We start from the raw sequence: 112306 nt of genomic DNA on the forward strand, positions 1-112306 counted from the left end.
GCCTCGGTCAGGTAGCGGTCCGACAGGTAGAACCCGAACAGGGCGACGCCCATCAGGGACGGGACCACGAACAGGGCCACGAACAGCACCGGCGTGAGGATGTCCCGGCGCCGGAGCGCGCGCGCCTCGCGCAGCTGCTGGCGCGGGTCGTTGTAGCGCGACACGCGCGCCATCTGGCGCAGGGATTCCGAGATCAGGCGCGAGCGCTCCGCCGGGTTCAGCGGCTGGCCTGTCGGGTTGCGGGCGTCGACCGTCATGCGGGGGTGATTCCGTTCATGCTCGAAGCGCGGGGCGGCGGGGCCGGCCTACTGGTTCAAGCGCTGGTAGACCTCGATGGCGTCGTTGATGTCCGAATAGATCACCGCCCGCCCGTTCGCCAGCACGATCCCTTCGCTGCTGTACTGGCGCAGCACGTCCATGTTGTGCGAGCACATGATGATGTCGGCATTCGCCCGGCGCTTGCTCCACACTTCCTCGCAGCGCGCCTGGAAGCGCGCATCGCCCACCGAGGTGATCTCGTCGATGAGGTAGGTGTCGAACGGTATCGCCATGCTCATGCCGAAGTTGAAGCGGGACGACATGCCGGACGAATACGTGCGGATCGGCACGTTGATGTAGTCGCCGATCTCCGCGAAGTCGGTGACGAAGTCGAGCACCTTGCGCGGATCCTCGCCGTAGACGCGGGCCACGAAGATCGCGTTCTCCTTGCCGGTCATCATCGGGTGGAAGCCGCCCGCGAAGCCGAGCGGCCAGGACACCCGCGAGGTGCGGATGATCCGGCCCTTGGTCAGGCCCTCGGCGCCGGCCATCATCCGGATCATCGTGGACTTGCCGGCGCCGTTGATGCCGAGGATGCCGTAGCTGACGCCCGAGCGCATGGTGAAGGACGCCCGGTCGAGGACGGTGCGGCGGTGGCCGCTCGTCTTGTAGACCTTGGTGACGTTCTCGAAGCGGATCATGGTTCGACGGTCGGTGAATCCGGGCGGCAGGGAAGCGCCGCCGGCCGGCGGCATGCACCCACGCTTCCGCCTAGGGGGGGAAAGCGGCGAATCTGAGAAGCACGCCGGCCTTCGTCCTTCGCAGGCCCGGCATAGTTTCGACTTGTTATAAAGAAGGTTCGCTTCGAAATGCCGGCTTCTCGAAGGCCGGTCGATGGATTAAGAGCGCGCACCTGTCGTAACACCGTACGGGTTTCCGATCGTGCTCATCGCTTTCCTGATCATGCTGCGCGAGGGGATCGAGGCGGCGCTGATCGTCGGCATCATCGCCGGATACCTCGCTCAGACCGGCCGGCGCGCGTGGATGCCGGCCGTCTGGGCCGGCGTCGGGCTCGCGGCCGTCCTGTGCCTCGGCCTCGGTCTCGCCCTCGACGCGATCGGCGCGGAATTCCCCCAGAAGCAGCAGGAGCTCGTCGAGGGGACGATCGCGCTCCTCGCCGCCGGCATGCTGACCGGGATGGTGTTCTGGATGCGCAAGGCCGCCCGCTCCGTGAAGGCGGACCTGCATGGCGCCGTCGACGCGGCCCTGAACCGGGGCGGCTTCGGGCTCGCCGTCATGGCCTTCCTGGCGGTCGGGCGCGAGGGGCTCGAATCGGTGTTCTTCCTCCTCGCCACGGTCCAGCAGGACGTGGGCTGGGGCGTGCCGGCGGGCGCCGCGCTCGGCATCGCCGCCTCGGTGCTGGTGGGGTGGGGCATCGCCCGCGGGGCGGTGCGCCTCGACCTGCGGCGCTTCTTCCGCTGGACCGGGGTGTTCATCCTGTTCGTGGCGGCGGGCCTCCTCGCGAGCGCGCTGCGCGCCTTCCACGAGGCCGGGCTCTGGAACCACCTCCAGGCGACGGCCTTCGATCTCAGCGGCGTCATCCCGGCCGACACGCTCCTCGGCACGCTCCTCACCGGCATCTTCGGCTACCAGGAGGCCCCGGCCTGGGGCGAGGTGCTGCTCTACCTCGCCTTCCTGATCCCCGGCCTCTGGCTCTTCCTCGGCGCGGCGCGCGCGCCCGTCGCCGCGCCCCGGCCCGAATCCCTTCACGCCTGACCTGCGATGGACCTCGCCTCCATGACGCCCCGCCTCGCGCCTCTCGCCGCGCTCCTAGCCCTGACCGGGAGCGCCCTCGCGGCCTCCGATCCCGTCGCCGTGACGGTGACGGACAAGGGCTGCGAGCCGGCGAGCCTGACCGTCCCGGCGGGCAGATCGGTCTTCCGCATCCGCAACCAGAGCCGGCGGGTGCTGGAATGGGAGATCCTGCAGGGCACGATGATCGTGGAGGAGCGGGAGAACATCATCCCGGGCTTCGTGCAGTCGCTCACCGCGACGCTGCAGCCGGGCGCCTATGAGATGACCTGCGGCCTCCTCAGCAACCCGAAGGGCACGCTCACCGTGCTCGCCGCCGCCGGGCCCGCCGCGGCCGGCGGGCCCCCGGACCCGATGGCCCTCGTCGGGCCGCTCGCCGCCTACAAGCACTACGTCTCGGGCCAGGTCGACCTCTTCGTGGAGCGCACGCGCGCCTTCACGGCGGCGGTGAAGGCCGGCCAGATCGCCGAGGCGAAGGCCCTCTTCGCCGCCGCCCGCCAGCCCTACGAGCGGATCGAGCCCGTCGCCTCGCTGTTCAACGACCTCGACAAGAGCATGGACGTGCGGGCGGACGATTTCGAGCTGAAGGAGGCCGATCCGGGCTTCATCGGCTTCCACCGCATCGAGAAGGGGCTGTGGGCCGACGCCAGCACGGAGGGCCTCGGCCCCCATGCCGACAAGCTCATGGCCGATGCCGAGGAGCTGAAGCGCCGCATCGCCGAACTCACCATCCCGCCCTCCAAGATGGTGGGCGGGGCCGCCGCCCTGATCGAGGAGGTCGCCGCCACCAAGATCTCCGGCGAGGAGGACCGCTACAGCCGCACCGACCTCTCGGATTTCCACGCCAACGTCGAGGGGTCGCGCAAGATCTTCGACCTGCTGCGGCCCCTGGTCGAGAAGCAGGATCCCGAGTTCATCGCCCGCACCGACAAGAACTTCGCCCGGGTCGATGCCCTGCTGATGAAGTATCGGGCCGAGGACGGCAGCTTCGCGCCCTACGACAAGCTCAGCGACCGCGACCGGCAGGCCCTCAAGGGGCCGATCACGGTGCTGGCCGAGGATCTCTCGACCCTGCGCGGCAAGCTCGGTCTCGATTGAGGGCAGTGCCATGACGCTCGGCTCCCCCTCCCGCCGCACCCTGCTGCGCGGGCTCGCCGCCGGCGGCGGTGCCGCCGCGCTCGCGCCCGCGCCCGGCCGCGCGGCCTCCCTCGAGGAGGCGGACGGCACCAACGACCGCCAGCCCTTCCACGGTCTCCATCAGGCCGGCATCGTCACGCCGCAGCCCGCCTCGGCCCTGTTCGTCGCCTTCGACGTGCTGGCGGAGGATCGCGGCGAACTCGCCCGCCTGTTCCGCATCCTCACCGACCGCTTCGCCTATCTGACGGTGGGCGGCCGGGTGCCGGATCTCGACCCGCGCCTGCCGCCGGCCGATTCCGGGATCCTCGGTCCCGAGGTCCGGCCCGACAACCTGACGGCGACGCTCGCGGTCGGCGCGAGCCTGTTCGACGAGCGCTACGGGCTCGCCGCGCGCAAACCGCGCCGGCTGCGGCCGATGGACCGGTTCCCGAACGATTCCCTCGACGCCAAGCTCTGCCACGGCGACCTGCTGCTGCAGCTCTGCGCCAACACCGCCGACACCGCCATCCACGCCCTGCGGGACGTCATCCGCACCACGCCGGGCCTGCTCGCCCTGCGCTGGAAGCACGAGGGCTTCCTGCCGCCGCACGTGGTCAAGCGCGCGGGGCAGGACACCGTGCGCAACATGCTGGGCTTCAAGGACGGCACTGCCAATCTCGACACCCGGGACGCCGAGCTGATGCGCGCCCAGGTCTGGGTGGGGCCGGAGGACGGCGAGCCGGCCTGGGCGACGAACGGCTCCTATCAGGTGCTCCGCCTCGTGCGGAACCTCGTCGAGCGCTGGGACCGCACGCCGCTGCGCGAGCAGGAGCAGATCATGGGCCGCCACAAGGAGACGGGCGCCCCCCTCGGCGAGACGCGCGAGCACGCGATTCCCGACTACGCCTCGGACCCGAAGGGCGAGCGCACGCCCCTCGACGCGCATATCCGGCTCGCCAACCCGCGCACGGCCGAGACGGCGCGCAACCGGATCCTGCGCCGCGGCTACAACTACTCCGCCGGGATCTCGGCCTCCGGCCAGCTCGACATGGGCCTGATCTTCGTGTCGTTCCAGCGCGACCTCGACGCGGGCTTCGTGGCGGTGCAGAAGCGCCTCGATGGCGAGCCGCTGGAGGAATACATCAAGCCGGTCGGCGGCGGCTATTTCTTCGCCCTGCCGGGCGTCTCCGCACCGGACGGGTTCCTCGGTCAGAGCCTCCTGGTCGACGCGTAGGGCCGAGCGGCTCGGCGCGGGATCGCTCATCCCGCGCCCTGTCTCGGGGCGTCCGCGCAGCATCTCCCCGCGCGGCGTCCGCTCAGCCGAGATTGAGCCGGTCCACCTGCGCCCCCGGACCGCGCAGGGTCTCCGGAAGCGACGCGTAATCCGCGTAGCCCGCCTCGCGCGCCATGGCGTCGAGGGCCTGCTGCTCGTTCTCCGCCCCACCGGTCCACAGCACGGCGCCGGTGGCCGTGTGCCTGATCTGGAAGATGGTCATCCGCGTTTCCTCGAAGGGTCGATATTTCTGACACCACAACGCCGCGCCCGAGCGTGGGTTGCCCGGCGGATCTTGCGGGACGCGCGCGTCCGGAGTAGAGAATGAACGTTCATTCTCATCCCCGTCGCCGGAACGCCGTGTCGGTCCATCCCGCCCTTGACCGATCCGATCCCGCCGAGGAGCGGCGGAGCCGCATCCTCGACGCCGCCGAGCGCTGCTTCGTGCGCACGGGATTCCACCGCACGACCATGCAGGACGTGGCGGCGGAGGCCGGCATGAGCCCCGGCAACCTCTACCGCTACTTCCCGTCGAAGGACGCGATCGTCGCCGGCCTCGCCGAGCGCGACCGGGGTACGGTGTCGGTGGATTTCGCGGCCCTGCCGACGGGGGCCGACCTGATCGGCGCCTTCTTCGGGCTGGCGCGGCGCCACCTCGTGGACGAGCCCGCCGCCAAGGCGATCCTCTGCATCGAGATGTGGTCGGAGGCGACCCGCAACCCCGCCCTGGCGGCGATCTGCCGGGATTTCGAGCGGGAGATGCGCGGGATGATCGCCGGCATCTTCCGCGAGGCCGGCGGCCCGGGCCTCGATGCCGAGGCGCTGACGCAGGTCGTGATGGTGATGGCGGACGGCATCATCGTGCGCCGGGCGCTCGTCCCCGATTTCGACCCCGGCCCCATTCTCGACGCCATGTCGCGGCTGATTGAAGCCGCGCTGGCGGGGCGATTCGATCCGACCCGGGCGCTCGCGCCCGCGACTGCCAATCAGGATACCCCGTGATGTCCCGCCTCCGCCTCCTCGCCGGGTCGCTCGCCGCGCTGCTCCTGCTGCCGCCGGCGGCCGGGGCGACCCAGACCGACGTGCCGGTGCCCGCCGTCACGGTGGTGGTCGCGGCCGAGCGCGAGATCGTGGAGCGCGCCGTCGTCACCGGCACCCTGGTGCCGCGCGACGAGATCATGGTCTCCCCCGAGATCGAGGGCTGCCGCATCATCGAGCTCCTGGTGGAGGAGGGCGACCGGGTGGCGCGGGGCGCGGTGCTCGCCCGCCTCTCCCGCGAGCTGCTCGACACCCAGCTCGCCCAGAACGCCGCCGCCATCGCCCGGGCGGAGGCGGCGATCGAGCAGGCGCGCAGCACCATCGTGCAGGCGGAGGCCGCGCAGGTGGAGGCCACCCTCGCCCTCGACCGCACCCGCACCCTGATGAAGACCGGCAACGCCACCGAGGTGCTGATGGAGCAGCGCACCTCCGCGGCGCGCTCGGCGGACGGCCGGCTCGCGGCGGCCCGCAACGGCCTGTCCATCGCCGAGGCGGAGCTGCTGCAGGCCAAGGCCCAGCGCAAGGAGCTCGACCTGAAGCTCGCCCGCACCGAGATCCGCGCCCCCGAGGGCGGCATCGTCAGCCGCCGCACCGCCCGCGTGGGCGCGACGGCGAGCGCCACGGCCGAGCCGCTCTTCCGCCTGATCGCCCGCGGGGAGATCGAGCTGGAGGGCGAGGTGACCGAGACCGGCATGCCGCGTCTGAGGACGGACGCGCCCGCGCAGCTCGACCTCGACACCCCGGAGGGACCGGTGGTGGTGCCGGGGCGCGTGCGCGCGGTCTATCCGGAGATCGACAAGGCGACGCGGCTCGGCAAGGTCCGCATCCGTCTCCAGCCCGATCCGCGCCTGCGCATCGGCGCCTTCGCCCGCGGCAGCGTCGAGGTGGCGCGCCGCACCGGCGTCGCCGTGCCGGTGGCCTCGGTGGTCTACGGCAATGGCGGCGCCACCGTGCTGGTGGTGGCCGACGACCGCGTCGAGGCACGCGCCGTCCGCACCGGCCTCTCGGCGGCGGGCCAGATCGAGATCCGCGACGGGGTGAAGGCGGGCGAAGCCGTCGTCGCCCGGGCCGGCAGCTTCCTGCGCGATGGAGACCGGGTTCGCCCCGTCTTTCCCGCGCAGGCCGCGACCGCCGATGCCCTCCCGCGCCCCTGATCCCCGCGCCTCCGATTCCCTCGTGCCGGCGCCCTGAGCGCCGAGGATCCGAACGATGCGCCTCAACGTCTCCGCCTGGGCGATCCGCAAGCCGATCCCCTCGGTCGTGCTGTTCCTGGTGCTCGGGCTCCTCGGGCTCGTGAGCTTCCGCAGCCTGCCGGTCACCCGCTTCCCCAACATCGACCTGCCGATCGTCTCGGTGTCGATCAACCAGCCGGGCGCGGCGCCCTCCGAACTCCAGACCCAGGTGACCAAGTGGGTCGAGGACGCGGTGGCGGGCGTGAAGGGCGTCAAGCACATCACCTCGGCGATCACCGAGGGCAATTCGGCGACGACGGTGGAATTCCGCCTGGAGGTCAACACCGACCGGGCCGTGAACGACGTCAAGGACGCGATCGCCAAGATCCGCATGAACCTGCCGCGGACGATCGAGGAGCCGATCATCAACCGCGTCGAGATCGCGGGCCTGCCGATCATGGTCTACGGCGCCACGGCGCCCGCCATGACGCCCGAGGACCTGTCGTGGTTCGTGGACGACGTGGTGGCGCGCCAGATCCAGGGCCTGCGCGGGGTCGGCGGCGTGGAGCGGCTCGGCGGCGTCGCCCGCGAGGTGCGCGTCACCCTCAAGCCCGACCGGCTGCTCTCGCTCGGCATCACCGCCGCCGACGTGAACCGCCAGCTGCGCCTTACCAGCGCCGACATGGCAGGCGGACGGGCCGAACTCGGCGGCCAGGAGCAGTCGATCCGCACGCTCGCCGCCTCGGCGAATCTCGACACGCTCGCCGCGACCTCGATCGTGCTGCCGGGCGGGCGCAAGGTGCGCCTCGACGACCTCGCGACCCTGAGCGACGGGGCCGAGGAGCCGCGCACCTTCGCGCGGCTGAACGGCGAGCCGGTGGTCGCCTTCGCGATCTCCCGCGCCAGCGGCGCCAGCGACGCCTCGGTGGCGGAGGTGGTGGCCAGGAAGATCGACGAGCTGCGCACAGCCTATCCGAACGTGCGCTTCGACCTCATCGACACCTCGGTCACCAACACGATCGGCAACTACGAATCGGCCATGCACGGCCTGATGGAGGGTGCCGCCCTCGCGGTGCTGGTGGTGTTCCTGTTCCTGCGCGACTGGCGCGCGACGCTCATCGCCGCGGTGGCCCTGCCGCTCTCGGTGCTGCCGACCTTCTGGGCGATGAGCGCCATGGGCTTCTCGCTCAACGCCGTGAGCCTGCTCGCCATTACCCTCGTCACCGGCATCCTGGTGGACGACGCGATCGTGGAGATCGAGAACATCGTCCGCCACATCCGGCTCGGCAAGTCGCCCTACCGGGCGGCGATCGAGGGCGCCGACGAGATCGGCCTCGCGGTGATCGCCATCACCGCGACCCTGGTGGCGATCTTCGCGCCGGTCTCGTTCATGGGCGGCATCGCCGGCCAGTACTTCAAGCAGTTCGGCCTCACCATCGCGGCGGCGGTGTTCATGTCGCTGCTGGTGGCGCGCCTGATCACGCCGATGATGGCGGCCTACTTCATGCGCGACCACGGCCACGCGGAGGAGACGCCCGGCCCGGTGCTGCGCACCTATACCCGCGTGGTGGCGTGGTCGGTGCGGCACAAGTACATCACGCTGGTGGTGGGCCTCGCCCTCTTCGCCGGCTCCCTGATGTCGACCCGCCTCCTGCCGGCCGGCTTCCTGCCCAAGGAGGACGCGGCCCGCACGCTCGTGGTGCTGGAACTGCCGCCCGGGGCCAAGCTCGACGACACCATCGCGGTCTCGGACCGCGTCGCGGACAAGATCCGCTCCCTGCCCGAGGTGCGCTCGGTCTTCGTCGATGGCGGGCGCCAGCTGCCGGGCAAGAAGGAGATCCGGCTCGCCACGCTCACCGTCAATCTCACCCCCAAGAACGCCCGCGCGCGCAAGCAGGCGGATGTCGAGGCGGCGATCATGGCGCTGCTGCGCGAGGAGCCCGACATCCGCTACTGGTCCCTGCGCGACGGCGGCCAGCGCGACTTCGCCCTCATCGTCGCCGGCCCCGACATCGCGGTGGTGAAGGACGTGGCCGAGCGAATGCAGCGCGAGGTCGCCCAGGTCCCCAACCTCGTCAACGTGATGTCGACGGCGCCCCTCGACCGCACCGAGGTGCGCATCCGCCCGAAACCCGCGGTCGCCGCCGATCTCGGCGTCTCGACCGACACCATCGCCGAGACGGTGCGGGTCGGCACGATCGGCGACATCGGCGCCAACCTCGCCAAGTTCAACGCCGTCGACCGGCAGATCCCGATCCGGGTCCAGCTCCCGGTCGAGACCCGCGGCGACCTGGAGACGCTGGAGACCCTCAAGGTGCCGACGAAGAGCGGCGCCGCGGTGCCGCTGACGGCGGTGGCCGATATCAGCCTCGGCCGCGGCCCCACCGCCATCGACCGCTACGACCGGGCGGTGCGCGTGGCGCTGGAGGCCAATCTCCAGGGCTCGGACGCGCTGGCGGAGGCGATCAAGGCGGCGCTCGCGACGCCCGCCGCCCGGAACCTGCCGCCCGGGGTGGAGCTGCGCCAGACCGGCGACGCCGAGGTGATGGGCGAGGTCTTCGAGGGCTTCGCCATGGCGATGGGCGCCGGCCTGATGATGGTGCTCGGCGTGCTGATCCTGCTGTTCGGCTCCTTCCTGCAGCCGCTCACCATCCTGTTCTCGCTGCCGCTCTCCATCGGCGGGGCGATCCTCGGCCTCCTGATCTTCAACCGGCCGATCTCGATGCCGGTGGTGATCGGCATCCTGATGCTGCTCGGCGTGGTGACGAAGAACGCCATCATGCTGGTGGATTTCGCGGTCGAGGAGATGGCCCGCGGGGTCGACCGGGCCACCGCGATCATCGATGCGGGCCGCAAGCGCGCCCGGCCGATCGTGATGACGACGATCGCCATGGCGGCCGGCATGGTGCCCTCCGCGATGGCGCTCGGCATCGGCGGCGAGTTCCGCTCGCCGATGGCGATCGCGGTGATCTCGGGCCTGATCGTCTCGACGCTGCTCTCGCTGCTCTTCGTGCCGGCGATCTTCGTGCTGATGGACGACCTCTCGCGGCTGTTCGGCCGCCTGTTCGGGCGCTTCATCGGCCCCGTCGACGAGCCGGAGCCGCAGGCGCCGCCCGCCGCCTACCCGGCCCCGCCGCGGATCGCCGCGGAATAGGCAGGAAACTCAGGGCAGGAGCCTTGCCGCCGCGGCCTCGGCCACGAGGCCGATCGCGACGCCCGCCACCACGTCCGCGGGGTAATGCGCGCCCCGCGGCAGCTGCGCGAGGGCCACCGCGGCCGCGGCGAGGTCGGCGGCCGGCCGCAGGCCCGGGCGGGTCCGGCCGAGGGAGCGGGCCACCGCCACGCTGACCGCGGCGTGGCCGGAGGGAAAGGATTGCAGCGGGCCGTGGCGGATGCCGCCCGGCGCGAAGACGTAATCGCCCGTATCCATGAATTCGTTCGGCCGCGTGCGCCGGACGAGGCGCTTGATCCCGGTCTTGATCCCGCTCGCCACCCCGTGAGCGACGAGCGCGTGGAGCCCGGCGCGACGGGCCCTCGGATCGCCCGTGGCGAGGCCGTAGGCCAGGATCCCGCCGCAGAGGGCGAGGAGCGCCTGCTGGCTGCCCGCCTCGCTCAGGGCGGCGATCCCCCGCACGGCCGGATGGTCCTTGGCGGCGGCGAGCCGCAGGGCGAGCGCGACGTCGGCGGCTTCGACGCGGGCGAGAGGATCGGCGCGGCGGAGGCGGCCGGGCGAAAGGTGGCGGTTCGGCATCCCCGACAACGCAGCGCCCGGCCAAGCGTCGCAAGCGATGGCCGGGAAATCCGCGCTGGAGCGGTGGAGGCTCCGCCGCCGGAACCGTTCCGCCACCCTCGCCGTTCTCAAATCCTCGAATCCACCGACGATCGGAGGAGATCATGGACAAGGATCGGATCGAAGGCGCCGCCACCAACACGGGCGGGAAGATCAAGGAAGGCCTCGGAAACCTGACCGGCGACGAGAAGCTGCGCAGCGAAGGGCTGGCCGACCAGATCAAGGGCAAGATCCAGAACACCGTCGGCGCGGTCAAGGACGCCTTCAAGGGCCGCTGAGGCACCGATACCCCATGGCGGGCCGGTTTTCGGCCGGCCCGCTCAGGTGCTCGGGGTCGGCGCGATCAGCGTCTCGGTCGCGCCGGCGGGATCCATGCCGACGCGGCCCCAGCCCGGGAGCTTCAGGGCCGGGCGGCGCAGGTCGAGGCCGGCCACGGCACCGAGCAGGTTGATCTCGATCCCCTCGACGAGCCCGACGCTCAGCCCGGCATAGCCCCGCAGCGAGAGCTGGATGCCGGTGCGGCTCGGCGTCGGCGCGAGGATCCGCTCGGAGAAATCCTTCCCCAGGGCCGTGGGCGGCAGCGCCGCCTGCACCGCCGGCACGGCCCGCAGGAGATGGGCCACGAAGGTGTTCGAGTTCGGCCCCGGCCACGCGCTGTAGGTGCCCGCCGCCCGGTAGGGGTAGGTCGCGACGGCCGCCCGGATCTTCGGCACCGCGCGGGCCGCCTCCTCGCCGTCAAGGGCGAGCACCACCTGGGGCGGGTTGCCGAACCAGCGCCCGTCCGCCGGATAGGCATCCTGGCGCACCGGCAGGCCCCAGCCGACCACGTCGAAGCGCGTGTAGCGCGGGGCACCCGCCTCCTTGATCACGACCCAGGTGTGATGGGCGAAGATGCCCCGCCAGCGCCCGACCCGGGCCGCGTAGATGCGCACCACCGCCCCGGGCGCCGCGGCGGCGGGCGGGAGCAGGCGCGCGCTCGACCAATCCGCCGTCGCCCAGTCGGGCGCCTTGTCGTCGCGCGACCACCACCAGAGGGCATGGGCGGCGAGGGGGACGAGGAACAGCAGGAGGAGGGCGAGGATGGCGGAGAGGACGAGGCGCAGGCACGCCAGCAGGACCAGCATGCCCGGAAGATGGTTGAAGCTGCGGTGCAGTGCAACATGAGGCGGCATCAGGCCGCGATCGAACTGGACGGGCGCCTTCGCCGTTGTGGCGGCGACGATGCTGCGAAGGAGGCCCGCATGGCCGATACGAGACAACTGGTCGATGCCCTGGTGCGGTCCCGCCGGAGCGGGCCGGGCGGGCTGGTGGCGAGCGTGGCCCTCGGCGGCCTCGCCCTCATCGCCGGCCTCGGCTATCGTGCGCTGAACCGCCAGGAGGCGGAGGCTCCGCCGGCCGAGGCGGCCCGGCAGCCCTTCGAGGCGGGCGAGGTCAGCGATGACGAAGCGTCCCTGTTCCTGCGCGCGATGGTGGCGGCGACCCTGGCGGATGGCATGATCGACGCGCAGGAGCGGGCCCGGCTCGACGCCGCCCTCGCCGAGGCCGGCCTCGACGAGACGGGCCGGCGCGGGTTCGAGGACCTGCTGCGCGATCCCCCCGACATCGACGAGATCGCCGACCGGGTCTCGGACCCCGAGACGGCGGCCCGGGTCTACGCGGCGGCGCGCCTCGCCATCGATCCCGATACGGTTCAGGAGCGGGACTTCCTCAACCGCCTCGCCGCGGCGCTCGACGTCGAACCCGACGCGATCGCCCGGGTCGAGGCGGAGGTGGGAGCCTGACAGCCACCCATGCGTGAGCGCCGCCCACCCCTCCTCGAGATCCTGGCCCGGGCCGGCTACGGCGCCCGCGGCCTGACCTACTGCCTCGTCGGCGGCCTCGCTCTGCTCGCCGCCCTGGGCGGGGGCGGGCGGACCGGCGGCAGCCGCAGCGCCCTGATGGTGCTCCTCGACAAGCCCTTCGGCCGCCTGATGCTCGGCGTGGTGGCGGCCGGGCTCGCGGGCTTCGCCCTTTGGCGCTGGATCGAGGCGGCGACCGATGCCGACCGGCACGGACGTTCGGCGAAGGGCCTCGCGGTGCGGGCCGGGCACGGGATCAGCGGGTTCCTCTACGGCTCGCTCGCCCTCTCGGTGGCCCGCGCGGCCCTCGGGCAGGGCGGCGGCGGTCCGGAGGACGCGACCGCCCGGGACTGGACCGCGTGGCTCCTGCGGGAGCCCTTCGGGGCCGTGGCGGTGGGGCTCGCGGGCGCGGCGGTGATCGGGGCCGGCTGCGCCTTCCTGCTCAAGGGCTGGCGTGGGGATGTCACGCGCTCCCTCGCCCTGCCGGTGGATGCGCGCCACTGGGCGACGCTGGCGGGCCGGTTCGGCTACGCCGCGCGCGGGGTCGTGTTCTGGCTGATCGGCGGCTTCCTGGTCGTCGCGGCGGTGGAGAGCCGGTCGAGCGCCGTGACCGGCCTCGGCGGCGCCCTTCGCACGCTGCGAGACCAGCCCTACGGCCCGGTGCTCCTCGGCCTCACGGCGGCGGGGCTCGCCGCCTTCGGCGCCTTCGGCCTCGTCCAGGCCCGCTACCGCCGCATCGACCCGCCCGATCTCGAGGATCTCGCGCCCAAGCGCCGCCCCTGAGCGCGGGGCCCGCGGCTCAGCGCGGGTTCCGGGCCAGGAACTCGCCCATCCGCTCCAGTGCCCGCAGGATGTTCTCGGCGGAATTGGCGTAGGAGAGGCGCAGGTAGCCCTCGCCGTGGACCCCGAAATCCGGCCCGCCGATGGTGGCGACTCCCGCCTCCTCCAAGAGGGCGGAGGCCAGGGCCTTGGCCTTCCAGCCGGTCCGCGCGATGTTCGGGAAGGCGTAGAAGGCGCCCTTCGGCGTGATGCAAGAGACCCCCGGTAGCCGGTTCAGGCCCTCCACCACGAGGAGCCGGCGGCGGTCGAACTCCGCCATCATGGCGGTGACCGCATCCTGCGGGCCGTCGAGGGCGGCGATGCCCGCCCATTGCGTCGCCGCGTTGACGCAGGAGAAGGAGTTCACCGCGAGCTTGCGGGCCGCCTCGTAGAACGGCACCGGCCAGACCGACCAGCCGAGCCGCCAGCCGGTCATCGCGTAGGTCTTCGAGGCGCCGTCGAGGTAGATCAGCCGGTCGCGGATCTCCGGATAGGCGAGCAGCGTGTGGTGGCGCTCGCCGTCATAGGTCATGGTGCCGTAGATCTCGTCCGAGAGCACGGCGACGTCGGGATGCGCGCTCAGGCCGGCGACGAGCCGGTCGATCTCGGCCTTCGGGGTCACGCCGCCAGTGGGGTTGGCGGGCGAGTTGAGGATCACGAGCCGGGTGCGGGGCGTGATCAGCGCCAGGGTCTCCTCGGCCGAGAAGGCGAAGCCGTTCTCCTCCCGGATCGGGATCGGCACCGGGGTCGCGCCCGTGAACTCGATCATCGAGCGGTAGATCGGGAAGCCCGGATCCGGATAGAGGATCTCCGCCCCCGGCTCGCCGAACATCAGGATGGCGGCGAACATCGTGACCTTGCCGCCCGGCATGATCATGACGCTCTCGGGCGAGACCTCCACCGCGAGACGGCGGTGGAGGTCGCGAGCCACCGCCTCGCGCAGGGGCAGGATGCCGGTGGCGGGCGTGTAGCCGTGATGCCCGTCGCGCAGGGCCTGGACCGCCGCCTCCACCACGTGGGGCGGGGTCGGCATGTCGGGCTGGCCGATGCCGAGATTGATCACGTCCCGCCCGGCCTGCGCGAGCGCCGTGGCGCGCGCCAGGACCGCGAAGGCGTTCTCTTCGCCGATGCGCCCGAAGGCGGGGACGGGTTTCGGCATCGCCACGCGACCTCGACTAACCGTTCTCAACGGGAGCATTTTCCGACGAAGTGGATCCCGGTTCGTCGCGGAAAATGCGGCAAGATCAAAGACCGAGAGCGGCGTCCGCTGGCAACGTGATCGGGCGCTGCTCTGGCCGTTCCCAACTAGCCGTTCCCAACTAGCCGTTCTTGGCCGCGAGCCGGCTCACGCCGAAGGACAGGGCGCCGCCGATCACGATGAGCAGGATCCCGATCTTGACCGCGGCCCACAGCAGCGAGCGCTCGATGCCCTCGTCGGTCAGCATCAGCACGAGGCAGGCGAGCACGGGCAGCGACACCACGATGCCGATCGGCAGGAGGGGGTTGGTGGTCTTCTCGCTCATGAAATCCGGCCTCGACGGTGACAATGCGCCGGCGTCATAGCACCCCCTCGCGCGCGAGGGGACACCCCATGGGGCGAAATTCGTGCTCCTGCGACGACGCGCACGCGAGGCAGTCTGGAACCGCTCGTGTCTGTTGCCTTCCCGCATCGGGCGGGTCCAATGTCCGGCCGTCGCATAAGGAGGAACGCCGCATGGCCCCGACGCCCCGCCCCCGCATCGACCCGAGCCGTCTGCGGTCGCGGCTCTGGTTCGACAACCCCGACAATCCCGGCATGACCGCGCTCTACCTGGAGCGCTACCTGAACTACGGCCTCACCCTGACCGAACTGCAGGCGGGCAAGCCGCTGATCGGCATCGCGCAGACCGGCTCGGACCTGTCGCCCTGCAACCGTCACCACATGGACCTCGCCAAGCGGGTGCGCGACGGCATCACGGCGGCGGGCGGCGTCGCCTTCGAGTTCCCCTGCCACCCGATCCAGGAGACCGGCAAGCGCCCGACCGCGGCGCTCGACCGCAACCTCGCCTATCTGTCGCTGGTGGAGGTGCTCTACGGCTATCCCCTCGACGGCGTGGTGCTGCTGACCGGCTGCGACAAGACCATGCCGGCCTGCCTGATGGCGGCCGCCACCGTGAACATCCCGGCGATCTCGCTCAATGTCGGGCCGATGCTGAACGGCTGGAGCCGCGGCGAGCGCACCGGCTCGGGCACCATCGTCTGGAAGGCGCGCGAGCGCCACGCGGCGGGCGACATCGACTACCAGCAGTTCCTCGACATCGTGGCCTCCTCGGCCCCCTCGACGGGGCACTGCAACACGATGGGCACCGCCTCGACCATGAACGCCCTCGCCGAGGCCCTCGGCATGGCGCTGCCCGGCTCGGCGGCGATCCCCGCGCCCTACCGCGAGCGGGGGCAGGCCGCCTACGCCACCGGCCAGCGCATCGTCGACATGGTGTGGGAGGATCTGAAGCCCTCCGACATCCTCACCCGCGAGGCCTTCGAGAACGCCATCGTGGCCAACACCGCCATCGGCGGCTCGACCAACGCGCCGATCCACATCAACGCCATCGCCAAGCACATCGGCGTGCCGCTGACCTGCGACGACTGGGAGCGCGTCGGCTACGACATCCCGCTCCTGGTCAACATGCAGCCGGCCGGCGCCTATCTGGGCGAGGAATATTATCGCGCCGGCGGCCTGCCGGCGGTGCTCGCGGAGCTGATCGAGGCCGGCAAGATCCACGCGGACGCACTCACCTGCAACGGCCGCACCATCGGCGAGAACTGCCGCGAGGCGAAGACCTGGGACCGCGAGGTCATCAAGACCTACGCCGAACCCCTGCGCGAGCGGGCGGGCTTCCTCAACCTCAAGGGGACGCTGTTCGACTCGGCGATCATGAAGACGAGCGTGATCAGCCGCGAGTTCTACGACCGCTACCTGTCGAACCCGGACGACCCCTACGCCTTCGAGGGCCGGGTCGTGGTGTTCGACGGGCCGGAGGATTACCACCACCGGATCGACGATGCCTCCCTGGACATCGACGAGAACACCGTCCTGATCATGCGCGGGGCCGGGCCGATCGGCTATCCGGGCGCGGCCGAGGTGGTGAACATGCAGCCGCCGGGCGCGCTGATCCGCCGGGGCGTGCTCTCGCTGCCCTGCATCGGCGACGGGCGGCAATCGGGCACCTCGGGCACGCCCTCGATCCTCAACGCCTCGCCGGAGGCGGCGGCGGGCGGCGGCCTCGCGCTGCTGCAGAACGGCGACCGCATCCGCATCGACCTCAACAAGCGCCGGGCGGACATCCTGCTCTCGGAGGAGGAGCTGGCGCGGCGGCGCGAGGATCTGGCGGCCCGGGGCGGCTACCCGTTCCCGGCGAGCCAGACGCCCTGGCAGGCGATCCAGCGGGCGATGGTGGAGCAGCTCGCCGACGGCATGATCCTGCGGGGCGCCGACGCCTTCCAGAAGGTCGCCCAGACCATGGGCCCGCCGCGCGACAACCACTGAGGGCCGTAGCAAACAAGAAGCCCCCTCTCCCGTGCGGGAAAGGGGGCTTTTCTCGGTCGATCGGCCGTTCGGGGTGCCGAGACGCGTCAGGCCGCCCGGGCGAGGCTCTCGAACAGGCCGCGCCCGTCCGTCCCGCCGACCAGATCCTCGACGAAGTTCTCCGGGTGCGGCATCAGGCCGAGCACGTTGCGGGTCTCGGAATAGATGCCGGCGATGGAGTTCAGCGAGCCGTTGCGGTTCGCCTCGACGGTGAGGTTGCCGGCCGCGTCGCAGTAGCGGAAGGCGACCCGGCCCTCGCCCTCGATGCGGGCGATGGTCTCGGGATCGGCGTAGTAGTTGCCCTCGCCATGCGCCACGCAGACGTCGATGACCTGCTTCTCGGCATAGGCGCGGGTGAAGGCGGTGTCCGTGCGCTCCACCCGCAGCGTCTGCCGGTGGCAGATGAAGCGGCGGTTCACGTTGCGCATCAGCACGCCCGGCAGCAGCCCCGACTCGCACAGGATCTGGAAACCGTTGCAGATGCCGAGCACGAGACCGCCCCGGGCCGCATGGGCCCGCACCGCGTCCATGGCGTTGGCGCGGCCCGCGATGGCGCCGCAGCGCAGGTAGTCGCCGTAGGAGAAGCCGCCCGGCAGCACCGCGAGGTCGGTGCCCGCGGGCAGCGCGGTGTCGGCGTGCCAGACCTTCGTCACCTCGGCGCCGGCGAGCCGCAGGGCCCGCATGACGTCCGCCTCGCGGTTCGAGCCCGGGAAGACGACGATCGCGGCCTTCATCGGGCGATCTCGACCCGGTAGTTCTCCACCACCGTGTTGGCAAGGAGCTTGTCGCAGGCGGCCTTCACCGCCGCCTCGGCGGCGGCGGGATCGCTGCCCTCCACCTCGACCTCGAAGAACTTGCCCTGGCGCACGCTCGCGATGCCGGCGATGCCGAGCGAGCGCAGCGCCCCCTCGATGGCCTTGCCCTGCGGGTCGAGGACGCCGGTCTTCAGGGTGACGGTGACGCGCGCTTTCATCGGCAGACCTTCGGCTGCGGGGCTCCAAGGCCCTCCGATAGTGCGGATCCGCCAGGGAGGCAACGGCCGGGCTGCCGGGGCTTGCCCTCGGGACCGGGCGAACCAAGTCGCCCGGGACCGCGGCCGGACGGAGGAGACGGGATGACGCGCACCGAGAAGCAGAAGATGCTGGCCGGCGACCTCTACTGCGCCGACGACCCGGAGCTGGCGGCCGATCTCGCCCGCACGGCCGAGTGGCTCGCCCGCTACAACAGGCCCGCCGCCCTGGCGCCCTCGGAGCGGCTCGCGATGCTGCGCGAGCATGTCGGCGCGGTGGCGGACGGGGTGGTGATCCGCCCGCCCTTCTTCTGCGACTACGGCTTCAACATCCGGCTCGGCCGCAACGTCTTCCTCAACTTCAACTGCGTCATCCTCGACGTGGTGGCGGTGGAGATCGGCGACCTGACGCAGATCGGGCCCGGGGTGCAGATCCTGGCGGCCGATCACCCGCGCGATCCGGAGCAGCGCCGCGCGCTGCTCGAGAACGGCCGGCCCGTGCGGATCGGCCGCAACTGCTGGATCGGCGCGGGAGCGCTGATCCTGCCGGGCGTCACGGTCGGGGACGATGCGATCATCGGCGCGGGCAGCGTCGTCACGCGGGACGTTCCGGCGGGCGCGACCGTGGTGGGCAATCCGGCCCGGCCGGTACGCGGTTCCGCCTGAGCGGCCGACGGAACGAGGCTCAGGGGCGTCTCATACGGTTTCCGGATGATCGCTTCGCGATGCGGAAACCGGCTTCGCTCAGGCGCCGCGCCACCAGATCACGCCCATGATCACCACGATGGCGATGAATTGCAGCAGCACGCGCAGGCGCATCAGGCGCTGCGAGAGGTTGGCGCTGCCGCCCCGCAGCATGTTGACGAGGCCGAAGAGCAGCACGACCGCGACGGCGAGACAGGCGATGAGGACGAGGGTGTCGGCAGACATGGGGGCGGCGATCCGGGAGAAAGGGCGCCTCTTCTAGATGGGAATCGGGAGCCCGGCGAGCGACCGGGCGGACCCGGTCAATTCCGCCGCAGCAGCCGCTCGAAGTAATCCAGCTCCTCGCGGGCGCGGTTGGGGTCGCCGAGCTTGCGGCGCAGTTCCTCCAGGATGCGCCGCGCGCGCTCGACGCCGGATTCCTCGGCGGTCGGCACCCGCACGCGCCCGTCCGAGTAATCGCGGCTGCGGGTGGGCCGGCCGAGGGGGTCGTTGTCGCGGGCGCCCTGGCGGCCCTGCTGGCCGGGCTGGCCGTTGCTCTGCTGGCCCTCGCCGGGCTGCTCGGCCTGGCCGTCCTGGCCCATCTGCTGCATCTGCTGGGCCATGCCCTGGGTGCCGCGCTGGAGCCCCTCCAGGGCGCGACCCTGCGCGTCGACCGCGCTGCCGTCCTGACCCTGGCCGATCGCCTGCTCGGCCTCGCGCATCGCCTGCTCGGCATCGGCGAGGCCCTGCTCGCCCTGCATCCCGAGATCCTTCATCCGGCGCTGCAGCTCCTCCAGGCGCTCCCGCAGGGCCTGCTGGCGCTCGCCGAGGCCCTGCTGGCCCTGGCCCTGCTGCCCCTTCTGGCCTTGCTGGCCCTGCTCGCCTTCGCCGGGCTGCTGGCCGGGCTGGCGCTGGCCCTGACGGTTCCGCTGGCCCTGCTGCGCGCGCGGCTCGCCCTGCTGCCCGGGCTGCGATGGCTGGCCGTTGCGGCCGAAGCGCCGCTCCTGGCCCTGCCGGAAGGTCTCGTCGCGCAGGCCCTGCTGCTCGCGGGCCATGTTCTCCAGCTCCTGCATCGAGCGGTTCATCTCGCGCGTGGCCGGGTCGGACATCCGCGAGCCGGGCTGGGCCATCTGCAGGTTCTCCAGGATGCCCCGGAGCTGGTCGAGCAGGCGCTGGGCCTCCGCCACGTCGCCGCGCTTCATCGCCTCCTGCATCTGCTGGAGCATGCGGTCGAGGTCGTCGGGCGTCACGGTCCGGTCGGCCTGCTGCTGGCGCGGCTCGCCGGATTGCGGGTTCTGCTGCTGGCGCTGGGCGAATTCCTTCAGGAACCGGTCCATCGCCTGGCGCAGGTCCTCGGTGAGCTTCTTGATCTCCTCCTCGGAGGCGCCGCGGTCGAGGGCGTCCTTCAGGCGGTCCTGGGCGGCGCGCAGGGCCTTCTCGGCATCCGTGAGGTCGCCCTCCTCGATCTGGAGGGCCATGGCCCAGAGGAGATCCGCCACCGCGACGAGGTCCTCGTCGGTGCGGGCGGCGGCGAGGCGCCGGGAGGCCTCCCTCAGGCCGAGGAAGACGCCCCATTGCGGCGTGAAGCGCTCGGGCGCGATGAGGAGCGCGTCGAGGGAGGTCTGCACCCGGGCCCGCCCGCCATCGGGCTCGAGGACGAGGCGGCGGCGCTCCTCCGCCAGGGCCCGCGCCAGGGGCTGCGTGAACACCCGGCCCGGCAGCGTGACCGCCATCGGGGGGCTGCGGCCCTCCTGGCCGGCCTCGTCCCGGGCCACCAGGGTCATGCTCACCCGGGCGCCCGCCCAGGGATTGTCGGTGAGGTCGATGAGCGTGCGGGTGTCGCCGCCGCCCTGCGCCTCCGCCGGCAGACTGAGCGCGAGGCGCGGCGGCGACACCAGGGTGCGGCCGCGCGTCTGGGGCTCCACCTGCGCCTCCGCCGAGGCGATGCCGTAATCGTCCTTGGCCCGGTAGGCGATGGTGAAGGTGCCGCGCCCGTTCGCCTCGGGCGGTCCCGCGAAGGCGATCTCCGGCGGCTTGTCCGGAATGGTCTCGACGGTGAGGCGGTGGCCGCGGGAGAGCCCGGTCTGCACCGACAGGTCGGCCGGCCCGCCCGTGAGGGTGAAGCGCTCCTCGCGCAGCTGCTCCGGCCGGGGCGCGTTCGCCGGGGCGACGGGCTTGAGCCCGCTGCCGGGGGTCACCGTCGCCTCGGCGGCGCCCGCGATGCGGATCACCAGGGTGGAGTTCACCGGCGCGCGCAGGTGCTGGTCGGCCTCGCCGATGGCGACGATCAGCGGCGGCATGCGGGTGTAGAGCGGCGGGTCGATCCAGCCGTCGATCCGGAAGGCCGGACCCGGCAGCGGCGGCCCGCGCCAGTCGAAGGCGGCCCTGATGCGCTCGCCGGCCTCCGGCCCCGCCACGAAGGCCCCCGCCACCGCGGCGAGGAGGACGCCGGCCCGCAGGGCATAGGGGTCGCGCCGGACCATGCCGGGCTTCGGCGCCGAGACCCTGAGGCGGCCGAGGGCCTGCGCGGCGCGGCGGCGGTGCAGCTCCCAGAGCGCCTGCGTCGCCGGATCCTGGGTGCCGATGGCGAGCGTGTCCTCGAGGGCGCGGGCCGGCCCGTGGCGCAGGCCCGCATCCCGGTCGATGCGCGCCAGCGCCTGCGGGCGGGTGAGAGGCCGCAGGCGCAGGAGCGGGAACAGGGCAGCGAGGAGGGCAACGGCGAACAGGGCGAGGCCGGCCATGCGCCAGGTCGGCGGCGCATCGAGCCAGAGGCCGAACCACGACGCGGCGAGGAAGACGAGGGCGACGGCGAGCCCGCGCCACAGGATCGGCCACGCCCGCTCCCAGGCGGTGACGCGCCCGGCCCGGACGACGAGCCGGTCGAGGCCCGCGCGCAGGTCGCGCGGATCGGTCGCGGTCCGCTCAGAGGGGCGTCCGGCGCGCTCCGGCTCGGGATCGGTCATCCGCTGCTCCCGCTCGCTCGCGCCGGGGCTCATCCGCCGGGCGAAGGCGGGAGGCTAGCAACGGAGGCTGCGGAGGGCCAGCGGGTCAAATCCGCTCAGGCGGCCGGGTCGGCTCGCGCGGGGGCGAGCCCTCCCGCAGGCTCTGCCGGACGGCCGCGAGGAGCGCCTGATGCTCCTCGGCGAGGCGGCGCGCCCGCGCGACGGCGGCCTCGGCGCGGGCGGTGAGGGGGCGGTGTTCGGACATGACGGGCCTCGTGAAGACCCGCGGAATATCGCCGCCCCCCGTGGCGGTCGCGTTTCGCGGATCCGTCGCATTTGAGCGACCGGATCGATTGCAGGGTGATGTCATACGGTGTCCGGCTGATCGCTCGGCGATGGCCGAGGCCATCGCCGAGCGATGCGGAAACCGGCTCCGCTCAGGCGGCGCGCAGGCTCATGATCCGATATCCGGACGCGATCGTCCGGAAACCGGATCAGGCGCGCAGCCAGTCGGGTACCCGGTCGAGACCAATCAGCTCCTCGTAGGTCTGGCGCGGGCGCACCACGGCCCGCTCGGATCCGCGCACCAGCACCTCCGGCACGAGGCGGCGGGTGTTGTAGGTGCCCGCCTGCACGGCGCCGTAGGCCCCCGCCGTCATCACCGCCAGCAGATCCCCGGGCGCGACCGCATTCATCTCGCGGCCGAGCGCGAGATAGTCCCCGCTCTCGCAGACCGGGCCGACCACGTCGGCGGTCAGGCGCGGCGCCTCCGGGTCCGGCTCGGCCACCGGGCGTATGGCGTGATAGGCCTCGTAGAGCGTCGGCCGGATCAGGTCGTTCATCGCCGCGTCGACGATCACGAAGATGCGGCCCTCGCCCTGCTTCACGTAGACGACGCGGGTGACGAGGATGCCCGCATTGCCCGCGATCATCCGGCCGATCTCGAAGACCGGCCGCAGGCCGAGCGGCTTGAAGTGGGGGCGCAGCACCGCGGCGAGAGCCGCGGGGTCCGGCGGGGGCGCGTTGTCGTCCCGGTAGGGAATGCCGAGACCGCCGCCGAAATCGATGTGGTGGAGCCGGTGCCCCGCCGCCATCAGGTCGCGGGCGAGTTCGGCGAGGAGCGCCGCCGCGTTGTCGAAGGGCGCCAGATCGGTGATCTGGCTGCCGATATGCATGTCGACCCCGGTCAGCGCGAGCCCCGGCAGGGCGGCGGCCCGGGCATAGACCTCCCGGGCGCGGGAGATCGGGATGCCGAACTTGTTCTCCGACTTGCCCGTGGAGATCTTCGCGTGGGTGCGCGCGTCGACGTCGGGGTTCACCCGGATCGAGACCGGCGCGGACAGGCCGAGCCCCTGCGCCACCTCCGAGAGGGCGACGAGCTCCGGCTCGCTCTCGACGTTGAAGCAGAGGATTCCGGCCTTGAGGGCGGCCGCCATCTCCTCCCGGGTCTTGGCGACGCCCGAGAACACGATGCGCTCGCCCGGCACGCCCGCGGCGAGCACCCGGCGCAGCTCGCCCTCCGACACGATGTCCATGCCCGCGCCGAGCGCGGCGAGCGTGGCGAGCACGGCCTGGTTCGCGTTCGCCTTCACGGCGTAGCAGACCAGGGCGTCGTCGCCCGCGAAGGCCTCGGCGAAGACCCGGTAATGCCGCTCCAGGGTGGCGGAGGCGTAGCAGTAGAACGGCGTGCCGATCTCCGCGGCGAGATCCGCGAGATCGACCTCCTCCGCGTGGAGCGTGCCGTTCCGGTAGGTGAAGTGATGCATCGTGGTCTCGACCGCTGTGGTTCCGCCGCCTCGGACGATCGCGGGATGAGCTTCCGGGAAATCGGATGGCGCGGGATCCCCTCTCCGGTGCGGGCCGCGGCCGTCACGGATCGCCGGAGGAGACGCCCCCACCGCGACGCGTGCATCCGAGAACCCGCACGGGGAGAGGGCTTCCCCGCGCCGGGATCGTCACGCGGCGAGCCCTTAGCACGAAAGGCGTCCTCTCCGCGCGCCCGGGCGAGGTTCACAGCAGCGGATCGAGGGGAAAGGGCCCCGGGGGCACGGTGTAGCGCTTGCGGACGCTGGCCGAGGATTGGGTGGAAGGCAGGGCGACCCCGGGCGTGTCCGGCGTTTCGGGAAGGGCCGGATCGTCGCCATCGGCGCTGGGCTCGGTCGCCCGCGCGACCGCCGCCGGCTGGCCGGTGCGCGGCGCGGTGGGAGCGGCGCCCGTGGGCGCTTCGAGCGGCCCACGCCGGCCGCAGGCTCCGCAGAGCGCGATCAGGCCGAGGACGAGGAGGAGGCGGAACAGGGGCATTCGGGATCCGAAGCGTGGCCGCGGCACCATAACGGCGGAGCGGCGGCGAGGCGAGCCCGGTTTCCTTGGCGGCGGGGCCGCGCGGATCGGTCCGTAAACGTCGCTCGCCATCGCGGGGCCGAACGGTTAAGCTTTGTGTCGTCCGCGGGGCGGCTCGCCGCCGCACTGAGAGGGAGACCCGTGAGCCTCTCGACGGTGCGCCTGCACCAACTCCTTGTCGCCGCTGCCTTCCTGGTTCCGTGCGTGGTTCTCGTCGGGGCCGCGTGGTGGAACCGGGCCGAGGTGTTGCGGGAGGCGGACGGGGCGATCCAGCGGACCGCCGCGGTGATGCACGAGCACGCCTCCAAGGTGTTCGACACCGCCGAACTCGCCATGGACCGGGTGGACGATTACGTCTTCGACCGCTCCTGGACGCAGATCGGCGCGCCCGCGACCAGCGCCTTCCTGTCGACCCTCAAGGCCCCGCTCGCCCAGGCGGTGGCGGTCTGGGTGGTGGATCCGCAGGGCGTGGTGCGGGCGAGCAGCCGCGAGGGCGATCTCGGCACCGGCGTGGCGCACCGCGACATCTTCGCCGTGCACCGGGCGCGCGACATCGGCATCTATGTCGGGCCCTCCGTGCGCGAGGGGGACCAGCAGACCTTCGCGGTGAGCCGGCGCCGCTCCACCGAGGACGGCCGCTTCGACGGCGTCATCGTGATCGCCCTCGGCACCAGCTATTTCGCCCGTTTCTACGCGGAGGTGGCGGCCCCCGTCGCCCACGAGGCGCTGCTGCTGCGCGCCGACGGGGTGGTGCTGGTGCGCGAGCCCGAGGGTCTCGGCGCCGAGCCCCGCCTGCCCGCCGCCGATCCGCTGATGCGCGCCATCCATGCGCGGCCGCAGGCGGGCTTCGCCACCGTCGCGGCGCCCGGCCTGCCCGAGGAGCGCACCGCCTGGCGCCGGGTCGGCGACTATCCCGTGCAGGTCGCCTACGCGCTCCAGACCCGGGTGGCCGAGGAGCGCTGGCACGAGAACCTGCAGCTCTATGGCGCGGTGGCCGCGGTGTCGGCGCTGACCCTGGTGCTGATGGCGTGGCTCGCCCTGCGCCGCGCCCGCGCGGAGGAGGAGGCGCTGGCGAGCCTCACCCGCGAGACCGCCCAGCGCGCCGCTGCCGAGGAGCAGCTGCGTCAGTCGCAGAAGATGGAGGCGGTGGGCCAGCTCACCGGCGGCATCGCCCATGATTTCAACAACCTGCTCGCGGTGATCACCGGATCGCTGGAGGTGCTCCAGCGGCGGATCGCCCGGGGCGACACGGACGTGACGCGCTTCATCGATGGGGCCCTGGACGGGGCCGACCGCGCCGCGAAGCTCACCCACCGGCTCCTCGCCTTCGCCCGCCAGCAGCCCCTGGAGCCGCGCCCCACCGATCCGAACGACCTGATCACCGGCATGGTCGACCTGCTGCGGCGCACCCTGGGCGAGACGGTCACGGTGGAGACGCGCCTCGCGGTCGCGGCCCCGCCGATCTTCGTGGACCGGAACCAGCTCGAGAACGCGATCCTCAACCTCGCGGTGAATGCCCGCGACGCGATGCCGGGCGGCGGGCGCCTGACGCTGGAGACCGCCCGCGAGACGGCGGAGGGCGGACGCCCGGTCATCGCCGTCACGGTGCGCGACACCGGCACCGGCATGCCGCCCGAGGTGGTGGCCCGGGCCTTCGAGCCGTTCTTCACGACGAAGCCGCAGGGCCGCGGCACCGGCCTCGGCCTCAGCCAGGTCTACGGCTTCGTGACGCAGTCCGGCGGGACGGTGCGGATCGACAGCAAGCCGGGGCTCGGCACCGCGATCGTGCTGGTGCTGCCGGTCTATGATGGCGACGCGCCGGTCGAGACGAGCGGGCGCGGCCGTTTCGGCGGGCCGGCCCCTGAGCGCCGCGCCCGCACCGTGCTGGTGGTCGAGGACGACGCGATGGTGCGCCGCGCCAGCGCCGAGACCATCGGCGAACTCGGCTACCGGACGCTGACGGCGCCGGACGGGCAGGCGGCGCTCGCCTGCCTGGACAGCAACCGGGACGTCAGCGTGCTGTTCACCGACGTGGTGATGCCCGGGCTCGACGGGCCGACGCTCGCGGCCGAGGCCCGGCGGCGGCGCCCCGGGCTGAAGGTGGTGTTCGCGACCGGCCACGGCCGGGACGAGGAGCGGGACGGGCCGCTCCCGGGCCCCGACGAGACCGTCCTGCGCAAGCCGTTCTCGATCGAGGATCTGGCGGCGGCGCTGCAGGCGGTGTCCCGCGAGGAGGCCTCCGCCTGATCCGGCGGGAGCCGCTTGCGCCGGATCATACGGCTTCCGATTGATCGCTCGGCGATCGCCGCGCCATCGCTTTCGCGATGCGCAAACCGGCTTCGCTCAGGCGTGCGCGGAGCCTTGCTCCGCGCCGCGCGGGCGTCCGATACGGTTTCAGGAAGTGATCGTCCCGACGCCGTATCAGTTCCGGCTGCTCCTGTGGCTCTTCTTCTGGTTCTGGCCCTCTTCGTAAGCGTCGATCGCCAGTTTGCAGTTGGTCGAGATCTTCGACATGTTCTTCTCGAAGCAGCGATCGACCTCGGGGCTCTCGGGCGGGAGATTGCCGCAATACGTCAGATAATCGCCCGTGCAGTACTTCTTGAGGGTCGGGTCGTCGCGCTGCGCCGCGGCCGGGCCGGCGATCAGCGAGGCGCCGGCGAGCAGAAGAGCGAACGACGTCAGCTTGACCGTCATGGCGTTGAGCCTCGCAGCTTGTGAGGGAATGGCGCCGAGATGACCCGAAACGGACCATCTGGCAAGGGCGGGGGCCGAGGCCGGGGGCCGCCGGGTGCGCCGCGGCACCTCTCGGACGGCGTCCGGATTCATCCGGCGGAGCGGGCGGCGGAGAGGGGCGTGGCCGGGGGCAGGCGCGGCTCCGGCCGGGGGCCGGCGGGGCGCGCCTGGGCCATGAGCGCGTCCGCCACCTCGGCGATCCGCCGCTCGAGGAGGGCGTTCTCGGCCAGCAGCCGCTCGTTCGAGGGCCCCCGTGTCTCGGCCTCGGCGAGCGCCTGCCGCGCGCCCGCAAGCCCCTCCAGCGCCGCCGCATGGGCGGGCCGCAGCTCGGCGAGTTCCTGCTCGACGGCGGCGTGACGGGCGGTGAGGTCCGCGAGGGCATCCTCGAGCGCCTGGACCTGGGCGCGGGCGCCCGCGGCGACGCTCTCGCCGATGGCGGCGAGCCCCTCGCGGGCCTCGCGCGCCTGCTCCTCGGCGAGGCCGCGGGCGGTCTCGGCCTCGGTGAGGGCGCGGCGCGCCTCCTCCAGCGCGGTGCGCGTCGCGTCGAGGTCGCCGAGCGCCTGCTGGTGCGGGCCTTCGAGGGCGCGCAAGGCCTCCTCGGCGGCCGCGCGGGCGAGGCGCAGCTCGTCGCGCTCGGTCTCGGCGGCGGCGAGGCGGGCCCGGGTCCCGGCGAGGTCCCGCTCCAGCACGGCGAGGCGGGCCTCGCGCTGCTCCAGCTCGGTGGCGAGCGTCCCGATCCGCACCGCCCGCCGGCCGAGTTCCTCCATCTCATCCCGCCGCTCGGCCCGCGCCTCCTCGACCTTGCGTTCGAGCTGGCGCTGGAGCACGGCGAATTCGGCGCGCAGATGATCCTTCTCGGCGGTCAGCTCGGCGATGGACAGCGGGAACTGGGTCTCGAGCCGGCGCCGCGCCAGCCGCTCGGCGCGGGCGTTGAGGGCCGGGAGGACGAGCAACGCGCAGAGGCCCGCGCTGAGCACGCCCAGCGCGAAGATCATCACGGATTCGATCACGCGGGCAATACTCTCATCGGGGCGCTCGGGACGGGACCAGGACCGACGGACCCTGCCACGGGACCGGGGCCGGGGCCAAGAGGCTGGTGTCCGGGGCTGGTGTCCGGGGACCCGGCGGCCGGGCCCTCAGGGAAGCGCCGAGGTCAGAACGGGTTCCAAGTCGGCTCGTTCGTGAACTTGAGGTAGCCGATATTGATCCCGAAGCGGGCGCCGACGCCGGTGCGGATCGGCACCACCACGATGTTGTCGGCCGTCGCGGCCGACATGCCGACGCCGCCGACCACGTAGGCCGAGCCGTCCATGCCGACGAAGCGGCGATAGAGCCCGCGCACCGAGGGCAGGTTGTAGATGAGCATCATGGTGCGGGCACCGTCGCCGCCCACGTCGAAGCCGAGGGACGGCCCCTGCCAGTAGACGCGGCGCTGCCCGGCATTGCGGGTGTAGAGCGTGCCCTCGCCGAACCGCACGCCGCCGATCACGGCGCCCGAGGCTTCCTGCCCGAGGATGTAGCCGTTCGGCTCGCCCCAGCGCCGCGCCGCCTCCTGGACGGCCAGGGCCAGCCCGCGCGAGGTGGCGCCGAAGAAGCGGTGGCCCGAATCGATGATCTCCCGGGAATCGAAGGTCTCGGGGTTCGGGTCCTGGGCTCGGGCCCGGCCCGCCACCGGGAGCGCCCCCGCGCAGAGGAGGGCGCCCGCACGGAGCAGCGCCCGGCGCGTCGGACGACGCTCGGGATCCCGTCCGGAAGAAGCGAAGATCATCTGTTAGCTCCCCGGCGCTAAGCATCGTTCGCGCGATCCGCGGATGCGGGCGATGCTGAACCAACGGCTCCGGCTCCGTCGCGGCAGGGCGCGGATCGGGCCGGGTGCAGGACAGGATGGGCGGGATATGGGCAACAACGCGTTAACGCGGCGCGGCCTGCTGTCGCTGGGCCTCGCGCTCCCCCTCGCCGCCTCCGGCGAGGAGGCCGGCTCGCGCGCATTCCAGCCACCCCTCTACGCGGTCGATCCCCTCTCGGGCTTGGCCTTGCACGGCTACGATGCCGTGTCCTACGCCCTGGGCGAGCGGCCGCTGCCGGGCCGGGCCGACCATGAAAGCGTCTGGGCCGGCCTGACCTGGCGCTTCGCGGGCCCAGCCAACCGGGTGGCCTTCACCCGCGACCCGGAGGCCTATGCCCCGCGCCTCGGGGGCTTCGACCCGCTGGGGATCGCCGAGGGCCGCCTCGTCGATGCCGATCCGCTCGTGGCCCTGCACCGGGACGGCCGCCTCTATCTGTTCCGGAGCGAGGCACGCCGCGCCGCGGCCGACGCACCGCTGATCGCCGCCGCGGAGGCGCGCTGGCCCGCCCTCCGGCGGCACCTCGGCGGCTGATGTGAGGCGTCAGGCCGCCGGCAGCACCACGCGGCCCGCATAGGCCGGGTCGCCCAGTGCCGCGAAGGGCCCGTTGCGGTAGTGCCGGGCCGCGCGCCCGTAGCGGAACGGCCGCCCCTCGGGATCGACGACGCAGCCGCCGGCCTGGGTCAGGATGTGGTCGCCCGCCGCCGTGTCCCACTCCATCGTGGGGCCGCTGCGCACGTAGAGATCGGCGTCGCCCGCCGCGATGAGGCCGAACTTGAGCGCCGAGGAGGCCGGCCGCCGATGGCCGACCGGCAGCCCGGCGAGGCAGGCCTCGTCCGCCGGGTTCCCGTGCAGGCGGCTCACCAGGGCGGTCATGCCGTCGCGGGGCGTCGGCCGGACCGCGATCGCCACCGCCGGGCCGGGCCGGCCATCCACGATCGGCGCTTGGAACGCCCGCGCCCCGGCGCTCCAGACGCGGCCGAGGGCCGGAGCGGCGAGGGCCGCCGCGACGGGGCGCCCGCCCGCGATCAGCGCCACGTTGACGCTGTACTCGCCGCTGCCCCGCAGGAATTCCCGGGTGCCGTCGAGGGGATCGACGAGGAAGAACAGGGGCGCGCCGCCGCAGCTCCCGGCACTCTCCTCGGCGACGACCGGGATGGCGGGCCAGCGCGCCCGCAAGGCCGCCACGATGCTGTCCTCGGCCGCGACGTCGGCATCCGTCGTCGGCGACCCGTCCTCCTTGACGCGGTGGGAGCAGGGGCCGGTCTCGTAGCGGCGCAGGATCACGCCGGCCGCGCAGGCGATCTCGGCGAGGGCGGCGGCGACCGCGTCGCGCTCGGCGGCGTCCGGAACGCGGTCCTGGGTCAGCATCACGGGAGTCGGCATCGCGGGCATGGCGAAGTCTTGCCCCGGACTTCCGGGTTTGTCGATGCGGCGGGCGGGGGCCTCTCCGGAAGAGCCCGCCCGCAAGGGCCCGCCTGCAAGGGCCCGCCTGCAAGGGGCCGCCTGCAAGGGGCCGGGAAGGCCCGCGCTTTCCAAACCGCCGCGGTGCCGCTATCGCTGCCGCTCCAGAGCCGGCGATTCGCGCGTCGGATGCCGCCCGGACCGGGCCCCGGAGTCCCTCATGATCACCGTCACCCTCGACGCCCTCGACCTCTCCGCGCTGCTCTGCTCCCGGGTCTGCCACGACGTGATCAGTCCGGTGGGCGCCATCGTGAACGGCCTGGAGGTGCTGGAGGACGAGGACGACGCGGGGATGCGCGACTTCGCCATCGACCTCATCCGCAAGAGCGCCAAGCAGGCCTCCGCGCGGCTGCAATTCGCCCGCATCGCCTTCGGGGCGGCGGGCTCGGCCGGGGCGACCATCGACCTCGCGGATGCGGAGGGCGTGGCGCGCGGCCTGTTCGGCGACGAGAAGACCAAGCTCACCTGGAGCGCGCCCCGCGCCCTGTTCCCGAAGAACAAGGTGAAGCTGCTCCTGAACCTCGTGGTCATCGCCGTGACCACCATTCCGCGGGGCGGCGTCATCGACGTCGACGTCACGGGCGAGGCCGAGGCGCCGGTCTTCATCCTCACCTGCAAGGGCAGCCACGCGCGCATCCCAGCCCATGTCGAGGCGCTGATCGCGGGTGCCCCGGAGAGCGGCACCGTCGATGCGCACGGCGTCCAGCCCTACTATGCCGGCCTCGTGGCGCGCGCCGCGGGGATGGGTGTGTCCTTCGCGATCGACGGCGACACCGTGACGATCCGCGCCGAGGCCGTGCCGGCCTGAGTACCGTCCCGGGCTTGCGGCCCGCGCTCCGGGCCGTGAGCCTCGCATGCGGGGCGGGGAGACACCCGCGCCTCCTCCGGCGACGTGGGGATGCCGTAGCCGCAGCGGAGAACGGAAACCCGCGTTCCCTCAGCAAAACGCTCGCGGCGGCCCCATGAATCCACCAGCCTCTGCCGCGACGAGGGGCTTTCCGGCACCGATCAGCACGGGCCGGCCCTCGATGCGGCGTGAACTCTTGCCGCTGAGGAACGAGGCGGGGCGGTCCTCCGATGCCCCAGGAGCATCAGTGCAGGTGCGGCTCCTCGGTGGAACGACCTAGTCCATAACGGCTCAGCGCCCGCAAAGGGCGGCGTGCGGCCGCTGAGCCGGCCTCTCGGCGGCCGCAGGACTTCGCGCCACTCGGCGAGATCGGCCGCGGTCGCGGGAGATGACCTGACTGTCCTGCGATTCCGCCGGATTCCGCGAGTGCCGCCATCCGCGGAAACGGATCATCAACGCCCCGGTGTCAGTCTCGGTCAGCGCAGAGGTCCTGCGACGATCGACGAGTAGCCGAAATGGACGATTTGCTGCGTGAATTCCTGACCGAGACCGGTGAACACCTGGATACGGTCGACCTGGAACTCGTCCGCTTCGAGCAGGATCCGAACAACCAGACGATCCTGCGCAACATCTTTCGCCTCGTCCACACCATCAAGGGGACCTGCGGATTCCTCGGCCTGCCGCGCCTGGAGGCGCTGGCGCATGCCGCCGAGACCCTGATGGGCAAGTTCCGTGACGGCATGACCGTCACCAGCGAGGCGGTGACGCTCATCCTGCAGACCCTCGATCGCATCAAGGAGATCGTGGCGGAGCTGGAGCGCACCGCCGCCGAGCCGACCGGCACGGACGAGGATCTGATCGGCGCCCTCGATCGCATGTCCGAGGGCGAGATCCCCGCGCCCGCCGCCCCACCGCCCGCTCCCGTGATGACGCTGGGCTCGCTGGTGCCTCAGACCCTGGAGCGCGCGCTGAAACCCGGCGAGGTGTCGCTGGACGATCTGGAGCGCGCCTTCCGCGAGACCGCCGCCGATCCGCAATCCGCCGCGCTGACGCTGGGCTCGCTGGTGCCCCAGACCCTGGAGCGCGCGCTGAAGCCCGGCGAGGTGTCGCTGGACGATCTGGAGCGCGCCTTCCGCGAGACCGCCGCCGATCCGCAGATCGAATCCGTGAAGGAAGCGCCCAAGGAAGTCGCGAAGGAGGCGCCCAAGGCTCCGGCTCCGAAGGCTCCGGCTCCGGAGGCGCCGAAGCCCGTCGCCGCGGCCCCGAAGGCCGAGGCGGCCCCGGCCGAGGGCGAGGGCAACGCCATCAACAAGGTGCAGACGATCCGCGTGAACGTCGACACCCTCGAGCACCTGATGACCATGGTCTCGGAGCTGGTGCTGACCCGCAACCAGCTCCTCGAGATCGCCCGCCACCACGAGGACAACAGCTACAAGGTGCCGCTGCAGCGGCTCTCCAACGTCACGGCCGAGCTGCAGGAGGGGGTCATGAAGACCCGCATGCAGCCGATCGGCTCGGCGTGGCAGAAGCTGCCGCGGGTGGTGCGCGACCTCTCGTCGGAACTCGGCAAGAAGATCGACCTCGTGATGCAGGGCGCCGAGACGGAACTCGACCGTCAGGTGCTGGAGGTGATCAAGGACCCGCTCACCCACATGGTGCGCAACTCCGCCGATCACGGCATCGAGTCGGCGGCCGAACGCAAGGCGGCGGGCAAGCCCGAGAAGGGCACGATCCGCCTCAACGCCTTCCACGAGGGCGGCACCATCACCATCGAGATCGCCGACGACGGCAAGGGTCTCGACCTCGGCACCATCCGCCGCAAGGCCGTGGAGCGCGGCATCGCCACCGAGGCGGAAGTCGAGCGGATGACCGACGCGCAGGTCGCGAAGTTCATCTTCCACGCCGGCTTCTCGACCGCCAAGGCCATCACCTCGGTCTCCGGCCGCGGCGTCGGCATGGACGTGGTGAAGACCAACATCGAGCTGATCGGCGGCACGGTCGACATCCGCACCCAGCTCGGCCAGGGCACCACCTTCACGATCAAGATCCCGCTGACGCTCGCCATCGTCGCGGCGCTGATCGTCTCGGCCCGCGACCACCGCTTCGCGATCCCGCAGGTCTCGGTGCTCGAACTGGTGCGTGTGCAGCCGGGCAGCGACCACACGGTGGAGCGCATCAACGGCTCGCCGGTGCTGCGCCTGCGCGACCGCCTGCTGCCGATCGTGCCGATCGCCGGCATGCTCGGCCTCGACAAGGATCCCTCCACCGCCTCCTCGGACGAGGGCTTCGTGGTGGTGAGCCAGGTCGGGCGCCAGCGCTTCGGCATCCTGGTCGACGGCGTCTTCCACACGGAAGAGATCGTCGTGAAGCCGATGTCGACGAAGCTGCGGCACATCCCGCTCTTCTCGGGCAACACCATCCTGGGCGACGGCGCGGTCGTCCTCATCATCGATCCCAACGGCGTCGCCCGCATGGTCGGCTCCGGCACCGGCACCGGCCAGCCCGGCGAGACGGATGCGGAGAGCGAGGAGGTGTCGGCCACCGATCAGGCGGTCACGCTGCTCGTCTTCAAGGGCGGCGGCGAGGCGCTCAAGGCGGTGCCGCTCTCGCTGGTGACGCGCCTGGAGGAGGTCGATGCCGCGAAGGTCGAGTGGGTGGGCGGGCGACCGCTGATCCAGTACCGCGGCCGGCTCATGCCCCTCGTCCCGGTCGATCCCGATCAGGTGCTGCGGCGCGAGGGCTCGCAGGCGCTGGTGGTGTTCTCGGACGGCGAGCGCTCGATGGGCCTCGCGGTGGACGAGATCGTCGACATCGTCGACGAGGTGCTCGACGTGGAACTCGCGGCGGACCGCTCCGACCTGATCGGCTCGGCGGTGGTGCGCGGGCGGGCGACGGAGATCGTCAACATCGCCCATTACCTGCCGCTCGCCCACGACGACTGGGCGCGGGCGCCGCGGCGCAAGGAGCCGGAGGTGCCGCGCCTCCTCCTCGTCGACGACTCGGACTTCTTCCGCGAGATGCTCACCCCGGTGCTGAAGGCCGCGGGCTACAAGGTGACCGCCGCGGCGAGCGCCGAGGAGGCCCTCGGCATCCTGCTGGGCGAGACCCGCGTCGACATCGTGGTGAGCGACCTCGACATGCCGGGCCGCTCCGGCTTCGACCTGATCGAGGCGATGCGCCGGTCCTCCCCGCGCCTCGCGGCACTCCCGGTGATCGCCCTGTCGGCGAGCGTGGCCCCCGAGATTCTCGAGCGCGCCCGCTCGCTCGGCGTCGCCGATTTCGTGGCGAAGTTCGACCGCAGCGGCCTCGTGGCCGCGCTGAACGAGGTCGCCGTCCCGACCCTCGAAGCGGCCTGACGGCCGTCCGTCCCGCTCTCGAAGCGGCCTGACGGCCGCCTGTCCCACCGCAGCCAAGCCACGGGGCGGCCTGAGAGCCGCCTCCCTCGCCGAACAAGGAGCCGCGCGACGCCCATGATGGCCGCCAACAGCAACGTCGCCCGCCCGGGCGAGACCGCCGCCCCGGTCGGGGAGACCATCGACTACGTCACCGTCACCCTCGGGGACGAGATGTTCGGTCTGCCCATCGACCGGGTGCACGACGTCTTCATCGCCACCAACCTCACCGACGTCCCGCTGGCGCCGCCGGAGATCAAGGGCCTCCTGAACCTGCGCGGCCGGGTCGTCACGGCGATCTGCCTGCGCCGCCGCCTCGGCCTGCCCGACCGCGACGCGGAGGGACGCAACATGGCGGTGGGACTCGAACTCGGCGGCGAGGCCTACGGCCTCCTGGTCGATCAGGTCGGCGAGGTCATGAAGCTCTCCGCCGACACCTACGGCCCCAACCCCGTGCACATGGATGCCCGCTGGCGCAGCGTGTCGCGCGGCGTGCACCGGCTCGACGGGCGCCTGCTGATCATCCTCGACGTCGATGCCGTGCTGGCCTTCGGCGACGAGCGGGCGGCGGCCTCGGCGGCCTGAGGGCGGGCGATGAGAACCTGCCTGGTGGTCGACGATTCCGCCGTCATCCGGAAGGTGGCCCGGCGGATCCTGGAGGGCATCGGGTTTCGCGTGGCCGAGGCCGAGGACGGCACCGACGCCCTGGACCTCTGCCGCGAGACGATGCCGGAGGCGATCCTGCTCGACTGGCGGATGCCCCAGATGGACGGCTACGAGTTCCTCCGCGAGCTGCGGCGCATGCCGGAGGGCGGGCGGCCGAAGGTGGTGTTCTGCACCACGGAGAACGACGTGGCCTCCATCGCCCGCGCCCTGCAGGCGGGGGCCGACGAATACATCATGAAGCCCTTCGACAAGGACATCATGACCGCCAAGCTGCAGGAGGTCGGGCTGGCCTGACCCCCGAGCAGGCTGGCGGAGAGAGGCTCCGGCCCTCGGCCGCCAACCGGCCGGCACCGCCCGGCCCCGATCCGCGTCCCCGGTGCGGGGGCGCCACGCTCACCCGAAGACACGTATCCCGAGACGCCCCGAGGTTCCGTTCGCCATGGTCGCTGCCGCCGCGCCGTCCCCCTCCTCGCCCGCCGCCCCCCGCATCAAGGTCCTGGTCGCGGACGATTCCGCGGTGGTGCGGGGCCTCGTGTCGCGCTGGCTGGAGGAGGCGGGATGCGAGGTGGTGGCGACGGCCTCGAACGGCCGCATCGCCGTCGAGACCCTCGACCGCGTGAGCCCGGACATCGTGCTCCTCGACATCGAGATGCCGGAACTCGACGGCACCCAGGCCCTGCCGCGGATGCTGGCCAAGCGGCCGGGCCTCCAGATCGTGATGATGTCGACGCTCACCCAGCGCAACGCGGAGATCTCGCTGCGCTGTCTCGCGCTCGGCGCCATCGACTACCTGCCGAAGCCCGAGGGCAACCGCGGCGTCACCACCACCGCGACGTTCCGCGAGGACCTGATCCAGAAGATCCGGATGCTCGGGGCGGCGCTGCGCTCCCGCACCGGCCCGCTGCGGCGCAGCCTGCCCGAGCGGATCGGCGCTCCCGAGCGCGCGAGCCCGGCCCCGGCGCCCGCCGCGCGCCCGGCCGCTCCGGTGACGCTGCGCCCCCGGCTCGGCCGCACGCCGCCGCGGGTGCTGCTCGTCGGCGCCTCCACGGGCGGGCCGCGGGCGGTGGGCGAGATGCTCGAAGGGATCGGGGCGGCGGCCCTGCGGCGCCTGCCGATCCTCATCGTCCAGCACATGCCCCCGGTCTTCACCGGGGTCTTCGCCGAGCATCTCGGCACCCGCACCGGCCTGCCGGCCGCGGAGGGCAAGCACGGGGAGGGCCTGCGCCCCGGCACCATCTACGTGGCCCCGGGCGGCCGCCACATGGGCCTGACGGGGCAGGGCTCCGACATCACGATCCGCCTCGACGACGGACCGCCGGTGAATTTCTGCCGGCCCGCGGTGGACGTGCTGTTCCGGGACGCCGCGGAGCTGTTCGGCGCCGCGACCCTCTCGGTGGTGCTCACCGGCATGGGCTCGGACGGAACCCACGGCGCCAAGGCGCTGGTGGATGCCGGCGGCACCATGCTGGTGCAGAACGAGGCCTCCTCGACGGTCTGGGGCATGCCCGGCAGCATCGCCAAGGCCGGCTACGCCCACGAGATCCTGCCCCTCGCGACGATCGGATCCGCGCTCCGGACCCAGATCGCCGGCGGACAGCCCTGATGCCCGACTTGCGTGGCGATGCCGGGAAGGGCGCGCAGCGATGACCGAGTCCGAGTTCGAGTTCCTGCGCGGCTATCTCAAGCAGCGCTCCGGCCTCGCCCTGACGCCCGAGAAGCGCTACCTGATCGAGAGCCGGCTGACGCCGGTCTGCCGGCGCTTCGGCATCGCCACGCTCACGGAACTCGTGGGAGCCCTGCGCCTCGCGCGCACGAGCACGATCGAGAAGGCGGTGGTCGAGGCGATGACCACCAACGAGACCTTCTTCTTCCGCGACCGGGTGCCGTTCGACCTGTTCCGCGACGTGCTGCTGCCGCAGGCGATCGCCGCCCGGACGGCGACGCGGCGGCTGCGGATCTGGTGCGCGGCGGCCTCCACGGGCCAGGAGCCGTATTCCCTGGCGATGCTCCTGAACGAGGCCGCGCCGCTCCTCGCGGGCTGGCGGGTCGAGCTGATCGGCACGGACCTCTCGACCGAGGTGCTGGAGAAGGCGCGGCTCGGCCTCTACAACCAGTTCGAGGTCCAGCGCGGCCTGCCCGTGCAGCTCATGCTCAAGTATTTCGAGCAGGTGGGCGAGCAGTGGCGGATCAGCGCGTCCCTGCGCCAGATGGTGGATTTCCGCCCGCTCAACCTGCTCGACCGGTTCGACCAGCTCGGCACCTTCGACATCGTGTATTGCCGCAACGTGCTGATCTACTTCGACGCGCCGACGAAGGCGGACGTGCTCGGACGCATCGCCGCCCAGCTCGCCCCCGACGGGGCGGTCCTGCTCGGCGCCGCCGAGACGGTGATCGGCATCACCGACGCGCTGAGCCCCGATCCGCGCCATCGCGGCCTCTACCGTCACGGCGCCGCCAAGGCCGCGGCACCGGCTGCCCCGGCGGCGGCGCCCGCGCCGCTCAGCCTGCCGCGCTTCGCCGTGCGCTGAGGCCGCACCGCCGCGTTTCGACGCAGCCGAGCGCGACCATTCCTGTTGCCCCGCGCCCGTGGTCTGCTACACGGGCCGTCCTGACCACCAGCGCGCCCGGAGGCTTCCGGAACCCGTCTGGGCTGCGCGGTGGAAGGGCCGGCGATGACGGGATGGGGCGGACCAGTTCTCTGCAACCCATTCCTGTGAGGCTCAGTGGGCCGAGTAGTCGCAGGAGCGTTACGGGTTCGGGGAACAGGAACCGCGACCCTGGCGCATGGCCCACCTCTCTTCCGCCCGTATGATACGCAATCCGCTTGATCGAAGCGGATTGCGTATCAGCAAGCCCGCGCGGCGCTTGAGCGAAGCCGATTTCCGCATTGCGAAGCAATCAACCGGAAATCGTATGATACGGTTTCCGGAAGATCACTTTCGGAAACCGTATCACGAGCCCGCGCGGCGCCTGAGCGAGGCCGGTTTCCGCATCGCGAAGCGATCATCCGGAAACCGTATGACACCCTTGTTAACGGGTGTGGCCTAGAATGGGCCGATCGACGAAACAGACGGGTCTCCGGCGATGTGGCGCCTCCTGATCGGTGGAATCAAGGCGATCCTGGCGATCGGAGCGCTCGCAGTGGTTGCCGACTGGGCTTCCCGCCCCGCGGCGATGAAGAACCCGGCCTTCGCCTCGACCTTGCGCGACCCGGCCACGACCGGGGCGATCGCGACGCGGCGCAAGCCCGCCGCCCTCAACCAACGCGGCCTGGACCAGCGCGGCCTGAACCGGCTGGTCACGGACAGCGCCGGGCGCGCGCAGCCCTGACGGGCCGCCGCTACAGCGACAGGACCAGCCGCCCCCGCGCCCGCGACACGCAGGGCGCGAGCCGCTCCCCGCGCTCGGAGGCCGGCACGACGGAATCCCGATGGATGACCGTCCCCCCGCGGTAGCCGCAGAGGCAGGAGCCGCACAGGCCGGTCTCGCAGGAGGAGGGGAGGGGGAAACCTTCCGCCCGCAGGGCGGCGAGCAGCGAGGTCTCGGCCGGCACCCGGATCACCTGCCCGGTGGAGGCGATCACCGCGTCGAACGGCTCCGGCACGAAGGTCTCGTCGGATTCGGGTGCGAAGCGCTCCAGGTGGCGTTGCGCGGGCGGCCAGCCCTTCGCCGCGGTGGCGGCCTCGACGGCCGCGATCAGGCCCGGCGGCCCGCAGACGTAGAGATGCGTCCCCGGTTCCGGCTCCGGGAGCCCGGCCGGATCGAACCGGCGCCCCTCGGCCGAGAGGTAGAGAAGCAGGCGCTCGCCGCAGGCCGCCCGCAGCGCCCCGAGCAGGGGGGCGGTATCGGCCGAGCGCGCGCAGAGATGCACCGCGAAATCCGCGCCCTCCGCGGCGAGCGTGCGGGTCATGGCGAGGATGGGGGTCGCACCGATGCCGCCGGCCACCAGGATGTGCCGCCGCGCGCCCGCCGCCAGCGGGAAGGCGTTGCGGGGCGCCGAGACATGCGCCAGCGCGCCCGGGCCGAGATGGCCGTGCGCCCAGAGCGAGCCGCCGCGCCCCGCCTCCTCGCGCTTGATCGCGATCTCGTAGCGGCTCCGGTCGGCGGGGTCGCCGCAGAGCGAGTATTGCCGCACCCGGCCGTCCGGCAGGCGCAGGTCGATATGCGCCCCGGCCTCCCAGGCCGGCAGCGCGGGCCGCTGCGGATGGACCAGGACGAGATGGAGCACCTCGGGGGTCGTCGGCTCCGCCGCCGCGACCTGCAGCTTCATGATGAGGCGGGGCGCCATCGCCTCACTCCAGCATCTCGATCGGATCGCCCGGCCGGATGATTCCGCCCTGCTCGATACCGCAATTCAGGCCCGAGCGGTTGTAGAGCGGCAGGTAGACCGGCAGGCCGAGAAGCTCCTCCAGGTACTTGCAGGGAAAGTTGAGCCGGCCGCCGCGCAGGATCACCGCACCGACGCGGAAGCGGCGGCCCACCAGATGGTTCAGCGGCACGCCGCGGACCGTGAGGTTGCGCCTGTGGTCGCCCGGCAGGAGCGTCAGCGGCCCCTGCTGCAGCGGCGGGTCGTTGCGGGCGAGGGCGTCGAGGGCTTCCTGCTCGATCAGCGTGACCTCGCGGACGTCGGGCTTGGCCGAGTAGCTGCCGGAGCCGGCGAAGTAGCGGTCGCCCTCGATGCCGCGGCCGGCGACACAGGTCGCCTCGGCCAGTTCCTCCATCTCGTAGCTCGCCGCGGGAGCGACGTGGATGTGCAGCAGCACGCCGCGCCATCCCGTGGCACCGCCCGGGGTCGCCGCCGCGGCGGCCCCGGCCGGATGCGAGAAGGCGGGGACCATCCGCGGTGCAGGCATGTCCGTCATGATGAGTGTCTCCGAGGGGGGATGGGAGCGCCTCAGTCGATGGGGCGGCGCGCGGTCTCCGGGGCGGCGAAGGTCGCGGCGAGCGTCACGCAGGCCAGGGCGATCAGGTAGACCGAGATCGGCCAGGTCGCGCCGCCGCCGGCGCCCAGGAGCGCGGCGCAGATCAGCGGGGTGAAGCCGCCGCTGAGGGCCGCGCCGGCCTGGAAGCCGAGGGAGGCGCCGCTGTAGCGCAAGCGCGCGTCGAAGAGTTCCGACATCCAAGCGGCCCCGGTGCCGAACATGATGCCCTGGCCGAAGCTCACCGCCACCGCGACGGTGAGCGTGATGATCAGCGGATCGCGCGTGCCGAGGAGCTGGAACAGCGGGAAGGCGAAGGCGATCGAGAACAGGCAGGCGGCGGTGAACAGGGTGCGCCGCCCGTACCGGTCCGACAGCCAGCCGAAGGCCGGGATGGTGAAGAGTTCGATGATCGCGGCGATCAGGATGCCGTTCAGGATCACGCTGCGGGGCAGGCCGAGATGCCCCGTGACGTAGGAGATGCCGAACACCGTGACGACGCTCACATAGGCGATCTCCGAGACCTTGAGCCCGACCGCGGTCAGGAAGGTGCGCGGATGCTCGGTGAGGATCTCCAGCACCGGCAGCCGGGCGACCGCCGCCTGCCGCTTGACGCGCTGGAAGGAAGGGGTCTCGTGCAGGCGCAGGCGGATGAACAGGCCGATGCCGATCAGCGGCGCGCTCGCCAGGAAGGGCAGCCGCCAGCCCCAGGACAGGAACTCCGGCTCGGGCAGGAGGCCGGCCAGGGCGAAGGCGCCGATCGAGCTGATCACCCCGAGCGGGTAGCCGAGCTGGACGATGCTGCCGAAGAAACCGCGCCGCTCCGGGGGCACGCTCTCCACCACCATCAGGACGGCCCCGCCCCACTCGCCGCCGATCCCGATGCCCTGCACCAGCCGCAGGAAGACGAGCAGGATCGGCGCCCAGATCCCGGCCTGGGCGTAGGTCGGCAGGCAGCCGATCAGGAAGGTGCCGAGCCCCATGATGATGATGGTCAGGGACAGCATGGCCTTGCGGCCGATCTTGTCGCCGTAATGACCGAACACGATGCCGCCGAGCGGCCGGGCCAGGAAGCCGACCGCGTAGGAGCCGAAGGCCGCGATCGTGCCGACGAGTGGATCGAAGCTCGGGAAGAACAGCTTGTTGAAGACGAGCGCGCTCGCCGTTCCGTAGATCAGGAAGTCGTACCACTCGACGGTGGTGCCGATCACGCTCGACCAGACGATCTGGCGCCGGTCCGCCGATGGCACCCCCTCGTCCACGACGACCGCACCGGCATCGATCGGCAACGCTGCATCGACCATGGTCCGCCCCATCCACTGCCTTGGAGGAATTTCCACGACAGTGGAGGCAAACGATGTGCCAACCACGGGGCAACCGGGTGAAACCCGATTGTCGCTCCTGCGGGCGCGAAGAGCGCTCCGCTTAAGCGTCCGAGAGGACATCCGTCCTCTCGGACGCTTAAGCGGAGCGAAGCCAAGGCCGCGGAGGCGGCCGCCGGCGTTCGAGGCCAAGCAAGAAACCCAGGGCGATCGGGTTCATCCGATCGCCCTGGTGCCAAGCATGGTTCCGGTTGACGTGCGCGCGCGCGCGGAGGCAGGGGAAGCTCCCCGAAGGCGCCGCGCCGACGAGAGGTTCGCTTCGCATGAATTCCACCGACACGGTGCCGCCGCAGGACGAGGACGCCGCGCCGTTGTTGACGCCGGCCCGGACCTACATGTCCGAGGAGATCCGGCGCCTGCGCCGGGAGCAGGATCTCTCGCTCGAAGCCCTGGCCCTGCGCTCGGGGGTCAGCCGGTCGATGATCTCGAAGGTCGAGCGTGCCGAGGCGGTTCCCTCGACGGTGGTGCTCTCGCGCCTCGCGGAGGCGCTCGGGGTGACGGCGGCGCGCCTGATGGCGCCCACCACCGAGCAGGAGGTGCTGCTGATCCCGGCGGCCCGTCAGCCGGTGCTGCGCGACGAGAGTTCGGGCTTCCTGCGCCGCTTCCTGTCGCCCGTGCTGCCGGGCCGCGGCATCGACTTCGTGCTCAATACGCTGCCGCCCGGGGAGGGCACGGGCGAGTTCGTCGCCCATCGCCGCGGCGTCTCGGAATACATCTACGTGCTCAAGGGGCGGCTGCGCGCGGAGATCGGCGGCCGGGCCGTCGTGGTCGAGGCCGGCGACAGCCTCTATTTCGAGGCCGATGCCGGGCACGCCTTCACCAATATCGGGGCGGAGATCTGCGAGTACCTGCTGGTGATCGACCCGTCCCGGGCGCGGTGAGCAGAGGCCGGTTCGGCCCGCGCAACGAAAAAGGCCGGAGACGGGCGGAAACCCGTCTCCGGCCTTTAGCCCTCCCGCGGAAGGGGACGGGGTTCAGCCCTTGACCGCCGCCGCGACCTCGGCGGCGAAGTCCGGAGCCTCTTCCTTCTCGATGCCCTCGCCGAGCGCGTAGCGCACGAAGCCCACGAGCTTCACCGGACCGCCGGCCTTGCCCTCGGACTCCTTCAGCACCTGCGACACCGTCTTCGAGGTGTCGTGCACGAAGGGCTGCTCCAGGAGGGTGACCTCCTTGTAGTAGCTCTTCAGGCCGCTCTCGACGATCTTGGCGAGCACGTGGTCCGGCTTGCCGGCGTTCTTCTCGCGCAGGATGTTGCTCTCGCGCTCGACCGTGGCCTGATCGACGCCCGAGGCGTCGAGCGCCACCGGGTTCGTCGCGGCGACGTGCATGGCGATCTGGCGGCCGAGCGTGCTCAGGACGCCGACATCACCCGCCGATTCCAGCGCCACGAGCACGCCGATCTTGCCGAGGCCCTCGCTGACCTGGCCGTGCACGTAGCTGGCGATCACGCCCTTCTCGACCGCGAGCGTCGCCACGCGGCGCAGCGTCATGTTCTCGCCGATGGTGGCGATGAGCGCCTGCAGGCGGTCCTTCACGGTCGTCTGCGAGCCCGGGAAATGCGCGGCCTCCAGCGCCTCGACGCTGCCGGCGGTGTTGAGGGCGATCTTGGCGGCCTCGCGCACGAAAGCCTGGAAGCTGTCGTTGCGGGCGACGAAGTCGGTCTCGGAATTCACCTCGACCACCGCAGCGTGATGGCCGGAGGACTCCACCGCCACCAGGCCCTCCGCCGCGACGCGGCCGGCCTTCTTGGCGGCCTTGGCGAGGCCCTTCTTGCGCAGCCAGTCCACGGCGGCCTCGATGTCGCCCGCCGTCTCGTTCAGGGCCGCCTTGCAGTCCATCATGCCCGCGCCGGTCTTCTCGCGCAGGTCCTTGACCATCGCTGCCGTGATGTTGGCCATGGGACGTCCTTTCCACTCAACCGGATAAAGGGAGCCCGGCGCTGTGCCAGCGCCGGGCTGAACTCTCGTCACGCTGTCGGGGGCACCCGGAGGTGCCCGGCCGCTCACGCGGCGGCGGCGGCCTCGACGAAGGCGCGGGCCTGGTTGATCCAGCCGTCGCGCTCGATGCGGCCGTTGAGCTTCAGCTCGCCGTCGACCTTGGCCACGTCCTCCGGGGTCATCGCGGCCACCTGCCAGTAGTGGTAGATGCCGGCGTCGTTCAGCTTCTGCACGAGCTGCGGGCCCACGCCCGTGAGCTTGGTCAGGTCGTCGGGCGCGCCGCGCGGGGCGGCGAGCAGCTCGAAGGGCTCACCCACGTAGGGCTCCGTGATGTCGACCTGCGCCACCTCGGGCTCGTTGATGTTCGCCGGCAGCTCCTCGGCCATCGGATCGTCCGAGGCGCCGAGGTCGACGCCGAGCGCGCCCTGGCCGCGGGAGATGCCGTCGATCGCCGCGCGGGCGATGAGATCGCAGTAGAGCGCGATGGCGCGGCCCGCATCGTCGTTGGCCGGGACCACGTAGGTGATGCCGTCCGGGTCGCAGTTGGTGTCGACGATGGCCGCCACCGGGATCCCGAGGCGCTTGGCCTCCTTGATCGCCAGCTGCTCCTTGTTGGTGTCGATCACGAACAGCAGGTCGGGCACGCCGCCCATGTCCTTGATGCCGCCGAGCGCCTTCTCGAGCTTGTCCTTCTCGCGGGACAGCATCAGGCGCTCCTTCTTGGTGAGGCCCTGGCCGCCGCCGGCGAGGATCTCATCGACCTTGCGCAGGCGCTGGATCGAGCCCGAGATGGTCTTCCAGTTGGTGAGCGTGCCGCCGAGCCAGCGGGAGTTCACGAAGTACTGGGCCGAGCGCCGGGCGGAATCCGCCACCACGTCCGCGGCCTGCCGCTTGGTGCCGACGAAGAGCACGCGGCCGCCCTTGGCGACGGTGTCGCTCACCGCCTGCAGCGCCTGGTAGAGCGCCGGCACGGTCTGGGCGAGGTCGATGATGTGGATGTTGTTGCGGGTGCCGAAGATGTACGACTGCATCTTCGGGTTCCAGCGGTGCGACTGGTGACCGAAATGCGCGCCGGCCTCGAGGAGCTGACGCATCGAGAAATCGGGAAGGGCCATGGTTGTGTTCTCTCCGGTTCTATCCGCCGCGGAGGAAGCGACCGGCCGCGCGGCCAGCCACCGGAAACGCCTCATTCAGGCATGAGGCCGGCTCCGCGTGTGGGATGGCGGGCCCTTTATCGGATCGCACCCCGAATGGCAAGGTGACCCCTCGATGGCGGTGCCTTGATCTGGCCTCCGGGCCGGCCGAGCGTGGCGGCGGCGCCGAATCGGACGGCGGCCGGAGATCGCCCGCATGACCTTGGACCGCGTCACGCTCTACCACTCGCCCAACACCCGCTCGTCGGGGGCACTCCTGCTCCTGGAGGAGCTCGGTGTCCCCTACGATCTGCAGGTGCTCGACATGAAGGCCGGCGAGAACCGGCAGCCGGCCTATCTGGCGGTCAACCCGATGGGCAAGGTCCCGGCGATCCGCCACGGCGACGCCCTCGTGACCGAGCAGCCCGCGGTCTACCTCTACCTCGCCGATCTCTATCCGCAGGCGGGCCTCGCCCCCGCGCTCGGCGACCCGCTGCGCGGCCCCTACCTGCGCTGGATGGTGTTCTACGGCAGCAGCTTCGAGCCGGCCGTGGTGGACAAGGCGCAGGGCCACGAGGCCGGCCGGCCCTCCACCTCGCCCTATGGCAGCTTCGAGACGGTGCTGGCGGTGATCAACGAGCGGTTGCGCCGCGGTCCCTACCTGCTCGGCGAGCGCTTCACCGCCGCCGACATCCTCTGGGGTGCGGCGCTCACCTGGACGACGATGTTCAAGCTGGTGCCCGAAACCCCCGAGATCGCCGCCTACGTCGCCCGCCATCAGGCGCGCCCGGCGGTGGCCCGGGTGCGGGAGAAGGATGCGGCGCTCGCGGCGGCCCAGGGGGCCGGGGCCTGACGGCCCGACGGTCTCATACGGTTTCCGGATGATCGCTTCGCGATGCGGAAACCGGCCTCGCTCAGGCGCCGCGCGGGCTCGTGATACGGTTTCCGAAAGTGATCGTCCGGAAACCGTATCAGCCGGGATCGTGGATGGCGTTCGCCCGCATCCGCCGATCCCGCAGCGCCGTCGAACGGACTCGTTCGACGGCGCAAGGCAAGCCCGAACGGGAGCCGGTTCATCGAACGCCGGAGCGGGCAGGGAGCCGGCTCCGGCGGTGGCGTCAGGCGCGCTGCGCGCCGGCCGGCAGGATCCCCGCCTCGGTCTCGGCGGTCTCGGCCGCGAGCACCTTGCCGCGCGGGCCGACCCAGCGGCCGACCCAATGGCGCGACCACAGGGTGAGGCAGCCGAGCACGATCGCCGTGAACACCGCGTAGAACACGAAGCCCGCCGCGAAGCCGCCCGTGTACTGCTTGGACAGGCCCATCGCGTTCGGCAGGATCGCGCCGCCCAGGGCCCCGATCTCGCCGATCATCGAGCCCGCCACCGCGGTGTTGGTGGGCCAGCGCAGGGGCACGAGCTGGAACAAAGCCCCGTTGCCCGCGCCGAGCGCCGCGAAGCAGAACATGAACAGGATCGTGGTGAGGAGCAGCGGCGGCGAGGCGGTCAGCAGCAGGAACGAGCCCACCGCCGCGAGCAGCACCACCGTCAGCACCAGGATGCCGCCGATGCGGTCGGCGAAGTAGCCGCCCGCCACCCGGATCCCCGAGCCCATCAGCGCCGCCAGCATGGTCAGCCGCCCGGCCTCGACCTTGGTCACGGCGAACTGCTCGTAGAAGAAGGTCGGCAGGAAGTTCGACAGGCCGATGAAGCCGCCGAAGGTGATCACGTAGATCAGGTTGAAGGCCCAGCCGTCCTTCTCGAACAGGCAGGAGACGTGCTCGCGGAAGGTCTGGTGCTCGCGGTCCGGCGGCTCCTTGGCGAAGACGATCATCACCGCGAGCGGCAGGGCCATGACGAGGCCGGCGAAGCCGTAGACCGCCTGCCAGCCATAGGCCTGGGCCAGCGGCGGCGCGAACAGCACGGCGAGCACCGTGCCCGAATTGCCGGCGCCCGCGATGCCCATGGCGAGCCCCTTGTGCTCCGGCGGGAACCAGCCCGAGCCGAGCGAGAGCGCGACGCCGAAGGAGGCGCCCGCGATGCCGAGCAGCACGCCCATGGCGAGCACGTCGCCGTAGGTCGACACGGCGAAGAAGCCGTAGGCCATCGCCAGGATGATCAGCGACATCTCGGTGATGGCGGCGTTCTTGCGGCCGATATACTGCGCGAGCACGCCGAGCGGGAAGCGCATGATCGCGCCCGCCAGAATCGGCAGCGAGATCATGAAGCCGGTCTGGGCCGGGGTGAGCTTGTAGGTTTCGGTGATGAACGGCCCCATGGCGCCGTTGAGCACCCAGATCGCGAAGCAGAAATCGAAGTACAGGAAGGCGGCGAACAGGGTCGGGGGATGACCCGATTTCATCACGGTCTTGAAGTCGGCCATGGGTTGAGCCTCACGCAGAGCCCCCGCGGGGGGTAGAGTCGCGCTGTCGGGAAGGGGCGCGGGCAGCCGGCCTGCGCGACCGCTGCGTCACCCCATCGGTATCGGACAACCCTGTCCAAGGCTCGGGCATCTTTGCCCCGGCCGTCGCCGGCCAGCCTGCGCGTCTCCCTCAGCACGAATCGTGCCAAGGCCTTCCTCTTCGGCGCGGGCGTTCGCGGCGCGCCGGACGGCGCACCGGGAAGGCAGCCCTGCTCAAGCGTGAGGCAGTGGGCTCCCTGCTCAGCCGGCGAGCACCGCCACGCGAGCCAGGGCCGCGGCGAAGCCCGCGAGCGGCACCGTGATGGTCTCCGCCTCGCCGTTCGGCTTGGTGCCGGTGACCCGCAGGGAGACGGCCGTCTTCATGGCGTCGGTGGCGACGGTGGGGAAGCTGATCGGCACCACGCAGCCGGCCGCGACGCAGGTGGTGTAGAACGCCCCCTTGCCGAGGGTCGCGTCGTCGAGCTTGAAGCTGATGCCGGGCTCGATGGAGAGCCCGAGCGGCATCAGCACCACCCCCTCGCTGCGGCCGTTCTCCGGCGGGCGCAGCTCGATGCTGAAGCGGCGCCGGCCGGTCTGCGCCTCACCTTGCGCCTGCGACAGGGCGCAGCGCCGCGCCTCGTTCTCGCGGGTGCAGTTGACCGTCCAGTCGCCGTAGACCTCGCTCACCGCACTCGCTCCGGGAGGCCAGCCCACCGCCGCCGCCGGTGCAGCGGCCGCCGGGGCGGGGGCGGGCTTGCGCGGCGGCGGGGCGGGGCGGCGGGCCGGCTTGGCGGGGGCGGGGGCCGGCTCCGCCGCCGGCGCCTCGCCCTCCTGGCCGAGCACGGGCGCTGCGGCGAGCGCGAGGGCGAGCGTCAGGGCAAGGCGGAACGAACGGCGGGACGGCATGCGATATCCTCGGGCAGCCCTGCGGGGGAGGGCCCTCGCGGGTCCCTCTAGTGCGGCCGGCGCCGGAAGGGAAGCCGCCGCCGCGGGTTCCTATGTCGTTGATAAGACTTGGAGTTGTTCGAAACTGCGACGGTACGGCACGGCGCGATGGCGCGGGTGCGGCGCAAGGACCACGCAATCTTCGACGGAATACGGCGGCAACGCGACAGCGGCAAAGCTGATGGCCACGCTGAACCGGGCGGCCGGGCCGCCCCTCACCTTCGGAGTGTCGCCATGCGGTCGATCGTCATCGCCCTTTCGCTCGCCGGTCTCGCCTTCGCGGCGAGCGTGGTCGCGGCCCGCACGCATGCGGTCGGCACGCATGCGGTCGGGATGCGCCCCGCCGGCACCCTCACCTGCATCACCAGCCCGCATGTCGGGCTCGTCTTCGGCACCACCCGGGCGGCGACCTGCACCGTCGTCGGCAGCGCGGATGGCACGCGCCAGGCTTACGGCGCGCTGTTCCCCCGCGCCGGGCGCGACCGGGACGGGTCCCGCAGCGAGACCCTGGCGTGGCGCGTCCTCACCGCCGACGGGATCCTGCGGCCGGGCGAACTCGCCGGGCCGTTCACGGGCGATCCGGCCGCCGCGCTGCCGTCCTTCCGGGCGGAGCGCCGCTCCATCCGCCTGGAGCCGCTCCGCCCCGCCGCGGAGACCGGCCTCGATTTCGACGGAGGGACGCCGCGCCTCCTCCTCGGCGCGAGGCCGGCAGCCTACTGACCGACATCCTCGTGCCAGGTGCGGCCGTCGCGCTCGATCAGCGCGATCGCCGCCGTCGGCCCCCAGGTGCCGGCCGGATAGGGCCGCGGCGGCTCGGGCCGGTCGGCCCAGGCCTGGAGCACCCCGTCCGCCCAGGCCCAGGCCGCCTCGACCTCGTCGCGGCGCATGAACAGGGTGGCGTTGCCCCGCACCACGTCCATCAGCAGCCGCTCGTAGGCGTCCGGATAGCGCTGGTTGAAGGTCTGCTCGAAGCTGATGTCGAGGCCCGTCGCCCGCAGCCGCATGCCCCCGGGGCCCGGCTCCTTGGTCATGACCTCGAGCTTGATGCCCTCCTCGGGCTGGAGCCGGATCACCAGCCGGTTCGGCTCGCGGGCGAAGGATTCGGGCGGGAAGATGCTGAAGGGCGAGGAGCGGAACTGCACCACGATCTCCGACATCTTCTGCGGCAGCCGCTTGCCCGTGCGCAGGTAGAACGGCACGCCGGCCCAGCGCGGCGTCATCAGTTCGAGCTTCAGCGCCACGAAGGTCTCGGTGGGGCTGCGCGTCTCGCCCCCGAGATCCGCGAGGTAGCCGGGCACCGGCTTGCCGCCGATGGCGCCGGCCACGTACTGGCCCCGCACGGTCTGGTGCGGGATCTCGTGCGGCGCGATCGGCTTGAGGGCCCGCAGCACCTTGAGCTTCTCGTCGCGCACCGCGTCCGGATCGAGGGAGAGCGGGCTCTCCATGGCGGTGAGGCAGAGCAGCTGGAGCATGTGGTTCTGCAGCATGTCGCGCAGCGCCCCCGAGGTGTCGTAGTAGCCGCCGCGCCCCTCGACCCCCACCGTCTCCGCCACCGTGATCTGCACGTGATCGATCACGTCGGCGTTCCACAGCCGCTCGAAGATCGTGTTGGCGAAGCGCAGCGCCAGCAGGTTCTGCACCGTCTCCTTGCCGAGATAATGGTCGATGCGGAAGATCTGCTTCTCGGGGAAGACCTCGCCGACCTGATCGTTGATGGCCCGGGCGGAGGCGAGGTCGTGGCCGATCGGCTTCTCCAGCACCACGCGCGACTTCGGGCCGATCAGGCCATGCGCGCTCAGGTTGCGGCAGATCGAGCCGTAGAGACTCGGCGAGGTGGCGAGATAATAGGAGCGCACCTGATCGGGCCGCTCGTCGAGGAGCTGCGCGAGGGCGGGCCAGCCCTCCTGCCCGAGCCCGTCGACGGCGACGTAGGAGAGGTGGGCGAGGAAGCCCTCGACCGTGTCCGGGTCGAGGTCGCCCGCCGGCACGTGCCGCTTCAGCGCGGCGGCGGCCATCTCGCGGTACTCCGCATCGGAATGGTGGCTGCGCGCCGCCGCGATGATGCGGCTCGTCAGCGGGATCTGCTGGTCGCGGAAGCGGTAATAGAGCGCCGGCAGCAGCTTGCGCATGGTCAGGTCGCCGGTCGCGCCGAACACGACGCCGTCGAAGGACGCGACGGGAATGATCTTGGGCATGCGGCCTGAAGTCTCCGGATTTCGTGCGGTACCGCGAAGGCAACCATCCCTGCAAGGATACCGCCAACCGCAGGGGGCGGCGCCCCCTGCACCCCTGCCGAAGGGCCTGACGGCCCTTCGGAATCCCCTTCTTCCAACGGCCCGAGAGGCTGACGCGTCGGGCCGTGCGCTATTCAGCGGTCATTGACGCTGACCGCTGATATCATTCCTGCATGAAGGCCGCGAAGGCGTCCTTGTGGTCCGGGTGCCAGCGCGACAGGGCCGGGCGGTTGCGGATGATGTCCTCGGCCGCCCAGCGCATGCGCTTCTCGTCCTGTGCCCGGGTGGTCTCGTTGTCGGGGCACAGGATGTAGAAGTCGCCCGCGGCGATCCCCTCCGCCATCATCGCCACCGTCTGGTCGGGCGTCCAGGCCCCCGCCGGCTTCTCGGTCGCGCCGCGGGCCCGCGTCAGCCCCGTATAGACGAAGCCCGGGATCAGCAGATGGGCGGTGACGGGGGCGCCCCGCTCGCGCAGTTCGTGGGCCAGCGCCTCGGTCACCACCTTCACGCCGGCCTTGCTGACGTTGTAGGGCGTGTTGCCCGGCGGGGTGGTGATGCCCTGCTTGGAGCCCGTCACCACCACGGCGGCGGGCGCCCCGGCCTCGATCAGCCCCGGCACGAAGACCTGCAGCGCGTTGATCACGCCCCAGAGATTCGTGTCGAGGATGCGGTGCCAGGTGGCGTCGTCGGAGAAGAAGCGGCCGCCCGCCTCGATCCCCGCATTCGCCATCAGGAAGGAGACCGGGCCGAGGGCGGCGGCGGCGCTCCGCAGGGCCTCCACCGCCTCCCGGCGCGCCACGTCGGTCGGCACCGCCCGCACCGCAGCGGCGCCCGCGGCCGCCACCTCCCGGGCCGCGGCGTCGAGGGCCTCGCCCGGGAGATCCGCCAGCACCACGCTCATGCGGCGGCCCGCGCAATGGCGGGCGGCGGCGAGACCGATGCCGCTCGCCCCGCCGGTGATGACGGCGACCCGGCCGGGCGCCAAGGCAGGATGATCTGTCATGCGGTGTCTCCTCGCTGGCCCCGATGGCTCCGCGCGCGAAGTAGGGCGCCGCCGCCGTCCGGACACCCGGGGATGACCTCCGGGCATCCGGATCGGCCGGGGCCGATTCCCGCTAGGGTGGCATGGATCTTGGACATCCGGAGGGGAGGCGGGTCTTTCGCGCGGGGCAGCCGGACGCGTGAACAAGGTCAGCCGGGGAGACGACCATGCTGCGGGTGACGACGATGCAGGCGGGGCCGGATCGGCCCTCCGCCACCGAGACGCTGCTGGCGGATCTGCGTCTCGCCGCCGAGCGCGACCTCGTGCCCCTCGTGCGGCGCATCGACGAGGAGGGGCTCTATCCGGAGGCGGCCCTGCGCGCCTTCGGAGCGGCGGGGGCCTACGCGGCGCATCTGCCGGCGGGGGGGCCGCACGGGGCGGCGGACCTGCGCGGTGCGATCCAGGCCGCCGCGGAAGCGGCCGAGCATTGCGTCTCCGCCGCCTTCTGCATGACCTGCCAAGCGACCCTGGCCTGGATGGTCGCCTGCTCGGACAACGCCCCGCTCCGGGCCGGGCTCGGGCCGCAGATCGCCTCCGGCACGATCCTCGGCGGCGCCGGCTTCGCGAATCCGATGAAGACCTACATGGGCCTGGAGCGCATCCGGCTCGACGGCCTGCGCGTCGTCGGGGGCTACCGGGTCGACGGAACCCTGCCGTGGGTCTCGAATCTGGGGCCGGATTCGGTTCTCGCGGCCGTGTTCGGCCGGCCCGAGGGGCGCTACGCCATGGCGGTCGTGCGTTGCGGCGCCGAGGGTGTGCGGCTGAACGAGCCGGGCCGCCTCCTCGCCCTCAACGGCACGCACACCCGCGCGGTCGAGTTCCGGGACGTCTTCATCCCCGACGAGGATCTGCTGGCCGATCCGATCGAGGGCTACTTCAAGCGCGTCCGGGCGGGGGTCGTGCTGCTGCAGACCGGGATGGCGATCGGCCACGGACGCGCCTGCCTGCGCCTGATGCACGACGTCGCCCGGCCGCTCGCGGCGGCGAACCGCTCCCTCGACGTCCAGCCCCGCGAGATCTCCGACCGGCTCGACGCCCTGGAGGAGGAGGTCGAGCGGCTCGGCGGCACGCCCTTCGAGGCCGAGCCGGCCTATTGGCGCTGTGTCCTCGAGGCGCGGCTGGCGGCGAGCGACCTCGCCCTCTGCGCGGCCCAGAACGCCCTGCTGCATTGCGGCGGCCAGGGCTTCCTGGCCGGGGCCGAGGCGCAGCGCCGCCTGCGCGAGGCGGCCTTCATCGCCCTCGTCACCCCGGCGATCAAGCATCTCAAGCGGATGCTGGCCGAGCTGCAACATTGAGCGCGGGCGGGACGGGAGCCCCCGCGCCGCGCCCGATCCGGGTTCACCCAGGGAGACACCCCGATGAAGCGTGAAGACCTCACCGAGAAGCTGCTCGACATCAAGCGCGAGAAGGGCTGGACCTGGAAACACATCCAGGACGCGATCGGCGGCCTCTCGCCGATCCTGATCACCGCGGCCTGCATGGGCCAGATGAAGCTGCCGAAGGCGCAGGCCCGGAAGGCCGCCGAGCTGTTCGGCCTCTCCGCGGCCGAGGAGCGGATGCTGAACGAGGCGCCCTATCGCGGCTCGATCCCGTCCCTGCCGCCGACCGATCCGCTGATCTACCGCTTCTACGAGCTGGTCATGGTCTACGGCACCACCTGGAAGGAGCTGATCCAGGAGGAGTTCGGCGACGGCATCATGTCGGCGATCGACTTCAACATGACCATGGAGCGCGAGCCCAACAACAAGGGCGATCGGGTGAAACTGTCGATGTCGGGCAAGTTCCTGCCCTACAAGTATTACGGCAACGAGGAGGGCGTGCCGGAATACGGCTTCAAGGAGCCGTGAGGCGCTCGGCCTCGCCAACGAGGCCGAGCCCGTCCTGAACCACGCAGGCGAAGGTCAGCACGTCCACCGCCGCCGCCCCGCCGCGCAGGAGCGCCCGGGCGGCGGCGTTCGCCGTGGCCCCGGTGGTCATCACGTCGTCGACGAGAAGGACGCGCCGGCCGAGGAGGAGCGGCTTTCCTCCGTCCGGCACCCGGAAGGCTCCTTGCAGGTTCTCGGCGCGGGCGCCCCGGCTGAGCCCCACCTGCGGCCGGGTGCGCTTCACGCGGGCGAGGAGGCGGGGATTGAGCGGAACCCCGCTGCCGCGCACCGCGTGGCGGGCGAGCAGCGCGGCTTGGTTGAAGCGGCGCCACCACAGACGCCAGCGCCAGAGCGGCACCGGCACCGCGACGTCGGCCTCGGCCAGGAGCTCGCGGCCCGCCCGCGCCATCATCCCGCCCATGGCGGCGGCGAGGTCGAGGCGATCCTCGTATTTGAGCCGGTGGACGAGGCGGCGGGCGGTGTCGTCGTAGCGCGCCGCCGCCCGCGCCCGGGCGAAGACCGGCGGGTGCGCCATCGCGCCGGGCGAGAGCAGCCCCGGCACCCCGAGATCCACCGCGAAGGGCGTGCCGAGCCGCTCGCAATAGGGCCGCTCGATGAAGCGCATGCCGCGCCAGCAGGCCGGGCAGAGGGCGTGCGGCGTCCCGGTCGCCGCCCCGCAGGCGATGCAGCTCGGCGGGTAGATCAGGCCGACCAGGGCGTCGAGCGCCGGGGCGAGCCTGGGAAGGACGGGCGGCATGAGCCTGTTCGGAGGAGGCGGCCTCGCGCCGCGAGGCCATCCTTCCCGCGGGCGCGCCGATGCGCAAGCGCATTCGGGCGCCGGCGTTGAACCCGCGTCCCGCCTCTGGTCTAAGCCCGCTCGCGGGCGGATCGGCCACCGTCGCGGCGATCGGAAGGACCGGGGAATGAACGCGCTCAAGCGTCTGGTGATGATCGTCCGGCAGCGGATTCCGGCGGGCATCCGGCCCTTCTTCAAGGTCCTGAAGCTCCTGACGGTGAAGGGCGCGACCTCGCCGCAGATCCCCGCCCACCTGCTGACCGATTGCCGGCTGCTCGCCACGCGCCAGGATCTCGCGCGGGCGCTCGGGGGAGGCCGCGTCGCCGAGATCGGCACGCAGCACGGCCGCTTCGCCCGCTTCATCCTCGACGAGGTCCGGCCCGAGCGCCTGCACGTGGTCGATCTCGACGTCAGCCGCACCGACCGCTCCGTGCTGGAGGATCCGCGCGTCGCGGTGCATGTCGGCTTCTCGACCGCGGTGCTGTCGTCCTTCGAGGATGCGAGCTTCGACTGGATCTACATCGACGCCGACCACTCCTACGAGGGGGTGCGGGCCGATGCCGAGGCGGCGCGCAGCAAGGTGAAGCCCGGCGGCTACATCGTCTTCAACGACTTCGCGCATGCCGATCCGTTCCTCGGCGTCTACGGGGTCCACCGGGCCGCCACCGAGTTCCTGGTCCGGCATCAATGGCCGGTCCGGTTCATGTCCTACGATCCCAACGCCCTCTACGACATCGCGGTCCAGCGCCCGGCCCGATGAGGGTCGGCCCTGGCGCGCCGCCGCCTCACGCGCCATCTACTGGCGACATGTCGACTCCGCCGCCCCTCTTCGATGCCGCCCTGATCCGCAAGCGCCTCGCCCGCGCCCATGCGACCGGTTTCGCGGATTTCCTGGTTGCCCGCGCCTGCGAGGATCTGGGCGAGCGCCTCGGCACGGTGCTGCGCAGCTTCGAGCGGGCGCTCGATTGCGGCACGCCGACCCCGCAGGCCGCCGCGTGGCTGCGCGGGAGCGGGCGGGCGGGCGCGGTGGTGCGCCTCGCGCCCCTGCCCGAGCCGGCCCTGCCCGGCATCGCGGGCGTGGTCGGCGATCCCGAGGCGCTGCCCTTCGGCGAGGGCCGCTTCGACCTCGCCCTCTCGCTCCTCGCGCTCCAGCACGTCAACGACCTGCCGGGCGCCCTGATCCAGATCCGCCGGGCGCTGCGGCCGGACGGGCTCTTCGTCGGCTGCCTGATGGGCGGGCGCTCGCTCACCGAGCTGCGGCAGGTGCTGGCCGAGGCCGAGAGCGAGGTCGAGGGCGGGGTCAGCCCCCGCGTCGCGCCCTTCGCCGAGGTGCGCGACCTCGGCGCGCTCCTCCAGCGGGCGGGCTTCGCCCTGCCGGTCACCGACGTGGAAACCCTGCCGGTGCGCTACGCGACGCCGTTCGGGCTGATGCGGGACCTGCGGGCGATGGGGCTGACCAACGCCCTGCGGGAGCGCCGCGGCCGCCTGCGCCGCGAGACCCTGCTGCGGGCCGCCGCGCTCTACGCCGAGCGCTTCGCGGATGCGGACGGGCGGGTCCGCGCGACCTTCGAGCTGATCTGGCTGTCGGGCTGGGTGCCGCACGAAAGCCAGCAGAAGCCCCTCCGGCCCGGCAGCGCGCAGATGCGCCTCGCCGATGCGTTGGGCACCACCGAGCACAGGAGTTGAGCATGAAGGAGCCCGGCCCCGATCACCCGATCACCATCACGCCGAACCCGCACCGCATCCGCGTGGTGCTGGGCGGCGTCATCGTCGCGGAGACGACCCGGGCGCTGACGCTGAAGGAGGCCGGCCTGCCGCCGGTGCAGTACATCCCGCGCGCGGACGCGGAATGGGACCTGTTCGAGAAGACGAACCATACCACCCACTGCCCCTACAAGGGCGACGCGAGCTACTACGCGCTCACGGCGGGCGGCGTGGAGCGGGCGAACGCGGTGTGGAGCTACGAGGATCCGTACCCGGCGGTGGCCGCCATCAAGGACCACCTCGCCTTCTATCCGAACAAGGTCGACGCGATCGAGGAGTTCACGGATTAGGGCCCAAGCAGGTCGACGATCGCCGGCAGCAGCGGCAGGTCGGCCGGGGGCATCGGGTAGCGGGCGAGATCGCGCGGGCGCACCCATTTGAGGGCCTGCCCCTCGCGCGCCTGCACCGAGCCCTCCCAGCGGCGGCAGATGTAGAGCGGCATCAGGAGGTGGAAGTGCTCGTAGGCGTGGCTCGCGAAGGTGAGCGGCGCGAGGCAGGGCTCCTTCACGGCGATGCCGAGTTCCTCCGCGAGTTCGCGGATCAGCGTCTCTTCCGGCCGCTCGCCGGGCTCGATCTTGCCGCCGGGGAACTCCCACAGGCCCGCCAGCGTCTTGCCGGGCGGGCGCTGCGCCAGCAGCACGCGGCCGTCGGTGTCCACCAGCGCGACGGCGACGACGAGGAGGAGCTTGAGCGGATCGGCCATGCCCCGCCGTTAGCCCGCCGCCGCCGGTTTGGGAAGGCCGGAGCGCCTATTGCGCGATCACCCAGGTGATCTCGACCGTGGCGCCGACCTCCACGGTGCCGGCCTCCACCGGCACGCTCGGCGCCCGCGCCTTCGCCGCGAAGGCGCGTCCGGCATAGACCGGGACCTCGCTGCGGGCCGGCGACACGATGCGCTCGATGCGGCCGAGGCGCAGCCCCGCCGCCTCCGCCAGGGTCTCGGCCTGCCGGATCGCATCCTTCACGGCGGCGGCGCGCGCCTCGCCCTCGGCCTTGGCCGCGTCGCGCAGCCCGAAGGTCACGCCGCCGATCCGGTCGGCGCCGCCGTCGAGGGTGCGGCGCATCAGCTCGCCGAGGCGGCCGAGATCCGCGAGGCGGATCTGCACCGCGTTGCTCGCTTGGTAGCCGTCCGGAACTTCCGCCCCGTTCGGGTCGCGGGAGGGGCGCGTCACCGGGCGCAGCGTCACCGCGGTGGTGGCGACCTCCGCGCCGAACTCCTTGGCGAAGGCCGCGACCTTGCGGGCGGCCTCGGAGTTGCGGTCGAGAGCGGCGGCGGCACTCGGCGCCCGCCGCTCCACCGCGATCTCGACCGAGGCGGTGTCCGCCGGCACCTCGGCGCTCGCGCGGCCGATCACGCTGATCCGCCCGGGCTCGTCGGCGGCGGCCGGGCCGGCGGCGAGGAGCCCGAGGGCGAGCCCGGCCGCGAGGAACGCGGCCCTCACGAGCGGTAATCCCCGTTGATCTCGACATAGGCCTTGGTGAGGTCGCAGGTCCACACCCGGGCCGTGCCCGCGCCCAGGCCGAGATCGACGCGGATCGTCACCTCCTGCTCGCGCATCACGGCGCTCGCCGCCGCCTCGCTGTAGGCCGGGTCGCGGGCGCCCTCGACGGCGACCCGCACGTCGCCGAACCAGATCGCGAGGCGGTCGCGCTCGGCGGGCTCGCCCGCCTTGCCCACCGCCATCACCACGCGGCCCCAATTCGCGTCCTCGCCCGCCACCGCGGTCTTCACGAGGGGCGAGTTGGCGATCGAGAAGGCGATGCGGCGCGCCGAGGCGTCGTCCGTCGCGCCCTCGACCCGCACCGTCACGAACTTGCGCGCGCCCTCGCCGTCGCGGGCGACGAGCTGCGCGAGTTCGATCAGGAGATCGTCGAGGGCCGCCGCGAAATCCGCGAGACGCGGGTCGTCCGCCGCCGTCAGGGGGGCGTTGCCGGCCCGGCCCGTCGCGAAGAGCAGCAGCGTGTCGGAGGTCGAGGTGTCGCCGTCGACGGTGACGCAGTTGAAGCTGCGCTCGGCCCCGTCGCGCAGGAGGCCCTGCAGCACCGGGGCGTCGATCGCCGCGTCGGTGAACACGAAGGAGAGCATGGTCGCCATGTCGGGGGCGATCATGCCCGCGCCCTTGGCCATGCCGTTGATCGTCACCTCCGTGTCGCCGAGCCGCACGCGGCGGGTGGCGAGCTTCGGGAAGGTGTCGGTGGTCATGATGGCCCGCGCGGCCTCGGCCCAGCGTTCCGCATCCGGGCCGGCGCGGCCCGCGCAATCCGCGAGCACGCCCTCGAACTTCGTGGCGTCCAGCGGCTCGCCGATCACGCCCGTCGAGGCGATGTAGATCCGGTCGGGCGTGCAGCCCGCGGCGGCGGCGGCGATCTCCGCCGTGAGCGCCACCGCCTGCCGGCCCTTCAGGCCCGTGAAGGCGTTGGCGTTGCCGGAATTGACCACCACGGCCCGGGCCTCGCGGGCGGGGAGCTGCTCGCGGCACCAATCCACCGCCGCCGAGGGACATTTCGAGCGCGTGAACACGCCCGCGACCTGCGTGCCGGGATCGAGCAGCACGAACAGCACGTCGGTGCGGCCCTTGTAGCGGATCCCCGCCTGGGCGGTGGCGAGCCGCACGCCGGCGATCGGCGGCAGGTCGGGCGTGTGGGCCGGGGCGAGCGGCGAGACGGGATGGGACATGCGGAACTCCGGAATTCCGCCGACCCCAGGGCCGGCGCGGCGGTGTTGCCCGGCGGCTGCCGCCCCGTCAACCGGCTCGCGGCCGGTTCGGGGGCAGCCGCCGGAACGAAGCGGCATCATGGAAAGATGAATTCCATCATTGCGATGACGGTTGGGCCGGAACCGGAAAAATCTTATCTAGAGTTGAAATATCCTACCTAGAGAGGCAGTATCCTCCGGCATGACGTTAGGTCTGCATGCCATCCCGGAGGTTCGCGTGGCCCACCCGCAAGTGCTGCGAGACATGGCCCTGTTCGTCGAGGTGGCCAAGCGCAAGAGTTTCAGCCAGGCCGCGGCCGCTCTCGACGTGCCGATCTCCTCGCTGTCGCGGCGGATCACGCAGTTCGAGGCCGCGATCGGGCTGCGCCTTCTCGACCGCACCACGCGGAAGCTGGCGCTGACGCCCCATGGCGAGGCCTATTACGCCCAGGCGATCCGGCTGGTGGAGGAGGCGCAGCGCAGCTTCGACGACTTGGTCGCGCAGGCGCGCGGGCCGAGCGGCCTGCTGCGGATCAGCGCACCGCCCGAAGCCTGGGTGCTGCGGCACCTGCCGGACGTGATCGGCACCTTCCTGAAGACGCATGATCAGGTGAGCATTCATGTCGAGTTGCGGATGGCGAATGCCGAATCCGCGGCCGATGGCTGCGACCTCGCGATCACGACGGAGGAGCCGAGAGAGACGGCGATGATCGCGCGGCGGCTCGGGCACCTGCGGACCGGCCTGTTCGCGGCGCCCGCCTATCTCGCCCGGGCCGGGACGCCCCGGCACCCGGACGACCTCCGGGCACCGCACGTGCTGCTTGCGGCGGCCCCCGGCACCGCGCTCACCCTCGAGCGGGACGGCGAGCAGGTCGCCGTCGCGCCGGAGGGAGCGCTGTCCTGCAACAGCCTCGCGCTCGTCCGGCGCTTCGCGGCGGCGGCGCAGGGCCTCGCGCTGCTCCCCGAGATCGACGGGGAGGCGGAGGAGCCGGCCTTGCAGCGGGTGCTGCCGGATTGGAGCGGCCCGTCCCTGCCGGTGGTCATCGTCACGGCCTCGCGCCTGGTCCCCGCCAAGGCGCGCGCCTTCATCGACGTCGCGGGGCGTCACTTGGCGACCCTGCTGTCGCCGCGCGGCGCGGAGGGCGACGAGGCGCCGGACCTCGCCCCGGCCTATGCGCGGAGCGCCTGACGCTTCGGCGGAACGGCGTGAGCGTTTCTGCCGAGGCTCCCGGCTCTGCATCGTTTTCGCCGCCGGACCGGTGACCGGCTCTGCGAGACCTGCTTAGCTCCTTCGCGGCGACGGGCCTGACGGGAGATGGGTGTGGAATTCGCGGGAGTGCCGGTGACGCTTGCGGATATCGGGCCGGCCCGTCTCGGGGCGGGCGCCGCCTTCGTGCTGGTCGCGCGGGCGGATGCGGTGATCGCCGGGCTCGCGCCCGCGCGCCGGGCACTGCCGCCGGACGAGGCCGCCCGGATCGCCCGCTTCCTCCAGCCGCAGGACCGGCACGAGCGCGAGGCCGCTCACGGCCTCCTGCGCCATCTCCTCGGGGCCGAACTCGACCGCCCGCCGGAGTGTCTCGTGCTGTCGCGCGACGCCTATGACCGCCCGTTCCTGCCCGAGGCGCATGACCTCGATCTCAACCTCAGCCACGGTGCCGGCTGGGTGGCGGTGGGGCTCGCCCGGGCCGGGCGGATCGGCGTCGACGTGGAGGGAGCCGACCGACCCGTCGATTGGGACGCGGTGGCCCGGCAGTTCCTGCATCCGGCCGAACTCGCGGCCTACCGGTCGATGCCGGCCGCGCATCGACCCGCGCGGGCGCTCGAACTCTGGTCGGTGAAGGAGGCCTTCGTGAAGGCGAGCGGGGAGGGTTTCTCGGCCGCCCCGCGGACGCTGTGCCTCACGGAGGAGGCCGGGACGTGGTCCCTGGCGCATCGCGGCCGGCAGCTCCGGGCGTGGTCGACGCGCCTCCCGGACGGTGCCCGCTTCGCCTGGGCCGGAGAGGCCCATATGCGGTTCCGGGTCGTGGCGGCCCGCGGCTAGGCCTCCGCCGCCCGGTTTCCGCGACCGGTCCGCCGCGATCGACGATCGCCCGCGGAGGCTCCGGTCAGACGAAGGCGCTCATCCCGCTGGCGGGCTGCTGGGGGAAGCGCTCGGCGAGCGCCCGGCGGAGCTTCTCGAGGGCGCGGTTCTCGATCTGGCGCACGCGCTCCTTGGAGATGCCGAGCCGGTGCCCGAGGGCTTCGAGGGTCGCCTGATCCTCCGACAGCCGCCGCTCGTGCAGGATCCGCAACTCGCGCTCGGAGAGCACCGTGAGGGCCTGCCGGAGCCAGGTCAGGCGCCGCTCGCCGTCGACAGCGTCCGATACGGCCTCGTCGGGCAGCGGGGAGGTGTCGACCAGGAAGTCGACCCGCTCGGCCGAGGCGTCGCCCTCGTCGGTGATGGGCGCGTTCAGCGACATGTCGGGGCCGGAGAGGCGGGCATCCATCAGCGCCACGTCCTCGCGCGACACGCCGATGGCGGTGGCGATGCGGCTGTGGATCTCGTCGCCGACCCGCTCGTCGGTCGATTGCATCAGCCGGGCGCGCAGGCGGCGCAGGTTGAAGAACAGGGCCTTCTGGGCCGAGGAGGTACCGCCGCGGACGATCGACCAGTTGCGCAGGATGTAGTCCTGGATCGAGGCCCGGATCCACCACGTGGCATAGGTGGAGAAGCGGACGTCCCGTTCCGGCTCGAAACGGGCGGCGGCCTCCATGAGGCCGACATGCCCCTCCTGGACGAGGTCGGCCATGGGCAGGCCGTAATGCCGGAACCGGCCCGCCAGGGCGATGACGAGGCGCATATGGGCCGAGATCAGGCGGTGCAGGGCCCGTTCGTCGCGTTCGTCCTTCCAGCGCACCGCGAGACCGCGCTCCTCTTCCCGCTCCAGGAAAGGCGCGTCCATCGCCATACGCACGAACTGCCGACGAATCCCTGCGATTTCCGCCATTCCCGCCTCCGCCAGCACGCCCATGACCACCCGCGCGACGAGACGCATGACGACGCGCGCAACCGATCGTCGTCCCCACGGGCCTGCGACAACGGCCCATGCCCGGGTTTGGTTCCGCACTGCGGAAGCGACGAGACGGCTCCGGGCGGCGCCTGTGGCATTGATGCAACGAAAAAGCCCGGCGCGAGGCCGGGCTTTCGAAAGGGCGGGAAAAGGGCCGGATCAGGCCGCTTCGGCCTCGTCCTGCATGTCCTCGGCGTCGGACTCGCCCTCCGCATCGGCGCTCTTGGTCCGCCGCGGCGACTTGGCGAGGCTCTGCTCGATGAGCTTCAGCGATTCCGTGTCCGTGATCCTGTTGACCGCGGCAATCTCGCGCACCACCCGGTCGAGGGCCGCCTCGTAGAGCTGGCGCTCGGAATAGGACTGCTCGGGCTGGGCCTCCGAGCGATAGAGGTCGCGCACCACCTCGGTCACCGCGATGAGGTCGCCCGAGTTGATCTTCGCCTCGTATTCCTGGGCCCGGCGCGACCACATGGTGCGCTTCACCCGGGCGCGGCCGGTCAGCACGTCCAGCGCCTTCTTCACCAGCTCCGGCTCGGCCAGCTTGCGCATGCCGACCGCGTTCGCCTTGGCGGTCGGGACCCGAAGAACCATCTTGTCCTTCTCGAACGACACCACGAACAGCTCGAGCTTGTAGCCGGCGATCTCCTGCTCCTCGATGGCCGTGATGCGGCCGACGCCATGGGCCGGGTACACGATCGCTTCGCCGGTCTTGAAGCCCTGCCGGGCAGCTGTCGTCTTCTTGGCGGTCGTCATGCGGGGGTGGCCTCCAGATCGCCGTCCACGGTCTTCTCGCCGCGGGCGGGTCATTCGTCCGGGTCAGGGTGCCCGGCTGAAAATACATGCCAGTCGGACGCCCGCGAAGACGCCCGCCAGTCCCTGTCAACCGATAGCTAAGGAACGTTCGACCGGACCGCGGATCGGGAAAAGCCCTCCACGGCTGATCTCATGCGGCAACCCCTTCGAGAAATTGTCCCGGTCGGCGGGCGGTGCCGCATGTCGAACGTAAGCGACGGCGATCAGGACCCTAGCATGGAGGGCCCTAAAAATCAAAAAAAATCAGGCGCGCGGCGCGCATGGCAGCGCACCGTGCACCGTGCACCGTGCACCGTATTGCTACAGCTTCTCGTGGCCGCGTCCACAGCCCCGTTGCCGGATTGCGGCGGAGCTTTCTCAGTCCCCCGAGCCGGGATTGGCCGAGAAATGCGCCTCGAGCTTGCCCGCGACGCCGTCCCACTCCTTGGCATCGGCCGGCGCCGTCTTCTTCTGGGTGATGTTGGGCCAGGTCTTGGCGTAATCGGCGTTCAGCTTGAGCCACGACTCCAGGCCCGGCTCGGTATCGGGCTTGATCGCCTCGGCGGGGCATTCGGGCTCGCAGACGCCGCAATCGATGCACTCGTCGGGGTGGATGACGAGCATGTTCTCACCCTCGTAGAAGCAGTCGACCGGGCACACTTCCACGCAGTCCATGTACTTGCACTTGATGCAATTGTCGGTGACGACGTAGGTCATGAGCCGATCGGTCCTTGAGGATGTCGGGCGCGGCCTCCGGGGCTTCGCGCGTTCCGCCGGGCTCTAGCTCCTGCCCGGGATGGTGGCAAGCACCCGAAGGGGCGCAATCGCTCCCTTGTGGCGCGGCGTCACTCGGGTGTCACGCCGCCCGTGGCGTCGGCGTAGAGCAGGCGGGCTTCCGGCGCCGGGCCGCGGCGCTCGCCGAGCGCCAGCACCCGCACCGCCATGGTCGCGTGGGCGGCCGCGACGGTGATCACGTCGCCCACCGCGATCGCCTTGGAGGCGGCCTCCGCGCGCTCGCCGTTCACGCGGACGTACCCCTCCGCGATGAGGCGCGCCGCGAGGCTGCGCGTCTTGGCGAAGCGGGCGAACCACAGCCACTTGTCGAGGCGCTGCCGATCCGCCCGCATCGGTCAGGTCAGCGCTTGTCGCCGTCCCGCGCCTCCATCTGCGCCTTCAGGGCGAGCAGCTTGGCGAAGGGCGAATCCGGATCCGGCGCGCGCTCGCGGCGGGGGGGACGGTTCTCCTGCTGGCCGCGATGATGGTCGCGGCGCTCCTGCGGCGGGCGTCCACCGCCGCGCTCGCCCTCCGCTCCGCGGCCGTTCTGCGGCCCGCGCGGCGGGCGGCCCTCGGCCCGGGCCCCCTCCGACCGCTCGCCCCAGCGCTCCTGGCGGTCGCCCCAGCGCTGACCGGGCCGACCCTGCGGCCGCGGGCGCTCGCCGCCCGGGGCCTGCTGATCGTCGCGGCGGGGCGGGCGCCCGTCGGCGTGGCGGGCCTGGGCGCCGGCCGGCGGACGGCCGCGGCCCTGGTGGCGGGCGGCGTTGCCGCGCGGATGGCGGTGCATCCGCCAGACCTCGATCAGGATCGGCTCGGCCGGCGCCGCGTCCGCGGCAGGTTCGGCCGCGGGGGCGGCGCCGTCCTCGGCGGTCGCGGCGGCCTCAACCTCCGCAGCCGGCTCCTCCAGGGCGGCCGGTTCGTCCGCGGCGGCCTGTTCGTCCGTGGCGAACTCTTCGGGCGCCGGCTCGGCGGCGGCCTCTGCGACGGGGACCTCCGCGACGGGTGCCGCGGGTGCCGCGACCGCCTCCGGCTCCGCAACGGCGTCCGGCCCGGTCACGGGCTCCGGCTCGGAGACCTCCGCGGCGACGGGCTCCGGGGTCTCCGGCGCGTCCGGCGCGGCGTCCTCGGCAGCCGCCAGGGTGTCGGGCTCCGCCTCCGCTTCGGCCGGCGCCGCCGGATCGCCCGCCGCCTCCGCCTCGGCGGATGCGTCCGCGGCGGATTCCTCCGCGGCGGATGTCTCCGCAGGGGCGGCCGGGACCGGCTGGACCGGCACGGTCGGTGCGGCCGGGCGCAGCGGCACCGTGATGGCGGGGCCGGCGCGGCGGTCCATCACGTAGCCGAGCGATTTCAGGATCGAGGCGAAATCCTCGCCCGAGCAGCCGACCAGGGAGGTCATGCCGACGGTGGGCACGAAGCCGTCGCGGTCGGCGGTGCCGGGCGGGGGCTCGCCGGGGGTGGTCCCCGGCACGTAGGCGATGGCCGGACGGATCAGGTCGGCGAGGCGCTCCAGGATGTCGACGCGCACGGCGCGGCCGCCGCAGACCCGGAAGCCCGCCGCCCGGTAGAGGCCCTTGGCGATCTCGGTGTCGACCGGCATCGAGGTGCGGCCGGAGCCCGCCAGATGCGCGATCTCGTCGAGACCGCGCTGGTCGAGGCCGCCGTTCTGAAGTGCCCAGAGCTGCGCCGCCAGGGTGCGGGGCGCGGGCTTGAGCAAGGCCGGCATGTAGATGTGGTAGGCGCCGAAGCGCACGCCGCGCTTGCGCAGGGCCGCGCGGCCCTCCTGATCGAGGCTGCGCATCTCGTTGAGGACGCGCGCGCGCTCCAGGACGCCGAGCGCCTCGGAGACCTGGAAGCCGATGCCGCGGGCGAGGCCCGCGAGGTCCTCGGCGGTCTCCAGCTCCAGGGCCGGGCCGAGCAGGCGCACGATATGGGCCTTGAGCCACGCGGTGAGGCGTCCCTCGACCTTGTCGCGGGCCGGGCCGGTGAGCTGCTCGTCCGCCAGGACGCGCAGGCCCGGCGCGTAGAGCTTGTCCCCCGGGACGAGCTTGGCGACCGGGTCGCCGGTCCAGCGGATGGTGCCGTCGTTCGACAGGACCAGGGCCGCATCCGCGGCAGCGGCGAAACGGTCGGCCCGGGCCTCGATCTCGCTCGCGAGCGCCTTCTCGGCGACGCTGCGGAGGGTCTTGGCTTCCTGGCCCTCCGCGCCAGGGTCCGGCACGAACTGGAACCCGTGCAGGTGGCCGACGTGCTGGCCCTCGACCGTCACGTCGCCGCCTGCGGTGATCTCAGCTTCCAACATGGTGTTCTCTCTCAGGCGCCGCATCAGGACGCTGGTGCGCCGATCCACGAAACGGCTCGCCAGCCGTTCGTGAAGCGCGTCGGACAGCCTGTCCTCTACCCGACGCGTCTCGCCCTGCCAATGCTCCGGGTCCTGCAGCCAGTCGGGTCGGTTCGCCACGAAAGTCCATGTCCGCACCTGGGCGATGCGCTGGGAGAGGGTGTCGATGTCCCCATCGATGCGGTCGACCATGGCCACGTGCTTGGCGAACCAGTCCGCCGGGATGCGCCCGGCCATGCCCTTCATCAGGAAGCGGTAGAGCTGCGCGACGAGGTCCGCATGGGTCTGGATCGGCGTCTTGCGGTAGTCGGGCACGCCGCAGACCGCCCAGAGCCGCTCCACGGCGCCGCCCCGGCCCGCGGCCATGTCGCGGATGTCGTCCTCGCGGGCGAGGAGGTCGAGGGCGGCCTCGTCGTCCCCGCGCGGGGCGCGCACGAGGCCGCGCTCGCTCGGATGCTCGGCGAGGCTCGCCTGGAGCGCCACCACGGAGAAGAAGTCGAGGTCGGGGTTGCGCCATTGCAGCACCCGGGTCGGCTCGAAGGTGTGGCTCTCCAGGGCCTCCACCATCTCGGGTTCGAGGGGCGGGCAGCGCCCGGTGGAGCCGAAGGTGCCGTCGCGCAGGTGGCGGCCGGCGCGGCCGGCGATCTGCGCCATCTCGGCCGGGGAGAGGCCGCGGAAGCGGGTGCCGTCGAACTTGCGGTTCGACGCGAAGGCGACGTGGTCGACGTCGAGGTTGAGGCCCATGCCGACCGCGTCGGTGGCCACCAGATAGTCGACGTCACCCGATTGGTAGAGTTCGACCTGCGCGTTGCGGGTGCGGGGCGAGAGGGCGCCGAGCACCACCGCGGCCCCGCCGCGCTGGCGGCGCAGCAATTCGGCGATGGCGTAGACCTCCTCGGCCGAGAAGGCCACGATGGCGGTGCGGTGGGGCAGGCGCGAGAGGCGCTTCTCGCCCGCGAAGGAGAGCTGGGAGAGGCGCGGCCGGGTGGTGACGTGGACGCCCGGGATCAGCGCCTGCACCAGCGGCCCCATCGTGCCCGAGCCGATGAGCAGGGTCTCCTCGCGCCCGCGCTGGTAGAGCAGCCGGTCGGTGAAGGTGTGGCCGCGGTCCATGTCGGCGCCGAGCTGGATCTCGTCCACGGCCACGAAATCGACGCTGCGGTCGCGCGGCATCGCCTCGGCGGTGCAGATCCAGTAGCTCGGCCGGTCGGGCTTGATCTTCTCCTCGCCGGTGACGAGGGCGACCCGCTCGGGGCCGACCCGATCGACCACCCGGTGATAGACCTCGCGGGCGAGGAGCCGCAGCGGCAGGCCGATCATCCCGGTCGGATGGGCGAGCATCCGCTCGATAGCGAGGTGGGTCTTGCCGGTGTTGGTGGGGCCGAGCACCGCCGTGACGCCGCGCGCACGGACCTGCGGGGGAAGGGAACGGCGGGTCGTCAAGGTCGTGGGGATCCTCGGGGGCTTGTCGCCCGGCGGTGCGGACGGGGGCCGGGATCGGCTAGCGGCTCCCGTCGCCGCGGCGGCGCGGGCCGATGCGCGGCTCTCGCCCGTCATATGGGGTTGCGGATCCCGTCCCGCCATCCGCCCCGTCGAGGGGCGCGTAGAGGTCGAGGCGCAGGCGCGGGCGCGTCGTGTCGGAGAGGTCGGCGCAGAGGGTGTCGGGCACGCTCGTGAGGGGGCCGGGCCGGCTCGGACGGCCCTCCGCGACGACGGCCGAGGAGACGGCGTCGCCGCCGCAATCCGCCCCGTTGGCGAGGGCGGGCAGGGGCGCGAGGAGGCAGGCAAGGAGGCGGACGGACATCGCGGCGGGCCCCGGTGGCGGGATGGACGGGCAGGATGAGCCCGCGGCCGTTACCGATTGATGCGCGAAACCGCGGCGCCTCCTCACCCCGGCAGGAACGCGCGCGCACCGGTGGTCTCGTTCCGCACCACCTCGATCGGCGCTCCGTAGAGTTCCTCCAGCCGGCCGGCCTCCAGCACCTCCGCCACCGGCCCCTCGGCGAGGCGCCTGCCCGCCCGCAGCAGCAGCGCGCGGTCGGCGTAGCGGGCCGCCTGGTTCGGGTCGTGCGTCGTGAACACCACGCCGAGCCCGTCCGCGCGCAGCCGCGCGATCTCCCGCATCACCTTGCCCTGATTGCCGAAATCGAGGCTCGCGGTGGGCTCGTCGAGGATCACCAGCCGCGGTTCCTGGGCGAGCGCGCGGGCGATCAGCACGAGCTGCCGCTCGCCGCCCGAGATGCGGGTGATCGGCCGGTCGGCGAGGTGGGGCACGCCCAGACGCGCCAGGGCCGCCTCCGCCGCCGCGTGGTCGGCCCGGGACGGGGCCGAGAACAGGCCCGTATGGGCGCTGCGTCCCATCAGCACCACCGCCCGGGCCGTGAAGGCGAAGGCGCTGCCCGCGCTCTGGGGCACGTAGGCCATCGCCTTGGCGCGGGCGCGGGCCGGCAGGGCCGCCAGGGGCCGGCCCTCGACCGCCACCGTCCCGGCGAGCGGCGCGAGCAGCCCGAGCAGCGTCTTGAGCAGCGTGGTCTTGCCGCCGCCGTTGGGGCCGAGCAGCGCCAGCACCTCGCCGCCCGCGACCGAGAGGTCGATGCCGCGGCCGATCTCCCGGCCCGGATAGCCGAAGGCGAGCCCCCGGGCGGTGAGCAGACCCGTGGGCGGGCTGACGAGCGGGTTCATGGCCAATCCCGCTCGGCGCCCGCCAGCAGCCACAGGAAGACCGGCGTGCCGACCACTGCCGTCAGGATGCCGAGGGGCACCTCCACGGAGGCGAGGGTGCGCGCCAGCGTGTCGATGACGAGGAGATAGCCAGCGCCGAGGAGCGCCGCCGCCGGGATCAGGCGGGCGAAGCCCGGGCCCACGAGGAAGCGGGCGAGATGGGGCACCACGAGGCCGACCCAGCCGACGATGCCCGCCGCCGCCACGCTCGCCGCCGTCACCAGGGTCGCGGCGGCGACGACCGCGAGGCGCAGGGGGCCGGTGGCGAGGCCGAGCGCCCGCGCCTCCTCGTCCGGCAGCGAGAGCGCGTCGAGCCGCCAGCGCAGCAGCAGGAGCGCGCCCGTGCCCGCCAGGACCGGGAGGCTGAGCGCCGCCAGGTCGAGCGCGTGGGTCGCCGACAGGCTCCCGAGCAGCCAGAAGGTCATGGCGGGGAGCTGGTTGTAGGGATCGGCGAGGTACTTCACCAGGCCGACCCCGGCGCCGAGGAGCGAGCCGATCACCACGCCGGCCAGCACCAGGACCAGCACGGGGTCCCGCCGCGCCAGCACCGCCCCGATCCCGTAGACGGCGCCCACGGCGAGGAGCCCGCCCGCGAAGGCCAGCGCCTCGATGGCGAGCACCCCGAGGGAGAGCCAGATCCCGAGCACCGCCCCGAAGGCCGCCCCCGAGGAGGCGCCGAGGATGTCGGGCGAGACCAGGGGGTTGCGGAACAGCCCCTGGAAGGCCGCCCCCGCCACCGAGAGCGCCGCCCCGATCAGGAGCGCCGCCAGGATGCGCGGGCCCCGGATCTGCAGCACCACCGCCTCGACGGGGGCGGACACGCCCGAGGCGCCGCCGGCGAGCTTGGCGGCGAGCACCTGCGCCACCTCGCCGAGACCGACCGGATAGCGCCCGACCCCGAAGGCGAGGGCGACCGCGAGCCCCACCGCGCCCAGCGCCAGCCCGAGACCGAGCCGCGGGCCGAGGCGCCCCCCGGGGCGGCTCTCCGCCCGGGCCCGCGGGCCGCTCACGCCGCCCCCGCGAGGACGCGGTCGAGGGCCGCCTCCTCCGGCACCACGTGGTAGAAGTCCCGGTGGAAGTCGCGGGCGAGACCGCGCAGATCCTCCGGGAACCGCTCCGGGTAGAGCGCCTTGCCGAGCCACCACAGGCCGGGGAAGCGGTTCACGGAGGGCGGGAAGTCGACCCAGCCGAAGGGCAGGGCGGGGGCGAGGTGGATCCGGCCGCTCCGCACCGCCGGCACGCCCTGCCAGAGCGGGTCGGTCCGCGCGGCCACCACGAAGGCCGGATCGAGGGCGATGATCACCTCGGGCGCCCAGGCGAGCACGTCCTCGGGCGAGACCCGGGCGAGGCCGCCGCCCGCGCCCGCGACGTTGATCGCGCCCAGGAGGTCCAGGCTCTCCGCGTTGATCGCGCCCTGCCGGGCGGTCTCGAGGCCGCGCGGGCCGCGGGCGAGGTAGACGCGCGGGCGCTCGCCCTCCGGCACCGCCGCGACCCGCCCGCGCACCGTCCGCAGGATGTGCTCGCAGATCCCGGCCAGCCGCTCGCCCGCATCGGCCCGGCCGATCAGCGCGCCGAGCCGGCGGTAGGTTTCCGGCGTCGCGGGGAGGCGCCCGTCGAAGAGCAGGGCCGGAATCCCGGTCTGCTGCTGCACCCGGTCGGCCAGCGCGCGGTAGGTCTCGCCGGTGTCGCCGGTATCGACGATGAGGTCGGGCCTCAGGGCCAGCACCGTCTCGAGATTCGCGGTGTTGCCGCGCCCGGTCAGGCGGCCGAGCTCCGGCAAAGCCGCCGCCTCCGGCAGGAGATAGGGCGCCTCGGCCGGACGGAGCGCCCGCGGCCAGCCGGCGAGCAGGTCCGGCGCCAGCGTGTAGAGCAGGATCGCGGCCGGCGGGCCGGCGGGGAAGATCCGCCGCACCGGCGAGGCGAGGGCGGGCAGGGGGCGCCCGGCATCGTCCTGCGCGGCCGCCCGGGCCGGATCGGCGCCGAAGCCCGCGGCCCCGAGACCGGCGAGCCCGCGGAGGAGCGTGCGGCGATCGAGCGTCATGGATGTCCCGTGCGCGCGGCCCGGCGCGGTCCGCCCGGCCTCAGATAGGACGGGGACACGGGCAGGGGGAGCGTCGCCGCGGCGCCGAAACCAAGCCGGGCCTCGCCGGTTGTCCCGCAGTTTCGCACGTCGCCGCCCCGCCGCGTCCATCCGGACGGGGTGCGGCGGCCAACCGACGAGGGAGATCCATGCATCAGGGCAGCCATCGCGACCATGAGGGCGCGCAGAAACTCTTCAGCCTGATCAAGGACGTCAAGGTCGCCATGATGACGACCGTGGATGCCGACGGGCAGCTGCGCAGCCGGCCGATGTGGAGCCAGGAGGCCGACGACAAGGGCGATCTCTGGTTCTTCACCAAGATCGACGCGCCGGTGACCGGCGAGATCAGCCGCGATTCGCAGATCAACCTCGCCTATTCGGACCCGTCGAACCAGAACTACGTCTCGGTCTCGGGCAAGGCGGAGATCGTGCGCGACAAGGCGACGATCGATTCCAAGTGGAACGAGAGCCTGAAGACGTGGTTTCCCAAGGGCAAGGACGATCCCTCGGTGACGCTGATCCGCGTCCACCCGGAGAAGGGCGAATACTGGGACAGCCCCAACGCCACCATGCTGCACCTCTACGGCTACGTGAAGGCAGCGGTGACGGGCGAGTCGCCCAAGACCGAGAAGAAGGCGGTTGATCTCGCCGCCCGCTGAGGGCGCGGCGCTCCCGTTCCGGGCCCTCGCAGGGCCCGGGATGCTCTCTGACGCCGGCTTGACTTCGGCGGCTGAACCGTGCGGGGTTCGCACCCCGCCCGGGTCTGCCGGGTCAGTCAGGCACGGGTGATGCTCGACCTCGCCACCAGGGTCTACAACCACACCTGGAAGATCGATCCGATCATCCGCTCGGTGCTCGACACCGATTTCTACAAGCTCCTGATGGCGCAGACGATCTTCCGGCGCCACCGGGACGTCGACGTCACCTTCGGCATCCAGAACCGCACCCATCGCGTCCGCCTCGCCGACCTCATCGACGAGGGCGAGCTGCGCGAGCAGCTCGATCATTGCCGCTCCCTGCGCCTGACCCGCGGCGAGTCGACCTGGCTGCGCGGCAACACCTTCTACGGCCAGCGGCAGATGTTCTCGCCGGACTTCATGGACTGGCTGGAAAGCTTCCGCTTCCCCGAATACCTGCTGGAGAAGCAGGATGGGCAATACGTGCTCACCTTCCACGGACCGTGGATCGAAACCACGATGTGGGAGGTGCCGGCGCTCGCCATCCTCAACGAGCTGCGCTCGCGCGGGGTCCTGCGCGGGATGGGCAAGTTCGATCTCCAGATCCTCTATGCCCGGGCGATGACCCGGATCTGGGAGAAGATCGAGCGGCTGAAGGTGCTGCCGGGCCTCTCGATCGCGGATTTCGGCACCCGCCGCCGCCACGGCTTCCTGTGGCAGGACTGGTGCGTGGAGGCGATGATCGAGGGCCTCGGCCCCGCCTTCCTCGGCACCTCGAACTGCCTGATCGCGCTGCGCCACGACATCGAGGCGGTGGGCACCAACGCCCACGAGCTGCCGATGGTCTACGCGGCGCTCGCCGAGGACGACGCAGCGCTCGCCGCCGCCCCCTACGCCGTGCTCGCCGACTGGCAGCAGGATTACGCGGGCAACCTCCTCGTCATCCTGCCCGACACCTACGGGACGACCGGCTTCCTCGCCAACGGCCCGGCCTGGATGGCCGACTGGACCGGCATCCGCATCGATTCGAAGGATCCGATCATCGGCGGCGAGGAGGCGATCGCGTGGTGGCGCGAGCGCGGCCGCAACCCGCGCGAGAAGCTGGCGATCTTCTCGGACGGGCTCGACATCGACACGATCGAGACCATCCATCACCGCTTCCACGGCCGCCTGCGCATCGGCTACGGCTGGGGCACGCTGCTGACCAACGATTTCCGCGGGTTGGCGCCGGACGGGCGCCTCGACCCGATCTCGATCGTCTGCAAGGTGATCTCGGCCGATGGCCGCCCGACCGTGAAGCTCTCCGACAACCCGACCAAGGCGCTCGGGCCGGAGGAGGAGGTGGAGCGCTACAAGCGCGTGTTCGCGGTGGGCGCCCAGGTGGCCCAGCCGGTGACGGTGTGAGTTTGCCGGCGCGCGAGCCGCGCTCCGGCCTCGCAGGGTGGGAAAGACGGGCCGAACAGGCGTCTCAGCGCAGGTCGAGGAGGACGCTGCGGAAGCTGCGCGGCGCCTTGCTCTGGCAATCGCCCCCGTCGTCGCTGAGCAGGCGCACGCGGCTGCCGTCCGGGGCGACGAGCAGCCCCTCCGGCTGGAAGTTCGGGATCGCGGCCAGCGCCTCCGAGGCCCCCGGCACCCGGGCCGGCGCCGCGCCGGGCTCGCCCGACCAGCGGTAGAGGTCGAAGGCCTCGCCCCCGCTGCCCGAGCCGCCCGCGACGACGAGATAGACCTTGGCCTGCGGCGCGTAGGCGATGTCGCGGATGCCGCGGCCCTTGAGGTCGAGGCCGATGGGCTTGCCGAGCCGGGGGGCCGCGCCGCCCGCCAGCACCTCGGCCGGATTCTCGAACGGCACCACGATGGCGTCGTTGTCCGCGTTGAGCGGGTTGCGCAGGCCGATCAGCAGCGAGCGCCCGTCCGGCCCCGGGGCCAGCCCCTCGATGGTGAGGCCGCGCTGCTTGGCGCTGAGATCCGCCCGCTTCGGCACGTCGAGGGCGATGCGCTCCGCCAGACGCGGGTCGAGGTCCGAGAGCGCCTTGGCGAGGCCGTGGAAGGCGCCGTCCTTCTGCGCGACCGTCACGGTGCCGCCCGTGGAATCGGCGACCGAGACGGCGGTGAACTGTCGGCGCTGCTCGCGCAGCTCGCCCTTGTCGTTGCGGCCGTGGGAGCCGATCAGCACGAGTTCGTTGCCGAGCCAGGCCGTCGCCTCGAGATCGGCCTTCTGCGCGTCCTTGCCCGTCCCGAGCCCGAAGGATTCCCCGAGATCCGCGCCCTTGAGCGCGAGCGGCGGCCCGCTCTCCTCGGACCTGTAGAGGCGCAGCACGTTGTCCTCGTCGTTCACCACGAGGAAGCGGTCGCCGAAGCTTCCGGCCGGGAAGGGCGCTGCGCCGGAAGCCTCGCACAGGCCCCAATGAACCAGGACGGGCCCGGTCTTGACCTGTGCGAAGGCGGCGGTCGTCGGCAGGCTGATGGCGAGCGCGGACACCAGCGTCGACAGACGTCTCATGGCAATCCTCCCCGAATCCGGCCTCGTGGGTTCAGGCCGGTGACGACGTAGATCGTGCGGGCGCCAAGTCCTTCAACGGGCCAAGTCCTTCAACGGGCCAAGTCCTTCAACGGGCCAAAGCCTTCGGGCCAAGCCCTTCAACGGGCCAGAGCCTTCGACGGGCCGCGCCGTGGCGCGGCCCGGGACCGGCGCGTCAGGCCGCGGCGGCGCGGCGCGCGGTCCGCAACGCCGCGAAGATGCTGGCGGGCGTCGCGGGCATGTCGATGTCGCGCACGCCCGCGCCCCGGTCGAGGGCGTCGACGACCGCGTTCATCACGGCCGGGCAGGAGCCGATCGAGCCCGCCTCGCCGGCCCCCTTGATGCCCAAGGGGTTCGTGGTCGAGGGCACGTTGCGCGTCTCGAAGTGGAAGAACGGCACGTCCGCGGCCCGCGGCAGGGCGTAATCCATGAAGCTCGCCGTGAGCAGCTGCCCGTCCGCGTCGTAGACGGTCCGCTCGTGCAGCGCCTGGCCGATGCCCTGGGCCACCCCGCCATGCACTTGGCCGGCGAGGAGGAGCGGGTTCACGATCATCCCGAAATCGTCGCACACCGTGTAGCGCACGACCTGCGTGGTGCCGGTCTCCGGGTCGATCTCGACCTCGGCGACGTGGGTGCCGTTGGGATAGGTCGCGCTCGGCGGCACGAAGTCGCCCTGGCCGGTGAGCCGCTCCTCCGTGGCGCGCGGGAGCGCGGCGAGCGTCGCGAAGTCGATGGCCCGGTCGGTGCCGGCGACGCGCACGGCGCCCTCCGCGATCTCGAGGTCGCCCGTGCCGGCCTCGAGTTCCTCCGCGGCGAGGTCCTTGAGCTTGCCCGCGAGGTCCTTGGAGGCGGCGTGGACCGAGACGCCGCCGACCGGGATCGAGCGCGAGCCGCCGGTGCCGGCGCCGGTCGCGACCCGCGCCGTATCGCCCTGCACCACCCGGATCCGGTCGAGGGGGAGGTCGAGCTGCTCGGCCGCGAACTGCGCATAGGCCGTGGCGTGCCCCTGCCCGTTCGACTGGGTGCCGACATAGACGGTGGCGCCGCCGTCGCGATCGAGGGTGATCCGCACGTCCTCGCCCTCGCCCCAGGCCGTGCACTCGATGTAGGTCGCGAGCCCGATGCCGCGCAGGCGGCCGGCCCGGAGGGATTCGGCGTGGCGCGCCGGGAACCCCGCCCAGTCCGACGCCTCGATGGCGCGGCCCATATGCGCCGCGAAGTCGCCGGTGTCGTAGGTCCGGTCGCCGATCGGCGTGGTGTACGGCATGGCGCTCGGCGGAATGAAGTTGCGCCGGCGGATCTCGTCCGGCGTCAGGCCGGTCTCGCGGGCCGCCCGATCCACCAGCCGCTCGACCAGATAGGCCGCCTCGGGCCGCCCGGCCCCGCGATAGGCATCGACCGGAACCGTGTTGGTGTAGAGGCCGCGCACCCGCACATGCACCAGGGGCGTGCGGTACACGCCGGTGAGCATGGTCGCCCCCAGATACGGGATGTAGGGGCCGAACTGCGACAGGTAGGCGCCGAGATCGCCGACCACGTCGAAGCGCATGGCGAGGAAGCGGCCCTCGCCGTCGAGCGCCACCTCGCCCACCGAGAGGTTGTCGCGCCCCTGCGAGCAGGCGACGAAGTGCTCGCCCCGCTCCGAGACCCACTTCACCGGCCGCCCGAGCCGGCGCGCCGCCTCGGCCGCGAGCGGATATTCGCGGTAGGTGAAGGTCTTGGTCCCGAAGCCGCCCCCGACATCGCCGGTGATCACGCGAAGCTGGTCCTTCGCGATGCCGAGCACGCCCGCGATGGTGTCGCGCAGGCCGTGCACGCCCTGGCTCGGGATGGTGAGCGTCAGCCCCTCCGTCGCCCCGTCGTACTCGGCGACGACGCTGCGCGTCTCCATGTAGTTCGTCACGACGCGCTGGTTCTCGACCTCGATGCGCACGACCCGGTCCGCCGCGGCAAAGGCCGCGTCGGTGGCCGCCTTGTCGCCCATGCTGGAATCGTAGGCGACGTTGTCCCGCGCCTCGTCCCAGACGGCGGGCGCGCCGGGCGCCAGGGCGTTGCGGATGCCGATGGCGGCGGGCAGGACCTCGTAGTCGATGCCGATCGCCTCGACGGCGTCCCGGGCCTGCGCGAGGGTCTCGGCCACCACGAAGGCGATGGCGTCGCCGATATGCTTCGCCGTGTCCTTCGCGAGCACCGGGATATGCGCCAGGTGATTCTGGCTCCCGTCGTCGTTGGGGAGCGGCGCCTGGCACTTGATCTCGCCCAGATCCGCGACCTCGGCGGCGGTGAGCACGAGCTGCACGCCGGGCATGGCGCGGGCGGCGCTCAGGTCCGTGATCCGGAACCGGGCATGGGCGTGCGGGCTGCGCAGCACGGCCGCGTGCAGGCAGCCGTCCGGCGCGTGGTCGTCGCCGTACCGTCCCCCGCCCGTGACGAGGCGGCGATCCTCGACCCGTCGCAGCGGCTGACCGATACCGAACTTGGTGACTGTCATGAGAACCTCGGCGGATGACGCAAGGGTTGCAGTCTGCAGGCAATGCTCGGAACTGATGAGGCCGCTCCCGGACGCCGGGCCGCGCGCGGAGCCCGGCCGGGCGCGGCGGGCTCCATCGGGCCGGGGGACCACCCTCGCGGGCGGGCGCGCTCGGGCAGCAGGGCTCCATCCATGGATCCGTCGTCCTCCCGGACCGGCCGAACCTGCGGGCCGGTCATTTTTGGAGCAGCCTAGCATGGTCGGACAAGAGGCGTCTCGGCCTCCGAGGCCTGGCATCGCGACGCGGCCGGGATCAACGGTCCGATCGCGTCTATCAACCCCACGTTGCGCTCAGCGAGGCCGCCCCGCGACCGGCCTGGCGGATGCCGGGGAATCGGCGCGGCGCGAACCAAGGCCCTTGACGTCCGGGAGCGGACCGTTACCCTCGATTGTAATCCCATCGCCTCGGCGCGTCGTCTCAGCCGCATCGTCTGAGCCGCACCGTCTTGGCAATGCATAAAAATGCCCGGGAGGAAGTCTATGCCGGGATCTGGTGCAGGTGACCGCCTCCATGCGGCCGGGATCGGCTGATGGATCGGTCCGTTCTCTGGCCCGTACGGCGTCCTGTCCTAGTGTTGCTCGCGTTGCTCGGTGCCACGTCGGTCTGCCACGCGGGCGACGTCGAAATCGTGGGCGCGTGGATCGCGCCGGCGGAGAAGCCGGGTTTGGACGTGCCGCTCCAGATGGCCGTCCTCAACCGCGCGGCCGAGGCCGACGCGCTCCTGCGCCTGCGCTGCCCCTTCGCGAATTTCAGCGAGAAGGTGACGGTCGACCGCGGCGGCGAAGGACCGCCCGCCCGGCGCGCGATTCCCACCATCGCGATCAAGGCGGCGGGCGAGACGGTGCTGACCGCCGAGGGCGCCCACGTCATGCTGCTGCAGACCCGCCAGCCGCTCGCGGAAGGCGAGCGCTTCGTCTGCGCGGCGAGCTTCCGAAAAGCAGGCCCGGTGGATGTCGCGGTGGATGTCCGCCGCGGCCCACCCGCACGGTGACGGGACGTCCCGGGCCCTGCGCCGGATCGCCCTGCCCGAGGCTGCCCGGGGCGGGGTGACGACCAGACAGAACGGCAGCCGCCTGGAGGAGACATCGCGATGATCGAACCCAGCACGCCGTGGTCGCGCCACGCCCTCGCTGCCGCCGCGTTCCTGACCCTCGCCGCCGCCCCGGCGCTCGCCGCCGACACCGTCACGCAGGACCGCCTCCTCAACGCCGACAAGGAGGAGGGCAACTGGATCCACCACCACCGGACCTTCGCGGGGCACCGCTTCTCGCCCCTGACGCAGCTCAACCGCGCCACCGTCAAGAACCTCAAGGTCGCCTGGACGCTGCAGCTCGGCGGCATCGAGGGCGGCGGCATCTGGAGCCATGGCGGGCTCGAGGGCACGCCCATCGTCGAGAACGGCTTCATGTACGTCACCGACGGCTGGGGCTCGGTCTACAAGATCGACACCCATGGCGGCGCCGGGAAGTTGCTCTGGAAGATGGATCCCAAGACCGACAAGGAATGGGCCGGCGCGGTGGCCTGCTGCGGCGTGAACAACCGCGGCGTCGCGCTCTGGGGCGACCTCATCATCAGCCACACCCTCGACGGGCGCCTCATCGCCACCAACAAGGAGACCGGCCAGGTCGCCTGGCAGCGGCAGGTGGCCGATCCCGACAAGAGCGAGACCATCACGGGCGCCCCGCTCATCGTGAAGGACATGGCGATCAGCGGCGTCGGCGGGGCGGAATACGGCATCCGCGGCTGGATCGCGGCCACCGATCTCAAGACCGAGAAGGAGGTCTGGCGCACCCACACGATCCCGGGCAAGGGCGAGCCGGGCGCCGAGACCTGGAAGGGCCCCAACGACGCCGCGGTGAGCGGCGGCGGCTCCACCTGGGTGACCGGCACCTACGACCCGGCCACCGAGACGATCGTCTGGGGCGTCGGCAACCCGGGCCCGGACTGGGACAACGCCTACCGGCCGGGAGACAACCTCTACACCGACTCGACGCTCGGCCTCGACGCCGCGACCGGCAAGATCAAGTGGCACTTCCAGCACACGCCGAACGATCCCTACGATTACGACAGCGTCTCGGAGAACCTCCTGGTCGACGCTGCCGGGCGCAAGCTCGCGGTGGAGGCGGACCGCAACGGCTTCGCCTACGCGGTGGACCGCACCAACGGCCAGTTCGTCTGGGCGACGCCCTTCGTCAAGAAGGTCACCTGGACCCGGGGCATCAATCCCGACACCGGCAAGCCCTTCGAGTACGATCCCAACAAGGACGTGCAGACCTACATCGCCGCGAACACGCCGAGCGCCCAGAACAAGAACGCGGATTTCTGCCCCGGCAACATGGGCGGCAAGAACTGGCCGCCCACCGCCTACAATCCGAATCTCCAGCTCTGGTACATACCGGTCATCGAGAGCTGCAACCGGGTCACGCACGAGGAGATGACCACGGCGAGCCTCAAGCCGCGCGAGTTCTTCACCGGCGGGGGACCGACCAACCCGTTCCGCATCACGGGCAGCGTCACCGCCATCGACGTGACGACCGGCAAGGTCGCGGGCAAGCACGAGACGACGTTCCCGCTCCTGGGCGGCATGCTGGCGACGCCGGAACTCGTCTTCACCGGGGAACCCTCCGGCGGGGTGATGGCGCTCGACGCCAAGACCCTGGAGAAGCTGTGGGAGTTCCGCACCGGCGGCGGCGTCAACGCGCCCCCGATGACCTTCATGGTGGACGGCAAGCAGTACGTGGCGATCCTGGTCGGCCTGGGCGGGGCCTGGGACAAGTGGTTCATCGACTCGACGCCCGAGTTGAAGAGCATCCAGCCCGGATCGACCCTCTACGTCTTCGCGCTCTGAGCCATCCCGCATCGGGCGGGGCCCGCGGGCCCCGCCCCCGGAGGAGATCGCCGCATGATGAAACGGCTGGGCGTAGTCCTGCTGGGCGCGGTCCTGGCGGCCGCGCTCGTCCCGGCCTCGGGCCGGGCGCAGAGCGCGCGGGGGGGCGCCGACGAGTTGCAAGTGTTCAAGAAGGCCTGCGCGGGCTGCCACAAGTGGCATGGCGGCGGCGGCGGCGGTTACGGCGGCGACGCCCTGTCGCTGCGCCGAACGGAACTCACCAAGGAGCAGATCGTCGAGGTCGTGCGGTGCGGCCGGCCCGGCACGGGCATGCCGTCCCACGAGCGCGGCGCCTACGACACCGTGCGGTGCTACGATTCCCTGCGCGCCGACATGGGATCGAACCTGCCGCCGGAGGCGGCCGCCTTCCTGCGGCCGGCCGAGATCGAGGCCGTGGCGACCTACGCGGTCGAGCGGCTGAAGGGGAAGGGCGAGCCGACGCTCGCGGAATGCACGGCCTTCTTCGGCACCACGTCCCGGGCCTGCGACATCTACCGCAAGAAGGAGGCGAGCGATGGCGGCGAGACCGCTTCGCACTGAGATCGCGGCCGTGCTCCTCGCGGGGCTGGCCACCGCCGCCGCCGCGGCGCCGGAGCCCAGCGATCTGCGCGACCTGCGGGTCGGCATGCCGGTCGCCGAGATCGCGCCCAACGGCTACGCCGACTTGGTCTGCCGCGACGGCCCGCCGCGCAAGCTTGCCACCTGGGGCGAGTGGCGCAGCTGCCCGGCCGACGCCGCCGGGCACCACGCCATCGGCTTCGCCTATGCGGACGGGACGACGCGCAACGGCACCCGGGTCGGCGGCCACCCGGCCCTGCTGACGCTCCTCGTCGGCGAGGATGCCCGGGTCGACGGCCTCGTGATCGAGACCGACGACGGGGTCCCGCTCTACCTGCGCAAGAAGGGTCATCTCCTCGGCCTTCAGGCGCGCAGCCACTGGGGCGCGGAGGGCTGGACCTGCGCCGAGCAGAAGGCGGCCGGCGACGAATCGCCCCTCGGCGACACCTTCGTGAAGGAGGAGTGCCGCAAGCAGCTGCCCGATCGCACGGTCACGGTGCGCCGCGAACTCTTCCACCATGCCGGCCGGGACCCGCGGGCCTTCGTGAGCCGCACGCGGATCACCGTCGCGGCCCTGCGGTGAGGCTTCGCGGGCTGCGAACCCGCATGGCTCGGCGATGGCAACCGGGACGAGACCGTCGCGGCCGAGCCGAGCCGGACCCGAGCCGGTCAGGCCCGGCGCGGGGCGGCGTGAGCCGCCCTTCGGCCGGGCCGGTCGTCGGCGAGGATCGCGGCCGGACCGTCAGCCGTGGTTGAACACGGTCGTCTTCGTCCTGCTGAAGTCGTGGAGCGCCGCGAAGCCCTTCTCGCGCCCGTGGCCGCTCTTGCCCGAGCCGCCGAAGGGCAATTCGATGCCCGCGCCCGCGCCGTAGCAGTTGACGAACATCTGGCCGGTGCGGACGCGCTTGGCGAGGCGCATCTGGCGGCCGCCGTCGCGGGTCCAGATCGCGGCGACGAGGCCGTAATCGGTGCCGTTGGCGAGGGCCACGGCATCCTCCTCGTCGTCGAAGGGCAGGGCGATCAGGACCGGCCCGAAGACCTCCTCGCGGGCGATGGCGTTGTCGCGCGGGGTCGGCCCGAACAGGGTCGGGCGCACGTAGTAGCCGCCGGCCGGCGCCCCCTCGGCGATCTCGGCCTGCGCCAGGATTGGGATCCCGTCCGCGATGGCGCGGTCGATGAAGCCCTGGACCCGCCGGCGCTGCTTCTCCGTGATGATCGGGCCGCAATCGGGATCCATCTCGGGCGGGCCGACCCGGACCGCCGCGAAGGCGCGGCCCAGCCGGTCGACCACCGCGTCGTAGGCGCTGCGCTCGATCAGCACGCGGCTGCCGGCCGAGCAGGTCTGGCCGCTGTTCTGGATGATCGCCTTCACGATCACCGGGATGGCCGCGTCGAGATCGGCATCGGCGAAGACGATCTGCGGCGACTTGCCCCCGAGTTCGAGCGTGCAGGTGATGAAGTGGTCCGCGCAGAGCTTCTGGATGATCTGCCCCACCTCCGGCGAACCGGTGAAGGACACGAAGTCGACGCCCGCATGCGCCGCGAGCGCGGCGCCCGCGACGGCCCCGCGGCCGGTCACGATGTTGACGGCGCCCGGGGGGAAGCCCGCCTCGGTCACGAGGTCGGCGAGCGCGAGCGCCGTCGCGCAGGCATCCTCGGCGGGCTTCAGCACCGTGGCGTTGCCGGCCGCGAGGGCGGGAGCGAGCGTGCGCCCGAACATCTGGGCGGGATAGTTCCAGGGCAGGATGTGGCCCGTCACCCCGTGCGGCTCATGCGTGACCGAGACGAAGTAGCCGTTGAGGTAGGGGATGGTCTCGCCGTGCAGCTTGTCGGCGGCCCCGCCGTAGAACTCGAAGTAGCGCGCCAGCGCGACGATGTCGGCCCTGGCGACGCTGGCGGGCTTGCCCGTGTCCCGGGCCTCGATCCGGGCCAGCCGGTCGGTGTCGCGCTGGATCAGCGTGCCGAGGCGGGTCAGCAGGCGGCCGCGGTCGAGCGCCGAGGTCCGGCCCCAGGCCCCGTGGTCGAACGCCTCCCGGGCCGCCGAGACGGCGCGGTCGACATCCTCCGGCGTGCCGTCGGCGATCGTCCCGATCACCGCACCGGTGGCGGGTTCGACCACGTCGAGGGTGGCCCCGCCGGAGGAGGCGGTCCACTCGCCACCGATGAAGTTCAGGGGTCGGGAGATGGCAGGGGACATCGGGGCAGGGGACATGGGTGCAGACGGCATCGGGGGCGTGCTCCTCGGGCGGGAGAGCGGCCCGACGGCCCGCACCGGCGGACCCGGGGACGGGTCCGCCGCGGTGAGGTTTCCTCCCGGTGCCGGCGGCGGCGGCGCTCTTGGGGCGGACCATAGCCCCTGCGGCCGGGAGCGTCGAATGGGGCGTTCGCTCCCGCCGCGGGGGGCCGCAGCGCCGCCGCTGTTGAATCTCGCGACGGCCCAGTCATTGATGTTGTGCGCGAACGGCGCGATGACAAAGACCAAGACCGCGCGGTCCCGAGCCGCGTGAAGACAAGACAAGGGGAGGATACCATGGTGGGTTGCGGTGATGGCGCGCGCGCATCGCTGACGCGGCGGGCCGCCCTCGGGGCGATCGGCATCGGCGGCCTCGCGCTCTCCGGCCGGACGGTCCAGGCGCAAGGAGCAAAGCCTCAGGAGATCAAGGTCGGCATCGCCACCTACCTGTCGGGACCCGCCAGCGTGTTCGGCGTTCCCGGCCGGCAGACCGCCGAGATGCTCTTCGACGAGATCAACGCGGGCGGCGGCATCGCCGGCATCAAGGTGCGCCCGATCTTCGTCGACGAGGGGCCGGGGGTCGATCACGTGGTCGGCGAGTACCGCCGCCTCGTCCAGAGCGAGGGCGTGCACGTCGTCTTCGCGGCGATCTCGTCGGCCGACTGCATCGCCTGCGCGCCGCTCGCCGACGAGCTGAAGCGGCCGACCCTGCTGTGGGATTGCGGCACCCAGCGCATCTTCGAGGAGAACCGCTACGCCTTCGCCTTCCGCACCCAGGCCAACGCGACGCCCGAGATCCTCGCGGCGCTCCTCTACCTCCTCAAGGTGAAGCCCGACTTCAAGTCGATCGCCGTCATCAACCAGGATTACGCCTGGGGCCGCGATTCCTGGGACATCTTCCGCACCGCCCTCAACACCTTGAAGCCGGGGGTGAAGGTCGCGGCCGAGCTGTTTCCGCGCTTCGGCGCCACGGATTTCTCGACCGAGATCACCCGGGTGCTGGCCCTGCGGCCGGAGGTCGTCCTGTCCACCTCCTGGGGCGGCGACCTCGACGCGCTGATCCGGCAATCCTCCGACCGCAAGCTGTTCGAGCGCTCCACCTTCGTGATGCCGCTCGCCGAATCCTCCCTGCAGCGGGTCGGCAAGGCGCTGCCGGCCGGCCATATCGTGGGCGCGCGCGGCGACCACTGGTTCCTGCATCCCTCGCCCGACGATCCGGAGCGCCTGAAGCGCTTCACCGAGAGCTACCGCGCCCGCTTCAACGCCTACCCGATCTACCCCTGCTTCCACATGGCCCAGGCGGTCTCGGCCATGAAGGCCGGCCTCGAGAAGGCCGTGGCCGCCAAGGGCGGCGGCTGGCCCACCGACGCCGAGATCGCCGCCGCCTTCACGGGCCTGGAATTCCCCTCGCCCACCGCGAGCGTGCGCATCCGGGAGGACGGGCAGGGGCTGGAGAACCAGCTCATCGGCACCACCCTGCACAGCGAGCGCTACCCCTTCCCGGTGCTCACCGACATGGTGGTGTTCCCCGCCGACAGCGTCACCACGCCGGTCGGCCGCAAGAGCGCGGACTGGCTGAAGACGCTCACCCCCGACCTCGTGGCCAGGGTGCCGCCGGCGCAGGCCTTCCGGTAGGCCGCGGCCCGTGTCCTGGCTCTCCGAGAACGGCCTCCTCGTCGGCCTCGCCCTCCTCGACGGGCTGTCCTACGCCGCCGCCGTGTTCATGGTGGCGGTGGGGCTGAACCTCGTCTTCGGAGTGTTGCGGGTGCTCAACGTGGCGCATGGCAGCCTCTACGCCATCGGCGGCTACGCGGCGGCCTCGCTCGGGCTGTTCCTCGCCTCGCTCGGGGCGCCGCCCTGGGCCGGGCTGCCGGTGCTGCTCGCGGCGGCGATCCTGGTCGGGGTGATCCTCGGGCCGCTGATCGAGCGGCTGCTGCTGCGGCGGATGCAGGACCAGGAGCCGGTGCTCCAGCTCCTCGTCACCTTCGCGCTGTTCATGATCCTGGAGGATCTGCAGAAGCTGGTCTGGGGCGTGCAGCCGGTGGTGTTCGACGCGCCCCTGAAGTGGCTCGGCACCGTCGACGTGCCCTTCGGGACCGACACGATCCCGTTCACGGCCTACCAGCTCTACGTCCTGCCGGGCGTCGCCCTCGCGACGCTCGCCCTCCTCGCCGCCGTGCTGCGCTACACGCTCGTCGGGCGCATGGTGGTCGCGGTGACGGTGGACCGGGAGGCCGCGCGGGCGCTCGGCATCGACGCGGCCAAGGTGACGCTCCTCACCTTCACGGCGGGGGCGGGCCTCGCCGCGCTCGGAGGCGCGCTCGCCGCGCCGACCGTCTCGCTGGTGCCGGGGGTCGGGGCCTCCACCATCGTGCTCTCCTTCGCGGTGGTGGCGACGGCGGGGCTCGGCCAGATCGAGGGGGCGGCGGTCGCGGCCCTCCTCATCGGGCTCGGCCGCTCCTTCGCGGTCTACGTCGCCCCCGAATTCGAGGTGGTGGTGCCCTACGCCATCATGGTGACGGTGCTGCTGTTCCGGCCGCAGGGCCTGTTCGGCGTGGCGGAGACCCGACGCATATGAGCCCCCGTCGCGAAACCCTCCTCGCCCTCGCCGGCGCCGCCCTGGTGCTCGGCCTCGCCTACGCGGTGCCCTGGCTGCGCTTCGTGCTGACGATCGCGCTGGCCAAGGGCCTCGCCGTGCTCGGCATCCTGCTCCTCCTGCGCGCGGGCCAGGTCAGCTTCGGCCACGCCCTCTACCTCGCGCTCGCGGCCTACACGGCGGCCTTCGCCGCCCCGTTCGTGCCGGAGGCGCTGCTGCTCGTCCCGCTCGGGGCGCTCGTCGCCGGCCTCGTCGGCCTCGTGATCGGGCTGTTCGTGGTGCGCTACCGCGAGATCTTCTTCGGCATGCTCAACCTCGCGCTGAGCATGGTGTTCTACTCGGTGCTCGAGAAGTTCTACGCGATCACCCACGGGGCCGACGGCATCCGGCTCGGCCCCGTCACGTTCCTCGGCCAGCGCCTCTCGGGCGAGGCGGCGGAATGGGCGGTGCTCGGCCTCGCCCTCGTGCTGGTGCTCGGCTTCGGGGCCCTCGTGCGGGTCACGCTGCACGCCCCCTGGGGCGAGGCGCTCGCGGGGATCAAGACCCGCGAGACCCGTCTCGACTTCATGGGCGTCTCGCCCCGGCGCGTGCTCCTCGTCGCCTACGCGGCCTCGGCCGTGATGGCGGGCTGCGCGGGCACGCTCATCGCGCTCACCACCCGCCACGTCACGCCGGCGCTCGCCTACTGGACCACCTCGGGCGAACTCGTCTTCATCGCCATCCTCGGCGGGGCCGGCAGCGTGCTGGGTCCGTTCCTCGGAGCCGCGGCCTACGAGCTGACCCGCGTCTACGCGGCGGCGCTCGTCGCCCATGCGTGGCAGGCGGTGCTCGGCCTCGTGCTCCTCGCCGTCATCGTGTTCGCGCCCGGCGGCCTGTGGGGCCTGATCGCGCGCCGGGGGAGGGCCGCATGAGCGCGCTCCTCTCGGCCCGGGATCTGCGCCTCGCCTTCGGCGGCCTCAAGGCGGCGGACGGCATCGACCTCGACGTCGAGGGCGGCGAGTTCCTGGCGATCATCGGCCCGAACGGGGCGGGCAAGACCACCTTCATCAACATGACGACCGGCTACCTCAAGCCGCAGGGCGGGAGCATCCGCTTCGACGGGCAGCCGATCCTCGGCCTCTCGCCGCGGCGCATCGTGGCCCTCGGGGTCGCCCGCAGCTTCCAGCTCCCGCAGCTCTTCTCCGGGCACACGGTGCTGCAGAACGTGGCCCTCGCGGTGGCCGCCCGGGAGGGAAGGCTCGCGCTCCTGGCGCCGCTCCTGCGCCCCGCCTTCCGCGACGAGGCGGCGGAGCTGATCGACCGCTTCGGCCTCTCGGGGGTCGCCGGCCTGCGCGCCGACGCCCTCAACGAGGGCACGCGCAAGCTCGTCGACATCGCCATGGCGGTCGCCCTGCGCCCGCGCCTGATCATGATGGACGAGCCGACGAGCGGCGTCGCGGCGGCCGAGAAGATGGCCATCGTCGAGACCCTGGTGCGGGTGCTGCGCGGGGCGGGCGTGACGGCGGTGTTCGTGGAGCACGACATGGACGTCGTCGGCCGCTTCGCCGACCGCGTGGCGGTGTGGGGCCAGGGGCGCATCGCGGCGCTCGGGCCGCCGCGGGAGATCCTCAACGACCCCGAGGTGCAGCGCACCGTCATCGGCATCGTCCCGGCGGGAGGCGCCCATGCTTCGCCTTGAACAGGCCGCGGTCGAGATCGCCGGGGTGCCGGTGCTGCGCGGGGTGTCCTTCGCGATCCCGCCGGGCGGGCGCGTCGCCCTGATCGGGCGCAACGGCGCGGGCAAGACCACGACCCTGCGCACGCTGATGGGCCTCCTGCCGCTGCGGGCCGGGCGGGTCGTCCTCGACGGGCGAGATGCCGGCGCGATCCCGGCCCACCACCGGGCGCGGCTCGGCATCGGCTACGCCCCGGAGGAGCGCAGGCTCTTCGGCAGCTTCACCGTGCGCGACAACCTGCTGCTGCCGGTGCAGGTGCTCGGCCTGCCCCGGGCCGAGATCCTGCGCCGGCTGGACGCGGTCTACGGCCTCCTGCCCGAGATCCGGGAATTCGGCCCCCGCAAGGCCGCGGGCCTCTCGGGCGGGCAGGGCAAGATGGTGGCGCTCGGGCGGGCGCTGATGGTGGGCACGCGGGCCGTGCTCCTCGACGAGCCCTTCCAGGGCCTCGCCCCGGCGCTCGCCCTGCGCTACGCCGAGGCGCTGGCGCGGCTGCGCACGGCGCTCCCCGACGTCGCGATCCTGATCACCGAGAGCAGCCCCGACCTGCTGCGGGCGCTCGTCGACAGCACCATCGAGATCGAGCGCGGCGAAGTCTCGGCGGCGTGAGCGGCGGGACGCCCGGGGCCGGCGCCCGGGCGACGGCGATCGGCGCGCGTGCCGCCAGGGACGCGTGACCAACGGTCATTGACAATGACCGTTGGTGCCGTTCTCGGATTTTCGCCAAGTCTCTGATCAAGTCCCTGACCAAGTCTCCGATTGGGTGTCGAAAGTTCGAGTTGGTCCAACGGCCCCGTCGATCTCGGGCAGGCCCGAGATCGAGAGAGGACGCGTCAGCATCGGGGGCCGCTGGGATCAGCCGCTTGCGGTGAAGCGGCTGTCGGGCTCCCCGCCGGCGGCTGTCCGCGACCTCATACGGTTTCCGGATGATCGCTTCGCGATGCGGAAACCGGCCTCGCTCAGGCGCCGCGCGGGCTCGTGATACGGTTTCCGAAAGTGATCTTCCGGAAACCGTATCACGCCGGCCCGTAGAGGTGGCAGGCCACCAGCCGCCCGGGCGCGGCCTCGCGCAGGGCGGGCGCCTCGGTCCGGCAGCGCGCGACGGCGTGCGGGCAGCGGGGATGGAAGTGGCAGCCCGCCGGCGGGTTCAGGGGCGAGGGCGGCTCGCCCTCCTGGAACCGCATCGCCACCGGCTGCTCCGGATCCGGCACCGGCGAGGAGGCCTTGAGGAGCTGGGTGTAGGGATGGAGCGGCTCCCCGAAGAGCGAGCCGACCGGGCCGCTCTCCACCACCCGGCCGAGATACATCACCGTCACCCGCTGGCAGAAATGCCGGACCACGCCGAGATCGTGGGAGATGAACACGAAGGCGAGGTTGCGGGCCTGCCGCAGGGATTCGAGCAGGCGCAGGATCTGCGCCTGGACGCTGACGTCGAGGGCCGAGACCGGCTCGTCGGCGAAGATCAGGTCGGGGCCGAGAGCGAGCGCCCGGGCAATGCCGATGCGCTGGCGCTGCCCGCCCGAGAATTCGTGCGGGAATCGGGCCGCCGCGCTCGCCGGCAGGCCGACCTCGGCGAGGAGCCCGGCGACGCGCTCCGCGAGGGCGGCCCCGCGGGCGAGACCGTGGACCCGCAGGGGCTCGCCCAGCGCCTGGCCGATGCGCTGGCGCGGATCGAGGGAGGAGGCCGGATCCTGGAAGACGATCTGCATCCGCCGCCGCAGGCCGCGCATCGCCCCGGCGCGCGCCGCCAGCACGTCCTGCCCGTCGAAGCGCACGAGGCCGCCATCGGCCTCCGTCAGGCGCAGGGCGACCCGGGCGGTGGTGGACTTGCCGCAGCCCGATTCGCCGACGATGCCGAGGGCCTCCCCGCGCGCGACCGAGAACGACACCCGGTCGAGAGCCCGCACCAGGACCGTGCGGGTGACCGGGAAGCCGCGCCGGATGAGGAAGGTCTTCGACAGGTCGCGGACCTCGAGGAGGGGAGCGCCGGTCATGCGGCCCTCACCCAGCAGCGCACCGCGTGCTCCGGCTCGCCCGGCAGGGGGACGAGGGGCGGCCGCTCGCGGCAGCGCTCGATCCGCAGGGGGCAGCGGGACTGGAAGCGGCAGCCCGCCGGCATCTCGGGCAGGGTCGGCACCTGGCCCGGGATCGCCGCGAGGTCCTGCACCCGGTCGACCCGGGGCATCGCCCGGAGGAGCCCCTCCGCGTAGGGGTGGGTGGGGCGGGCGAAGAACGCGCGCACGGGCGCGCTCTCCACGACGTCGCCGCCATACATCACCATCACCCGGTCGGCCACCGAGGCGACGACGCCGAGATTGTGGGTGATGAGCAGCACCGCCAACGCCTCCCGCCGCTGGATGTCGGCCAGCAGCGCCAGGACCTGCGCCTGGATGGTGACGTCGAGGGCGGTGGTGGGCTCGTCCGCGATGAGCACCCGCGGGCCGCAGGCGAGCGCCATCGCGATCATCACCCGCTGGCGCATGCCGCCGGAGAACTGGTGCGGATAGGCATCGATGCGCTCCGCCGCCGAGGGCACGCGCACCCGGTCGAGGAGGGCGATCGCCCGCTCCCGGGCCGCCGCCCGCGACAGGCCGCGGTGGCGCCGTAGGGCCTCGGCGATCTGGAAGCCGATGGTCAGGACCGGGTTGAGCGAGGTCATCGGCTCCTGGAAGATCATCGCGAGCCGGTCGCCCCGCATCGCCTCCCGCTCGCGCTCCGAGGCGGCGAGCATGTCGGTACCGTCGACCACGATGCGCCCGGCGGCGACGCGCCCGACCTTCGGGGCGAGGAGGCCCATCACCGAGAGGGCGGTGAGGCTCTTGCCGCAGCCCGATTCGCCGACGAGGGCGAGGGTCTCGGCCCCGCGGACCGCGAAGGAGACCTCCCGCACCGCGTCGTGCCACGTGCCGCCGACGCGGATCTGGGTGGTGAGCCCCTCCACCCGCAGGAGTTCGGCCCCGGCCGGGGCGGCCGTGCCCCCGCTCGTCGTCCGGGCCCGCGTCGTCGTCGCGGTCATGGCGCCCCCCGCGGGTCGGTGGCGTCGCGCAGGCCGTCGCCGACGAGGTTGAGGCCCACCATCACGGCGAGGATCGCGAGGCTGGGGAAGATCGAGAGCCAGGGCGCATCGAGGAGGTTGTCGAAACCCTCCCGCACGATGCTGCCCCAGGTGGCGGTGGGCGGCGGCACCCCGAGGCCGATGAAGGCGAGGGTGGATTCGGTGCGGATCGCGGTGGCGAGCCAGAGCGAGGCGAGCACCACCACCTCGTCGAGGATGTTCGGCAGGATGTGGCCGAACATGATCCGCAGGTCCGAATAGCCCAGCGCCCGGCAGGCATCGACGAAGTCGCGCTGGCGCATGGCGAGGGTCGAGCCGCGGGCGATGCGGATGAAGGCCGGCACCGCCGTGACCGCGATGGCGAGGATCAGGTTGCCGAGGCTCGGGCCCAGCACCGCCACCAGCATCAGGCCCATGATGAGCTGCGGGAAGCTCAGGAGCACGTCGGTGGCGGCGGTGATGAGCCGGTCGGTCCAGCCGCCGAAATAGCCCGCGGCGATCCCGATCACCGCGCCGAGCACCACCCCGGCGGCGGTGGCGAGGAAGCCCACCGAGAGCGAGATCCGCGCCCCCCAGATCACCCGCGACAGCACGTCCCGGCCGAAGAAGTCGGTGCCGAACCAGTGCTCGGCGGAGGGCGGCGCCAGGGCCGCGAGCGGGTCCTGCTCGTTGGGATCGAAGGGGGCGATCCACGGCGCCAGCAGGGCGAGGGCCACCGCGGCGAGCGCCGTGACGAGGCCGATGACGAGGCCCGGCGAGCGGGTGGCCCGGCGCCACGCGCTCGGGGCGGCGGAGGCGGAGGCGGCGCTCATGGGGGCGCTCATGGAGCCGAGACCCGCGGATCGACGAGGCCGTAGGTGATGTCGGTGAGCACGTTGGCGACCACGATGGCGAAGGCGGAGACCACCATCAGGCCCTGGAGCAGGCTGTAGTCGCGCTGGGTCAGGGCCGTGACGATCAGCTTGCCGAGACCCGGGCGGTTGAAGACAATCTCGGTGAGGACCGCGTTGCCGATCAGCACGCCGAGATAGAGCCCGACCACCGTGACGACCGGGACCAGCACGTTGCGCAGGGCATGGCGCCAGACCACGACCCGCCCCGGCATGCCCTTGGCCCGCGCGGTGCGCACGTAATCCTCGCCGAGCGCCTTCAGCATGCCCGAGCGCGTCACCCGGGTGATGGTGGCGACCATCAGGAGCCCGAGATTGAGCGCCGGCAGCACCAGCGCGCCGAGCCGGTCGAGCAGGCCGCCGGTGCGCGGGGTCGAGATCACCGGAAACCAGCGCAGCTGCACCGCGAAGACGATGAGCAGGAGGATGCCGGAGACGAAGGCCGGGAACGAGACCCCGGCGAGGGACACGATGCGGGCGATCCAGTCGGCGAGCCCGTCCCGCCGCCGCGCCGCCACCACGCCGAGCGGCACGCCGACCCCGACGCCGATCGCGACGGCGGCCAGCGTCAGTTCGATCGTGTAGGGCAGGACGTGGGCGACGTCCTCCAGCACCGGCCGGTTGGTGGTGAGGGAGCGGCCGATATCGCCGGTGGCGACCTGCCTCATGAAGGCGAGGTACTGCGCGAGGATCGGCTGATCGAGGCCGAGCTTTGCCCGCAGGTCGGCCCGGGCCGCCTCGCTCGCCTGATCGCCCAGGATCACGATGGTGGGGTCTCCCGGCACCACCCGCACGAGCACGAACACCACGGTCAGCACCGCCGCGAGCGTCGGCACCGCGAGCAGGAAGCGCTTGAGGATGAACGGGATCATCGGCGTGCCGGGGTTGGGGCGGGCCTCGTTCCCTTCTCCCGGATGGGAGAGGGGCTCGGAATGGAGGATCTCGCGTGGAGACGCGACGGTCCAGGGTGGCGTCGTGCGGGCGGCGGGACGGTGCGATCCCCCGATCCCTCCGCGATGCGGGCTCCGGCACCGGATTCTGTTTCTCCGGCAGGGATTTCCGGGCATCCGTTAAGGCGCGGGGGAAACCCTCTCCCGTGAGGGAGAGGGAATCCGCACGCGTGAACCACGACCTTCGGATGCCGCCACAAGACGCTGCTGCCCTTGCGTCTTTCCCGGAGACGAGCGATGCGCGTCACTTCTTGTCGGTCGCTTCCGTGATCACCGGGCCGAGATGGATCGCGCCCTTGAAATCGTAGCCGTAATCGACCGTCTTCTTGTGGGCCCAGACCTGGAGGCCCTCGGAGAGCGGGACCGCGCAGACCTGATCGATGATCTTGGCCTGGGCCTGCTTCCAGAGCGCCTTCTGCGCCTCCGGATCCGCCTCCGTGCGGGCCTTGGTGATCTCCGCGTCGGCGGCGTTGCAGTGGGAGAAGTTCGTCACCGCGCCGGGCTTGCCCACCGTCGAGGCCGAATCGAAGAACTGCGTCAGGTAGGTGTCGGCGACGGGAAAGCGGGCGGCGGCGTAGTAGACCGCGTCCGAGAGGTCCTTGCGGATCTGGGCGTGGAAGGTCTGGTGGTCGACGACGTCGAGCTTCAGCTCGATCCCGGCCTTCTTGAGCTGGCCCTGCACGATCTGCATCGCGGTCAGCATGGTGGGCAGGCTGGTCTGGATCGCCGTGATGGTGATGCCGTTCGGATAGCCCGCCTCCGCCAGCAGGGCCTTGGCCTTGGCGGGATCGTAGGCGGGGAGCGGCGCCTTCTCGTCGGTGCCGAGATAGCCCTTGGGGATGATCGAGACCGCCGGCTCGGTGACGGTCGGGCCCTTGAACTGCACGATCTGCGCCTGGCTGATCGCGTGGGCGACGGCCCGGCGCACGCGCACGTCGTCGAGCGGCTTGTGGGTCAGGTTCAGGTGCAGGAGCGCCAGCTCCGCCGGGCGCACGATGTCGACCGAGACGTCGGGCTCGCGGCCGAAGCGCTCGGCCCAGCGCTGGTCCTGGCGGCCGTAGACGATGTCGAGCTCGCCCGAGGTGAAGGCGAGGTCGCGGGCGGCGTCGGCCGGGATCAGCCGGTAGAGGACGCCGTCGAGCTTCGGCTTGCCGCGGAAGTAATCCGGGTTGGCGGTGAGCCGCACGCTCTCGTTCGGCTTGTACTCGGCGAAGGCGAAGGGCCCGGTGCCGACCGGCTTCAGCCGGAAGTCGTTGCCGAGCGCCTCGACCGCCTTGCGGCTCAGCACGTTGCCGCCGTGGTAGTTCGCCACGAGGCCGAGCAGCGAGGGCACCGGGTGCTTGAGGGTGATCCGCACCGTGTGGGGATCGAGCGCCTCGACCGTGTCGAAGGCCGCGTAGTCGGTGGAGAAGGACGAGGTCTTCGGGTCGGCGGCGCGCTTGAGCGAGAACACCACGTCGTCGGCGGTCATCTCGCCGTAGCCGCCGTGAAACGTCACCCCCTTGCGCAGGGCGAAGGTCCAGGTGCGGCCGTCCTCCGAGCGGGTCCAGCTCTCGGCGAGGTCCGGCTCCAGGGTCTCGAGGCTGGTCGAGCCCGGCTTGAAGCGCACGAGGCCGTTGAAGATCCAGGAGACGACCGGCTTGTCCTGGGTGGTGGTGGCGCGGAAGGGATCGAGCTGGCTCACGTCGGCGGCGGCCATGCCGATGGTGAGCGTCTTGGCCGATGCCGGGGCCGCGAGGAGGGTGAGGGCCGCCGCGGCGAAGAAGAGACGTCTCATCGTGGTGATCCCCTGGTTGCGTGGCGGCGTGTCGCGTCGCCGGTCAGTGCTCGATCTCGCCCTCCGACCGGGGCGGACCGCCCTGCCATCCGGCGAAGCGCTCGATGCGGAACGGGTGGAGGGGCGAGGCGGAGCGGCCTTGCGTCGCCAGCTCGGCCAGAATCTCGCCGACGACCGGGCCGAGCTGGAAACCGTGGCCGGAGAAGCCGAAGGCATGAAGCAGGCCAGGGGTGGTGGCGGAGGGGCCGATGACCGGGATGTGGTCCGGCATCTCGCCGTCGAGGCCGCTCCAGGTGCGGATGACCTGGGCGTGGGCGAGGTCGGGGACCAGGGTGAGCGTGCGGCCCATGGCGCCGAGCGAGGTCGCGGCCACCGGGCGGGCAAGCCCGTCGGCGACATCCGCGGTGCCGCGCCCGCCGCCGAGGACGACGTTGCCGCGCCGGGTCTGGCGCAGGTAGACGTCGCCGCCCACGACCCCGATCGAGCGGGTCACCAGGATGGGCAGGGGCTCGGTCACCACCATGTTGGGGGCGAGCGGCGCCACCGGCGCGGCCTCGCCGAACCAGCCGGCCACCGTGCCGGCGAAGGCGCCGGCCGCGTTGACGAGGATGCGGCTGCGCACCGCGACGCCCTCGGCCTCGACGGCGAAGCCTGCGCCGTCGTGGAGGGCGTGGCGCACGGGGGCGTGCTCGCGCACCTGCGCGCCGCGGCGGCGGGCGAGGCGCGCATAGGCCGGCCCGACGACGCGCGGATTGGCCTGCCCGTCCGTCGGGGAGAGCGAGGCGCCGACGACCGCCGGGCCGAGCCACGGCATCTCGGCCCGCAGGGCGTTCGGCCCGAGGAGCTGGAGGTCGAGCCCGTGCGCGGCGGCGTCCCGGGCATAGGCCTCCAGCACCGCCATGTCCGCCTCGGACCGGGCGAGCTTGATGTGGCCGGTGGCCTCGAACTCGACGGCCTCGCCGAGCTTGGCGTCGAGGCCGTCCCAGAGGGCGCGGGCGCGGCGGGAGAGGGGCAGCTCCGCGAGGTCGCGGCCCTGCTGGCGGACGCCGCCGAAATTGACCCCGCTCGCCCCCGCGCCGCACAGGCGCTTCTCCAGTACGGCGACCGTGAGACCGGCCTCCCGCAGGGCGACGGCGGCGGCGCAGGCCGCGGTCCCGCCGCCGATGATCGCCACATCGACCTTGAGAGTCTCGACCGCGGGCCGCTCCATCACGCCGGCTCCCGCAGGGGGATCGGCTTGATCGGCGCCTGTCCGCGCAGGCGTCCGACGCGATCGACCGGCAGATCGAGGGCGCGGGCCAGGATCTCGGCGGCGGCGTGGCCGCAGACGCGGCCCTGGCAGCGCCCCATCCCGATCCGGGTCAGGGCCTTGAGGCGGTTCACCTCGCGGGCGTCGCGGTCCCGGGCGGCCGATCGCAGCGCCCCGGCGGTGATGCCCTCGCAGCGGCAGACGATCTCGTCGTCGCGGATCCGGGCGACGAGGTGGTGGGGATAGGGATAGGCGGCTTCGAGGGCGGCCCGGAAGCGGATCTGCCGGGCGAGGCCGCGGTCGAGCCGCGCCTCGCGCGCCGCATCGCGCGGATGGCCGAGATCGGCGAGCAAAGCCCGCGCGGCCCGCTCGCCCAGGAGTTCGGCCATGTCGGCCCCGCCGATGCCGCTGCCGTCGCCCGCGAGGTAGACGCGCGGGTGCGAGGAGCGCCCCTCGGGCGTGCGCTCGGGCTGCCATTGCCGCGTCACGGCATCGAACACGAAGCGGCAGCCGGCGAGATCGGCGGCCTGCGCCTCGCTGCGCAGGCCGAACGAGGCCGCGACCGCGTCGCACGCCACCCGGTGCCGGCGGCCCCGCGCATCCCGCCACGCGATCGCTTCGACCCGGCCCGCGCCCTCGACGGCCAGGTCCCGGACGCCGCCGCGCACGGGCGTGCCGCGCAGGAGGCCCCGCAGCGTGTACCAGAGGCCCTTGGCGAGGGTGGCCGGGATGGCGGCGAGGCCCGGCGCCGCGGCGAGCTTCGCCGCGAGCGGGGTGACGTCGAGCACGGCGGCGAGGCGGATGCCGGCCTTGGCGTATTGATGGGCGAGGAGGGGCAGGAGCGGCCCGGCGCCGACCAGGGCGACGCGGCTCCCGATCGCCATGCCCTGCGCCTTCAGGGCGATCTGCGCCGCCCCGAGGGTGAACACGCCCGGCAGGGTCCAGCCCGGGAAGGGCAGCACCCGGTCCATCGCGCCGGTGGCGAGGATCAGGCGGTCGACGCCGAGACGAGCCTGTCCCTCCGGGCCGAGGCAGTCGAGGGCGAATCCGCCGCCGTCGAGCGGCGCGATTCCCCACACCAGGGTGCCCGCGCGGTAATCGACCCGCGGCGCCAGCGCGGCGGCGAGGCCGTGCAGCGCCCGCGCCCGCCCGGCCTCGAAGCCGTAGAGGTCGGCGGCGGGCCGCTCGGCGCCCGGGGGCGGCTGGCGGTAGATCTGGCCGCCCGCCCGCGCGCCCTCGTCGATCAGGAGCGGGCGCAGCCCGGCCTCGGCGAGGGCCTGCGCGGCCCGCAAGCCGGCGGGACCGGCCCCGAGGATGGCGATGACGGGCTCAGCCACCGGCCTCTCCCGTGATCACGGCCATGCCGGGCTCGACCAGGGTGGTGCAGGCCCGCAGGCGGCGCCCATCCGCGAGACGGACCCAGCAATCCTGGCAGGCGCCCATCAGGCAGAAGCCCGCCCGGGCGCCGGGGCCGAACTCGAACCGGCGCAGGGCCGTGCGGTGCAGCAGGATCGCCCCGATCAGCAGGTCGCCCGGCCGCGCCTCCGCCGGGGCACCGTCGATGGTGAAGGGGATCGGCGCACCGGCGCGGGGTGTCAGGCGACGGAAGAGGCCGGTCACAGCATGTCCTCGTGCCGGCAATTGAGCAGCAGCTCGGCCACGCTCGCCGTGTTGGGCAGGCGCACCAGGGTCTCGACCACGGCCGCGAGGTCCTCCGGCCGGGACATCAGTTGCCGGGGCTGCTTGGTGACGTGGGCGGTCATGTCGGTGTCGACGAAGCCCGGGCAGAGGGCGGTGGCCCGGATGCCGTGGTCCCAGCCCTCGCGCCGCACCGCGTGGGTGAGAGCGACGAGGGCGGACTTCGTCATGGCGTAGCCGGTATTGTCGTTGCGCACCCGCTTGCCCGACAGGGAGGCGAGATTGACGATGCGCCCCTCGCCGCAGGCGGCGAGATGGGGCCACGCGGCCCGGATCACCCGCATCGGCGCCTTGGCGTTCACCGCCCAGAGGGCATCGAGGGCGGTCTCGTCCGGATCGAGGAAGTTCGCCTTCGGGTTGATGCCGGCGGCGTTCACCAGCACGTCCACCCGGCCGAGACGCCCCACCGTCTCGGCCACCCAGGCCTCGGCGCTGCCCGGATCCTGCGCCTCGTAGCGGCAGGCGAGCCAGTCCGTCCCCGCGGGAAGCCGCCGCGGATCGCGCAGTCCCGCGCTGATCCGGTAGCCGGCGCCGGCCAGCCGCTCGGCCACCGCCCGCCCGATGCCCCGCGCGGCCCCCGACACCATGGCGACGCGTCCGGCCGTCTCAAGCATCGCTGCCCCGATCCTTCCGCAACCGCCGCATGGGTGAACGCTCCCCGCCAATGCGGGGCGAAGGATTGATCGACGCCGTGTTTCGAGCAACACCAATTTCAATGAGCGAAGGTTTTTGAGCTCGTTTTTTCATTCAGTGAAAAGAGCGATGTCGAACGGCATGCCGGGCGCGGACGGAGCGAAAACAGCGGAGAGATCGGCACCGGCGCGCATCGCGGGCCTGCTGCGTCATCTCGGGGCGGCGGGGGCGGGCGGCGCGCGCCTGAGCGCGCTCGCCGAGGCCTCGGGTCTTCCGGCCCCGACGGCCCTGCGCCTGCTGCGGGCCCTGGTGGCCGAGGGGCTGGTCGATCTCGATGCGGCGGCCAAGACCTACCGGCTCGGCCTCGGGCTGTTCCGCCTCGCCGCGCAGGCCGGCAACCCGCTCGGCCTGCGCGACCTCGCCCGTCCCGCCCTCCTGCGGCTGACGGGGGCGCTCGGCGAGACGATCTTCCTTCTCGTGCGCAGCGGCTACGACGCGGTCTGCATCGAGCGCACCGCCGGGCCGCTGCCGATCCGCTCCTTCACCGGCGACATCGGCGGCACGGTGATGCTCGGCCTCGGGCAGGGCGCGATGGCGATCCTCGCGCATCTCTCGGAGGAGGAGCAGGAGGCGGTGATCCGCTACAACCTGCCCCGGATCCGCGAGGCGACGAGCCTCGACGAGGCCTATCTGCGCACCGAGATCACGCGGACGCGGGATCTCGGCTACTGCGCGGCCTCCTCCGGCCTGATCCCCGGCATGGCCGGGCTCGGCGTGCCGATCCTCGGCCCGGACGGAACCGCCGTGGCGGCGCTCAGCGTCGGCAGCACCGTCGACCGCCTCACCGGCGAGCGCAGCACCGCGATCGCCGGCATGCTGATGCGCGAGGCCGCCGGAATCGCGGCGCACCTCAACCCGTTCGACGCCACCCTGCGCCGTGCCGGCGCCGCGATGGAACGGCCCTGAGGCCAGCCCGCACCGTCCCGGCGGACACGGTCCGGGAGCCGTGCTGCGCGATCTCGGCCTCCCCGAAGCTCACCGTCCGGGTGGGAGCTCCCGGATGATTTTTTATTACTGAGATTGTGTTTGAGACATGCTTCGATGTGGGGGAACGTGTGTGAAATAGCGGGTCCGGATGCGGGAATGCCGGAGGTTGCGCCCTCATCGATCGCCCGAACGGCACGGCGTAACAACCAGTGATTACAATTCATACGTTCACAAGTTGTATATTGCCGCATGACGGACACCCCGCCGGGCGGCGTCGCAGCCGCCGTGCGGGCCCGGCGCTCGTCGTGCCGGAGGCGGCCTTCGCGGTTCCCGATCGGCTTCGCCCCTTCCGGACCGGTCACCTCTGCGGCGGGAGGCGCTCTCGGCGGGCTTGGATTCCGTGCATCGCCGTGTCCCGGCGGATCACGGGGCGCGGATCTGAAGCCGCGAGCCGCTCAGTCCGCGGATGATGGAACCCGCACCGCCCTTCATGCCGCGGTGGCCGGCATCGCGGCCCTCGCCGCACGCCCGGGCGATGATCCACTGCTCCGGCGCCCGGGAGCAGCGATCCGGCGTGCATGCCGCCTGCGCTGGCCGGAGGGCGCCTCGCGCTATTTCGGCATGGGAGCGGGGCGCTTGCCACGGGTGTTGTGCCGATCGAGCAGCACGCCCGGATGCTGCGGCGTCCGATCGTCGCTTCGCAATGCCGGCGGTCATACGGTTTCCGGATGATCGCTTCGCGATGCGGAAACCGGCCTCGCTCAGGCGCCGCGCGGGCTCGTGATACGGTTTCCGAAAGTGATCTTCCGGAAACCGTATCAGACCCGCTCGATAAGCACGGAGCGATGTTCCCGGCCACCGGGCAGCCGGGCCGGCATCGGCGCGCGCCGCCGCGGCTCCGGTGACCCGGGCCAGCCGAAGCGACTGGGGCCCTCGCCGGATCAGTTGAGATGCTGGCGCCGCTCTGCCACGAGCTTGCTCAGATCCCGGCCGAGTTCCAAGAGCAGCATGTCGGCGAGCTTGAGCAGGAAGGGGCGTCTCGTCTCGGCGATCGCCTCGCGGGCCGACAGGAACAGGTCGGCGGCGCGTTCGAGCGGGTGATGGGGCGGGGTGACCGGGCCGGCATCGCCATCGTCCTCCCACTTGCGCTCGGTGATCTCCATGATCACGCCGCGGCTGCGCGAGGGACGGCCGGACCTGTCGAGGTAGAACCGGCCGCGAGCCAGCACCCAGCACACGCCGCGCTGCCGCGGGCATGTGCGGTACCGTGCCACGTACGGGCCGGCGCGCCTCGCGGCATCGCCGATGGTCGTGGCGACCCGCTCGCGGTCGTGCGGGTGGATGCCGGCGGCGTAATCCTCGAACGGCAGGCCGGTCCTGGCCTGTTCCGGGTCGAGGCCGAACAGATGCGCCAGGACATCATCGGTGTAGAGACGGTTGGCCGGAATGTCCCAGTCCCAGGTGCCGAGGGCTTCCGAGAGCTCCAGCTCGCCAAGCGGACCCGCTTCTGCATAGGTTGTGCGATACGAGCCCGGCACCGGCGTCTCCCCTCACCCTGCCATGACACAATCATACATGGTGCGATATCGTTGCCGGCAATCGTAAATTGGTACTACCAATTGATGACCGACATCCGGTCCGGATTTCCATGCAAGTTGATGGATCGGGTCCGGGGCTCTCCCGCTCCGGCCTTGACGCCGAGGCCGCCCCGGATGCGGGCGCGTGAACCGGTCGTCCGGTTTCGGCAGTGCGATGCCCGAATGGAATCGATCGGAACGCCTCGCCCCGCGGCGGGGCGTGAGTCATGATGCGGTTGCCCGCGTCCGGCACAGCTGCGGATCCCGGACGAGATGCTGCCCGACCGGCGGCGCGGCCGGCTCCGGGTGGGTCGGACGCCCGGGCGCGCGACGGCAATAGACCCACAGGGCAGCCACAACCGTAAGTCCGCTTGCCCCGAACGGCGCGGCCGCGAGCGCGATCAAGGGACCGGCCGGCTCCCACAGGCCGACCGCTGTCAGGAGGCCGCCGAGCCAAGCGGCAAAGGCATAGAACAGCACCATACGAGCCTCAGCCAAGCATCTGCGTGTGTTGCAAGACAACGCCCCTGCCGCTGGTCCGGCAAACGTGCATTTCGGAAAGCTGTTTTCCGCGAAACGCAGTTGATGCCCTTGCGGGTGGCCACGATCGTCATCGATCGGTCCGCCGCGTCTCCGGATTTCCACCGCGCGCACGCATCGGAAGGGGTCGATGCTCATGCCGCGATCGTAGCGCTGGCGATGCTTTTGTGACGGCTGCGAGACCGGGAAGGACTGCACGAACTCAATAAAATCTACCGAACATTCACCATAAAGCGTGCCGAAAAACCACTCCGATGTGGAAAATGCCGGGGACGTATGGCGGTGTCTCTACCTCAGGTTGTTAAACCGAGCCCGGCAAGGTACTCCCCCTGAGGATATGTCCGCGAGAGAACAGCCGCTCGATGCCGCATACCCAGGTTTTGCGCGACATGGCTCTCTTCGTCGAAGTGGCCAAGCGGAAGAGTTTCAGCCAGGCCGCGGCCGCCCTCGACATGCCGGTCTCCTCGCTCTCGCGCCGCATCACGCAGTTCGAAGCCGCGGTGGGGCTGCGGCTCCTCGACCGGACCACCCGCAAGCTCGCGCTCACGGCCTATGGCGAGGCCTATCTCGCCGAGGCGACGCGCGTGGTGGAGGAGGCCCAGCGCAGCTTCGATGAACTGGTCGCGCAGGCGCGAGGGCCGAGCGGCTTGCTGAAGGTGGCGGCGCCCACGGATTTCTGGGCGGTGCAGCACCTGCCGGACATCGTGTCCGCCTTCACCGAGCGGCACGAGCACCTCCATGTTCACTTGGACTTGCGAACCTCGCAGATCGATCTGGTGCGCGAGGATTACGACCTTGCCATCTGCACCGAATTGCCGCGGGAGGCCTCGCTGATCGTGCGCAAGATCGGCTCGATCGAGATCGGGCTCTTCGCCGCGCCGGCCTACCTGCTGGCGCAGGGCCGGCCCGAGCACCCGGCCGACCTGGGCGAGCACGAGGTTCTCCTGCCGGTCCCGGCGGCGAGCGCGACGTGGCGGTTCAGCCGCGGCGGCGAGACCGTCTCGGCGGTCGTGGGCGGCCGCTTCTCCTGCAACAGCCTCAGCATCGCGCGGCGCCTCGCCATCACCGGGCGCGGCATCGCCGCGCTGAGCGTGATCGACGTCGAGCGCGATCTCCACCGGGGCCGCCTGGAGCCGGTGCTGACCGACTGGCTCGTCCCGCCGATGGACGTCTACATCGTCACGACCTCCCGCCTCGTGCCGACGAAGGTGCGGCACTTCATCGATTTCCTCACGCAGCGCCTGAGCACGGTCTTCTCCGAGGGCCCGAGCCTCGCGCGCTGGGTCGCGGAGGAGGGCAGCCTCGATCCGATCGCGCTGAAACCGCGATCGCGTGCCCGCGTCTGACCGCGCCGCCCAAGCAGAGCCGCCCAAGCAGAGCCGCCCAAGCAGAGCCGCCCAAGCAGAGCCGCCCAAGCAGAACTCCGCAGCGCGATTCCGCCGAGGTCCTTGTCGTCGCATCATCGTCGCCGCCGAACCGGTGACCATTTCGGCGAATGAGGCCGAGCGACGATCCGGCTGACACCTGCCGACTGATACGGTTTCCGGACGATCACTTTCGGAAACCGGATCACGAGCCCGCGCGGCGCCTGAGCGAGGCCGGTTTCCGCATCGCGAAGCGATCATCCGGAAACCGTATGACACCTGCCGATGCGGCCGCAGCGCCTGCCCCTCCGCGAGGGCCACGCCGAACCGCGGGGCCGACGGGCACCGCCTGCGCATCAGGTCCGGGCCCCTCATCGTCATTGCTTCCATCACCGCGCGTGCGGGCGGCGGGCGGTTCCGGCCGGCGGCGGATGCCCGCGCCCGCCGCCCGGGACGGTTCTGCCGGTGAAGGATCATCGCGGTCGCCCGACGCGGAATGGTTCCGCATCGATCGTGGAAAAGACCTTTCCATCCTGGCTTCTACCGAACGGACAAGCCGTGCGCCAAAACATCCGGCAACGTTTGTAGTCGCTCATCAGGATATTCGTGAGAAAAGTCCTAACGCGACGCAGCAGCACCGTTCCCGCTCCGTGGTCGGAGCCTTCAAATTCTGGACAAAGGCGCGCTGATGGCTACGCAGACATTTGACGATTCGCTTGGCGCTACGGGCAATCCGCTGACGATCGGTGGCTACGTCTACGCATTGCGCGACGATGCGGGTGCCGCCGCCGGCACGCTGCGCGTCGAGCGGGAGCTGCTCAGCGACGCCGCCCTCGGCGTGAGCTCCGGATTGAGCTCCACCACCGGATATCTCTCGATCTCGCAGGTCTCGGGCACCGCCTTCAACCTGGAACGCCTGACGGTCAACCGGGACATCGCCGTCCTGAGCGGCGCCACCTTCGTCGGCTACCGGAACGGCACGCCCGTGGCCACGCGGACGGTCGACAGCCTGCTCACGATCGGCGACCAGCAGATCGGCTTCTCCGGCAGCAACTGGCAGAACCTCACCGAGGTCCGGATCTTCTCGGGCGATCTCCTCGCCGTGAATCTCGGCGTCGGCTTCGCGATCGACGACGTCGTCACAACGGACACCACGGCCCCGCTCGCGCCGACGCTCAGCGCGGGCACGGGTGCCACCACGGACAACACGCCGACGCTGACGGGCACGGCGGAGATCGGCAGCACGGTCACGATCTACAACGGCTCCGCGCAGCTCGGCACCACGACGGCGGGCGCCGACGGGACCTTCAGCTTCACCCCGGCGGCCCCGCTGGCGGACGGGACCTACAACCTGACCGCCCAGGCCGCCGATGCGAGCGGCAACACCAGCGCTCCTTCGGCGGCGGTCGGCCTTCAGATCGACGCCACCGCCCCGGGGGCCCCGGTCTTCACGGCCGGCGGCGGCCTCACCAACGACACCACGCCGACCCTGTCGGGGCAGGCCGAGGCCGGCAGCACGGTGACCGTCTATGACGGCACCGCCGTGCTCGGCACGGCGATCGCGGGATCGGACGGGCGCTTCAGCGTCACGCCGACCACCGCCCTGGGCCAGGGCAGCTACAGCCTGACGGCCACCGCCACGGACGCGCTCGGCAACACCTCGCCGGTCTCGGCGGCGCTCGCGCTGACGCTCGACCTCACCGCGCCCGGCGCTCCGATCCTGGCGCCGCTCGGAGTCACCAACGACACCACGCCGGTGATCACCGGCACGGCGGATGCCGGCACCACCGTCACGATCCGCAACGGCGAGACGGTGCTCGGCACCGCCGTGGCCGATGCCGGCGGCGCCTTCGCCTTCACGCCGACCACCGACCTCCCGGCCGGCCTCCTGAGCCTGACCGCGACCGCCACGGACGCCGCCGGCAACGTCTCGCCGGCCTCGGCAGTTGTGGCGCTCACCATCGACACGGCGGCCCCGACAGCGCCGACGATCACGCCGCTGGCTCCGACCAACGACACCACGCCGACCATCACCGGCACGGCGGAAGCCGGGGCCACCGTCACCCTGCTCGACGGCGCGACCGTTCTCGGCACCACGATCGCCGCGCCGGATGGCCGCTTCTCGCTCACGCCCGCGGCGGCGCTGCCGACCGGCACGCTGAACCTGACCGCGACCGCCACGGATGCCGCCGGCAACGTCTCGCCGGCCGCCGCCGTCGCGCTCACCATCGACACGGCGGTGCCGACCGTGCCGGTCCTGGCGCCGCTCGGGGCCACCAACGACACCACGCCGGTGATCACCGGCACGGCGGATGCCGGCACCACCGTCACGATCCGCAACGGCGAGACGGTGCTGGGCACCGCCGTGGCCGATGCCGGCGGCACCTTCGTCTTCACGCCGTCCACCGCCCTTCCGGACGGCACCCTGAACCTGACCGCGACCGCCACGGATGCCGCCGGCAACGTCTCGGGCGCCTCCACGGCGCTCGCGCTGACGATCGACACCGCCGCTCCCGGCGCCCCGGTCCTCGATCCGCCCGGCACGACCGCCGACAGCACGCCCACCGTGACCGGCACGGCGGAGGCCGGCGCCACCGTCACCCTCCTCAACGGCACCGCGGTGCTCGGCAGCGCGGTCGCGGACGGCACCGGCGCCTTCGCCATCACCCCCACGGTTCCGCTGCCGGACGGCGCCCTCCAGCTGACGGCGACCGCGCGGGACCCGGCCGGCAACCTCTCGCCCGTCTCGAGTGCCGTCTCGCTCACCATCGACACGAGCGTGCCCGGGGCCCCCAGCCTCGCCTACGTGCCGCCGACGAGCGACACCACGCCGGTCATCACCGGCACGGCGGGGGCGAACGACACGATCACCATCGCCAACGGCGCGACCATCGTCGGCAGCGGGGTCGCCGGTCCGAGCGGCGCCTTCTCGATCGAACTCACCACGCCGCTCGCCGAGGGCAGCAACGCCCTCACGGTGACGGCCACGAGCCCCGGCGGCACGGTCTCCCCGGCCGCGCCGCTGGCCGTGCTGGTCGACACCATCGATCCGCTTGTGCCGACGCTCACGGCCTTCCCGAGCCCCACCAACGACGCGACGCCGGCCATCACCGGCACTGCCGAGGCCGGCACCACCGTCACGATCCGCAACGGCGAGGCGGTGCTCGGCTCCGTCGTGGCGGACGTCACCGGCAGCTTCGTCTTCACGCCCGCGTCTCCGCTCGGGGACGGCGCCGCGACGCTCACGGCCCAGGCGCAGGACGCCGCCGGCAACCTCTCGCCGGTCTCCGCCCCCGTCACGCTCGTCGTCGACACGGCCCTTCCGGGCGTGCCGACCCTTACCGTGCCGGCCGCGACGAACGACACCACGCCGGTCGTCACCGGCACCGCCGAGGCGGGCAGCACGGTGACGATCCTCAACGGCAGCGCGGCCGTCGGGACGGTGGTCGCCGGCAGCGACGGGACCTACGCGGTCACCCTGACCACCCCGCTCGCGGATGGGCCGGTCACCCTGACGGCACAGGCGCGGGACGCCGCCGGCAACGTGGCGACCTCCGCCGCGGCCACGCTGGTGGTCGACACCGCCGCACCGGGCGCCCCGACCCTGGCCGACCTCCCGGACGTGATCGGATCGGCGAGGCCGACCATCACCGGCACGGCGGAAGCCGGCGCCACCGTCACGGTCAGCAACGGCGACACGGTGCTGGGCACGGCGATGGCGGATGCGAGCGGCGCCTTCAGCCTGACGCCGACGATCCCGCTGCCGGACGGCGGCGCCTCGCTCACCGCGACCGCTTGGGACGCGGCCGGCAACGGTTCGCCGGTCTCCGCCGCCCTCGCCGTCGTGGTCGACACCACCGCGCCGGCCGCACCGGTGATCACCACGGCGTCCGGCACCACACCCGACAACACGCCCGATCTCGCCGGCACGGCGGAGGCCGGTGCCACCGTCACCATCCTGGATGACGGGGCGGTGCTGGGCGCGGTGCAGGCGGATGCCCAGGGCAACTGGTCGTTCACGCCGGGGACCGCCCTCGCCGAGGGCGTGAACCTCATCACCGCGACCGCGACGGACGCGGTCGGCAACACCAGCCCGGCCTCGGCCGGCGTCAGCCTGACGGTCAATTCGGGCGCGCCGCCCGCTCCCGTCCTGTCGGGGTCCGGCGGACCGACCAACGACAACACGCCGAGCGTCGCGGGCACGGCCGCGCCCGGCACCACGGTCACCATCCGGAATGGCGACACGGTCATCGGTACGGCGGTGGCGGATGCGAGCGGCGCCTTCACCGTCACGCCGGACGCGCCGCTGGGCGACGGCAGCTACGACCTCACCGCCACGGCCACCGATGGCGTGGGCCGGACCAGCACGCCTTCTGCGCCGCTGAGCCTGACCATCGACACGGCGCCGCCCGGGACCGCGACCCTCACCGGCGGGGGCGGAGCGACCTCCGATTCCACGCCGGAGATCACCGGCACGGGCGAGCCCGGCACAACCGTGACGCTGCTCGACGGCACCACGCCCGTCGGCTCGTCCACGGTCGGGCCGGACGGCACCTTCGCGGTCAGCCCGACCGATCCGCTCGCTGAGGGAGCGCACGATCTCACCGTGCGGCTCACCGATCCGGCCGGCAATGTCGGTGCGCCCTCCGATCCGATCCGCGTCGTCGTCGGCGCCGATCCGGGGGCCGGTCCGTCCACGGGAGGCGTGCCGGATGAACCGACCGGCGTCGTCGTCGGCACCCCCTCGCCGCTGCCGGACGTCACGGTGTCCGGCTCCACCCCCGACCTGACCGTGACCCTCATCGGCACCGGCGGCACGATCGGCGGCCTGACCGACGCGGACGGCGATCCGGCGAACGGAATCCAGCTCACCGGAACGCCGGAGGCCATCAACGGCGCGCTCGCCGGGGCGACCTTCACGGCGACCGGTCCCGGGGCGGCTTCGGTCACGATCGTGGTCGATGACGGCGTGCGCCCGCCGGTCCGCACCGAGCTGCCGATCCTGGCCGCCGCCCCGTTCATGTTCACGGAGGGAGACGACACCTACACCGACATCGATGCGGGCCGCGATCTCGCCGGGCTCGGCGGGAACGACACCATCGACGGGGCCGGGGGCAGCGACCGGATCTCGGGCGAGGCCAGCGACGACCGCCTGCTGGGCGGCCTGGGCGACGACACCGTCTGGGGCGGCAGCGGCGTCGACACGATCTTCGGCGAACTCGGCGACGACGTGCTGTTCGGCCAGGACGACGACGACTTCATCGGCGCCGGCGCCGGCAACGACTTCGCGTCGGGCGGCTACGGCAACGACGAGGTGCACGGCGAGGCCGGCAACGACCTCCTGTTCGGCGACGAGGGCCGGGACGGCGTCTACGGCGAGGACGGCGACGATCTCGTGTATGGCGGCAGCGGCGACGACTTCGTCACGGGCGATGCCGGCAACGACCAGGTCTTCGGTCAGAGCGGCAACGACCACGTCTCGGGCGGGGACGGCAACGACTTCGTCTCGGGAGGGGAGGGTGACGATGCGGTGTTCGGCGATGCCGGCGAGGATCTGATCTTCGGCGACACCGGCAACGACCGGATCAATGCCGGATCGGGTCACGACCTCGCCTATGGCGGCGAGGGCCAGGACGTGCTGTTCGGCGAGGACGGCAACGACGCCCTCTACGGCCAGGAGGACAACGACTTCCTGGGCGGGGGTGCCGGCGACGATCTCCTGTCGGGTGGGGCGGGCATCGACTCGCTCTACGGCGAGGATGGCAACGACGTCCTGTTCGGCAATGCCGGCGACGACGAACTCGTCGGCGGGGCGGGAGCGGACGTCTTCGCCTTCGGACGCGGCGACGGCCACGATCTGGTCCGCGACTTCGTGACGGGCACGGACGTGATCGCGTTCAATGGAGGCGTGTTCACCGCGTTCGCGGAGGTGCAGGCGGCCACGCAGCAGGTCGGGGCCGATACGGTCATCACCTATGGCGCGGGCGACACGATCACGCTCCAGAACAACCAGGCATCGAACCTCACGGCCAACAGCTTCACCTTCAGCTGAGGCTTCGATCCCGGGGGCGGGCGCCTCGCGTGCCCGTCCCCAGCGCAGAACCGCTCGATCCTGTCATCCCGCTTCCGACCTCCCGACGAGGCCGGCGGCGGGATCAACCGATTCGATGGGCTGCCGATCCCCGCCGGAGATCCTTCGGGGAAACCGTATCAGTTTCCCCGCCGCCCCGATCGCGCGGGCGTGGCGGCGCGGCGCCGGGTGCCGTCGCGGGGGGCCTTGTCCGTGCTGCCGGCCGCCTCGGCCTCCACGAAGGCCAGGCAGCGCTTGCGGGTCTCGGGATCATCGATCTGGATGAAGGCCCGCAGCAAAGCCGAGGCCTCGACCAAGCTCGCCTGCCCGTCCCATCCCATCGGGGGCGGCACCGCGCCCCGGTGCAGCACGGCCGCCGTGACGTTCAGGGCGTCGGCGATCTCGTCGAGCGTCCGCTGGGCCGGCTCCGGGAGCTTCGGCGACGTGCGGGGCTCAGCCTCTGCCTGCGGTCCGCCCAGGACGCGGCCTCTCGCGCGATAAGATGGATCGGAATAGCCCATGACCCGTATTCCCTGCGGCCCGCTCGGCCGCACGCCGTCGGCCTGCGCTCGAAACGGCAAGCCCGCAGCACATTGTATGCCACAGATCCGCACCGGGCTCATCGGGCGGTCGGATTTCCTGTCATCACGATGAAGATTTTCCGCCCGCTCTTGCTCCTGGGTGACGGTAGACGAGACTTCTCCTCGGCCCTGCCCGGATTTGCCCGGTGCAGCGGCTCACGAATCGCGTGCTCGATTGCCCGGACGGAACCGCAGGGAGCGATTCTGTTGAGGATCTCGGTTCCGCATCGTTCTCGCGGCCGAACCGGCAGCCATGTCGGTCCCCGATGCGGCGGCCTCCGCGGTTCGCCCCGCGTGCCGGTCGTCATGTCAGGCGCCGGCGGCGCATCGCCAGAAGCTCGGCCTCCGGACGATAGCGGCCCTCCGCGGAGAGGCGCACGAGGCGCCGGAAATAGCCGCCCGGGTTGTGGATCCGGTCCTGGCCCGAGGAGACGTCGTCGTCGTGCAGCTGCGCGACGATGAGCACCAGAAGGGCCGCCCGCACCGGTCCCAGCGTCGTGCAGGCCTCGGCCCAGGCGCTCTGATGCGCGCCGATCGAAGCCCGCAGCAATCGCCCTGCGCTGAGGATGTCGTGCTCGCCACGCAGGTCCCCGCCCATGAGATCGCGGACCACCGGGCAGGCCTGCGTGATCAGCGCGGGTTCGACACCCGCAGGTGGATGGTCGGTGGGGCGGTCCGGTCCGGCAATCCCCGCCGAGCCCTTGCTCCAAGACTCCCTGGGAGAGTCGTGATCTGTTTCATTATGGCGGCAAATGCTGCCGTCATACCCGGCTGCGTAGAAGCGTTCCTCGGTCATCTGGCGCAGCTCGGCCCAGGCGGCGAGCACCCGTTCCGGGTCGCCGGCACCGCGGCGCCGGGGTGAGGCGGCGTCGAGACCCGCCTGCGCCTCGACGAGGTCGGCGATCGGTGTCTCCGGGTAGCGGTCCGCCAGCGCCCGCAAGGCTTCGGCGACCGCGCGCTGGTGGGCGGTCAGCAGATCGAAGGCGAGCCGCCGCCGTTCGAGCGTCTCGGCGCGCGCCCGGATCGCGCTCGCCCATTCCCCGCGCCGGGCATGGAGCGGGGTCAGGTCGAACCCGAAGGCGTCGACGATCGCGCCGCTCCGGGCCCGGACGGCGTAGCGCTTGCCGTTGGCCGAGTCCTTGGGCGTGATGAGCTCCATGGCGACGAGGTCGCGCAGGGCGTAGCGCACCGCCCGCTCGGACAGGCCCGTCCGCGTGACCAGGTACTCGTTCGAGGGCCACACGATCAGGCGCGCCCATTCCTGCTCGCCCCACACGGCGACGAGTTCGGAGAGCACGAGGCGCAGCGACGGCCGCAGGGCGAGTGCCTTGCCGGCCTCCCTGGCGGATGCGGACAGTTCCTTGCGCGTCACCGTGCGCCCGTCGTTGAGGACGCGTCTCCTCCCTGCGAGAGCGGCACGCGTGAGCGGCCGGCTCCCGGTCTGAACCATCTCCATCCTACCTCCTTGAAGGAGGCAAAGCGGGACCGTTCGCCCGAGCGGGCGTCATTGACGATGCAGGAGGGAGGGGCTAGAAGGAGGGTGCTAATCCGGTCTTCTAGGTGCTCCCCAGCACCCTATGAGATCCAAAAGGCCTCGAGGTCCCCACCTTGAGGCCTTTTTGCTTTGCCGCCGTCTCTACATTTTCCGCTCCGAGAAGGTCTGCTCCAGGGCGTGGATGATCGCCAAGCGCCGATTCGGGAATTGTCCCGCCTCGACGGCCCGGTCGATCGCAGCCTGGATGTGCGCCGGCACCCACACGTTCGTCTCACGCTCGCCGAGGGCTTTGCGGGCCTCCCGCAGCTTCTTCACGCGCGCTTGAGACAGAGGGTCAGCCATACACACCCGCTCCACGACTCGTAGCGCTACGAGTCCTGTCATGACTCCGCGGAGAAGGGCAATGCTGCCCGGGAATTGGCCGGTGGATGCAACCTCGGCGCACGAATTCGGAGCGATTCGCAGCTATCGCGTGCGGGATTCCGGGCCGGAACGAAGCCCGAATCCTCCCGGCTCAGCTCGGATGACGGAATTCAATTGCGAATCCGCCTGAATCAACAGGATCACCGCGAATCGTGACGAGCCGGGACTTCCGCGGGCATCGGGATCACGGGTCCCGGGTGAGCGCGACGGAGTGGACGAAGCGGCCGGTCTGGGGCGTGTTCACGGCTCAGGACGGCGACGCCCGCAGCCACGCGATGAAGCGGTCGAGCGCCGTGTTCGGCCGGCGCAGGCTCGGCCAGACCAGGTAGTAGCGCCCGGGCGTCGCCACGGCCTGCGGGAAGGCCCGGATGAGCCGCCCCGCGGCGATCTCCTTCTCGGCCAGGAAGTCCGGCAGGAGCGCGACGCCGAGACCGAGCGCGGCGGCCTCGGCCATGGTGGTGAACTGGTCGAACAGCATGCCGCGCAGGTCGTCGGCGCGGCAGCCCTGCGCCTCGAACCACTCCTCCCAGGCGCCGGGACGGCTGTCGAGATGCAGGAGCGGCAGGCGCAGCAGCGCCGCCGGATCGGACGCCGCCTGCGCCAGGAGCCCCGGCGCGCAGGCCGGGACGACGCGCTCCTGCGCCAGTTCGAGATACGCGACGCCCGGCCAGTCGCGGGCGCCGTAATGGATGGCCGCGTCGAACTTCTCCTGCGCGAAGTCGAAGGGGGCGAGGCGCGTGCTCAGATGGACCACCACCTCCGGATGCCGCCCGGCGAAGCGGGCGAGCCGCGGGCCGAGCCAGTGCGTGCCGAAGGCCGGGAGGATCGCGAGGCTCAGGGCGTCCTGCGACCCGCTCGCCCGGAGCTTCAGGCTCGCCCTGGCGAGATCCTGCAGGCAGGCGCGCACCGCCCGGGCGTAATCGGCGCCGGCCGGGGTCAGCGTGAGATGGCGGCCCTGCCGGACCAGCAGGGCGACGCCGATCTGCTCCTCCAGGACCTTGAGCTGGCGGCTCACGGCCGAATGGGTCAGCGACAAGTCCTGCGCCGCCGCGCTCGCCCCGCCGAGCCGATCGACCGCTTCGAGCGCCAGCAGCGAGCGGATCGAGGGTAGGAACCGGCGCGGCGCGATCATGTGCGTTTTCCTCCAGGGCAGGCGAGAATCTTTCGCTTATGGCAGGCCACGGGCGCGCGTACCCTGTCCATCACCGAACACGAGCCGGCGAGAGCCGCGGCCGATCCCGGAGCGTTCCATGAGTCACCTGGATGTCCTCGCCGCCGCGGGCCTGACCCCCGAGGACCTGACCGGCGGCCACCTCGTCGTCCGCTCCCCGATCGACGGGGCCGAGCTGGCGCAGGTGCGCGAGACGGACGCTTCGGCCATGCCGGCGGTGATCGCCCGCGCCAGGACGGCGTTCAAGGCGTGGCGGATGGTGCCGGCGCCGCGCCGGGGCGAGTTCGTGCGCCTGCTCGGCGAGGAGCTGCGCGCCGCCAAGACCGCGCTCGGTGCGCTGGTGACGCTGGAGGTCGGCAAGATCACCTCGGAGGGCCTGGGCGAGGTCCAGGAGATGATCGACATCTGCGACTTCGCCGTCGGCCTGTCGCGCCAGCTGCACGGGCTCACCATCGCCTCGGAGCGGCCCGGCCACCGCATGAGCGAGACGTGGCACCCGCTGGGGCCGTGCGGCGTCATCTCGGCCTTCAACTTCCCGGTCGCGGTCTGGAGCTGGAACGCGGCCCTCGCGCTGGTCTGCGGCGATCCGGTGATCTGGAAGCCGTCCGAGAAGACGCCGCTCACCGCGCTCGCCACCCACCGCATCGTGCAGCGGGCGCTCGCCCGCTTCGGCAAGGACGCGCCCGAGGGGCTGTGCCAGCTCGTCATCGGCGGGGCGGCGATCGGCGAGGCGCTGGTCGCCTCGCCCGACGTGCCGATCCTGTCGGCGACGGGATCGACCCGCATGGGCGCGCGCGTCGGTCCGGCGGTCATGGCCCGCTGGGGCCGGCCGATCCTCGAACTCGGCGGCAACAACGCCATGATCGTCGCCCCCTCGGCCGATCTCGACATGGCGGTGCGTGCCATCCTGTTCTCGGCGGTCGGCACTGCCGGCCAGCGCTGCACCAGCCTGCGCCGCCTCATCGTCCACCGCTCGATCAAGGACGCCCTCGTCGCCCGCCTCGCCGAGGCCTATCGCAGCCTGACGGTCGGCGATCCGCGCGAGCCGGGCGTGCTGGTCGGCCCGCTGATCGACCGGGACGCCCTCTGCGCCATGCAGCGCGCGCTCGATGCGGCCCGGGCCGAAGGCGGGATCGTGCAGGGCGGCGCGGCCGTCACCGAGGGGGTGCCCGGGGGCGCCTACGCGGCCCCGGCGATCGTCCTGATGCCGGGCCAGACCGCGACGGTGCGCATCGAGACCTTCGCGCCCATCCTCTACGTGATGGGCTACGACACGCTGGAGGAGGCGATCGATCTCCAGAACGACGTGCCGCAGGGCCTGTCCTCCTGCATCTTCACCCTCGATCTGCGCGAGGCGGAGACCTTCCTGTCGGCGGCGGGCTCGGATTGCGGCATCGCCAACGTCAATATCGGGCCCTCGGGCGCCGAGATCGGCGGTGCCTTCGGCGGCGAGAAGGAGACCGGCGGGGGCCGCGAATCCGGCTCCGACGCCTGGAAGGGCTACATGCGCCGCCAGACCGCCACGGTGAACTATTCCACGCAGCTCCCGCTCGCCCAGGGGGTGAGGTTTGACCTCTGAGCCCCGCTCCAACCTCTGGCGCGCCAGCAGCCGGGAGACCGTGACGGCTCCAGCTCTCGACCGCGACCGGACGGTCGATCTGGCGATCATCGGGGGCGGCTTCACGGGCTGCGCCGCCGCCCTCGAGGCGCGCCGGCGGGGCGCCTCCGTCTGCCTCCTCGAGGCGGAGAGTTTCGGCCATGGCGGCTCGGGGCGGAATGTCGGCCTCGTCAATGCCGGCCTGTGGCTGCCGCCCGAGGCGGTCCTCGCCCGGATGGGCGAGCGCGACGGCACCCGCCTGATCGCGCTCCTCGGCGAGGCGCCCGCCCGCGTCTTCGCCCTGATCGCGCGCGCGGGCATCGCCTGCGAGGCGACCCGGGCGGGCACGCTGCACTGCGCCCATTCCGCGGCCGGGCTCGCGGACCTGCGCGAGCGCCACCGCCAGGGCAACCGCTTCGGCGCCCCGCTGCAGCTCCTCGACGCCGCCGAGACGGCGCGCCGCACCGGGACCACCCGCTTCCACGGGGCGCTCTTCGATCCGCGCGCCGGCACGATCCAGCCGCTCGCCTATTGCCGCGGCCTCGCCCGGGCGGCCATCGCCGCGGGGGCGGTGCTCTGCGAGCGCTCGCCCGTCACCGGCCTGACGCGCCGGGACGACGCCTGGCTCCTCGCGAGCCGGGGCCGCACGGTGCGGGCCCGCTCCCTGCTGGTCGCGACCAACGCCTACCATCTCGGGATCGCGGCGCCGTTCAAGCCCGACTACATCCCGGTGAGCTACTGCCAGTTCGCCACCGCGCCGATGCCGCAGGCCGCGCGCGCCCGCATCCTGCCGGGCGGCGAGGGGTGCTGGGACACCGCGCCCGTCATGTCCTCGTTCCGCATCGACCAAGCGGGCCGCCTCCTCGTCGGCGGCATCGGCAACAGCGAGGGGCCGGGGGCTCCCATCCACGCGGCCTGGGCCCGGCGCAAGCTCCGGAGCCTGTTCCCCGACCTCGCCGATCTGCCCTTCGCGCATGCGTGGCGCGGCCGGATCGCGATGACGGGCGACCACGTTCCGAAGATCGTCGCCTTCGGCCCCCGCGCCTATGCCTGTTTCGGCTATTCCGGCCGC

General features: G+C 72.2%; 104 protein-coding genes (2 of these 104 cut by a window edge). 46 read left to right on the forward strand and 58 right to left on the reverse strand.

What is annotated here, in order from left to right; translation table 11 throughout:
• Together ACE101_RS09610 and ACE101_RS09615 are read right to left on the reverse strand one after the other, a co-directional pair.
• A protein-coding gene (locus ACE101_RS09610; RefSeq protein ID WP_379128446.1) for a KpsE/RkpR family capsule polysaccharide export protein crosses the window boundary here: on the reverse strand, positions 1–257 show its 5' portion. Its footprint begins 985 nt before the window's first position; only the first 257 of its 1242 coding nucleotides appear in the window; the start codon lies at positions 255–257; the stop codon falls past the left edge of the window.
• Positions 258–305: 48 nt separating this feature from the next.
• A complete protein-coding gene (locus ACE101_RS09615; RefSeq protein WP_379128448.1) occupies positions 306–959 on the reverse strand; it encodes an ABC transporter ATP-binding protein in 654 nt (217 codons plus the stop codon).
• Between the two features lie 241 nt (positions 960–1200).
• Between ACE101_RS09615 and efeU the strand changes: the two genes are divergently transcribed.
• Genes efeU through efeB form a run of 3 tightly spaced genes read left to right on the forward strand, consistent with a single transcriptional unit; the run spans position 1201 to position 4420 of the window.
• Complete coding sequence (efeU, locus tag ACE101_RS09620; protein ID WP_379128450.1) at positions 1201–2034, forward strand: iron uptake transporter permease EfeU; 834 nt, start codon at positions 1201–1203, stop codon at positions 2032–2034.
• A gap of 21 nt (positions 2035–2055) precedes the next feature.
• Positions 2056–3168 carry an iron uptake system protein EfeO gene (gene efeO, locus ACE101_RS09625; protein WP_379128453.1) on the forward strand — a complete coding sequence of 371 codons (1113 nt, stop codon included), beginning with the start codon at positions 2056–2058 and terminating at the stop codon, positions 3166–3168.
• A gap of 10 nt (positions 3169–3178) precedes the next feature.
• Complete coding sequence (gene efeB, locus ACE101_RS09630; protein ID WP_379128456.1) at positions 3179–4420, forward strand: iron uptake transporter deferrochelatase/peroxidase subunit; 1242 nt, start codon at positions 3179–3181, stop codon at positions 4418–4420.
• An 82-nt stretch (positions 4421–4502) separates the two neighbouring features.
• On the opposite strand, the gene ACE101_RS09635 is transcribed toward efeB, so the two are convergent.
• Positions 4503–4682 (reverse strand): hypothetical protein, encoded by a 180-nt coding sequence (locus tag ACE101_RS09635; protein ID WP_379128459.1) that lies wholly within the window; start codon positions 4680–4682, stop codon positions 4503–4505.
• Between the two features lie 137 nt (positions 4683–4819).
• On the opposite strand from ACE101_RS09635, the gene ACE101_RS09640 reads away from it, so the two are divergent.
• From ACE101_RS09640 to ACE101_RS09650, 3 genes are read left to right on the forward strand one after another with little or no spacing between them, the layout of a single operon-like run.
• A complete protein-coding gene (locus ACE101_RS09640; RefSeq protein ID WP_379128462.1) occupies positions 4820–5461 on the forward strand; it encodes a TetR/AcrR family transcriptional regulator in 642 nt (213 codons plus the stop codon).
• Entirely contained in the window at positions 5461–6651 is a 1191-nt protein-coding gene (locus ACE101_RS09645; RefSeq protein WP_379128464.1) for an efflux RND transporter periplasmic adaptor subunit, read from the forward strand. Before ACE101_RS09640 ends, ACE101_RS09645 begins: the two co-directional genes overlap by 1 nt.
• Positions 6652–6706: 55 nt before the next feature.
• The gene (locus ACE101_RS09650; RefSeq protein ID WP_379128467.1) at positions 6707–9823 is read left to right on the forward strand and encodes an efflux RND transporter permease subunit; all 3117 of its coding nucleotides are present in this window, start codon (positions 6707–6709) and stop codon (positions 9821–9823) included.
• Positions 9824–9832: 9 nt separating this feature from the next.
• Here ACE101_RS09650 and ACE101_RS09655 read toward each other — a convergent pair whose 3' ends face one another.
• Positions 9833–10420, reverse strand: a complete 588-nt coding sequence (locus ACE101_RS09655; RefSeq protein ID WP_379128470.1) for a phosphatase PAP2 family protein — start codon at positions 10418–10420, stop codon at positions 9833–9835.
• A 143-nt stretch (positions 10421–10563) separates the two neighbouring features.
• On the opposite strand from ACE101_RS09655, the gene ACE101_RS09660 reads away from it, so the two are divergent.
• On the forward strand, positions 10564–10737 hold the full coding sequence (locus ACE101_RS09660) for a CsbD family protein (RefSeq protein ID WP_379128472.1): 174 nt from the start codon (positions 10564–10566) through the stop codon (positions 10735–10737).
• 42 nt (positions 10738–10779) lie between these two features.
• Here the strand turns inward: ACE101_RS09660 and ACE101_RS09665 are convergent, their stop codons facing one another.
• The gene (locus ACE101_RS09665; RefSeq protein ID WP_379138574.1) at positions 10780–11583 is read right to left on the reverse strand and encodes a DUF3750 domain-containing protein; all 804 of its coding nucleotides are present in this window, start codon (positions 11581–11583) and stop codon (positions 10780–10782) included.
• Between the two features lie 117 nt (positions 11584–11700).
• Here ACE101_RS09665 and ACE101_RS09670 point away from each other — a divergent pair, with 117 nt between their 5' ends.
• Entirely contained in the window at positions 11701–12240 is a 540-nt protein-coding gene (locus tag ACE101_RS09670) for a tellurite resistance TerB family protein (RefSeq protein WP_379128475.1), read from the forward strand.
• Positions 12241–12249: 9 nt separating this feature from the next.
• On the forward strand, positions 12250–13080 hold the full coding sequence (locus ACE101_RS09675; protein ID WP_379128478.1) for a DUF1206 domain-containing protein: 831 nt from the start codon (positions 12250–12252) through the stop codon (positions 13078–13080).
• Between the two features lie 16 nt (positions 13081–13096).
• Here ACE101_RS09675 and ACE101_RS09680 read toward each other — a convergent pair whose 3' ends face one another.
• Positions 13097–14275 carry a pyridoxal phosphate-dependent aminotransferase gene (locus ACE101_RS09680; RefSeq protein ID WP_379128481.1) on the reverse strand — a complete coding sequence of 393 codons (1179 nt, stop codon included), beginning with the start codon at positions 14273–14275 and terminating at the stop codon, positions 13097–13099.
• A gap of 160 nt (positions 14276–14435) precedes the next feature.
• The gene (locus ACE101_RS09685; protein ID WP_379128483.1) at positions 14436–14639 is read right to left on the reverse strand and encodes a hypothetical protein; all 204 of its coding nucleotides are present in this window, start codon (positions 14637–14639) and stop codon (positions 14436–14438) included.
• A gap of 191 nt (positions 14640–14830) precedes the next feature.
• On the opposite strand from ACE101_RS09685, the gene ACE101_RS09690 reads away from it, so the two are divergent.
• Positions 14831–16642: an IlvD/Edd family dehydratase gene (locus ACE101_RS09690; protein ID WP_379128486.1), complete on the forward strand. Its 1812-nt coding sequence runs from the start codon at positions 14831–14833 to the stop codon at positions 16640–16642.
• Positions 16643–16728: 86 nt separating this feature from the next.
• Here ACE101_RS09690 and purQ read toward each other — a convergent pair whose 3' ends face one another.
• Together purQ and purS are read right to left on the reverse strand one after the other, a co-directional pair.
• Positions 16729–17415, reverse strand: coding sequence for a phosphoribosylformylglycinamidine synthase subunit PurQ (gene purQ, locus ACE101_RS09695; protein ID WP_379128489.1), 687 nt, complete (start codon positions 17413–17415; stop codon positions 16729–16731).
• Positions 17412–17654: a phosphoribosylformylglycinamidine synthase subunit PurS gene (gene purS / locus ACE101_RS09700; protein WP_379128491.1), complete on the reverse strand. Its 243-nt coding sequence runs from the start codon at positions 17652–17654 to the stop codon at positions 17412–17414. The genes purQ and purS overlap by 4 nt, the downstream gene beginning before the upstream one ends.
• 141 nt (positions 17655–17795) lie before the next feature.
• Between purS and ACE101_RS09705 the strand changes: the two genes are divergently transcribed.
• Positions 17796–18356, forward strand: a complete 561-nt coding sequence (locus ACE101_RS09705; RefSeq protein WP_379128494.1) for a sugar O-acetyltransferase — start codon at positions 17796–17798, stop codon at positions 18354–18356.
• Between the two features lie 78 nt (positions 18357–18434).
• Here ACE101_RS09705 and ACE101_RS09710 read toward each other — a convergent pair whose 3' ends face one another.
• From ACE101_RS09710 to ACE101_RS09730, 5 genes are all read right to left on the reverse strand, one after another.
• Positions 18435–18620: a twin transmembrane helix small protein gene (locus tag ACE101_RS09710; RefSeq protein WP_379128497.1), complete on the reverse strand. Its 186-nt coding sequence runs from the start codon at positions 18618–18620 to the stop codon at positions 18435–18437.
• Between the two features lie 77 nt (positions 18621–18697).
• The gene (locus ACE101_RS09715; RefSeq protein WP_379128500.1) at positions 18698–21337 is read right to left on the reverse strand and encodes a TIGR02302 family protein; all 2640 of its coding nucleotides are present in this window, start codon (positions 21335–21337) and stop codon (positions 18698–18700) included.
• Between the two features lie 85 nt (positions 21338–21422).
• Positions 21423–21581 (reverse strand): hypothetical protein, encoded by a 159-nt coding sequence (locus tag ACE101_RS09720; RefSeq protein ID WP_379128503.1) that lies wholly within the window; start codon positions 21579–21581, stop codon positions 21423–21425.
• Positions 21582–21810: 229 nt separating this feature from the next.
• Positions 21811–23082: a diaminopimelate decarboxylase gene (gene lysA / locus ACE101_RS09725; RefSeq protein ID WP_379128506.1), complete on the reverse strand. Its 1272-nt coding sequence runs from the start codon at positions 23080–23082 to the stop codon at positions 21811–21813.
• Positions 23083–23326: 244 nt separating this feature from the next.
• On the reverse strand, positions 23327–23617 hold the full coding sequence (locus ACE101_RS09730; protein ID WP_379128508.1) for a hypothetical protein: 291 nt from the start codon (positions 23615–23617) through the stop codon (positions 23327–23329).
• Between the two features lie 180 nt (positions 23618–23797).
• On the opposite strand from ACE101_RS09730, the gene ACE101_RS09735 reads away from it, so the two are divergent.
• Positions 23798–25903 carry an ATP-binding protein gene (locus tag ACE101_RS09735; RefSeq protein WP_379128511.1) on the forward strand — a complete coding sequence of 702 codons (2106 nt, stop codon included), beginning with the start codon at positions 23798–23800 and terminating at the stop codon, positions 25901–25903.
• 174 nt (positions 25904–26077) lie between these two features.
• Here the strand turns inward: ACE101_RS09735 and ACE101_RS09740 are convergent, their stop codons facing one another.
• The 3 genes from ACE101_RS09740 to ACE101_RS09750 all read right to left on the reverse strand — a co-directional run bounded on the left by ACE101_RS09740 (position 26078) and on the right by ACE101_RS09750 (position 28157).
• Positions 26078–26350, reverse strand: coding sequence for a 3',5'-cyclic-nucleotide phosphodiesterase (locus ACE101_RS09740; protein WP_379128514.1), 273 nt, complete (start codon positions 26348–26350; stop codon positions 26078–26080).
• A 128-nt stretch (positions 26351–26478) separates the two neighbouring features.
• Positions 26479–27399, reverse strand: a complete 921-nt coding sequence (locus ACE101_RS09745; RefSeq protein WP_379128516.1) for a coiled-coil domain-containing protein — start codon at positions 27397–27399, stop codon at positions 26479–26481.
• 143 nt (positions 27400–27542) lie between these two features.
• Entirely contained in the window at positions 27543–28157 is a 615-nt protein-coding gene (locus ACE101_RS09750; RefSeq protein WP_379128518.1) for a DUF1134 domain-containing protein, read from the reverse strand.
• Between the two features lie 127 nt (positions 28158–28284).
• Here ACE101_RS09750 and ACE101_RS09755 point away from each other — a divergent pair, with 127 nt between their 5' ends.
• Positions 28285–28767 carry a YHS domain-containing (seleno)protein gene (locus tag ACE101_RS09755; RefSeq protein ID WP_379128521.1) on the forward strand — a complete coding sequence of 161 codons (483 nt, stop codon included), beginning with the start codon at positions 28285–28287 and terminating at the stop codon, positions 28765–28767.
• Positions 28768–28776: 9 nt separating this feature from the next.
• Here ACE101_RS09755 and ACE101_RS09760 read toward each other — a convergent pair whose 3' ends face one another.
• A complete protein-coding gene (locus tag ACE101_RS09760) occupies positions 28777–29628 on the reverse strand; it encodes a 3'(2'),5'-bisphosphate nucleotidase CysQ family protein (RefSeq protein WP_379128523.1) in 852 nt (283 codons plus the stop codon).
• A 229-nt stretch (positions 29629–29857) separates the two neighbouring features.
• On the opposite strand from ACE101_RS09760, the gene chpT reads away from it, so the two are divergent.
• From chpT to ACE101_RS09795, 7 genes are all read left to right on the forward strand, one after another.
• Positions 29858–30505 (forward strand): histidine phosphotransferase ChpT, encoded by a 648-nt coding sequence (gene chpT, locus ACE101_RS09765; RefSeq protein WP_379128526.1) that lies wholly within the window; start codon positions 29858–29860, stop codon positions 30503–30505.
• 554 nt (positions 30506–31059) lie between these two features.
• Positions 31060–33900, forward strand: a complete 2841-nt coding sequence (locus ACE101_RS09770; protein ID WP_379128528.1) for a hybrid sensor histidine kinase/response regulator — start codon at positions 31060–31062, stop codon at positions 33898–33900.
• Between the two features lie 114 nt (positions 33901–34014).
• Positions 34015–34521: a chemotaxis protein CheW gene (locus tag ACE101_RS09775; RefSeq protein WP_379128530.1), complete on the forward strand. Its 507-nt coding sequence runs from the start codon at positions 34015–34017 to the stop codon at positions 34519–34521.
• A gap of 9 nt (positions 34522–34530) precedes the next feature.
• Positions 34531–34896 (forward strand): response regulator, encoded by a 366-nt coding sequence (locus ACE101_RS09780; protein WP_379128533.1) that lies wholly within the window; start codon positions 34531–34533, stop codon positions 34894–34896.
• Positions 34897–35041: 145 nt separating this feature from the next.
• Positions 35042–36205 carry a protein-glutamate methylesterase/protein-glutamine glutaminase gene (locus tag ACE101_RS09785; RefSeq protein ID WP_379128536.1) on the forward strand — a complete coding sequence of 388 codons (1164 nt, stop codon included), beginning with the start codon at positions 35042–35044 and terminating at the stop codon, positions 36203–36205.
• A gap of 40 nt (positions 36206–36245) precedes the next feature.
• Positions 36246–37130 carry a CheR family methyltransferase gene (locus ACE101_RS09790; protein ID WP_379128539.1) on the forward strand — a complete coding sequence of 295 codons (885 nt, stop codon included), beginning with the start codon at positions 36246–36248 and terminating at the stop codon, positions 37128–37130.
• A gap of 556 nt (positions 37131–37686) precedes the next feature.
• Entirely contained in the window at positions 37687–37932 is a 246-nt protein-coding gene (locus ACE101_RS09795; protein WP_379128542.1) for a hypothetical protein, read from the forward strand.
• Positions 37933–37942: 10 nt separating this feature from the next.
• Here the strand turns inward: ACE101_RS09795 and ACE101_RS09800 are convergent, their stop codons facing one another.
• From ACE101_RS09800 to ACE101_RS09810, 3 genes are read right to left on the reverse strand one after another with little or no spacing between them, the layout of a single operon-like run.
• Positions 37943–38890: a PDR/VanB family oxidoreductase gene (locus tag ACE101_RS09800; protein WP_379128544.1), complete on the reverse strand. Its 948-nt coding sequence runs from the start codon at positions 38888–38890 to the stop codon at positions 37943–37945.
• A 4-nt stretch (positions 38891–38894) separates the two neighbouring features.
• Positions 38895–39464, reverse strand: a complete 570-nt coding sequence (locus ACE101_RS09805) for an MOSC domain-containing protein (RefSeq protein ID WP_379128546.1) — start codon at positions 39462–39464, stop codon at positions 38895–38897.
• 32 nt (positions 39465–39496) lie between these two features.
• Complete coding sequence (locus ACE101_RS09810; protein WP_379128547.1) at positions 39497–40825, reverse strand: MFS transporter; 1329 nt, start codon at positions 40823–40825, stop codon at positions 39497–39499.
• Between the two features lie 341 nt (positions 40826–41166).
• On the opposite strand from ACE101_RS09810, the gene ACE101_RS09815 reads away from it, so the two are divergent.
• Positions 41167–41784 (forward strand): helix-turn-helix domain-containing protein, encoded by a 618-nt coding sequence (locus ACE101_RS09815; protein ID WP_379128550.1) that lies wholly within the window; start codon positions 41167–41169, stop codon positions 41782–41784.
• 93 nt (positions 41785–41877) lie between these two features.
• On the opposite strand, the gene tsf is transcribed toward ACE101_RS09815, so the two are convergent.
• The gene (tsf, locus tag ACE101_RS09820) at positions 41878–42801 is read right to left on the reverse strand and encodes a translation elongation factor Ts (RefSeq protein WP_379128552.1); all 924 of its coding nucleotides are present in this window, start codon (positions 42799–42801) and stop codon (positions 41878–41880) included.
• 104 nt (positions 42802–42905) lie between these two features.
• Positions 42906–43955 (reverse strand): 30S ribosomal protein S2, encoded by a 1050-nt coding sequence (locus ACE101_RS09825; protein ID WP_379128555.1) that lies wholly within the window; start codon positions 43953–43955, stop codon positions 42906–42908.
• Positions 43956–44190: 235 nt separating this feature from the next.
• Here ACE101_RS09825 and ACE101_RS09830 point away from each other — a divergent pair, with 235 nt between their 5' ends.
• Positions 44191–44826 (forward strand): glutathione S-transferase family protein, encoded by a 636-nt coding sequence (locus ACE101_RS09830; protein ID WP_379128556.1) that lies wholly within the window; start codon positions 44191–44193, stop codon positions 44824–44826.
• Positions 44827–45091: 265 nt separating this feature from the next.
• Here ACE101_RS09830 and ACE101_RS09835 read toward each other — a convergent pair whose 3' ends face one another.
• Complete coding sequence (locus tag ACE101_RS09835) at positions 45092–46351, reverse strand: nitrate/nitrite transporter (RefSeq protein WP_379128559.1); 1260 nt, start codon at positions 46349–46351, stop codon at positions 45092–45094.
• Between the two features lie 279 nt (positions 46352–46630).
• Positions 46631–47275 (reverse strand): invasion associated locus B family protein, encoded by a 645-nt coding sequence (locus ACE101_RS09840; protein WP_379128562.1) that lies wholly within the window; start codon positions 47273–47275, stop codon positions 46631–46633.
• A 273-nt stretch (positions 47276–47548) separates the two neighbouring features.
• Here ACE101_RS09840 and ACE101_RS09845 point away from each other — a divergent pair, with 273 nt between their 5' ends.
• Positions 47549–48034, forward strand: a complete 486-nt coding sequence (locus ACE101_RS09845; RefSeq protein WP_379128565.1) for a DUF992 domain-containing protein — start codon at positions 47549–47551, stop codon at positions 48032–48034.
• On the opposite strand, the gene zwf is transcribed toward ACE101_RS09845, so the two are convergent.
• Both zwf and ACE101_RS09855 read right to left on the reverse strand, forming a co-directional pair.
• Positions 48028–49509 carry a glucose-6-phosphate dehydrogenase gene (gene zwf, locus ACE101_RS09850; RefSeq protein WP_379128567.1) on the reverse strand — a complete coding sequence of 494 codons (1482 nt, stop codon included), beginning with the start codon at positions 49507–49509 and terminating at the stop codon, positions 48028–48030. The two genes, ACE101_RS09845 and zwf, sit on opposite strands and share 7 nt — an antisense overlap.
• A gap of 202 nt (positions 49510–49711) precedes the next feature.
• Complete coding sequence (locus tag ACE101_RS09855; protein ID WP_379128569.1) at positions 49712–50551, reverse strand: SDR family NAD(P)-dependent oxidoreductase; 840 nt, start codon at positions 50549–50551, stop codon at positions 49712–49714.
• Positions 50552–50757: 206 nt separating this feature from the next.
• On the opposite strand from ACE101_RS09855, the gene ACE101_RS09860 reads away from it, so the two are divergent.
• Both ACE101_RS09860 and cynS read left to right on the forward strand, forming a co-directional pair.
• A complete protein-coding gene (locus tag ACE101_RS09860; protein WP_379128571.1) occupies positions 50758–51885 on the forward strand; it encodes an acyl-CoA dehydrogenase family protein in 1128 nt (375 codons plus the stop codon).
• A 63-nt stretch (positions 51886–51948) separates the two neighbouring features.
• Positions 51949–52437 carry a cyanase gene (gene cynS / locus ACE101_RS09865; RefSeq protein ID WP_379128573.1) on the forward strand — a complete coding sequence of 163 codons (489 nt, stop codon included), beginning with the start codon at positions 51949–51951 and terminating at the stop codon, positions 52435–52437.
• On the opposite strand, the gene ACE101_RS09870 is transcribed toward cynS, so the two are convergent.
• Complete coding sequence (locus tag ACE101_RS09870) at positions 52424–53212, reverse strand: ComF family protein (RefSeq protein ID WP_379128574.1); 789 nt, start codon at positions 53210–53212, stop codon at positions 52424–52426. The two genes, cynS and ACE101_RS09870, sit on opposite strands and share 14 nt — an antisense overlap.
• Before the next feature lie 166 nt (positions 53213–53378).
• Here ACE101_RS09870 and ACE101_RS09875 point away from each other — a divergent pair, with 166 nt between their 5' ends.
• From ACE101_RS09875 to ACE101_RS09885, 3 genes are read left to right on the forward strand one after another with little or no spacing between them, the layout of a single operon-like run.
• Positions 53379–54011 carry a class I SAM-dependent methyltransferase gene (locus ACE101_RS09875; RefSeq protein WP_379128577.1) on the forward strand — a complete coding sequence of 211 codons (633 nt, stop codon included), beginning with the start codon at positions 53379–53381 and terminating at the stop codon, positions 54009–54011.
• Between the two features lie 47 nt (positions 54012–54058).
• Complete coding sequence (locus tag ACE101_RS09880; protein WP_379128579.1) at positions 54059–54937, forward strand: methyltransferase domain-containing protein; 879 nt, start codon at positions 54059–54061, stop codon at positions 54935–54937.
• 2 nt (positions 54938–54939) lie between these two features.
• On the forward strand, positions 54940–55305 hold the full coding sequence (locus ACE101_RS09885; RefSeq protein ID WP_379128581.1) for a DUF427 domain-containing protein: 366 nt from the start codon (positions 54940–54942) through the stop codon (positions 55303–55305).
• Here ACE101_RS09885 and ACE101_RS09890 read toward each other — a convergent pair.
• From ACE101_RS09890 to argJ, 3 genes are read right to left on the reverse strand one after another with little or no spacing between them, the layout of a single operon-like run.
• Positions 55302–55718 (reverse strand): (deoxy)nucleoside triphosphate pyrophosphohydrolase, encoded by a 417-nt coding sequence (locus tag ACE101_RS09890; protein ID WP_379128584.1) that lies wholly within the window; start codon positions 55716–55718, stop codon positions 55302–55304. The genes ACE101_RS09885 and ACE101_RS09890 overlap by 4 nt on opposite strands.
• A gap of 46 nt (positions 55719–55764) precedes the next feature.
• Complete coding sequence (locus ACE101_RS09895) at positions 55765–56457, reverse strand: SIMPL domain-containing protein (RefSeq protein WP_379128587.1); 693 nt, start codon at positions 56455–56457, stop codon at positions 55765–55767.
• On the reverse strand, positions 56454–57692 hold the full coding sequence (gene argJ, locus ACE101_RS09900; protein WP_379128589.1) for a bifunctional glutamate N-acetyltransferase/amino-acid acetyltransferase ArgJ: 1239 nt from the start codon (positions 57690–57692) through the stop codon (positions 56454–56456). The genes ACE101_RS09895 and argJ overlap by 4 nt, the downstream gene beginning before the upstream one ends.
• A 256-nt stretch (positions 57693–57948) precedes the next feature.
• On the opposite strand from argJ, the gene ACE101_RS09905 reads away from it, so the two are divergent.
• Both ACE101_RS09905 and ACE101_RS09910 read left to right on the forward strand, forming a co-directional pair.
• On the forward strand, positions 57949–58899 hold the full coding sequence (locus ACE101_RS09905; RefSeq protein WP_379128592.1) for a LysR family transcriptional regulator: 951 nt from the start codon (positions 57949–57951) through the stop codon (positions 58897–58899).
• A gap of 132 nt (positions 58900–59031) precedes the next feature.
• Positions 59032–59751, forward strand: coding sequence for a 4'-phosphopantetheinyl transferase family protein (locus ACE101_RS09910; protein WP_379128595.1), 720 nt, complete (start codon positions 59032–59034; stop codon positions 59749–59751).
• Positions 59752–59815: 64 nt separating this feature from the next.
• On the opposite strand, the gene ACE101_RS09915 is transcribed toward ACE101_RS09910, so the two are convergent.
• The 9 genes from ACE101_RS09915 to ACE101_RS09955 form a co-directional block, all read right to left on the reverse strand.
• Positions 59816–60697 carry an RNA polymerase factor sigma-32 gene (locus tag ACE101_RS09915; protein WP_379138577.1) on the reverse strand — a complete coding sequence of 294 codons (882 nt, stop codon included), beginning with the start codon at positions 60695–60697 and terminating at the stop codon, positions 59816–59818.
• A gap of 222 nt (positions 60698–60919) precedes the next feature.
• Positions 60920–61513 carry a CarD family transcriptional regulator gene (locus ACE101_RS09920; RefSeq protein ID WP_379128598.1) on the reverse strand — a complete coding sequence of 198 codons (594 nt, stop codon included), beginning with the start codon at positions 61511–61513 and terminating at the stop codon, positions 60920–60922.
• Between the two features lie 417 nt (positions 61514–61930).
• The gene (gene fdxA / locus ACE101_RS09925) at positions 61931–62269 is read right to left on the reverse strand and encodes a ferredoxin FdxA (RefSeq protein WP_379128599.1); all 339 of its coding nucleotides are present in this window, start codon (positions 62267–62269) and stop codon (positions 61931–61933) included.
• Positions 62270–62397: 128 nt separating this feature from the next.
• Positions 62398–62679, reverse strand: coding sequence for an RNA-binding S4 domain-containing protein (locus ACE101_RS09930; RefSeq protein WP_379128601.1), 282 nt, complete (start codon positions 62677–62679; stop codon positions 62398–62400).
• A gap of 8 nt (positions 62680–62687) precedes the next feature.
• Positions 62688–66107: a helicase-related protein gene (locus ACE101_RS09935; protein ID WP_379128604.1), complete on the reverse strand. Its 3420-nt coding sequence runs from the start codon at positions 66105–66107 to the stop codon at positions 62688–62690.
• Between the two features lie 58 nt (positions 66108–66165).
• Complete coding sequence (locus tag ACE101_RS09940) at positions 66166–66468, reverse strand: hypothetical protein (protein WP_379128607.1); 303 nt, start codon at positions 66466–66468, stop codon at positions 66166–66168.
• An 83-nt stretch (positions 66469–66551) separates the two neighbouring features.
• The gene (locus ACE101_RS09945; protein ID WP_379128610.1) at positions 66552–67346 is read right to left on the reverse strand and encodes an ABC transporter ATP-binding protein; all 795 of its coding nucleotides are present in this window, start codon (positions 67344–67346) and stop codon (positions 66552–66554) included.
• Positions 67343–68395 carry a FecCD family ABC transporter permease gene (locus ACE101_RS09950; RefSeq protein WP_379128612.1) on the reverse strand — a complete coding sequence of 351 codons (1053 nt, stop codon included), beginning with the start codon at positions 68393–68395 and terminating at the stop codon, positions 67343–67345. Before ACE101_RS09950 ends, ACE101_RS09945 begins: the two co-directional genes overlap by 4 nt.
• Positions 68392–69426 carry an iron ABC transporter substrate-binding protein gene (locus ACE101_RS09955; RefSeq protein ID WP_379128615.1) on the reverse strand — a complete coding sequence of 345 codons (1035 nt, stop codon included), beginning with the start codon at positions 69424–69426 and terminating at the stop codon, positions 68392–68394. The genes ACE101_RS09950 and ACE101_RS09955 overlap by 4 nt, the downstream gene beginning before the upstream one ends.
• 188 nt (positions 69427–69614) lie before the next feature.
• Here ACE101_RS09955 and ACE101_RS09960 point away from each other — a divergent pair, with 188 nt between their 5' ends.
• Complete coding sequence (locus ACE101_RS09960; RefSeq protein WP_379128616.1) at positions 69615–70124, forward strand: pyridoxamine 5'-phosphate oxidase family protein; 510 nt, start codon at positions 69615–69617, stop codon at positions 70122–70124.
• Positions 70125–70253: 129 nt separating this feature from the next.
• The gene (gene pncB, locus ACE101_RS09965; protein ID WP_379138580.1) at positions 70254–71546 is read left to right on the forward strand and encodes a nicotinate phosphoribosyltransferase; all 1293 of its coding nucleotides are present in this window, start codon (positions 70254–70256) and stop codon (positions 71544–71546) included.
• 64 nt (positions 71547–71610) lie between these two features.
• Here the strand turns inward: pncB and ACE101_RS09970 are convergent, their stop codons facing one another.
• Together ACE101_RS09970 and ACE101_RS09975 are read right to left on the reverse strand one after the other, a co-directional pair.
• Entirely contained in the window at positions 71611–72642 is a 1032-nt protein-coding gene (locus tag ACE101_RS09970; protein ID WP_379128619.1) for a DUF3616 domain-containing protein, read from the reverse strand.
• A 193-nt stretch (positions 72643–72835) separates the two neighbouring features.
• Positions 72836–75151 carry a xanthine dehydrogenase family protein molybdopterin-binding subunit gene (locus tag ACE101_RS09975; RefSeq protein WP_379128622.1) on the reverse strand — a complete coding sequence of 772 codons (2316 nt, stop codon included), beginning with the start codon at positions 75149–75151 and terminating at the stop codon, positions 72836–72838.
• 623 nt (positions 75152–75774) lie between these two features.
• Here ACE101_RS09975 and ACE101_RS09980 point away from each other — a divergent pair.
• The 4 genes from ACE101_RS09980 to ACE101_RS09995 all read left to right on the forward strand — a co-directional run bounded on the left by ACE101_RS09980 (position 75775) and on the right by ACE101_RS09995 (position 79219).
• Positions 75775–76182 carry a copper chaperone PCu(A)C domain-containing protein gene (locus ACE101_RS09980; protein ID WP_379128625.1) on the forward strand — a complete coding sequence of 136 codons (408 nt, stop codon included), beginning with the start codon at positions 75775–75777 and terminating at the stop codon, positions 76180–76182.
• Positions 76183–76281: 99 nt separating this feature from the next.
• Entirely contained in the window at positions 76282–78039 is a 1758-nt protein-coding gene (locus tag ACE101_RS09985; protein ID WP_379128627.1) for a PQQ-dependent dehydrogenase, methanol/ethanol family, read from the forward strand.
• A gap of 54 nt (positions 78040–78093) precedes the next feature.
• Positions 78094–78618 (forward strand): c-type cytochrome, encoded by a 525-nt coding sequence (locus ACE101_RS09990; protein WP_379128630.1) that lies wholly within the window; start codon positions 78094–78096, stop codon positions 78616–78618.
• Complete coding sequence (locus ACE101_RS09995) at positions 78593–79219, forward strand: hypothetical protein (RefSeq protein WP_379128631.1); 627 nt, start codon at positions 78593–78595, stop codon at positions 79217–79219. Before ACE101_RS09990 ends, ACE101_RS09995 begins: the two co-directional genes overlap by 26 nt.
• Positions 79220–79378: 159 nt before the next feature.
• Here ACE101_RS09995 and ACE101_RS10000 read toward each other — a convergent pair whose 3' ends face one another.
• Positions 79379–80833 (reverse strand): aldehyde dehydrogenase family protein, encoded by a 1455-nt coding sequence (locus ACE101_RS10000; RefSeq protein ID WP_379128633.1) that lies wholly within the window; start codon positions 80831–80833, stop codon positions 79379–79381.
• A 333-nt stretch (positions 80834–81166) separates the two neighbouring features.
• Here ACE101_RS10000 and ACE101_RS10005 point away from each other — a divergent pair, with 333 nt between their 5' ends.
• From ACE101_RS10005 to ACE101_RS10025, 5 genes are read left to right on the forward strand one after another with little or no spacing between them, the layout of a single operon-like run.
• On the forward strand, positions 81167–82504 hold the full coding sequence (locus tag ACE101_RS10005) for an ABC transporter substrate-binding protein (protein ID WP_379128635.1): 1338 nt from the start codon (positions 81167–81169) through the stop codon (positions 82502–82504).
• Positions 82505–82514: 10 nt separating this feature from the next.
• Positions 82515–83447 carry a branched-chain amino acid ABC transporter permease gene (locus tag ACE101_RS10010; protein WP_379128638.1) on the forward strand — a complete coding sequence of 311 codons (933 nt, stop codon included), beginning with the start codon at positions 82515–82517 and terminating at the stop codon, positions 83445–83447.
• Positions 83444–84376 (forward strand): branched-chain amino acid ABC transporter permease, encoded by a 933-nt coding sequence (locus tag ACE101_RS10015; RefSeq protein WP_379128639.1) that lies wholly within the window; start codon positions 83444–83446, stop codon positions 84374–84376. Before ACE101_RS10010 ends, ACE101_RS10015 begins: the two co-directional genes overlap by 4 nt.
• The gene (locus ACE101_RS10020) at positions 84373–85143 is read left to right on the forward strand and encodes an ABC transporter ATP-binding protein (RefSeq protein ID WP_379128641.1); all 771 of its coding nucleotides are present in this window, start codon (positions 84373–84375) and stop codon (positions 85141–85143) included. The genes ACE101_RS10015 and ACE101_RS10020 overlap by 4 nt, the downstream gene beginning before the upstream one ends.
• Positions 85130–85786 (forward strand): ABC transporter ATP-binding protein, encoded by a 657-nt coding sequence (locus tag ACE101_RS10025; RefSeq protein WP_379128644.1) that lies wholly within the window; start codon positions 85130–85132, stop codon positions 85784–85786. Before ACE101_RS10020 ends, ACE101_RS10025 begins: the two co-directional genes overlap by 14 nt.
• A 407-nt stretch (positions 85787–86193) precedes the next feature.
• Here ACE101_RS10025 and ACE101_RS10030 read toward each other — a convergent pair whose 3' ends face one another.
• The 9 genes from ACE101_RS10030 to ACE101_RS10070 form a co-directional block, all read right to left on the reverse strand.
• Positions 86194–87171 carry an ABC transporter ATP-binding protein gene (locus ACE101_RS10030; RefSeq protein WP_379128647.1) on the reverse strand — a complete coding sequence of 326 codons (978 nt, stop codon included), beginning with the start codon at positions 87169–87171 and terminating at the stop codon, positions 86194–86196.
• Positions 87168–88193: an ABC transporter ATP-binding protein gene (locus ACE101_RS10035; RefSeq protein ID WP_379128650.1), complete on the reverse strand. Its 1026-nt coding sequence runs from the start codon at positions 88191–88193 to the stop codon at positions 87168–87170. The genes ACE101_RS10030 and ACE101_RS10035 overlap by 4 nt, the downstream gene beginning before the upstream one ends.
• Entirely contained in the window at positions 88190–89044 is an 855-nt protein-coding gene (locus ACE101_RS10040) for an ABC transporter permease (protein WP_379128653.1), read from the reverse strand. The genes ACE101_RS10035 and ACE101_RS10040 overlap by 4 nt, the downstream gene beginning before the upstream one ends.
• 8 nt (positions 89045–89052) lie before the next feature.
• Entirely contained in the window at positions 89053–89994 is a 942-nt protein-coding gene (locus ACE101_RS10045) for an ABC transporter permease (protein ID WP_379128654.1), read from the reverse strand.
• Between the two features lie 322 nt (positions 89995–90316).
• Positions 90317–91849, reverse strand: coding sequence for an ABC transporter substrate-binding protein (locus tag ACE101_RS10050; protein ID WP_379128656.1), 1533 nt, complete (start codon positions 91847–91849; stop codon positions 90317–90319).
• A 43-nt stretch (positions 91850–91892) separates the two neighbouring features.
• Positions 91893–93059: an NAD(P)/FAD-dependent oxidoreductase gene (locus ACE101_RS10055; protein ID WP_379128658.1), complete on the reverse strand. Its 1167-nt coding sequence runs from the start codon at positions 93057–93059 to the stop codon at positions 91893–91895.
• Positions 93059–94435 (reverse strand): FAD/NAD(P)-dependent oxidoreductase, encoded by a 1377-nt coding sequence (locus tag ACE101_RS10060; RefSeq protein ID WP_379128660.1) that lies wholly within the window; start codon positions 94433–94435, stop codon positions 93059–93061. Before ACE101_RS10060 ends, ACE101_RS10055 begins: the two co-directional genes overlap by 1 nt.
• Complete coding sequence (locus ACE101_RS10065) at positions 94428–94718, reverse strand: (2Fe-2S)-binding protein (RefSeq protein ID WP_379128662.1); 291 nt, start codon at positions 94716–94718, stop codon at positions 94428–94430. The genes ACE101_RS10060 and ACE101_RS10065 overlap by 8 nt, the downstream gene beginning before the upstream one ends.
• Positions 94715–95410: an SDR family NAD(P)-dependent oxidoreductase gene (locus tag ACE101_RS10070; RefSeq protein WP_379128665.1), complete on the reverse strand. Its 696-nt coding sequence runs from the start codon at positions 95408–95410 to the stop codon at positions 94715–94717. The genes ACE101_RS10065 and ACE101_RS10070 overlap by 4 nt, the downstream gene beginning before the upstream one ends.
• 148 nt (positions 95411–95558) lie before the next feature.
• Here ACE101_RS10070 and ACE101_RS10075 point away from each other — a divergent pair, with 148 nt between their 5' ends.
• Complete coding sequence (locus ACE101_RS10075; RefSeq protein WP_379128668.1) at positions 95559–96395, forward strand: IclR family transcriptional regulator; 837 nt, start codon at positions 95559–95561, stop codon at positions 96393–96395.
• A gap of 962 nt (positions 96396–97357) precedes the next feature.
• Here the strand turns inward: ACE101_RS10075 and ACE101_RS10080 are convergent.
• Together ACE101_RS10080 and ACE101_RS10085 are read right to left on the reverse strand one after the other, a co-directional pair.
• Positions 97358–97954, reverse strand: coding sequence for a PAS domain-containing protein (locus tag ACE101_RS10080; protein ID WP_379128670.1), 597 nt, complete (start codon positions 97952–97954; stop codon positions 97358–97360).
• A gap of 264 nt (positions 97955–98218) precedes the next feature.
• Positions 98219–98671 carry a hypothetical protein gene (locus ACE101_RS10085; protein WP_379128672.1) on the reverse strand — a complete coding sequence of 151 codons (453 nt, stop codon included), beginning with the start codon at positions 98669–98671 and terminating at the stop codon, positions 98219–98221.
• 251 nt (positions 98672–98922) lie between these two features.
• Between ACE101_RS10085 and ACE101_RS10090 the strand changes: the two genes are divergently transcribed.
• A complete protein-coding gene (locus tag ACE101_RS10090) occupies positions 98923–99879 on the forward strand; it encodes a LysR family transcriptional regulator (RefSeq protein ID WP_379128675.1) in 957 nt (318 codons plus the stop codon).
• 706 nt (positions 99880–100585) lie between these two features.
• A complete protein-coding gene (locus ACE101_RS10095) occupies positions 100586–105949 on the forward strand; it encodes an Ig-like domain-containing protein (protein WP_379128678.1) in 5364 nt (1787 codons plus the stop codon).
• 158 nt (positions 105950–106107) lie between these two features.
• Here ACE101_RS10095 and ACE101_RS10100 read toward each other — a convergent pair whose 3' ends face one another.
• The 4 genes from ACE101_RS10100 to ACE101_RS10115 form a co-directional block, all read right to left on the reverse strand.
• Positions 106108–106488, reverse strand: a complete 381-nt coding sequence (locus tag ACE101_RS10100) for a hypothetical protein (RefSeq protein WP_379128680.1) — start codon at positions 106486–106488, stop codon at positions 106108–106110.
• 364 nt (positions 106489–106852) lie between these two features.
• Positions 106853–108004 (reverse strand): plasmid replication protein RepC, encoded by a 1152-nt coding sequence (gene repC / locus ACE101_RS10105; protein WP_379128682.1) that lies wholly within the window; start codon positions 108002–108004, stop codon positions 106853–106855.
• Between the two features lie 180 nt (positions 108005–108184).
• Positions 108185–108385: a hypothetical protein gene (locus ACE101_RS10110; protein ID WP_379128685.1), complete on the reverse strand. Its 201-nt coding sequence runs from the start codon at positions 108383–108385 to the stop codon at positions 108185–108187.
• A 328-nt stretch (positions 108386–108713) separates the two neighbouring features.
• A complete protein-coding gene (locus ACE101_RS10115) occupies positions 108714–109598 on the reverse strand; it encodes a LysR family transcriptional regulator (protein WP_379128687.1) in 885 nt (294 codons plus the stop codon).
• Between the two features lie 118 nt (positions 109599–109716).
• Here ACE101_RS10115 and amaB point away from each other — a divergent pair, with 118 nt between their 5' ends.
• Positions 109717–111216 (forward strand): L-piperidine-6-carboxylate dehydrogenase, encoded by a 1500-nt coding sequence (gene amaB / locus ACE101_RS10120; protein ID WP_379128690.1) that lies wholly within the window; start codon positions 109717–109719, stop codon positions 111214–111216.
• A gap of 40 nt (positions 111217–111256) precedes the next feature.
• Positions 111257–112306: the 5' portion of an NAD(P)/FAD-dependent oxidoreductase gene (locus tag ACE101_RS10125; RefSeq protein ID WP_379128693.1), read on the forward strand. 210 nt of this gene lie beyond the right edge of the window; 1050 of the gene's 1260 nt are visible here — the first part of the coding sequence; the start codon lies at positions 111257–111259; its stop codon lies beyond the right edge, outside the window.

The sequence above is a fragment of the Methylobacterium carpenticola genome, from assembly GCF_042748905.1.
Classification (GTDB): domain Bacteria; phylum Pseudomonadota; class Alphaproteobacteria; order Rhizobiales; family Beijerinckiaceae; genus Methylobacterium; species Methylobacterium carpenticola.

Coding starts and splice junctions, on each gene's coding strand:
- ACE101_RS09615 (WP_379128448.1), bottom strand. CDS start 959: ATGATCCGCTTCGAGAACGTCACCAAGGTCTACAAGACGAGCGGCCAC.
- efeO (WP_379128453.1), top strand. CDS start 2,056: ATGACGCCCCGCCTCGCGCCTCTCGCCGCGCTCCTAGCCCTGACCGGG.
- efeB (WP_379128456.1), top strand. CDS start 3,179: ATGACGCTCGGCTCCCCCTCCCGCCGCACCCTGCTGCGCGGGCTCGCC.
- ACE101_RS09635 (WP_379128459.1), bottom strand. CDS start 4,682: ATGACCATCTTCCAGATCAGGCACACGGCCACCGGCGCCGTGCTGTGG.
- ACE101_RS09645 (WP_379128464.1), top strand. CDS start 5,461: ATGTCCCGCCTCCGCCTCCTCGCCGGGTCGCTCGCCGCGCTGCTCCTG.
- ACE101_RS09650 (WP_379128467.1), top strand. CDS start 6,707: ATGCGCCTCAACGTCTCCGCCTGGGCGATCCGCAAGCCGATCCCCTCG.
- ACE101_RS09655 (WP_379128470.1), bottom strand. CDS start 10,420: ATGCCGAACCGCCACCTTTCGCCCGGCCGCCTCCGCCGCGCCGATCCT.
- ACE101_RS09660 (WP_379128472.1), top strand. CDS start 10,564: ATGGACAAGGATCGGATCGAAGGCGCCGCCACCAACACGGGCGGGAAG.
- ACE101_RS09665 (WP_379138574.1), bottom strand. CDS start 11,583: ATGCTGGTCCTGCTGGCGTGCCTGCGCCTCGTCCTCTCCGCCATCCTC.
- ACE101_RS09670 (WP_379128475.1), top strand. CDS start 11,701: ATGGCCGATACGAGACAACTGGTCGATGCCCTGGTGCGGTCCCGCCGG.
- ACE101_RS09675 (WP_379128478.1), top strand. CDS start 12,250: ATGCGTGAGCGCCGCCCACCCCTCCTCGAGATCCTGGCCCGGGCCGGC.
- ACE101_RS09680 (WP_379128481.1), bottom strand. CDS start 14,275: ATGCCGAAACCCGTCCCCGCCTTCGGGCGCATCGGCGAAGAGAACGCC.
- ACE101_RS09685 (WP_379128483.1), bottom strand. CDS start 14,639: ATGAGCGAGAAGACCACCAACCCCCTCCTGCCGATCGGCATCGTGGTG.
- ACE101_RS09690 (WP_379128486.1), top strand. CDS start 14,831: ATGGCCCCGACGCCCCGCCCCCGCATCGACCCGAGCCGTCTGCGGTCG.
- purQ (WP_379128489.1), bottom strand. CDS start 17,415: ATGAAGGCCGCGATCGTCGTCTTCCCGGGCTCGAACCGCGAGGCGGAC.
- purS (WP_379128491.1), bottom strand. CDS start 17,654: ATGAAAGCGCGCGTCACCGTCACCCTGAAGACCGGCGTCCTCGACCCG.
- ACE101_RS09705 (WP_379128494.1), top strand. CDS start 17,796: ATGACGCGCACCGAGAAGCAGAAGATGCTGGCCGGCGACCTCTACTGC.
- ACE101_RS09710 (WP_379128497.1), bottom strand. CDS start 18,620: ATGTCTGCCGACACCCTCGTCCTCATCGCCTGTCTCGCCGTCGCGGTC.
- ACE101_RS09715 (WP_379128500.1), bottom strand. CDS start 21,337: ATGACCGATCCCGAGCCGGAGCGCGCCGGACGCCCCTCTGAGCGGACC.
- ACE101_RS09720 (WP_379128503.1), bottom strand. CDS start 21,581: ATGTCCGAACACCGCCCCCTCACCGCCCGCGCCGAGGCCGCCGTCGCG.
- lysA (WP_379128506.1), bottom strand. CDS start 23,082: ATGCATCACTTCACCTACCGGAACGGCACGCTCCACGCGGAGGAGGTC.
- ACE101_RS09730 (WP_379128508.1), bottom strand. CDS start 23,617: ATGCCCCTGTTCCGCCTCCTCCTCGTCCTCGGCCTGATCGCGCTCTGC.
- ACE101_RS09740 (WP_379128514.1), bottom strand. CDS start 26,350: ATGACGGTCAAGCTGACGTCGTTCGCTCTTCTGCTCGCCGGCGCCTCG.
- ACE101_RS09750 (WP_379128518.1), bottom strand. CDS start 28,157: ATGATCTTCGCTTCTTCCGGACGGGATCCCGAGCGTCGTCCGACGCGC.
- ACE101_RS09755 (WP_379128521.1), top strand. CDS start 28,285: ATGGGCAACAACGCGTTAACGCGGCGCGGCCTGCTGTCGCTGGGCCTC.
- ACE101_RS09760 (WP_379128523.1), bottom strand. CDS start 29,628: ATGCCCGCGATGCCGACTCCCGTGATGCTGACCCAGGACCGCGTTCCG.
- chpT (WP_379128526.1), top strand. CDS start 29,858: ATGATCACCGTCACCCTCGACGCCCTCGACCTCTCCGCGCTGCTCTGC.
- ACE101_RS09770 (WP_379128528.1), top strand. CDS start 31,060: ATGGACGATTTGCTGCGTGAATTCCTGACCGAGACCGGTGAACACCTG.
- ACE101_RS09775 (WP_379128530.1), top strand. CDS start 34,015: ATGATGGCCGCCAACAGCAACGTCGCCCGCCCGGGCGAGACCGCCGCC.
- ACE101_RS09780 (WP_379128533.1), top strand. CDS start 34,531: ATGAGAACCTGCCTGGTGGTCGACGATTCCGCCGTCATCCGGAAGGTG.
- ACE101_RS09785 (WP_379128536.1), top strand. CDS start 35,042: ATGGTCGCTGCCGCCGCGCCGTCCCCCTCCTCGCCCGCCGCCCCCCGC.
- ACE101_RS09790 (WP_379128539.1), top strand. CDS start 36,246: ATGACCGAGTCCGAGTTCGAGTTCCTGCGCGGCTATCTCAAGCAGCGC.
- ACE101_RS09795 (WP_379128542.1), top strand. CDS start 37,687: ATGTGGCGCCTCCTGATCGGTGGAATCAAGGCGATCCTGGCGATCGGA.
- ACE101_RS09800 (WP_379128544.1), bottom strand. CDS start 38,890: ATGGCGCCCCGCCTCATCATGAAGCTGCAGGTCGCGGCGGCGGAGCCG.
- ACE101_RS09805 (WP_379128546.1), bottom strand. CDS start 39,464: ATGACGGACATGCCTGCACCGCGGATGGTCCCCGCCTTCTCGCATCCG.
- ACE101_RS09810 (WP_379128547.1), bottom strand. CDS start 40,825: ATGGTCGATGCAGCGTTGCCGATCGATGCCGGTGCGGTCGTCGTGGAC.
- ACE101_RS09815 (WP_379128550.1), top strand. CDS start 41,167: ATGAATTCCACCGACACGGTGCCGCCGCAGGACGAGGACGCCGCGCCG.
- tsf (WP_379128552.1), bottom strand. CDS start 42,801: ATGGCCAACATCACGGCAGCGATGGTCAAGGACCTGCGCGAGAAGACC.
- ACE101_RS09825 (WP_379128555.1), bottom strand. CDS start 43,955: ATGGCCCTTCCCGATTTCTCGATGCGTCAGCTCCTCGAGGCCGGCGCG.
- ACE101_RS09830 (WP_379128556.1), top strand. CDS start 44,191: ATGACCTTGGACCGCGTCACGCTCTACCACTCGCCCAACACCCGCTCG.
- ACE101_RS09835 (WP_379128559.1), bottom strand. CDS start 46,351: ATGGCCGACTTCAAGACCGTGATGAAATCGGGTCATCCCCCGACCCTG.
- ACE101_RS09840 (WP_379128562.1), bottom strand. CDS start 47,275: ATGCCGTCCCGCCGTTCGTTCCGCCTTGCCCTGACGCTCGCCCTCGCG.
- ACE101_RS09845 (WP_379128565.1), top strand. CDS start 47,549: ATGCGGTCGATCGTCATCGCCCTTTCGCTCGCCGGTCTCGCCTTCGCG.
- zwf (WP_379128567.1), bottom strand. CDS start 49,509: ATGCCCAAGATCATTCCCGTCGCGTCCTTCGACGGCGTCGTGTTCGGC.
- ACE101_RS09855 (WP_379128569.1), bottom strand. CDS start 50,551: ATGACAGATCATCCTGCCTTGGCGCCCGGCCGGGTCGCCGTCATCACC.
- ACE101_RS09860 (WP_379128571.1), top strand. CDS start 50,758: ATGCTGCGGGTGACGACGATGCAGGCGGGGCCGGATCGGCCCTCCGCC.
- cynS (WP_379128573.1), top strand. CDS start 51,949: ATGAAGCGTGAAGACCTCACCGAGAAGCTGCTCGACATCAAGCGCGAG.
- ACE101_RS09870 (WP_379128574.1), bottom strand. CDS start 53,212: ATGCCGCCCGTCCTTCCCAGGCTCGCCCCGGCGCTCGACGCCCTGGTC.
- ACE101_RS09875 (WP_379128577.1), top strand. CDS start 53,379: ATGAACGCGCTCAAGCGTCTGGTGATGATCGTCCGGCAGCGGATTCCG.
- ACE101_RS09880 (WP_379128579.1), top strand. CDS start 54,059: ATGTCGACTCCGCCGCCCCTCTTCGATGCCGCCCTGATCCGCAAGCGC.
- ACE101_RS09885 (WP_379128581.1), top strand. CDS start 54,940: ATGAAGGAGCCCGGCCCCGATCACCCGATCACCATCACGCCGAACCCG.
- ACE101_RS09890 (WP_379128584.1), bottom strand. CDS start 55,718: ATGGCCGATCCGCTCAAGCTCCTCCTCGTCGTCGCCGTCGCGCTGGTG.
- argJ (WP_379128589.1), bottom strand. CDS start 57,692: ATGTCCCATCCCGTCTCGCCGCTCGCCCCGGCCCACACGCCCGACCTG.
- ACE101_RS09915 (WP_379138577.1), bottom strand. CDS start 60,697: ATGGCGGAAATCGCAGGGATTCGTCGGCAGTTCGTGCGTATGGCGATG.
- ACE101_RS09920 (WP_379128598.1), bottom strand. CDS start 61,513: ATGACGACCGCCAAGAAGACGACAGCTGCCCGGCAGGGCTTCAAGACC.
- fdxA (WP_379128599.1), bottom strand. CDS start 62,269: ATGACCTACGTCGTCACCGACAATTGCATCAAGTGCAAGTACATGGAC.
- ACE101_RS09930 (WP_379128601.1), bottom strand. CDS start 62,679: ATGCGGGCGGATCGGCAGCGCCTCGACAAGTGGCTGTGGTTCGCCCGC.
- ACE101_RS09940 (WP_379128607.1), bottom strand. CDS start 66,468: ATGTCCGTCCGCCTCCTTGCCTGCCTCCTCGCGCCCCTGCCCGCCCTC.
- ACE101_RS09945 (WP_379128610.1), bottom strand. CDS start 67,346: ATGAACCCGCTCGTCAGCCCGCCCACGGGTCTGCTCACCGCCCGGGGG.
- ACE101_RS09955 (WP_379128615.1), bottom strand. CDS start 69,426: ATGACGCTCGATCGCCGCACGCTCCTCCGCGGGCTCGCCGGTCTCGGG.
- ACE101_RS09960 (WP_379128616.1), top strand. CDS start 69,615: ATGCATCAGGGCAGCCATCGCGACCATGAGGGCGCGCAGAAACTCTTC.
- pncB (WP_379138580.1), top strand. CDS start 70,254: ATGCTCGACCTCGCCACCAGGGTCTACAACCACACCTGGAAGATCGAT.
- ACE101_RS09970 (WP_379128619.1), bottom strand. CDS start 72,642: ATGAGACGTCTGTCGACGCTGGTGTCCGCGCTCGCCATCAGCCTGCCG.
- ACE101_RS09975 (WP_379128622.1), bottom strand. CDS start 75,151: ATGACAGTCACCAAGTTCGGTATCGGTCAGCCGCTGCGACGGGTCGAG.
- ACE101_RS09985 (WP_379128627.1), top strand. CDS start 76,282: ATGATCGAACCCAGCACGCCGTGGTCGCGCCACGCCCTCGCTGCCGCC.
- ACE101_RS09990 (WP_379128630.1), top strand. CDS start 78,094: ATGATGAAACGGCTGGGCGTAGTCCTGCTGGGCGCGGTCCTGGCGGCC.
- ACE101_RS09995 (WP_379128631.1), top strand. CDS start 78,593: ATGGCGGCGAGACCGCTTCGCACTGAGATCGCGGCCGTGCTCCTCGCG.
- ACE101_RS10000 (WP_379128633.1), bottom strand. CDS start 80,833: ATGTCCCCTGCCATCTCCCGACCCCTGAACTTCATCGGTGGCGAGTGG.
- ACE101_RS10005 (WP_379128635.1), top strand. CDS start 81,167: ATGGTGGGTTGCGGTGATGGCGCGCGCGCATCGCTGACGCGGCGGGCC.
- ACE101_RS10015 (WP_379128639.1), top strand. CDS start 83,444: ATGAGCCCCCGTCGCGAAACCCTCCTCGCCCTCGCCGGCGCCGCCCTG.
- ACE101_RS10020 (WP_379128641.1), top strand. CDS start 84,373: ATGAGCGCGCTCCTCTCGGCCCGGGATCTGCGCCTCGCCTTCGGCGGC.
- ACE101_RS10025 (WP_379128644.1), top strand. CDS start 85,130: ATGCTTCGCCTTGAACAGGCCGCGGTCGAGATCGCCGGGGTGCCGGTG.
- ACE101_RS10030 (WP_379128647.1), bottom strand. CDS start 87,171: ATGACCGGCGCTCCCCTCCTCGAGGTCCGCGACCTGTCGAAGACCTTC.
- ACE101_RS10035 (WP_379128650.1), bottom strand. CDS start 88,193: ATGACCGCGACGACGACGCGGGCCCGGACGACGAGCGGGGGCACGGCC.
- ACE101_RS10040 (WP_379128653.1), bottom strand. CDS start 89,044: ATGAGCGCCGCCTCCGCCTCCGCCGCCCCGAGCGCGTGGCGCCGGGCC.
- ACE101_RS10045 (WP_379128654.1), bottom strand. CDS start 89,994: ATGATCCCGTTCATCCTCAAGCGCTTCCTGCTCGCGGTGCCGACGCTC.
- ACE101_RS10050 (WP_379128656.1), bottom strand. CDS start 91,849: ATGAGACGTCTCTTCTTCGCCGCGGCGGCCCTCACCCTCCTCGCGGCC.
- ACE101_RS10055 (WP_379128658.1), bottom strand. CDS start 93,059: ATGGAGCGGCCCGCGGTCGAGACTCTCAAGGTCGATGTGGCGATCATC.
- ACE101_RS10070 (WP_379128665.1), bottom strand. CDS start 95,410: ATGCTTGAGACGGCCGGACGCGTCGCCATGGTGTCGGGGGCCGCGCGG.
- ACE101_RS10075 (WP_379128668.1), top strand. CDS start 95,559: ATGTCGAACGGCATGCCGGGCGCGGACGGAGCGAAAACAGCGGAGAGA.
- ACE101_RS10085 (WP_379128672.1), bottom strand. CDS start 98,671: ATGAGCATCGACCCCTTCCGATGCGTGCGCGCGGTGGAAATCCGGAGA.
- ACE101_RS10090 (WP_379128675.1), top strand. CDS start 98,923: ATGGCTCTCTTCGTCGAAGTGGCCAAGCGGAAGAGTTTCAGCCAGGCC.
- ACE101_RS10095 (WP_379128678.1), top strand. CDS start 100,586: ATGGCTACGCAGACATTTGACGATTCGCTTGGCGCTACGGGCAATCCG.
- ACE101_RS10100 (WP_379128680.1), bottom strand. CDS start 106,488: ATGGGCTATTCCGATCCATCTTATCGCGCGAGAGGCCGCGTCCTGGGC.
- repC (WP_379128682.1), bottom strand. CDS start 108,004: ATGGAGATGGTTCAGACCGGGAGCCGGCCGCTCACGCGTGCCGCTCTC.
- ACE101_RS10110 (WP_379128685.1), bottom strand. CDS start 108,385: ATGGCTGACCCTCTGTCTCAAGCGCGCGTGAAGAAGCTGCGGGAGGCC.
- ACE101_RS10115 (WP_379128687.1), bottom strand. CDS start 109,598: ATGATCGCGCCGCGCCGGTTCCTACCCTCGATCCGCTCGCTGCTGGCG.
- amaB (WP_379128690.1), top strand. CDS start 109,717: ATGAGTCACCTGGATGTCCTCGCCGCCGCGGGCCTGACCCCCGAGGAC.